Origin of the sequence: Amycolatopsis echigonensis, from assembly GCF_014174495.1 — a bacterium.
Lineage (GTDB): Bacteria > Actinomycetota > Actinomycetes > Mycobacteriales > Pseudonocardiaceae > Amycolatopsis > Amycolatopsis echigonensis.
Map to the genome: position 1 here is coordinate 1 of NZ_JACJHR010000036.1, position 84,667 is coordinate 84,667.

Genomic DNA, 84,667 nt, shown 5'->3' on the forward strand with positions numbered 1-84,667 from the left:
TACGGCAATGGGAACGGGATCCCCTTCGCTGAGCGTTATTCGACGCGGATTCCCCGTTCCTCTCCGGGGCGGCCCGGGAACCGGGGGGGAGACCGGTGACCCTGGTCTCCCCGCCGTTCCCGTCTTCCGAATCGGCCCGCGCGAGTCCGAAAAGCCCTGTAGGTGTCACACCAACGGGTGGTCCTGGCGAACCTCTCCGGGAGTCCCGCGTCCGTCCCCCGATCGGTGGGGTGGGCGGCCCTCGGCGGGGTGGTGCGTCGGCGACGCTGTGACCAGCGGGGACGCGCCGAATCCCCTAGTGCCCCTAATCGGGGGAGGGGCGAAGTCCCTAGTGGGTGCCCCGGCTAACCCGGGTGACCCCCCGATGGCGGGCATTCGGCGGCGTCCTATGTTCGGAAAAGGAGCCGGCTCTGGGGCCGGCTCGTCCGTTTCTCGGACACCCCACCCCGATCCGTTGTCACCACAGGAGAATACAAACTATGGGCCCGGTGCAGACGCTGCACGAATTCGCGCTGAACCTGCTGAACGACCCGCAGTCGCTGGCGGAGTACAAGGCCGACCCGCAGGGGGTGCTCAACGGCGCCGGCCTCGGCGAGCTGAACCCGTCGGACGTGCAGGACATCATGCCGCTCGTCATGGACAGCGCCCCGCTGCCGGCCGCTCCCGCCGTGCCGGGCGTCCCGGCCGTGCCGGGCGTGCCCGCCGCCCCGAGCGTGCCCAAGGCCGACCTGGCCGGCGCGTTCGACAAGGCCAACTCCGCCGCCGAGCCGGTGGCGCACGAGGCGGGCGACGGCCTCGGCGGCCTCCTCGGCGGCCTGCCGAACCTGAGCCCGGTCTTCGAGGGCGTCAGCAACGTCGCGGACGCGACCGGCCTGAACACCGTCACCCACGGCACCCTGGGCGCGGTCTCCGGCGTGCTGGATCACGTCGCCGACGCGACCCACTCGGTCCCGGTGGTCGGCCCGATCCTCGACGCCGCCGCGATCGACACGCAGAACACCGTGAACGCGGTGGGCGAGCACGTCTTCGACGGCAAGCTCGTCGGCTCCGCGGTCGACGCGACCACCAACCACCTCGGCGACGCGCTGACCTGGAAGGCCGTCGTGTCCGAGTCCGGGAAGCTCCCGGTCGTCGGCGGCCCGGTCAGCGGCATCGTCGAGGACGTCCGCCAGGGCGGCTCGCACCTGCTGGGCACCGTCAACGAGGCGATCGGCTCGACGCCGGTCGGCGTCCACGACGTCCGCGCCGACCTGACCCAGGCGACCGGCGACCTGACCTCGGCCGGCGACCTGTCCGGCACGCTGGACCACGCGACCGGCGCGCTTCCGGCCGTTCCGGGTGTCCCGGCGGTTCCGGGTGCGGGCGAGCTGCCGCACCTGCCGCAGGTCCCGGGCGTCGGCGCGCTGCCGCAGGTCCCCGGTGTCGGTTCGCTTCCGCAGGTTCCGGGTGCCGGCGAACTGCCGCAGGTGCCGGGCGTCGGCGCGCTGCCGCAGGCCCCGTCGGTCCCGGGCGTCGGCGAGCTGCCGCACGCTCCGGAGCTGCCGGCCGCCCCGAACGCGGGTTCGCTGACCCACGCGATCGAGGGCGCGACCGCGCACGCGCCGGCCGTCAACGCGGCTGCTCAGCACGTCACGAGCACCGTCCAGGACGCGGTCGAGACCGGCACCCAGCACGCGACGACCGGCGAGCTGCCGGAAGCCGCGCACGCCGCGCCGCTCAACGAGGTCCAGAACCACCTGCACGACGTGGCGGGCGGCCTCGAGTCGCACGCGAGCAACGTGCACCTGGACAGCCTGCACCTGGGTCACTGATCCTGGCGTAATAAGGGTTTTCCCGCTGCGGGCCCGGACCGGTCACGGTCCGGGCCCGCGGTGTTTTCCGTTCCGGGAAGCAGGGACAGCACCAGCTGGCCGTCGCGGAAGAGACCGCCGGTCGGACCACCGGGCGGCAACGTCGCGGCCCACCCCACCCCGCGGGCGCTTTCGAGCGCTGGGCGGGCCGTGTCCTCGTCCCCGCGTTCGGGATGGGTGGCGGTTTCGCCCGGATCGACGGCGTTGACGAGGATCGGCGTGTCCCGCGGCGCCGTGGCGAGCACGCCGGTCAGAGTGTTCAGCGCGTGCTTGGCGAAGGAATGCGCCGGAGCGGCTTTCAGCAGCGGCAGCACCAGTTGCGTCAACTGCCAAGGGCCGAGCACGTCAATGTCCAATGCGGACTGGACGGCGGCCGGATCGGCGTCGAGCGCGGACAGCGCAGCGAAATCGACGATGTCGCTGGCGTTGTTGATCAGCACGTCGAGGCGACCGAAGGTTTGGGCCGCATAGTCGGCGGCGGCGGTCATGGTGGAGTGATCGGTGAGGTCGAGCCGTAACGCGGTGGCGTTCGGGAGTTGTGCGGCAAGGGATTCCGCGCGGGCTAGGTCCCGGGCGGTGAGGATTACGTGATAGTCCAGTTCGGACAGGAGCCGGGCGGCGGCGAAGCCGAGTCCGACGGCGCGGCTCGTCCCGGTGAGCAGAGCGGTCTTCGGCACTGGGGGCCTCGTCTCAGTGGGCGGAATGTTTCGGGAGGAACCCGACGAGGGATAGCGCCACGAGGCAGAGACCGGCGCAGAGACCGAAAACCAGTTCGGCGGCGGGAATCCAGGACGGTGCGGCCGCGGGGCCGACCCGGGCGAAAAACACCGTGCCGAGCGCGGCGACCCCGATGGCTCCGGCGAATTGCTGGGCGGCGTTGAGCATTCCGGAACCGCTGCCGGCTTCTTCGGGTGTCGCGTCGCCGAGGACGAAATCGAAAAGCGGAATGAACAACAGTCCGGAACCGGCGCCGGTGACGAAGAGGGCGGGAGCCATCTGCCAGACGGTGATGGCGGTGCCCCAGTGCGCGATCGACCACCACAGGGCGAGCAGGCCGGCGACGGCGATGGCCAGTCCTAAGCGGAGGGAAGCGCGGCCGAGTCGCGCGGCGAGCACCGCACCGGACAGCAGGGTCGCGAGAGCGGTGCCAGCGGCCCAGGGGAGCAGCGCGAAGCCGGACTGCAGCGGCGTCCAGCCGAGACCGGACTGCAGGAGCAGGTTCACGACGAGCACGAATCCGCTGAGCGAGGCGTAAAACCCGCCGGTGATCAGCAGCCCGAACACGAAGCCGCGCTGGGAAAACAGCGACGGCGCGATCACCGGGTGGCTGCTGCGGCGTTCGGACCTCGCGAACAAACCGAAGGCGACCACGCCAGCGGCCATCGACACGTACGTCCACACCGGCCAGCCGAGTTCGCGTCCTTGGATGAGCGGCACGATGAGCAGCACTGACGCCGCGGTCAGCAGGCCGACACCGCGCAGGTCGAGGCGGGCATCGCGGTCTTCGCCGCTGTGCCGCGGCAGCACCCGCAGGCCGAGCAGTCCGGCGAGAAGGCCGAACGGGACGTTGATCAGGAAAATCGAGCGCCATTCGCTGCCGAACAGGTTCAGGTGCAGCAGCCAGCCGGCGAGGATCGGTCCGGCGACCGTGGCCAGGCCCATGATCGGACCGAACGGCATCAGGGCCTTGCGCAGCTGGTCGGGCGGGAACACGACCTTCACCAGCGCGATGCCCTGCGGGATCATCACCGCGCCGAACAGGCCCTGGAACACGCGGGCGCCGATCAGGAACCCGGGGCCGGGCGCGAGCCCGCAGGCCAGCGACGAGACGGTGAAGCCGGTCATGCCGAGCAGGAACAGCCTGCGCCTGCCGAGCAGGTCGCCGAGCCGGCCGGACGTCACGAGGCCGAGCGCGAACGCCGCGGTGTAGGCCGACAGCACCCACTGCAGGGTGATCGGCCCGCCGCCGAGGTCCGCGCGGATCGAAGGGCCGGCGAGGGCGGCGACGCTGGTGTCGATCAGGTCCATCAGGTCGGCGATGACGACGACCGCCAGCACGAGCGATGCCTGGACCAGCGGAAGCGGTTCGGCACGCGGAGACGAACTAAGTTCAGTAGTCACGAACTAAGTTCTAAATGACGAACTAAGTTCGTGTCAAGCTATAGTGACGGGCATGCCCGCTGCCCCCCGAGAGCGCCGCGCCGCCCGGCACGCGTCCGCCCGCGCCGAGGCCGCGCCGAAACCGCGGAAAGAACCCATCACGGTCGAGCGGATCACCGAGGCCGCGCTGCAGGTCGTCGCCACCGAGGGCTACGACGCGCTGACCGTCCGCCGGGTCACCGCCGTGCTCGGCACCGGGCCGTCGTCGCTGTACGCGCACATCGTCAACAAAGAGGACCTCGACGATCTGCTCATCGGCAGGCTCTGCGCGCAGATCGAACTGCCCGAACCGGACCCGGCGACGTGGCGGCAGCAGGTCCTGGACGTCTACGGGCAGATCCGCGATCTGTACCTGAAGTACCCAGGGGTGTCGCGCGCCGCGCTCGCGATGGTTCCGACGCACCTGGAAACACTTCGGGTCAGCGAAGGAATCCTGGCGATCCTGCTGGCCGGAGGCATCGAACCGCAGACCGCCGCGTGGGCGCTGGACTCGCTCACGCTCTACGTCACCGCGTACGCCTGGGAACGGTCGCTCGTCCAGCAGCGCCAGCAGCACGGCGGCGAGTGGGTGCTGAGCCGGGAGGACCTGATCGATCGGTTCAGCGGACTGCCGGAGGAGAAGTTCCCCCGCACCCGCCAGTACGCGGCGGAGCTGACGTCCGGCACCGGGCATGACCGGTTTGTCTTCACGGTCAATCTGATCACGCAGAACCTGGCTGGCGGGATTTCCGGATAACGGACGTCTGGGCGCGGGACCGCGGATCTGGCTAGCGGGGCTTCGGGATCGCCGGGTCGCAGCAGCCGGTCATCCGGGGCAGTTCGCGGTTGACCTCGGCCAGTTCGGCGGCGACCGCGTGGCACGGTTCGCACGCGGCGAGGTGTCCGGCGAGGACTCCGGCCCGACGTGCGGGCAGGGTGCCGCGCAGCCACGCGCCCATCCGGCGGCGGACTTCTTGGCACTGCGGCAGTTTCGCGTCCGGCACCTGGACTTGCAGGTACGCCTGCCGGAGTCCTTCGCGGGCGCGGCGGGCGAGCACCGCGACGCCGTTCGGGGAAACGCCGAGCAGCGGCGCGAGTTCCGCCGGCGTGTTGCCTTCGGCGGACATGCGCCACAACACTGTGCGCCAGCGTCCGGGCAGGGTCCGGTAGGCCGACCACACGAGCCGGTCTTCTGAGCGCATGACAGCGAGTTCGTCAGCCCCGCCGTCGAGAGTCACGGGTTCCGGCACTGTCGCATAGAGATCGATCCGGTTTTCGTGGCGGCTCCAGCGTGCGAAGAGATTTCGCATTGTGGCCACGAGATACGCCGGAGCGTTGGACTCCGGGCCGCCGCCGGCCGCGACGGTGCTGAGCACGCGCGCGAAGGCTTCGGCGACCAGGTCGTCGCGTTCGGCTTGCTGGCGCACCAAACCGGCGGCGACGCGGCGCATCAGCGCGACGTGCCGCCGGAACAATTCCCCGCCGGCCTGGCAATCTCCGGCGCGTACCGCGGCGAGGAGCTCGGCGTCGGTGCGCTCGTCCTCGTCCGCCTCGGCGACCAGCGTGCTGCCCAGTGTCGCGTCCACCGTGCACCTCCCACCGGACCGGCCCACACCTCGTCACGCGGGACTACTGAAAGTAACTGGTACAGCAGTGTACTCCATATGGCGCCGAGGATCGGACAGTCGGTCGCGCGAGTCCGCGCCGGTTGTCCCGATCAGCCGAACGGGGAAGTCTTGGCTGCTCAAGGACATCGCGTTCGGCCGCCGACTGTCCGAAGTGGACTATTGACGGCCGGTCAGGAGAACTTTCCGGCCAATTCGGTGAAATAGGGCGTCATCGAGGGGTGGCAATCGGCGAAGTCCGGCCTCGGCGTGCCGTCGAAGGCGGCGGTGAGCAGGTCGAGGCAGTACTCCCAGCCAGGTTCGGCGTCCGGGATCTTGTCCGCGGAGTCCAGGTGGTGCACCAGCTGGAGTTCCGTTGCCGCGCCCCGGGATTCCAGCCGTGGTTCCCCGCCCGTCGTCGATCGGCGCGCGGAAGGTGCGAGGCAGGACCAGGGCGACGCTGTCGGCGAGACGGTGCGCGCTCGCACTGGGCACGGGTTTCATGCGGTGTGGACCTCGGTCTCGAGCGCGTCGAGCCGCTGCGGCCAGGCCGGCGGGGCGAGAAGCTGGGTGAGCCAGGCGGTAAGTCCGGCGAAACCTTGCGGGTCGAGCGCGTAAAACCGTTGCCTGCCTACGACTTCGTCGCGCACCAGCCCGCTTTCCCGCAGCACGCGCAAGTGTCGCGACACCGCGGGTCGGCTGATGGCGAAGCGCGCGGCGATCTCTCCGGCGGACAGCCGCTGCTGTCGCAGGAACGTCAGGATGTCCCGCCGCACTGGGTCGGCGATCGCGCTGGCGACCAGATCCACGACGGAAGCGTAACCCAGCGGTTACGCGTTCGGCCGCCTGCTCAGGGCCAGGTCGACGCGCCGCCGCGGCGTTTGCGGACTTCTTTCCCGGCGCCGGGCGGGAAACCGTGTTTGGCTAGCCGGACCTCGGCGAGTTCGTCGGCGCTCGTGACGGTGAGGAACAGGCTCAGCAGCAGGCTGATCAGCAGCGCAGCAATGATCATCCCGGCGGGCATCGGCGTGACCAGGGTGAGAACGACGTAGCCCGCGATCAGCCAGGGCAGCGCCTCGATGAAGATCCGGAACGCGAAGCGCAGCACCCAGGTTTTCGCGGTCGCGTCGTACAGCACCCACTCCCGGTACTCCTCGGGGAGTACTCCGCCGTACACGTAGTGCAGCCAGCGCACCGGGCCGGGTCGCTTCATCCCCGTCGGGTACCCCGGGTTCAGGCCGCGTACGCCCCGAGCTTGGCCGGGTTCATCTGCCAGAACACGCGGTGGACGCCCTCGGCCGACGCCGAGACGGTCAGCACCGCGGTCACCGTTCCGCCGTGGCTGACCACCGCCGCGGGCTGGCCGTTGACGTCGCTCCAGCGCACCTCGGCATCGGTCCAGAACCGGTCGGCGAACGCGCGGAGGTACTTCGCCACCGTGACCGCGCCGACCACCGGAATCCGCGTCGCGCGGACCGCGCCGCCGCCGTCGGAGTAGCTGACGACGTCCTCGGCGAGCAGTTTCTCCAGCGTCGCCAGGTCGCCGGAGCGCGCGGCGTCCACGAACGCGGTGAGCAGCCGCCGCTGTTCCGCCGGTTCGACGGGCGTCCGGCGTTCCGCGGCGAGGTGCTTGCGCGCACGGCTGACCAGCTGGCGCGCGTTCACCTCGGTGGTCTGCACGATGTCGGCGATCTGCTGGTACGGATAGTCGAACGCCTCGCGCAGCACGTACGCCGCCCGTTCCGTCGCCGGCAGTTTTTCCAGCAGGAACAGCACGGCCACCTCGAGGGCGGCGGCTCGCTCGGCGCCGAGTTGCGGGTCGGCGGAGGTGTCGACGGGTTCGGGCAGCCAGGGGCCGACGTAGGTTTCGTGCCGGACGCGCGCGGTCTGGCTCGCGGTGATGGCCAGCCGCGTCGTGGTGGTCGCGAGGAACGCGCCGGGGTTGCGGACGGCCGAACGGTCGCAGGTCTGCCAGCGCAGCCAGACGTCCTGCAGGAGGTCTTCAGCGTCGGCGACGCTGCCGAGCATCCGGTACGCGATCCCGAACAACCGCGGCCGGACCTGCGCGAACACCGAGGCGGCCTCGGCCATTTCCTCCATCAGCGGGCGGATTCCTTCCTCCTCCGGCGGGTATCGCGAGCTTAGCGGGCCGGGGTGTCACAAACCGGCGCGCTGTCCGGTCCTGACTGGCGACGCTCGCGGCGGCCGCCGCGGCGGGAACGGAGGGAACGAGCATGAAGATCGTCGTCATCGGCGGCACCGGGCGGATCGGTGCGCAGGTCGTCCGGTTGCTCGCGGGACACGAGGTCGTGGCGGCCTCGCCGAGCACCGGCGTGAACGCGGTGACCGGCGAAGGGCTGTCCGGCGTGCTGCGGGGGGCCGACGTGCTGGTGGACGTGTCGAATTCGCCGTCGTTCGCGGACGACGACGTCCGGGAATTCTTCCAGCGCTCGACCGGGAATCTGGTGCGGATCGCGCGCGAAGCCGGAGTCGGGCATTTCGTCGCACTGTCCGTCGTGGGCGCGGACGAGCTGCCGGATTCGGGTTACCTGCGGGCAAAGGTCGCGCAGGAGAAACTGATTCGGGAAAGCGGGCTGGCTTATACGATCGTGCGCGCGACGCAGTTCTTCGAATTCGCCGACGCGATCGCGGACTCCTCGACGGTCGACGGCGTGGTGCGGCTTTCCGACGGCGGCACGCAGCCGATCGCGGCGGAGGACGTCGCGGTGGTGGTAGCGCAGGCCGCGGGCGAACCGCCGGTCGGCGGGATCGTCGAGATCGGCGGTCCGGACGTGCTGCCGATGGACGAGTGGATCCGGCGGGTGCTGACCGCGCGGAAGGATCCGCGCGAGGTGGTGACCGACCCGGAGGCGACGTACTTCGGGGCGGTGCTGGGCAAGGACAGCCTGGTGCCGGCGGAAGACGCGTGGCGGGGAAAGGTCGGGCTGGCGGAGTGGCTGAGCCGGTGACGCTCGTGCGCGGCGATGCCGGCGGGAGCCGGCATCGCCGCGCACGAGCGTCACGAGAGCTGGCCGTCGTAGTCCGGCAGTTTGAAGCCCTTTTCGTAGTCCCCGCCCTCGAGGTCGGTGGACCGGTTGCCGATGTTCGCCGTGATCGTGTAGCCCTGCCGGGTCAGGTCGGCGCGGCAGCGTTGTTTGCCTTGCGCGGTGCCTTCGCCGGACTTGCGGGTGCAGATCGCGTCGACCCGGTAACCCGCGTTGCTCAGCTGCGTGCGCGCCGAGGAGGAACTGGTCCGCGCAGTCACGAACAGGACGGACATCTGGTGCTGGCCCGCCCATTGGGCGACCGCGAGCACCGGCCGGTTCGGCGCGCCGGGGTGGTATTCGGTTTCCAGCGAGGTGTTGTCGATGTCCAGCACGATCGCCAGCCTCGATCCGCCCTTCGCGACCCGGTCGGTCAGCCACGGGATGGCCGGGTCGACTGCTGCGCGCACGTCGGCCTGCCATTGGTCGTAGCTGGGCAACTCGGACGTCGCGGCCGAGGCGGTGGCCGGGGCGGCGATCAGCCCGGCGACGGCGAGAATCGCGGCACAGGCGCTTTTGACGTTCATCGGCGCGTTTTTCTCCTTAGCGTGGCGGAAACTGCCGTCGGTCACGCTAATCGCGCCAGGACTTCTGGTGCACCGTCGTTCGTCGGGTGATCGCCCGTGCCGGGAAAGGAATTCGCTGGCTGTTCACCGGACACTATCGCCGGGTTTTCCGGGGTGCTGGCTGCCGACAACCAGCACCCCGATCCGTGGTTATCCGGCGATAGCGTCCAATTCGGCCAGCGCGTCCGCGGGCAGCTCCAGGTCGCCCGCCGCGACGTTCTCCCGCAGGTGCGCGACCGATGACGTGCCGGGAATCAGCAGGATGTTCGGCGACTGGTGCAGCAGCCAGGCCAGCGCGACCGCCTTCGGGCTGGCGCCGAGCCGGGCGGCGACCTCGTCGAGGGTCGACGACTGCAGCGGGCTGAACCCGCCGAGCGGCCAGAACGGAACGTAGGAAATGCCCTGCGCGGCAAGGGATTCGATGAGCTTCTCGTCCCCGCGGTGCGCGACGTTGTACCAGTTCTGCACGGTGACCACCGGCGCGATCGACTGCGCCTCGGCCACCTGCTCGGCGTCGACCACGCTCACGCCGAGTTCCTTGATCTTGCCTTCCTGGCGCATTTCGGCGAGCGCGCCGAACGGTTCGGCCAGCGAACCCGGCACCGGCGAGTGCCCGTCCGGTCCGCCGCCGACGCGCAGGTTCACCACGTCGAGCGCCTCGACGCCGAGGTTCCGCAGGTTCGACTCCACCTGTTCGCGCAGCTGCTCCGGCGAACGCTCGTGGATCCAGCCGCCCTGGTCGTCGCGCACCGCGCCGACCTTGGTGACGATCTGCAGCCCGTCGTAGGGCGCGAGCGCTTCGCGGAGCAGTTCGTTCGTCACGTACGGCCCGTAGAAGTCAGCGGTGTCGATGTGGTTCACGCCCAGTTCGACGGCCGTGCGCAGGACCGCGATCGCCTCGTCACGGTCCTTCGGCGGTCCGAAGACGCCGGGTCCGGCCAGCTGCATCGCGCCGTATCCCAGGCGGGCGACGGTGCGCCCGCCCAACGTGAACGTCCCGCCGGGGAGGTTGTCGGTCAATGTTCCGCCCTTCTTTTCTCACCGCGCCGGTTCCGTCGCGGCTGCTGTCCATGGTGCTGCCGGCGGCGCGGCGCGGCCAGTACCCCTCGGTCCTGGGAGTGTCAGGGCCAGGCTGGCAGGGCGGTTTGGTATACCATTGACATGGCTTCTCTCACTGTGACCGGCGTGCGCCCCTGGGGCGGCGACCCGGCCGACCTCGTCCTCGACGGCGACCGCATCTCCGACGTCCGGCCCGCGGGTTCCGCTCCGGTCGAGGGCGAGCGGATCGACGGCGCGGGGCTGCTCGCGCTGCCCGGGTTCGTCAACGCGCACGCGCACGTCGACAAGAGCTGGTGGGGCAAGCCGTGGGTCTCCTACGGCGGCGTCGCGAGCACCGAAGGGCGCATCGCGCACGAGCGGGCCGAGCGGGACGCGCTGGGGATCCCGAGCGTCGAGCTCGCCGAGACGGTGCTGCGCGAATTCCTGCGGCACGGCACCACCGCGGCGCGCAGCCACGTGGACGTCGACCTTGGCCTGGGGCTGCGCGGCATCGAAATCGTACGGCAGGCCGCGGAACAGCTGGGCGGCGCGGTGGAGGTCGAGATCGTGGCCTTCCCGCAGGACGGTGTGCTGCGGCGGCCCGGGGTGCTCGCGCTGCTCGACGAGGCCGCGGCGGCGGGCGCGAGCCGGATCGGCGGCCTCGACCCGGCGGGCATCGACCGTGACCCGGTCGGCCAGCTCGACGGGCTGTTCGAGATCGCCGAGCGACGCGGCGTCGGCCTCGATATCCACCTGCACGATGGCGGTGAGCTGGGCGCGTTCCAGTACGAGCTGATCGCCGACCGGACCGTGCGGGCCGGGCTGCAGGGCAAGGTCACCGTGTCGCACGGCTTCGCTCTGGGCGAGGTTCCCCCAGCGCGGCAGGCGGCGCTGCTCGACCGGATTGCCGAAGCGGGCATCTCGCTGGCGACCGTGGCACCCGTGCGGAAGGCCCCGCTGCCGTGGACCGAGTTGTCCGCGCGCGAGGTCCCGGTCGGCCTTGGCACCGACGGGATCCGTGACCTGTGGTCTCCGTATGGCGACGGCGACATTCTGCGGATCGCGTTCGATTTCGCCCGGCTGCACGGACTGCGGACAGACGAGGATCTGACGGCGGCGGTGGAGCTGGCGACGCGGCGGGCGGGGTCGTTCGTGGGTCGGGTTCGGCATGATCTGGTGCCGGGTTGCCGGGCGGATGTGGTGTTGGTGGCGGCGGAGAATGTGCCGGACGCGTTGCTGCGGGCGCCGGTGCGTGCGTTGGTGATCGCGGGCGGCCGGGTGGTGGCGCGGGACGGGGAGGTGCTCGTCTGACGGTTCGTCCGGCGCTCCAGACCGCCGCGGGTTTTTCCGTGCCCGGAGACGAACTTTTCGCCTCCGCACGGCGATAGCTTGCCGGGATGGACAAGCTCGACGCTCTCCGCAGGCGGCTGGAGCGGGAACTTCCCGCGCTGCTGGAACACCACCGGGTCCCCGCCGCCGTGCTCGCGGTGGCGGTCGGCGAGGAGACGGCCACCGCGGCCGCCGGGGTGCTGAATCTCGGCACTGGGGTCACCGCCACCACCGATTCGGTATTCCAAATCGGCTCGATCACCAAGGTGTGGACCGCCACCCTCGTCCTGCAGCTGGTGGACGAGGGTCTGGTCGATCTCGACGCCCCCGTCCAGCGGTACCTCCCCGAGCTCAAACTGGGCGACGCGGCCGTCACCGTGCGCCAGTTGCTCAGCCACACCGCCGGGTTCGAGGGCGACCTCTTCACCGACACCGGGCCCGGCGACGACGCGGTCGAGAAGTTCGTCGCGACGCTCGACGGCGTTGCCCAGCTTTTCCCTCCCGGCGAGTTGTTCTCCTACAACAATGCTGGGTACGTCGTTCTCGGCCGGCTGGTGGAAGTGTTGCGCGGCAAGCATTACGAGGACTGCCTCCGCGAATACCTCGGCACCCCGCTGAAACTCCAGCAGTTCTCGCCGAACGCCCTCGACGCGATCCGCTTCCGCGCCGCGCTCGGGCACCTCGAACCCGAACCCGGTGCCGACCTCGTGCCCGCGCCGTTCTGGTCGATGCTGCGGTCCAACGGTCCGGCCGGGTCGTCGCTCGCGATGTCCGCGGCGGATTTGGTCGCCTTCGCCCGCATGCATCTCGCGGGCGGGGCCGGAGTGCTGAGCGCGGAAAGCGCCGCGGCCATGGTGGAGCGGCAGGTCAGTCTTCCGCCGCTCGGCATCATGGGTGACGCCTGGGGCCTCGGCTGGGAGCTGTTCGACACTCCGGCCGGCCAGGTCTACGGCCACGACGGCAACACCATCGGCCAGGCCGCGTTCCTGCGGCTGGTGCCCGAAAGCGACCTCGTGGTGGCGTTGCTGACCAACGGAGGCGACGCGATGGGCCTGTACGCCGACCTCGTTCCCGCGCTGCTCAAGGAATTCGGCGGCGTCGAGGTGTCGCTTCCGCCTCGTCCGCCGGAAGAGCCGGAGCCGTTCGCCGCGGACCGTTATCTCGGCACTTACGCCAGCGCGGTCGCCGATCTCGTGGTCTCCCAAGACGACGACGGGCGGGTCTGGCTGGAGCAACGTCCTAAAGGGACAGCCGCGGAGCTGAGCTCCGCAAGCAAGTCCGAACTGGTCCTTCTCGAAGGCGACACGCTGATCCTTCGCGAGGCTCAGGGCGGAATTCACCTGCCCCTGGTCTTCCTCGGCGACGACGGCACCGGCCGCGCACGATACGTCCATTCGGGGAGGGCGACCCGTCGCGCCGAGTGACCGGACGGCTCTGTCGCGAACCGCCCGATCCGGGCGGGCGCGGCGACCTGGCGCTGCTCCGAGCGGGCTGACCCGTGGACCGACGGATCGTCAACGTCGAGCCGAGGTGCAGGTTGGCCCGCTGACCGAGGCTCGGCAGTCCACACCGGACTGCCGAGCCTGGCACGCGTTCAGTAACCGTAGTGCAGCCAAACAGCTTTCGTCTCGGTGTACGCGTCCAGTGCCCACGGCCCCATCTCGCGGCCCCAGCCCGACGCCTTGTACCCGCCCCACGGAGCGGCCATGTCCGGGATCGGCGGCATGTTCACGAACACCGCGCCCGCGCGGATCCCGTCCGCATAACGTTGCGCGGTACGGATGTCGCGAGTCCACACGGTCGCGGCGAGGCCGTACTGCGTGTCGTTCGCGCGCGCGACCAGCTCGTCCGGGTCGTCGTACGGCGTCACCGCCAGCACCGGGCCGAAGATCTCCTCGCGCATGATCGTCATGGTGTCCGTGACGCCCGCGAACAGCGTCGGCTCGTAGAAATAGCCGTCGCGGTCGACTTCCGCGCCCCCGGTGATCAGGTCCGCGCCTTCGGAGCGACCGGTCGCGACGAGGTTCGCCACGTGTTTGCGATGCTTGTCCGACACGAGCGGCCCGACCTGGGTCGTCTCGTCCAGGCCGGGGCCGACCTGGAGCCCGGCGAGTCCGGCGGCCATTTTCTCCACGAACTCCTGTTCGCGTTTGCGGTCGACGTAGAACCGCGTGTACGCCGCGCAGACCTGGCCGGTGTTCAGCGTCGCGCCGGCGAGGTTGCCCGCGACGGCGGCGTCCAGGTCGGCGTCGGCGGCGATGATGCTCGGGGCCTTGCCGCCGAGTTCGAGGGTCAGCCGCTTGAGGTTGGACTCCGCGCTCGCCGCGGTGATCAGCTTCCCGACTGCGGTGGAGCCGGTGTACGACACGTGGTCGACGTCGTGGTGCGAGCTCAGCATCGCGCCCACCGGACCGTCGCCGGTCACCAGGTTGACCACGCCTGCTGGGATACCAGCCTGCTCGGCCAGCTGTACCAGCCGGATGCTGGTCAGCGGCGTGACCTCGCTCGGCTTGATCACGACGGTGTTGCCGGTGGCGAGCGCGGGCGCGAGTTTCCACACGAGGATCATCAGCGGGAAGTTCCACGGCGTGATCAGCGCGTTCACGCCCACCGGCTCGCGGCGCGTGTAGTGCAGGGTGTCCGGGAACGACACCGGGTTCGTGGTGCCCTGGATTTTCGTGACCCAGCCAGCGAAATACCGCAGGTGCTCGGCCGCGCCGGTGACGCTCACCTGCCGGGAGATGCCGATCGGCTGGCCCTGGTCGCGGGTTTCCAGCGCGGCGAGTTCCTCGTGGTGTTCGTCGACGAGATCGGCGAGGCGGAACAGCAGTTTCGCCCGCTGCACCGGTGCGAGCCCGGCCCACTCCGGCGAGGTCAGCGCGCGGCGCGCGGCGGCGACCGCGGCGTCGACGTCCGCCTGCGTTGCTGTCCCGACGTCTTCGAGAACCGTGCCGGTGGCCGGATCGCGGGTCGGGATGGGCTCCCCGCCGGCCTCGGTCCACTGACCGTCGATGAACAGGCGTGTCGGCAGTGTCGTCGGCATGGCGCTCCCTAGTCCCAAGCTTCTGGTCGGTTCCGAGTATCGGCGCGCGGCGGGCGGGCGGTCTTGTCCGCGAGGGCACGCCCGTTGTCGGCCAGTGAAGACAATTCCGGTCGCTGCCGGGGGACCGGTCAGGATCAGGACATGGACGTGATCGTGGTAGGCGCGGGTTCGGCGGGCTCGGTGGTGTGCCGGCGGCTGGTCGACGCGGGCGCGAAGGTGACACTGCTGGAAGCGGGCGGACCGGACACGAACGCGGCGATCCACGACCCGTCGCGCGCGGCGGAACTGTGGCACGCCGCCGAGGACTGGGACTACTACACGGTGCCGCAGCCGCACGCCGGGAACCGCAGGCTGCATCTGCCACGCGGAAAGGTGCTCGGCGGCTCGCATTCGCTGAACGCGATGATCTGGGTCCGCGGCGCGGCGGCGGACTACGACGGCTGGGACCTGCCTGGCTGGACCTGGGACGACGTGCGCCCGGTGTACGAGCGGATCGAGCGCGACCTGCTCGACCTGGAGCGGCACGATCCGCTGCAGCCGATCCAGCAGTCCATTGTGGACGCGGCGCAGGAAATCGGCCTGCCGTTCAACGACAATTACAACAGCGGCACCCTCGACGGCATCTCCGTGCAGCAAGTCACCATGGCCGGTGGACGGCGACGCAACACCTGGCTCTGCTACGCCGAACCGGTCGCCGATCAGATGACCGTGCACACCGGCGCGCTGGTGCATCGCGTGCTGTTCGAGGGCGACCGCTGCGTCGGGGTCCTAGCGGAGATCGACGGTGAGCTTCAGCCACTGTTCGCCGATCAAGTCGTGCTCGCCGCCGGTGCGCTGGCGTCTCCGGCAATCCTGCTGCGCAGCGGGATCGGCCCGGCCGACGACGTCGCCGCGCTGGGCCTGGACGTCGTCGCGGACCTGCCGGGCGTCGGCGAGAACCTCCATGACCACCTGCTGTCACCGGTCGTGTTCGCCACCGACCGGCGCGAGGTCGCGCCACCGCAGACCGGGCATTCGGTCACGCAAACACACCTGTTCTGGCGCAGCCGTCCGGGATTGGCGGTGCCGGACACCCAGCCGATCCACTTCAGCGTGCCGATGTACGAATCGTGGATGACCGGGCCGCCGACCGGATTCTCGCTGATGGCGGGCATGATCACGCCGCAAAGCCGGGGAACGCTGCGGTTGCGCAGCGCGGATCCGAACGAGATGCCGCTGATCGATCTGGCCGCGCTCGCACATCCGGCGGACTTCGAAAGCCTGGTCGCGTCGGTGGAGCAGTGCCGGTCGATCGGCCGCGCCCCAGCCTTGGCCGACGAGTGGGGTGCGCGGGAGCTGTACCCGGGACCGGCGGAGGTCCGGGAATACGTCCGGCGCACCGCGATCACCTATCACCACCAGGTGGGCACGTGCCGGATGGGAACGGACGAGCTGGCAGTGACGGATCCGACGCTGGCGGTGCGCGGGGTGTCCGGCCTGCGGGTCGCGGACGCTTCGGTGCTGCCGCGGGTGATCAGCGGGAACACAAACGCGCCCGCGGTGCTGATGGGGGAGCGAGTGGCGGAGTTCCTGCTGGCGTAGTGGCGTCGTGCGTGGCGCTCGCGGTTTTGTGTGCGGTTGCCACGCGCGAGATCACGTCGGGGGGAGGGTTGTTGTGGGGCGCGGTTCTGGAGGGGTGTCGTCGCCAGGCCGCTTAGCCGCCGCGGTGCCACGGCGGGGCTGCGCCATCGCGGATTCGTGATCCTTGCGCAAGCCTGGGTGGCGCGACGCCTGGGTGGCGCAAGCCGCGCGGGCGGCGCAATGTCCCGGGTGTCGGAATCTCGCCCCGAGAGTGCCGCGATGCCCCGGGCGGCCCAATGTCCTGGGAGGCGCAATGTCCTGCGGCGGAATGCCCCTCGAGCGGCGCACTGCCCCGGACGACCGATTGACCTGGGTGGCGTGATGCCCCGGGCGGTCCAATGCCGCCGCGGAGCAAACGCCCGGCGGCGTGACCCCGGCAGCGTGACCCCGGAGACACCAACCCACGGAGAAACCAACCCCCCGGCGGCGCAAACCCCCGGCGGCGCAAACCCCCGGCGGCGCAAACCCCCGCCCTCCTCTGGGGGACGGCCCTTGCCCAGTCTATCCGCCCCCACCGACAATCCCGGCCCCTTCAGCCGGGTTGTCCACAGCAAGCGCGACTTGGGGAAAGTCCCGCACGCGCCGCAGGGGTCGTGCGTGGTTATCCCGCTGAGAACCGGAATTTCCACGCACGAGTCCGCTGAGAACCGGCATTGCCACGCACGAGTCCGCTGAGAACCGGGATAACCATGCACGAGCCCTCTGAGAACCGGCATCACCACGCACGAGCCCTCAATCCCGCGCGAAGACCCGCTTGCCGCTGAACCACGTCTCTCGCACCTTGATCCCGGCCAGCTCGTTCGCCGGGGTCTGGAACGGGTCTTGGTCCAGCACCACGAAGTCCGCCGACTTGCCCGGTGTCAACGACCCCGTCACGTCGTCCAGTCCGCAGGCCCGCGCGGAGTTCAGCGTGAACACCCGGATCGCCTCGGCCAGCGTGATCGCCTGCTCCGGCCACAGGCTCCCGGGGTGCTTGCCGTGCGGGTCCTGCCGGGTGATCAGGCCCTCGATGCCTTCCCAGGCGTTCGGGGATTCGCTCACCGGCCAGTCCGAACCCCCGGCGACGAGCGCGCCGGTCTCTAGCAGCGTCCGGTTCGGCTGCATCCGCGACGCGCGTTCGGCGGGAATCACCTGGGCGATCGCTTCCGGGATCACGCCGGGCACCCACAGGAAGGGCGAGATGTCCGCCGACACGTCGAGTGCCGCGAACCGTTCCAGGTCGTCCGGGTGGATGAACTGACCGTGTGCCACTTGGATTTTCGTCGTGTGGTCACCGCGTGCGCGTAGGGCGCTGGCAGCGTCCAAAGTGGCCCGGACGGCCGCGTCGCCCGCGCAGTGGATCTTCGCCGAAAGCCCGGTCGAGACCGCGACGTCCAGCCAATCCGCGAGTTCCTCCGTCGGCATCGTGGTGTCCCCGCAGAAGCACTCGTGGCCCAGATACGGCTCGAGGAACGCCGCGGTATGCGCGGGCGGGGTGCCGTCGAGGAAGATCTTCACGAAGTCCGGCCGGTGATGCTCGCTGCGATACTCCGCCGCGCGGTCGAGCAGCGGTTTGCCGATCGGGTCCGCCCCGAAAATCGGGTCGTTCACCAGCATCGACGACACGACCCACGCGGCCAGTTCGCCCGCGTCGTCCAGCGTCTTCAGGGCCGCGAGGATGTCGATCGTGGCGGCGGCGTCCTGGAACGCCGTAATGCCGTACGAGTGCAGAATTTTGATCGCCCGCCGCGAAGCTTCGGCGTGCTGCTCGGCGGTGAGCGTGCGGGTGTCCCGCATCGCCCGCTCCACCGCCAAGCCCGCGGCCTCGATGAGCAAGCCGGTCGGCGCGCCGCTGTCCGGGTCGCGGTGGATCGTCCCGCCGGCCGGGTCCGAAGTGGACTCGGTGATCCCGGCCAGTTCCAGCGCCCGGCTGCTCGCCCACCGGTTGTGCCTGCTGTCCTCGATGAGCACCACCGGACGGCCGCCTGCCGCCTCGTCCAGCGCCCGGCGCACCGAATCGTGGCCGAGTTCAGGGGCCAAAGTGGACGGCCAAGCCCCGCCCACCACCCATTCGTCCGGACCGAGCCCTGCCGACCATTCCCTTACCGCGGCGAGGATTTCGTCGAGACCCGCGCCGCTTTCCAGCCGCAGATCGAACAATTCTCGCCCGGCGAGCGCGTGGTGGCTGTGCACGTCCACGAAACCCGGCAGCACGAACGCGCCGCCGAGGTCGAGAACTTCGGTGTCCGGACCGGCCTCGGCGGTCGTCACCCGCCCGTTCTCGACCGCGAGCGAGGTCGCCCACGGCCGGTCTTCGTCCACTGTGTACACAGTGGCATTGGTGAGAAGCAGTTCAGGTGCCACGGGTCAATGTCCAGCGGGGTCGTAGTCCAGCGAATAAACGGTGTTGCTGAGCAGCCGGCCGTACGCGCCGAAGGTGAAGTGTGTCGGCGTCGTGCCGTCCTCGCCCAGTCCGAACAGCGAGCCGTGCGACCGCAGTTCGCGCACGTTCCGGTGGTCGGCCACGGTCACCGACGCGCACGGGATGACCTTCTCCCGCCAAGCGAACACATAGATTCCGGGCCGGATTTGGTAGACGGAGTTCTCGTCGGTGTCGGCGAGCCCACGCTCCGGACCGGAGAGGCATTGCCAGGTGTACCAGTGCGGGGTGAGGTAAACGTGCTCGTACGCGTGTTCTTCGCTGTAGACCCACTGCACGCGGCGGCCGATCAGCGCCGTGCTGGGCGCGATCTCCTCGCCATGTGCTTCGCGGCCCTGGATGGTCGCGGGACGGAACCGTTGCGTCACGCGGGGCAGTCCGTCGCCGATCGTGCTCGTGATGACCAGCGCACGGCCCTGGCGCACGTCCAGCAGCAGGCTGAACGCGGTTTCCGCGCCGGGGTGGAACTGCACGTAGAACAGTCCGGCGTCGACGAGGAACGTCTCGGCGGCGGTCTCGCCGGTGGTGCCGTCCTCGTCCCACGACGCGCGACCGTGCGCGAAGCTGATCGAGAACGTGCCGCCGTCGGCACAGTCCACAGTGAACGACTGGTCGTCGAGATCGTCCACAGTGGTCGCTTTGTTTGCGTCGAAGCCGGGAGCGAGACCGTCGAGCGGGAGCCAGGTGGAAGTGTCGGACAGATTCGTCGCGGGCATGGAGCCTTCCTCAGTGTTCGCAATGGCCGTGGGCGGCGGAGGGCAGGTCGAGTGCCGGGTTCCGGTCGCAGAACCCATAGGGGCGCACCATGAATCCGGAGTAGTCGACCGGCATGACCGGCCAGTCCTCCGGACGCGGGATGTGCGTCGGGCCGAAGACATGCCACAGCACGACGTCGGTGTCGCTGATCGAACGGTCGGCCGCGGTCCACGCGGGCAGGCCGGCCCCGCCCGGGTGCGCGTTGGGGCGGTCGCCCGCCGGGAAGCGTTCGCCGGGCGCGTACGGCGTGACCCACAGGTGGTTCGTGGCGAACGTCGCGCGCTGGTAGACCGACGATTCCGGTTGCGCCATCAGGGTTGCCGACGGACGCGGCACGAGCTGGTAGGCGGTCGGCGCGCCGAGCCGGTTGGTGTTCTCGGTGCTGCGGACTTCCCAGACCCGCGCGGTCGCCGGGTTCGCGTGCCGTTTCGCTTCCTGTTCGGTGCGCAGGTCCGTGGCCTTCCAGGTGAAGGCGTTGCCATACGGGTTTTCGTCGCCGACCGGAATGCCGACAGCGTCCACTTCGTACACCGAGTTGCGCTGGCCGTCGACCGCGAAGTCGAGCCGGGCGCAGAACAGGTGCTGGTGCACCGGTGCGAACAGGCCGGGCGCGATTTCGGACGCGTGCGGCTGCGTCGACCCGGGCTCGCCCGCGCCGGAGAAGACGATGCCGGTCGCCTTGGCCTCGCATTCGATGGTGCCGTCGAGGTAGAGATACCAGAAGAAGCCGTAGTCGTAATTGCCGATAGTGGAGATCGACGAGATCACCAGCCGGCGCGACCGGCGGACCTCGGCCTTTCCGTCGAGATCGGTGTGCTTCCAGAGGATTCCGTAATCCTCCTCGTGCATGCAGATCGCGTTCGGCACGCGCACCGGCCGGCCGTGGTCGTCGGCGAGGAAGGCGTCGAAGTAGTGGATCACGCCGAGGCAGTCGCAGCCCAGGCGCAGGCTGTTGCCGTTCTTGCCGAGCAGGTATTCGCCGGCGTCGAAGTAGCTGATCCAGAACCGGCCGATTGAAGTATCACCGTAAGGAACAACCATCTCAGGCACGGAGGCGCGATACAGCACCGAGCGGTCCTGGAAGGTCAGCTGGTGCAGGGTCAGGCCCTCGCGCGCGTTGAAGCCGACGCGCAGCTGCCAGCCCTCCCATGTCACCAGCGAGCCGTCGACCTGGAAGCTCGGGCCTTCCGGCTGGGTGATCTCGATCGGCTTGAGGGTGGTCCGCGCGGGGTGGTGGCCGTAGCGGCCGGAGTCCTCCGGGACCGGGGTGTCGCCCTCGTCCTCGACGCGGAGGACGCGCTGTTCAGTGAGGTTGAGGTGCGCGACCAGGCCCTCGACCGGATGCGCCCAAGGGCTGTCGGTGCTGTCCTCGCGCAGGAAGGTGAGCGAGCGGATCACCCGGCCGGTCTCGTCCTCGCGGCCGAAGTAGCCGGGGGCGAGCGGGGCGCAGAACGCGTGCTCGATGCGGTCGCCGAGACCGCGGCGCCGCATGGCGGCCTGCCATTCCGGGGAGGCCTTGGTGATGGCCTCGGCGAGGTCGTACTCCTCGAAGAGATACGGGGGCTGACCCTCGCCGCACTTCTCGTGGCTGACCAGTTCCCCGGCGGTCACCGAGACGACCGCGTCGGCCGATTCGCCGGTCGCGGTGTCGAGCAGGGTGAACTGGATCCGGCGGTCGGTCCGGGCCCCGGCCAGTACGGCGGCCTTGTCCGGCTCGACCGGGAGGACCTGCGGAAACCGGGTCGTCTCGGTGATCAGGCCGTGTGTCTCCAGCACTGCCCGGCCGGCGGCGAGCTCGTCGGCGGTCAGCGGGTCAAGGGGGTGCGGGTGTGCGTTGCTCATGGTGTCCCTTCGCGCTCCTCGCCGCAGTGTTCGCGGAGGCCCGGGGGAAGCGGTAGCCGGGTGCCGGGGGTCGTGCGGTCGCTGACAACAAGGATGCACTCGTTGCCAACCCCCGGAGGGTCCGTTGCTGCAGGATTGCGGAATGCGACTCGACCTCTCCGGCAAAGCCGTGCTGATCACCGGGGCCGCGTCCGGGATCGGGCTGGCCTGCGCGCGGGCGTTCCTGGAGGAGGGCGCGCGGGTCGGAGTCCTCGACCGGGTCCGGCCGCCCTCGTTGCCGGGCGACGTCGTCGCGGCGCGGGCGGACGTCACTGACGAAGGCCAGGTCGCCGCGGCGGTGCGGCTCGTGGCCGAGTCGTTCGCCGGGATCGACGTGGTAGTCGGCTGCGCTGGGATATCAGGGCCGGTCGGGCGGCCGCTCGCGGAGACCGGCGCCGAGGAGTTCACCGCGGTCCTAGCGGTGAACGTGCTGGGCCAGTTCCTGGTCGCGAAGCACGCTCGGCCCTGGCTGGGAGACGGGAGTTCGATCGTCTTCCTGGCCAGCGATTCGGCTTTCGTGGGCGCGCCGGGAATGGTGCCCTACTGCGCTTCGAAGGGCGCGGTGGTGTCGTTGACACGCGCCCTTTCGGTCGAGTTCGACGGCGTACGGGTCAATTGCGTGTGCCCGTCGGTGGTGGACACGCCGATGGCGCGAGGGGATTTGGGGAATCTGCTGGACGAACCGGGATTTCCGGTGCAAACGGCCGACGACGTCGCCCAGCAGGTGCTGTATCTGGCTTCCGCGCGGTCGCGGACGGTGAACGGACAGGCCTTGCTCGCCGATTTCGGCGTCTCCGCTCGGTCTGGGTTTCCTGCTTGAAAGGGAAGGAATGACGATGGCAGACAAGCGGGTCGTGGCGATTACCGGCGGCGGGACGGGTATCGGGGCTGCGGTTGCTCGGCGGTACGCCGGCGAAGGCGCGCAGGTGGTGGTCCTGGGACGGCGGCGGGAACCGTTGGAGAAGGTCGCGGCGGAGACCGGCGCGCACGTGATCGCTTGCGACGCCAGCGTTCGGCAGGACGCGGAGGCGGCGATCGCGGAGGTGCTCGAGAAGTACGGGCGACTGGACGTGATCGTGGCCAACGCCGGCGGGCACGGGCTGTCTTCGGTGGTGGACACCGGGGACGAGGAGTGGGAGATCGCGCTCCGGTCCAATTTGTCCAGTGCGTTCGTGTTTTGCCGATCAGCGTTGCCTTCCCTGGTGGAAAGCGGCGGACAGGTCGTCATTGTTTCTTCGCTGGCGGGATTGTTCGCCGGGCCCAATGTCGCGGGATACACGGTGGCCAAGCACGCGTTGATCGGGCTGACTCGGTCTATTGCCCGGGATTACGGGCCGCGCGGAGTCCGGGCCAACGCGGTGTGTCCGGGCTGGGTGCGCACGCCGATGGCGGACGGGGAAATGGAGCAATTCGCCGAGGCGGCCGGGTTTGACGGCGGGCATGACGAGGGGTATCGGCGGGTGACCGCGGAGGTGCCGCTGCGGCGGCCTGCGGAGCCGGAGGAAATCGCGTCCATTGTGCGGTTCCTCGGATCTTCGGAGTCCTCGTACATCACCGGCGCGGTGCTGGTCGCGGACGGCGGCGCGCACGCGGTTGATCTGCCTACGCTGGCGTTCGAGCGCGCGGGGATGTAGCTCCGTACTGGCCGGATGACATTCGAGGGGGACTGGGCGCGAGGCCACCCCCTTCCGCACCGTCGAACAGGTGCTTGGTGGCGATCGTGTCCGACGTCAGCCCCGTGCGTCCTGGGCTGGGCGACGGTGTCCGCTGGTTACGCGGAAACCCCGACGGATCCGGGTTCGCGATCAGCGGCATCGCGGCGACGACACCTCCCGCCGCAGCGGACTCGCCCGAAGGAGACCCGCTTCCCGGCCGGATCGACCGCCCCGCCGCCGAATCAGCTTGATTCGGCGAGGGTCCGGAGCCATTTGGTCAGCAGCTGGGTTTCCGCGGCGCCCAGGATGTCCGGGTTCGCCGCGGCGTACTCCAGCACGCGGTGCATCTCGGCGTGCCGGTTGCCGGTGGCAGCGGTGCCGGTGATCGCGGCGATCGCGCCTTCCCGGACCGCCACGGACAGCGCGCGGTCCTCCTCGGCGAGGATGATCTGGCGCAGCGTGACCCCGATGTTGGCCACGAGGATGTGCGCGGCCGCCTGGTCCGGAGGGACTGTCAGGCGGCCCTGGTCGGCGGCGGCCTGGGTCAGGGCGCGCAGCATCGCGCTGGGCCGTTCTTGCGCCTCGGGCGCGTGGCCGGGGTGGACCTTGCCGTACATCAGCGTGTAGAAGCCGGGGTTCGCGATCCCGAAGGCGACGTGGGCGTCCCATCCGTCGCGCAGGTCCTGGATCGGGTCGCCGGACGGCTCGTGCGCGCCTTTTTCCGCCAGGTACAGGTCGAAGCCGCGTTCGACGACCGCGTCCAGCAGGCCCTGTTTGCTGCCGAAGAAGTGGTACAGCGTCGGCATTTTCACCCCGGCCTGTGCGCAGATCGCGCGCAGCGAGATGTCCTCGCCCGGCGTCGCGGCGACCTGCTCGGCGGCGGCGTCCAGGAGCCGGGTCCGTGTATCCGCGTTCGCAATCTGTGTCACACCGCTATGGTAGTCCCTGTTGCACTGATACAGTGGTGCATATCAGCGATAAAGAGACGGAGGGGTCCTCATGACCGACCACACGCTCAAGGGCAAGAACGTCCTCGTCGCCGCCGGGGCGAAGAACCTGGGCGGGCTCATCAGCAGGCAGGCCGCCGAGGCCGGTGCGAACGTCGCGATCCACTACAACTCCGAGCAGACCCGTCCGCAGGCTCAGGAGACGCTCGCCGCGGTCGAGGCCGCGGGCGGCAAGGGCGTCGTCCTGACCGGCGACCTGACCGTCCCGGCGAACGTGGAGAAGCTGTTCGCGGACGCGGAAGCGGCGCTCGGGAAGATCGACGTCGCGGTCAACACGGTGGGCAAGGTGCTGCGCAAGCCGATCGTCGAGACCACCGAGGACGAGTACGACTCGATGTTCGACATCAACTCGAAGGCCGCGTACTTCTTCATCAAGGAGGCGGGCAAGAACGTCGCCGACGGCGGCAAGATCATCACGATCGTGACCAGCCTGCTCGCGGCGTTCACCGACGGGTACTCGACCTACGCGGGCGGCAAGAGCCCGGTCGAGCACTTCACCCGGGCCGCGGCCAAGGAATTCGCCTCGCGCGGGATCTCGGTCACCGCCGTCGGACCCGGTCCGATGGACACGCCGTTCTTCTACGGCCAGGAAACCCCGGAGCGGGTCGAGTTCCACAAATCGCAGGCGATGGGCGGGCAGTTGACCAAGATCGAGGACATCGCCCCGATCGTGTCCTTCCTCGCGACGTCCGGCTGGTGGATCACCGGGCAGACTATCTTCGCCAACGGCGGTTACACCACCCGCTGAGATTCGCCGCTACAGCAAGGGAAGCGCAATGTCCGAAGTGGAAATTCCGGAACCGGTGGCGTCGTTCGTCGACGCGGTGAACCGGCACGACGACGCCGCGTTCCTGGACGCGTTCACCGAAAACGGCGTCGTGGACGACTGGGGCCGGTCGTTCTCCGGGCGCCAAAAGATCAAGGAATGGAGCGACGTCGAGTTCATCGGCTCGCGCGGAATCCTGACCCCGGAGGAGGTCACGGCCTCCGGCGACACCGTCACCGTCGTCGGGGACTGGCGCAGCAATCACGCCAACGGCCGGTCGAAGTTCGTCTTCGAGGTCGACGGCGACCGGCTCGCCAAGATGACCATCCGGGAAGGCTGACCGGCCGGGGTGTGGGCGTCCCGCCGCGGAACGCCCACGCCCCGGGTCAGGTGGTGCCCAAGTACGCCTGATGCAAGGTGTCCGGATTGTCCAGCAAAGGCTGGGATTCTCCCGCGTAGGTGACCTTGCCGGAGGAGACGACCAGGGCTTCCTGCGCGACTTTCAGTGCCAGGTGGGTGAACTGTTCCACCAGGAGGATCGCCGCGCCCGCGTCGGCGAACTCGGTTACCGCAGGGAGAAGCCTGGTGAAGACGGCGGGTGCCAGTCCCAGGGACATCTCGTCGATCAGGAGGAACCGGGGCTTCGCGGCGAAAGCCCGGCCCAGGACCACCATTTGCTGCTCGCCGCCGGACAGCAGCGCGGCAGGCGAGTCCTTGCGTTTCTCCAGTTCTGGGAAGAGCGCAAGGACTTCTTCCACGCCCGCCGGAGTTTTGGCGGTCAGCCGGAGATTCTCCAGGACAGTCAGGCTGGCGAAGACCGCCCGTCCCTGTTCCACATGAGCCAAACCCAGTCTCGCTCGGGCTACTCTCGAGTGTTTCGTGACGTCGGTCTGTCCGATGTGGATACGACCGGTCGCTGCCGGGAGCACCCCGGACAAGGCTTCCAGCAGGCTGGTTTTGCCCGCACCATTGGGACCGACCACCGCGGTGATCTTGCCCGGTTCCAGAGTCAGGCCGACTTCGGCGATGACGGGGCCCGCACCGCGCGTGACGGTCAGGTTTTCGATTCGCAGCGTGCTCACAGCATCTCCGTTTCGCCCAGGTAGGCCTTCAGAACCGCCGGATCCGCCAGCACTTCCGCCTGCGGGCCGCTGGCCAGCACTTCGCCGAAGTCGAGCACGGTCAGGGTGTCGCAGACCGACCGGACCAGGTCCAGATCGTGTTCGATGATCAGCACCGAGACGCCGAACCTGGCAGGAACCTGGCGCAGGCGTTCGCCGAACGCGATGTGCTCCTCGTGCGGGAGCCCCGCCGCCGGTTCGTCCAGGAGCAGCACCTGGGGCTTCGCCATGAGGTGGCCGACGACTTCGATCAGGCGGCGCGCGCCCACGTCGACCCGGTCCAGCGGGGTCGCCGCCGGCGGGCAGCCGAAGAACTCCAGCGCGGCGGCGACTTCGGTGGCGGGCGGTCGTCGGCGGGCTGCGAAACGGACGTACGCCTCGATGGTGAGGCCCGCTGGGACCCGGTCTTGCTGGAACGTCCGGCGCAGGCCGGAACGGGCTCGTTGCGTCGGGTTGCCGGTGAGCGCACGGCCGGCCAGTTCGACGGTTCCTTCGGCCTGGGGCAGGAAGCCGCTGATCGCGTCGACCAAAGTGGACTTTCCCGCGCCGTTCGGGCCGATGACGCCCAGGACTCCGCCCTTGGGGACAGCCAAGTCCACTCCGGACAGTGCCTTGACCTGACCGAAGGTGACGCTCAGGCCGCGGACGACCAGCACCGGTTCGCCCGGCGGCAGACGGGGAGGTTCTTCGTCCAGCGCGGTGATCTGGACTCCGGCACTGGCCCTCGAGCGGCGACGCCACAGTTCGCGGATCGCGGTCCCCAGGTTGCCGCGTCCGGCCAGGGCTTGGATGCCCAGCAGGCCGAAGATCACGTAACCCCAGTCTTGCGGGACTCCCCATCGCTTCAACAGCTCCGGTACCGCGACCCACAGGACAGCGCCGAAGATTGCCATATCAATCAGGTGTGCGCCGGACATGATCGCCAGGACGTACAACGCCAGCGACTGCAGCGGTGCGAAGCTGGTCGGGAAGGCGAACCCGACCTGCGCGGTCAGCAGACCGCCGCTGATGCCGCCCAGAGTGGCGCTGACGGCGAAGGCGGAGAGCTTCGCGGTACGGACGCTGGCTCCGGCCGCAGCGGTGCCGCGTTCGGAGAACGCCACCGCGGCCCAGCTGCTGCCCCACGGACCGCGGCGCAGGAAGTGCACGAGCAAGGCGCAGACGATCAGGACGACGACGCAGAGCAGGAAGTACGCGTTGTCGTCGGCGACCAAGGACGGGCGGTCCACCGAGACACCGTCGGTGGTGCCGGGGAACTGGATTTCCACCAGGGTGACGTCGGCGGCCGCGGCCAGTCCGAGCGTCACCACCGCCAGGTTGATTCCGCGCAGCCGCAGCGCGGGGAGTCCAATGAGGACACCGACCACGCCCGCCGCGAGACCGCCCAGCAACAGCCAGAACAGGAAGCCGCCAGGGGCGTGCGCTACGTTCAGCGCCGAGACGACCCACGCGCCGATCGCGCCGAACGTCAGCTGGCACAAGGAAATCATCCCTGCACTGCCGGTCACGACGCCTAGGCCGAGCAAGGCGATGGCGGCTACCACGACGCTCACGCCGAGGTAGGCGAAGTAGCCGTTGAGGCCGACGGTCAGGCCGATACCGACCAGCACCGCGACGACCGCGACGACCAGTGGGGTTCCGAAGCGGGACACCGCGCCCCGGTCAGCGAGCTGCATCCCACACCTCCTTGCGCTGAGACCACACGAGCAGGCCGACGATGGCCAGGAACGGGACGAAATTCCGCACTACCGAAAGCTGGTCGACCTGCGCGAGCGCGCCCTGCAGCATGCCGAGCACCAGCCCGCCGACGACGGCGAGGTCCAGCCGGCGGAACCCGCCGAGCAGGGCCGCCGCGGCCGCGGGCACGACCAGCATGGCCAGCGAGGTGGCGTCGTTCGATTGAGACGGGGCGACGATCACGATGATGACCGTGCTGAGCAGGCCGGTGGCGCCCCAGATGGCGGCACTGAGCCGTTTCGCCGGGATGCCCAGCAGTTCAGCGGTCGTCGGGCGTTCCGACAACGCACGCAGTGAGATGCCAACTGGTGTCTTTGTCAGGATCAGCCGCGCGGCGAAGGCGATCACCACCGCCAGCGCGACGGTCACCACCGTCACCTGGCTGATCACCACACCGCCGAGGGTGAAGGCCGGACCGGCCAGCAACGCCTGGAACGGCTGCGGTTTGTTGCCGAACAGGATGAACGACAACGAGATCAACAGCAGCAGCACCGCGACGGTGACGGCCGAGCGGGTGCCGGTGCCTGCTTCGGCCAGCCAGGTCGAGACGACCCAGCCGATCAGCACGCTCAGCAACCCGCCCAGCAGCACGCCGAGGACCACTGCCAGCCACTCCGGCAGTCCGCCGCGGACGGACAGCGCCACCCCGACGTAACTGCCGAACATGCCGGTGGCCGCCTGGGCGAAGTTGACGACCCGGACCAGCCGGGACATCAACGTCAGGCACACCGCCAGCACCGCGTAAAGCCCGCCGGCAGCCAGCCCGGCCAGCGCTCCCTGCACCATTGCAGTCTCCTCTGTCCAGAGTGGATCGGGCTAGCGCCGCGGGATCCGCAGCCAGTCGGCACCGGCGATCTGCCACCGGTTAGTGCCCGTCGCGAGCTTCACCGGCCAGCCCGCGATGTTGTCGTGGTGGGTCTGCCCGGGGCCGAACACGTACGGCGTGCCGACCATCGGGTCGGAGATCGGCTTCATCTCGCGCAGCGCCTTCGTCACCGATTCCCGCGTGATCTCGCCTTGCATGCCGTTCAGCACCTGCAGGAAATACTTCGCCGCGAGGTAACCGCCTTGGCTGAACGAGGTCAGCGGAATGTTGTTGCGCGTCATGAGATCCCGCCACTCCTTGGTGCGCGGGCTCGACGGGTCGGTGAACGGGTAGAACTCGGCTGGCACGTAAACGCCCTTGCCCGCTTCCGAAACCGCCTTCGCGTACTGTTCACTGTAGACACTCGTGAGCAGCAGCCAGGTCACATCTTTCCAACCCTGTGCCTGCGCGGCTTTCAGCTGGCCGATCGAGTCGGGTTCGACGGGGTTGACCGTCACGGCTTTGCACCCGGCGGCGCGTGCCTTGACGATGTAGGGCGTGTAGTCGGAACCGTTGTACGGCACGGTCGCGTCGACGTACTTCAGTTTCTTGCCGGTGATCTTCGACCATTCGTCGATGGCCGCGCGGTAGTACGGCAGCGTGTTCCCGGCGATTTCCAGCAGTGCGCACATGTCTTGCAGGTGCAGCACTTCGGAGCCGTACAACAGGGTCAGCGTCATGTCGTGGAACGGCCCGACATTCGCGGGGCCGATGTTCGGGCTGGTGAAACACGACGGGTCGACGCCGATGCCGGAGATGGAAAGCACCTTCTCCTGCTGGTAGTACTTGGCGTTGATCTGGCATTCGATGAGGCTGGAAGAACCGACGAGTGCGACTGCCTGATCGCCGCCGACGATTTCGCGCGCGGCGGCCGCCGCGGCGGCGGGATCGCCCTTGTCGTCGATGGCGTGGTATTCGATCTTGCGCCCGTGCACGCCGCCCGCCGCGTTCGCCGCGTCGAAGACGGCCTTGGCGGCCTGGGAGGATTCCGGGAAGGTAGCGGGTCCGCTCAGCGCGTTGACCGAGCCGACCACGATCGGTCCGTTCGGATCGGCGGTGCCCGCGCAGCCCGCCGCGACCAGCGTGACGAGCACGGCGGAGGCGAGCGCGGGCAGGAACTTTCTCATCATGGCTCGGCTTTCCGGTCCACAGTGACCAGAGGGGAGAGGGAAAGAGGTCGTGAGCGTTGCTGCCGGTTCTAACCGGGATGAACACTCACGAGGCGTTAGTCCGTCGCCGCGGCGACCGGAGCGGAATCCACGATCTGCTCGAAGCTCGCGACCTTGCCGCCGTCGAACTTCCACACGTGCGCGACTCGTGCGGTAAACGCCTTGCCGGACTTGCGATTCGTGCCGGTGTACGTCCCCAGTCCGACAATCGAATCGCCAGCGTCCAGCAGCGCGGACAGGGTGAACTGATAACCGTCCCAGTCGCGCGCGATCGCCTCGAAGACGTTGCGGCGCACCTCGTCCGGACCGGTGTAGGTGCCCGCGTAAGGGAATCCGGCGGCCTCGGTCCAGGTGGTGTCCGGGCCGATCGGGGCCAGCATGCCGTCGAGGTCGCCGCGGTCGCTCGCCTCGTAGTGCGCGGTGATCACGTCCATATTGGACACGGGAGAACTCCTTAGATAGGCTGGACGTCGGGATAGCTGATCGAACCGAGCGGATAGATGTTCCCGCCCGCGCGGGAGTGCTCGGATCGGCCGTCGCCGGTGATGCCGAGGAAAACGCCGGTGGTGCGCAGGGCGTAGCCGAGGTCGTGCAGCCACACGCTGGCCACCGCGATCCGGAACTCGCGGAAGCAGAAGAGGTACAGGCCGTCGGCGAACTTCCAGACAGTCGACAGGTCCACGTCGCCGTGCCCGCGCTGCACGCCCTCGACGCACTGCCAGCAGTAGCGCTCCGAGGAGAGATAAACGTGCTCGTACAGGTGGTTCGGGCTGTAGCGGTAGACGTTGCGCTTGCCGATGAGGTCCCGCGACGGACCGGGCACGTGGCCGGTCGGCTCGCCGCCGTCGGTGATGCCGGCGTGGAAGGTCTGCGAAACCCGCGGCGTGCCTTCGATGTCCTCGTCGCCGATCACCGACCGCACAGTGAGCGCGCGGTGCGTGGTGGTCGAGTAGACGATCGTGCGGGCTTCGCCTTCGACGCTTGTCATCGGCACGTTCACGAAAAAGACGTCGGGACGCACCGCGACCGCGTCGTACGGATCCTCGACGCCGTTGCAGGCAAGCCGTTCACCGTCGAGGAACCGCAGCTCGAGTTTCGCGCCGTCGTCGAGCGTGACGGTGAGCTCCCGGCCGGTAAGGTCCGCGCTGGGCAGCCGGTAGGTGTCGATCCCGGCGGCGAACTCGTCGTAGGTGCGCCATTCGTCAGGGGAAGGGTCGGACATGCCCATCATGCTCGCCGCGCCCCGGCGCGGGAGCGAACGTTCATGCGCTGGCGGGCAACTGCCGGACGCTCGCGGTCAACCCTCGTGAGCGATGCTAACCGCGATGGCCGCTCAGGACGCCTGTGCCCGCAGCCCGCTCGGCGACTCCCCGAACGCGGCCCGGAACACCCGCGAAAAGTGCGCCGCGTCGACAAATCCCCACCGCGCCGCGATGGCCGCGACCGGACGTGCCGCCAGCAGCGGATCCCGCAGATCCCGGCGGCAATGCTCCAGCCGCCGCTGGCGGATCCATCCCGCCACGGTCGTCCCCTGCTCCTGGAACAACCCGTGCAGATGCCGCGTCGAGATGTAATGCTCCGCCGCGATCTGCGCCGGACCAAGGTCGGAGCGGGACAGATTCGCGTCGATGTAGCCGCGGATGCGCCGCATCAGGTCGTGGTGCGGGTCGGCGGCCGCGCGGTCCAGGTCGAGTTCGGTGGCCAGCATCGTGGTGAGCAGGTCGACCGCGTTGTGCGCCAGCCGCACGCCCACCGGGCTCGTCAGCACGTCCAGATTCCCGCCCAGCTGCGCCAGGAACGGCACCACGACGTTGCCCACGCCCTCGCGACCGGACATCCGCACCGCGGTGAGCTGACCGACGAGATCCCGGGGCAGGTCGACCTTCTGCTGCGGGAACATCAGCACCAGCGTCCGGAAATTCTCTTCGAACACGAGCGAATACGGCCGGTTCGTGTCGTACAGCGCGACGTCGCCGGGCCGCAGCACGGCTTCGCGGCCGTCCTGGGTGAGGATGCCGGTGCCGGCCAGCATCACGCTCAGCTTGTAGCACGGCCGGTCGGAGCGGGCGATGAGTTCCGGCGTGCGCTCCACCTCGTGCGGCGACGCGGTGATCTCGGTGAGCGCGATCTCGCCCGCCTCGTGCGTGCGGAGCCTGCCGTGGAACCGGTCGCGGTGGTCAGTGCTCACCTGCAGCGGCACGAACGAGCGCAGGACCGCGGACCGGAATTCCGTGAAGTCCTGCGCGACCGCGGTCGGCGTCTGCAAGATTGCCGTCATCATGTCACCTCTCCGTCGAAGTGCCGATACCGCTGCTGGTGGTCCGTGAAGGGCCCCTTCCGGGAATCAGATTCCCTCAAGGAGCCCTTCACGGACGGAACGCACCTTAGACCTGTTCGCCCAGTTTGAAACCCTGGTCGGCCCCGTCGGCGCGGGTGTAGGAGAACCCGTCCGCGCCGATGGTCACGTCCATTTCCTTCGTTTCCGTGCGTTCGACGACCGGCTGAAGCTTGCCGTCGAGGTCGAGGACCCGCGAGGCCTCGGTGTACCAGCTCGGCACCACCGGATTGCCCCACCAGTCGCGGCGCTGGTTGTCGTGCACGTCCCAGCTGATCACCGGATTGTCCGGGTCGCCGGTGTAGTAGTCGTGCGTGTAGATCTCGATCCGGTGCCCGTCCGGGTCGCGCACGTACAGATAGAACGCGTTCGACACGCCGTGCCGCCCGGGACCGCGTTCGATCTGGTCCGATTTCCGCACCGCGCCCAGGTGGTCGCAGATGTGCAGGATCTGGTGCCGCTCGTGGGTCGCGAACGCGATGTGGTGCAGGCGCGGGCCCGCGCCGCCGGTGAGCGCGACGTCGTGCACGGTCGGTTTGCGGAACATCCACGCCGCGTACACGGTGCCCTCGTCGTCGCGGATGTCTTCCGACACGCGGAAACCGAGGCCCTCGTAGTAAGCCCGCGCGGCGGGGACGTCCGGCGTGTTGACGTTGAAGTGGTCCAGTCGCGACAGCGCGCCCGCGCCGTGCACGTCGTAGCGCTGGGTGAAGCGCTCGACGTGTTCGGCCTCGTAGAAGAACTCGATGGGGAAACCGAGCGGATCCAGCACGCGCACCGCTTCGCCGATGCCGCGCGTCGTGCCCGCCGGGACACGGCGTACCTCGACGCCGAGTTCCAGGTAGTACGCCTCGGCGACGTCGAGTTCGCCTTCGCCGCGCACGCGGTACGCGAGCACGGCCAGCGCGGGTTCCGCGCCCTTGCGCAGGATCAGCGAGTGGTGCAGGTATTCCTCGCACGCGCGCAGGTATATCGCTTCGTCGTCCTCGTATGTCACGACGAGACCGAGAACGTCCACATAGAACTCTCGCGACGCTTTCAGGTCGCTGACGACGAGTTCCGCGTACGCACAGCGGATGACGTCCGGCGGGGTCGTGGTCATGCCTTGTCCTTCCCGGCCCCGAAGCGCGCCGTGTGCACGTCGCCGAGCGTGATGTGCACGGCCTGCTGTTCGGTGTAGAAGTCGATCGAGCGGTAGCCGCCTTCGTGGCCGAGGCCGGACGCCTTGACCCCGCCGAACGGCGTGCGCAGGTCGCGCACGTTGTGCGAGTTCAGCCAGACCATGCCGGCCTCGATGTTCTGCGCGAAGGTGTGCGCGCGGGTCAGGTCGGCGGTCCAGACGTAGGCGGCCAGGCCGTATTTGACGTTGTTGGCCAGCTCGAGCGCTTCCTCGTCGGTGTCGAACGGCGTGATCGCCACGACCGGGCCGAAGATTTCCTCCTGGAAGATCCGCGCGTCCGGCTTCACGTCGGCGAACACCGTCGGAGCCACGTAGTTCCCGGTGCCGAGGCCCTCCGGACGGCCGCCGCCGGCGAGCAGTTTCCCTTCCGTCTTCCCGATTTCGATGTAGCTCATCACCTTGTCGAAGTGCTCCGGGTGCACCAGCGCGCCGACCTCGGTGGCCGGGTCGTGCGGGTCGCCGACCACGATGTTGCGCGCGCGTTCGGCGTACCGGGCGCAGAACTCCTCATAAATCGAGCGCTCGACGAGGATCCGGCTGCCCGCCGTGCAGCGTTCGCCGTTGAGCGAGAAGACGCCGAACAGCGTGGAGTCCAGCGCCGCTTCGAAGTCCGCGTCGGCGAACACGACGGCCGGGGACTTGCCGCCCAGCTCCATCGACATGCCCTTGAGGCCGGGCGCGCAGTTGCGGAAGATCGTTTCGCCGGTGGTGGTTTCGCCGGTGAACGAGATCAGCCGGACGTCCGGGTGCTTGACCAGCGCGTCGCCCGCTTCCTCGCCGAGACCGTTGACGAGGTTGAACACCCCGTCCGGCAGGCCGGCCTCGCGGAAGATGTCCGCCCACAGGCTCGCCGACAGCGGCGTGAACTCGGCCGGCTTGAGCACCACGGTGCAACCGGACGCCAGTGCCGGCGCGAGCTTCCAGCTCTCCAGCATGAACGGCGTGTTCCACGGCGTGATCAGCCCGGCGACACCGACCGGCTTGCGGTTGACGTAGTTGACCTGGCGGCCGGGCACCTTGTAGGTGTCGTCGGCCTGCGCGACGATCAGGTCCGCGAAAAACCGGAAGTTCTCCGCCGCGCGCTGCGCCTGGCCGAGCGCCTGCTTGATCGGCAGGCCGGTGTCGAAGGTTTCCAGCTCGGCCAGTCGCGCGTCGCGGCTCTCCACGAGATCGGCGATCTTGTTGAGGATCCGGGCGCGCTGGCGCGGCAGCATTTTCGGCCAGGGGCCGTGGTCGAACGCCTCTTTGGCCGCGGCGACGGCGAGGTCGATGTCCTCGGCCTTGCCCGCCGAAGCCGTCATGTACGGCTTGTTCGTGACCGGGTCGAGCACCTCGAAGGTCTCGCCCGAGACGCTGTCGGCCGGCGCGCCGCCGATGTAGTGGCGGATGTGCTCCGGCAGGTTCTCCGGAACGTAGTGCGCGGTCATGGTCACTTTCCTTCCACAGCGAAGCCGTCGACGGGCGAGAGGTACTGCTCGCCCTGGCGCATCAGTTCGGTGATCCGGGCGATGCCCGGTTCGGTCGGGGTGATCAGCGGCGGGCGCACGAAGCCCGACCGGATGAGCCCGCGCTGCTCCAGCACCCATTTGCCCGGTGCCGGGTTGGTCTCGACGAACAGCAGGTCGACCAGCGGGTGCAAGCCGTAGTGGATCTCGCGGGCGCGGTCGAAGTCGCCTTCAGTCCACGCGCGATACATCTCGGCGCTGGCCGCCGGGGCGATGTTGGCGGTGGCGCTCACGAAACCGGCGCCGCCGAGGGAAAGCAGCGGCAGGCACAGCAGTTCGATGCCCGACCAGACGAGCAATTCCTTGCCGCACAAGTGAAGGACGCGGGAGAAGTGCTCGAAGTCCTTGGTGGTTTCCTTGATCCCGACGAAGTTGTCGAAGTCGCGGAACAGCCGCGCGACCGTCTCCGGCGCGAGGTCGACCGACGTCCGGCTCGGCACGTTGTAGGCGACGATCGGCAGGTCCGGGAATTCCTTCGCCACCGTGGCGTACCAGCGGTAGAGCGCTTCCTGAGTGGGGCGCGCGTAGTACGGGGTGATGATCAGCGCGGCGTCGATGCCCGCGTCGCGAGCCTCGGCGGTCAGCTCCAGCGTATCGTCGAGCTTCGCCGAACCGGTGCCGGGCATGAACGGCACCTTGTCGTCCACCGCCTTGGCGACCGTGCGGATCGTCTCCGCGCGCTCGGCCACCGTCATCGCGCCGGGTTCGCCGGTGGAACCGCCGATCGAGACGCCGTGCGAACCGGACGCGAGCTGCCAGTTCACCAGATTGGTCAGGCTCTCGTGGTCGACCGCGCCGTCTGCCGTGAACGGGGTCATCAGCGGCGCGATCGAGCCCGTGATGGCGTTCGGGGTACTGCGGAACCTCATGGAGTGGGGTCCTTCCGGGTAGCTCAAGCGGGCGGGGCGGCCCGCCGGTCGAGGTAGGCGTCGAGGGTGGCGGTGCGGTGCCGTCGCGCGGCCAGTTCGAGTTCGAGCGGGTCGGCGTTTTCCTCGATCAGCACCAGCAGTTGTTCGTGTTCCTTGACGGATTCGTGCGCGCGGCCCGGGACGAAACTGAACGTCGAATCGCGCAGCGAGGCCAGCCGGTGCCAGCCGCGGTGTACGAGGTCGAGCACGTGTGGGTTCGGGCAGGGTTCGAAAAGGACTGAATGGAACTCTTGGTTCAGCTCGGTGAAGCGGTGCGGTTCGAAGTTTTCCAGCGACAGGCGCATCTGCTCGTTGATCGCGCGCGCCCGTTCGATGTCCTCGGGGGACAACTTCGGCGCGGACAGCGAGGTGGCGAAACCTTCCACCAGGGCAAGGGTTTGCATGGTGTGCTCGTAGGCGGTCTCGTCGACCATCACCACCTGCGCGCCGACGTTCCGCTCGAACGTGACCAGCCCTTCGGCTTCGAGCAGCCGGATCGCTTCGCGCACCGGGACGACGCTGACGTCCAGTTCCTTGGCGATTTGCCCGAGCACCAAGCGATAGCCGGGACCGAAGGTCCGGTCCGCGATCCGGTCCTTGATCCAGCGGTACGCGCGCTGGGATTTGCTTTCGCCTGCTACGGGCGCCACTGGGCGTACCTGGCCTTCCAGTGTTCGTTCATCGGGTACAGGCCGTCGACGCTTTCGCCGTTCGCGACCTGTTCCGCGATGAACGTTTCCTGACGTTCCTGTTCGATCGCCGCGTCCGCGATCTTTTCCGCCAGCTGCGGCGGAATGACCAGCACGCCATCGGAATCGCCGACAATCACGTCGCCGGGCTGGACGGTCGCGCCGCCGCAGGCGATGGTGACGTCGATGTCCCAGGGAACGTGGCGGCGGCCGAGCACCGCGGGGTGCGGGCCGGAGTGGTAGGTCGGAATGTCCAGTGCTGCCACCGCCGCCAGGTCGCGGACGCCGCCGTCGGTGACGATTCCGGCCGCGCCGCGGACCTGGGCACGCAGCGCGAGGATGTCGCCGATCGTGCCGGTTCCCTTTTCGCCGCGGGCTTCCATCACCAGGACGTCGCCGGGGTTGAGGGAATCGATGGCGCGTTTCTGTGCGTTGAAGCCGCCGCCGTGGGTTTTGAAGAGGTCCTCGCGGAAGGGGACGTAGCGGAGCGTCCTTGCACGGCCGACGAGTTTCGTGTCCGGACGCGTGGAGCCGAGGCCGTCGATGGAGACGTGGTTGTAGCCGTTTTTGCGCAGCTGGGCGGACAAGGTCGCCGTGCCTACGCTGGTGAGCTTGGTCTTGAGTTCTTCCGTGAGCACGAATTCCGCCGGGAGTCCCGCGGATTCCCGGTCGCCGTACGCCTGTTCGCGCTGGTTGTCGTCGATCTTGGGCTGGGCGCTGAACTCCGGGAGCGGCGTGGTGCCCTCGGTGACCGGCGTGACCAGGCGGCCGGTGGTCTTCTCGCCGTGGCTGACCTCGACCTCGACGACGTCGCCCGGCTTGACGACGGACGACCCGGCCGGGGTCCCGGTGAGGATGACGTCGCCGGGTTCGAGGGTGCTCAGCTGCGAGAGGTCGGCGACGAGGGTGCCGAAGTCGAAGATGAGGTCTTGGGTGGTGTCGTCCTGGACGAGCTCGCCGTTGACCCAGGTGCGGACGCGGAGGTTCTGGGGATCGACCTCGGCGGCGGGGATGGTGGCCGGACCGAGCGGGGTGAAGCCGTCGCCGCCCTTGGAACGGAGATTGGAGCCGCCGTCGGCGTGCCGCAGATCGTATACGCCGAAGTCGTTGGCGGCAGTGATGCTCTCGACGTGGTCCCAGCCTTGTTCAGGTGTGATGCGCCGGGCTCGCTTGCCGATGATCAAGGCGATCTCGCCCTCGAAAGCGAGGAGTTCGGTGCCCGCCGGGCGTTCGATCGGGGTGCCGGAGGAGCTGATCGAGGTGGCCGGCTTGAGGAAGTAAGAGGGCTTCGCCGGGGTCCGCCCGCGTTGCTTCGCGCGCGACGGGTAGTTCAAGTGAAGCGCGATGACCTTGCCCGGCCGCTCCGGCGGGATGTCGCTCGATACGGGACTCATGGGGGTTGACCTGCCCGGATGTCGTCGGGAGAGGAAGATATCTCAAAAGATATACGATCCTGGTGGGCGGGGCAAGGGTGGATTCGAGTCTTGCTCGGTAACGCCTGAGGGTGTGTCGCGGTGCATACGTGCTGGTCAGGGCGCGGTTGTTCGAGCGCGACTGGGGGCGAGCTGCTGACAATGCCTTGCTGTCGCCACTACAGTGACGGCGCGACCACGTACAGTCGTGCGGGGGAGGGGCGAGGATGAGGGGTCACTTCGACGCGTCCAACGTCGTTCAGGCGCTCGTGCGCCTCGACGACGTGCCGGATCGGTTGCCGGACCTCGTGTTTGTGCTGGTCGCTCCAGGAACAGACAAGCAGTCGGGCGAGCTTGAGGTTCGCCGTACGGAGCGGAACGAGCTCGCGGTCGCGGCGTACTCGTCTCTTGACCGGTTGGCCGACGCCTGCGGGAGCGGGCAGCCGTGGGTGCAGGTCACCCGGGAGCGGTTGCTTGAAACATGCCGCGAGCTGGACCTCGGCATCGTCGTGTTCGACGCCGTACTCGACCTCGTGCCGCGATATCCGGAAGTCGACAGTCGGGAGCAGCCTCCGCTGGAGCCAGCCGAGCCGCTGGCCGAACCGGACGGCCGGTGCTACGTGCCGTCGCGCCCGGTCCGGGCTGGTCAGCAGGTGGTGGAACTGGAATTGCAGCCGGTTCGCAACGGTCGGCCGGTGCTCCTGGCCTACACGTCGCCGGAACTGCTGGCCGCTGGGTGCGGGCCGTATCAGCCTTGGGTCGCGATCAACGGCGACGACCTCGAAGCCATCGCGAACGAGGCGGGAGCGCACGGGGTGTTGCTCAATCCCGTGCTCGCCGAAGAGTCTCGGCATGCCGCGCCCGTGCACGACTGGACGTCTCGGCCAGCGATCGGAGGGGAGTAGGCATGTCCGCGCCTTATGGGGACACGACCGGTTACAGTTTCACTGAGGGAGCGCTGAACAGCATTGTCAGCCAGCTCCGCGAAGGCGAGAAAGCACTCGACGAGGTGACATCGAAGGTCGTGCGCGGAGTCGATGCCGGCGCATCGTCCGCGATCGTCGGTACTGTGCTGGACGACCTTGTGAAACTAGGCGTCGGAGCGGCTGGCGCGGCCGGTGGTGCCGCGGGGAAGGTGCATGCCGCCAACGGTGCCTACGACGACATCGAAAACACCCATGCCGGGCAGCTCAAGCTCAACGACAAACACGCCGACGATCCGGATACGCAGCGGGAAACACACGTCCACGGCTGAAGGGGAGGTCAGCATGGGACAGGCGCTCAACACTACGGTGAACGGTTCGTCCGGCACCTGCGTCGCCGCCGCGGACTGGCTGCGCACCGTCGCCGAGGCAGGACATCGCGCGGCAGGCAATGTCCGCGCCGCACGCAGCGGTGCCGAGGCGGGCTGGCACGGACCTTCCAGCCAGGCGTTCCAAGAATCGATCGCCAACATCGACGTCGCTGCGGAAGACATGGCCAACTGGGCCGCGACCGCCGAACGCGGCCTCCGCGACTTCGCGTCGTCGCTGGACATGGTGACCGCCCGCATGAACGACGCTCTCGCCCAAGCCCGCGCGGCCGGTCTGCGGGTCGACGGCCCGTTCATCGTCGAGCCGGACCCGATCCCCGCGAATAAGCCCGGCACCCCAGTCGAGGTGTGCACCGCCGGTGGCGCTACCCGCGCGGTTGGCACCTATCAAGGAGATATCAAGCAGTACAACACCCTCGTCTTCCAGTACAACGCCAAAGTCGCCGCCTACAACGAGTGCAAGGCGATCGTTGACGCCGCGCGCACCACCGAAGGCAACGCGCACCAGGCACTCCGCCGCGCCCTCCAACCACCGTCAGGCCGGCTCGACATCGATGCCTATGCGGTGGGGACCACCACCATCGCCCGGGTCAACGGCTACATCAGCTCGTTCGAAAATCCGCGCAAGGAGGCGCTCCTCAACGCTCAGCGGTCCGCGGCCAGCGCGCAGTTCTTCGACGACTGGGCCCACGGCACGCGCATCAGCTTGACGGCGCTCAACAAAGAGGACCTCGCGTGGGCAGCCAGCAAGGCCCGGGACAACAAGGCTGCTTACGAGACTCGCGCGCAACAGTTTCAGCAGTACGTCGACAAGGTTCCGGAGCCGGTCCGTAAAGCAATTGCCGCCTATCCGGGAAAAGGCAAGTACCACGTCCTTCCTGAGGAAGCAGGGGCAAGCCTGAAAGCCGGGCAAAAGCTGCTCAAGGGAATGCCGTACGTCGGTAGCACGCTAACCGTGATCAACGAGGCTGCCGGGGCAATGAGCGGCGAGCAGTCCTGGGGCAAAGCCGTCGCGGATTCGGGCGGTTTGATCGTCGGAGGCGCAGCGGGGGCGGCCCTTGCGAGCGCAGGCGCGGGCGCAGCCAGCGGCGCTCTCTTCGGCACGCCGTTAGGTCCGGTCGGCTCTTTCGTGGTAGGCACGGTCGGCGGAATCGCCGGTGCGGTCGGGGGTCAAGCTGTCGCTGACTGGCTCGTGCCGAAATAACTCGAGGATTGCGATGACAGACGCAGCAGGGTCGGATGACGCCATGATCGACGCGCTTCCGCCGCGACCGGACAGAGAGACGGGCGTACCGTTCCCTCCGCCCGGTCTCAGTTACTTTCGCGGTGAGGAAGCAGCTCCGGAGCAGGACGACCGCCGGGAGGGCCAGCTGGCAGACCGGCCGGACCCGCCGCCGGGCCTGGGGCCCGCGCTTGCCTGGCATCGGGAGAGCCGCCGCGGGAAAATCGCGCTCATCCTGACCAGTGCGCTCATCCTGATCGTCGGGGCCATTGTCATTTCCTTGTTCCACCAGGGCGGGATCGGGATCTTGGCGGCGTGGCCGATCTGGGCGATTGTCGCCGTAGGCGTTTTCTTGATTTCCAGTCCGTTCAGTTACTTCACCTACGCGGCGGGCGCAGACTGGTTGATGGTCGAGCGCAGCCGGTGGGGAGTGAAGAGCCGGGCCTGGGTGGATATCTACGAACTGACGAGGATAGACGCGGCGTACGGCGGGACGACCTTCCATCTGTGGCTGTACGACAAGGACATGGGCATAACCCGCAGCAGCGAAGAACTCCAGCGCGATCGCCGGATCTGGGATCTGGTGTACAACGGGATCCTGCACTCGGTGGCGGGCGGTGCGCAGGTCAGCCCCCAGGCGATCGGCATTCTGCAGCTCAACAAGACGCCAGCGCTCAAGATCCGCGACTCTGACGACACCGGCCGGTAGCGCAGCCCGGCCCGCCCACGAGGCTTTTCCGGTGGGTACGGGTCCATAAGGCGAAGCCCCGGCTCGCCCAGGCGCGGCGCACCCGCAGCCGATCGCCCAGGCGAGCCCACCTCGCGTGCTCTACGCCTCCTCCTGCCAGCGGCTCAACGGCAGCGCCGGAACGCGATGCCCCCGATGGCCGACCATCTCCTCATTGGCCACCAACGCATTCAGCACCGCCTCCTCGACCGCCTGCACCACCGCCTCGAAGAACGGGTCGATCGCGCCCCACGGGACGAACCGCATGCTCTCGTACGGCTCCTCGTCCGGCCGGGGGAAATGGCTGGTCAACGCTCCCGCGTTCGCCGTGCTGAAGGCCAGGAACAGGTCACCCGAGAAGTGCGACCCGGTGGTCCCGGTCCGGGCCAGCCCCAGCGGTACCCGGCGGGCTAGAGCGGTGCATTGCCCCGGCAGCAGGGGCGCATCAGTGCCGATCACGACGATCACCGACCCCGCGCCAGCGGGGGCCAGCCAGCTGGTGTCGGCCATGGGGTTGTCGTTGGCCAACGCAACGCCCACAGGTGACCCGGCCACGGTGAGTTCCGGGCGGCTCCCGAAGTTCGCCTGCACCAGGGCGCCCACGGTGTAGCTGTCCGACCCATGGGCAACAATCCGTGACGAAGTGCCAGTACCGCCCTTGAAGCCGTAGCAGGTCATGCCCGTTCCGCCGCCCACCGAACCTTCGGCGATGGGGCCGGACGCTGCCGCGTCGATGGCGGCGACGGCGTGTTCGGTCCGGATCGTCGGCGCGTTGACGTCGTTGAGGTACCCGTCCCACGTCTCCGCCACCACCGGGAGCAGCCATTCCGCCGCGGCGTCCGGGCGTTCGCGGACCACCCAGTCGATGATGCCTCGATGACATGGCCCGACCGAGTGGGTGCTGGTGATCAGAACCGGCAGGGTCAGCGACCCGGTCTCGGCGAGCCAGGCGCGGCCGGTCATTTCTCCGTTGCCGTTCAAGGAAAAGGTGCCCGCGGAGCAAGGCACGTCGAAGTGGGAACGGCCGCGCGGGAGGATCGCGGTGACGCCGGTCCGCACCGACGAACCTTCGATCAACGTGGTGTATCCGACCTCGACGCCTGGGATGTCAGTGATCGCGTTGTGCGGGCCGGGCTTGCCGCCGAGGGCGAGGCCTAGGTCGCGGGCGCGGGTCATGCGGGGACCTCCAGCGAGCAGCGGGTCGAAACGCGGGCGTAGGACAGCACCATCGCCTCGGCGGCGGATCGGTCGAGCGGCGGCACCGCTTGAGTCAGGTGCAGTCCGTACCCGTCTTCGAGGGTGACGAGGTTGCGGGCGATGGTGACCGGGTCGTCGGTCAGGTCGAAAACCCCCGTCGCGGCACCGGCTTCCAGGATGCCGACGTAGCCGCGGACCTGGCGTTCGTACAGCGCGATGTGCCGCGCGGCGTACGCCGGTTCGCGGCGGGCGATGGTGCCCAGTTCGTACAGCAGCACGCACAGTTCGTCGTTCTTGCCGTTCGGCAGGCCGCTGCCGATCATCGCGCGCATCCGGGCGCGCGGGTCGGACTCGGCCGCGACGGCGGCTTCGCGCGCTACACAGAAGCGTTCGACGGCTTCCTGCTGCACGTCTTCGAGCAGGTCGCTCAGGGAGGGGTAGTAGTACAGCAGGGAACCCGGCGACATGCCGGCGTGGTCCGCGACGTCGCGCAGCTTCAGGTTCAGCACGCCGCGTTCGACGACCGTGTGCCGCGCCGCGGCCACCAGTTCCGCCCGCCGCTCGGGGGCCTTGCTCGGTCTTGCCATGCCTTGATTCTTTGAACAAATCGCGAAAAACGCAACCCCGGGGCGGTGTCCGATCGCGCTGGACCCTTGACGCAGCGGGCTTGAGGGCCTTAGCTGAACGCCCGGCTGGTTATTTGAGTTCCATTCAAAGAACGTAACGACGTGATGGAGGCCAGCGTTGTCCACCCCCGTCTTGCGCCGCGGGTTGCGCACCCTCGGCATGCTGCTGATCACGCTTTCCGCGATCAGCCCGGCGTCCTCGGTGTTCGTCATCGCGCCGGGCGTCCTCACCGGCGCCGGATCGGGCGCCTTCTACGCCTTCCTCGCCGCCGCGGTCGTCGGTGTTTTCATGGCCTTCGTGTACGCCGAACTGGGCTCGGCCTTCCCGAGCGCGGGCGGCGAGTACACGATCGCCGCCCGCACGCTGGGCAAACTGCCCGGATTCATGGTGCTGGGCATCATGATCGTGACGCAGGTGCTGATCGTCGCGGTGATCGCGCTCGGCGTCGGCACCTATCTGAGCGTGGTGCTGCCCGGCGTGTCCCCGGCGGTCGTGGCGTCGGTGACGTGCGTCCTCGCCGCGATCGTCGCGGTGTTCGACATCAAGCTGAACGCCTGGGTCACCGGCATTTTCCTCGCGGTGGAGCTGCTGGCGCTGATCGTGGTCGCGGTGCTCGGGCTGGCCGGCCCGGCGCGGCCGTTCACCGACCTGCTCGCGCATCCGGTCGCCCCGGGCGGCGGTCCGGCGACGATCAGCGCGGTGATGATCGCTACCGCGATCGCGATCTTCGCCTACAACGGCTACGGCTCGGCTGTCTACTTTGGAGAAGAGACCAAGGACGCCGGGCGCGGGGTGGCGCGCGCTGTCCTCATGGGACTCGGGGTCACCGTTCTGGCTGAGCTGGTCCCGGTCACCGCGGTGCTGATGGGCGCGCCGGACCTCGGCACTTTGTTCAGTTCTCCCAACATGTTGTCGTACTTCGTGCAGGCCCGCGGCGGCAGCACGCTCGACACCGTGCTGAGCCTCGCGGTCGCGCTCGCCATCATCAACGCGGTCCTCGCGATCGTGCTGATCAGTTCCCGGCTGGTGTTCAGCAGCGGACGGGACCGCGCGTGGCCGAAGGCGATGAACCGGGCGCTTTCCGCGGTGCACCCGAAGTTCGGCACCCCCTGGGTCGCGACGCTGGCGACCGGCTTCCTCGCTGCCGCACTGTGCTTTGTGGACCCGCAGATCCTGACAGTCGTGACGAGCACGTCGATCGTCGTGGTGTACGCGGCGCTGTGCCTCGGTGCCATCCTGGGCCGGCGCTCCGGAGCGACGGCGGGGGCGAAGTACCGGATGCCCGGGTTCCCGATCGCGCCGGTGGTGGCATTGGTCGCGCTGGCGTTCGTGCTGTATGTGAACGCGACCGATCCGGTGATCGGACGGCCGAGCCTCATCGTCACCGCAGTGATCGCGTTGCTGGCCTTGGGGTACTACCTCGTGGTGCTGCGTCGCCGGGGCGGCTGGCAGCTGAGTGACGCGGTGGAGGAGGAGGCCACGCCAGCGCCGGTGCGGGAGACGTCGTAATACGCGACTGGACCGTCCACTTGAGACCGTGGACGGTCCGGTTGTCCTGCCGCACCGGGTCCGGGATGATGCCCGGGTGCGGGTTTCAGTGCTGGACACATCGCCGATCGTCGCGGGATCGACCGCGCGCGAGGCGTTGCAGCGCACTGTCGACCTCGCCGAACTGGCGGACGAGTTGGGATATCACCGCTACTGGTTGCCCGAACACCACAGCATGCGTGGTGTCGCGAGCGCCGCGCCTGCCGTGTCAGTCGCCCGTGTGGCGGATGCGACGAAGAGGATCCGCGTCGGCGCGGGCGGCGTCCTGCTGCTCAATCACCCGCCGCTCGTCGTCGCCGAACAGTTCGGCACGCTCGCCGCGTTCCATCCGGGCCGCATCGACCTCGGACTCGGCCGCGCGCTCGGCGGTCCGCAACGTGTGGCCGCGGCGCTGAACACGGGTCCGGCGGAAAGCTTTCCCGGTCGCGTCAAGGAGTTGCTGGAGTACTTCGCCGACACCGACCAGCCGCTGCGCGCAACTCCCGCACGAGGGAACGTGCCGGACGTCTGGCTCCTCGGCTCCAGCACGGCCAGCGCCTGCCTCGCCGCCGAACTGGGCCTGCCGTACGCGTTCGCCCATCACCTCCGCCCCGCCGAAGCCGCCGCCGCGACCCGGATCTACCGCGAGTCCTTTCGTCCCGGCCGGACACGCGAACCGTCCATTGTGGTCAGCGTCGCGGTGGTCGCGGCCGTGACCGAGGAGCGGGCCGAATGGCTCGCCAGGTCCATTCGGGCTAAGGCGTTGAGCCGTTCGCGCGGCAAGCGGATCTTGTTGCCGCGCCCGGAAGACGCGGTCGTCGACCCGGCGGCCGGTCCCGGCCCGGTTCTCGCCGGAGCCCCGGCGGCACTGCGGAATTCGTTGCGCACAGTCATCGCCGAAACCGGCGCGGACGAGCTGATGATCACCACTCCGGTCCACGACCATGCCGAGCGGAAACGGTCCTATGTGCTGGTCCGAGAGATCTCGGACACTTTATCGCCGCCCGATTGATCCTCTTTTGTCCGGTTATCTCGAGAAGGGCCAGCTATGGCGCACGGGGTTTCCCCAACGTTCAACCTGGCGCTGGTTCGCATGTCACTTGTCGTGCCTAAGTTCCTGACGGCTTGGAAAGTGGGGATTCATGAACACCAGCGACGCGGTGCGGGCTCGCGCGATCACCAAGTGTTTCGGCGACGTGGTCGCGCTCGACGGCGTGGATCTCGACGTGGCGTACGGCGAGATCCACGGGCTCGTCGGCCCGAACGGCGCGGGCAAAACGACCCTGCTCGGCCTGCTGCTCGGACTCGCGGTCGCGGACGAGGGCGACCTCGAGATCCTCGGCCGCCCGATCGGCCGGGCGCTCGCCGCCCCGGACGGCATCTCCGGGTTCGTGGACGGGCCGGGCCTCTACCCGTCGCTCACCGCGCGGCAGAACCTCGCCGCGCTGGCCTCGCTGCGCGGCCAGACCGTCGACGTCGACGACCTCCTCGCGCAGGTCGGGCTCAGCGACGTCGCCGACGACCGGGCACGCGGGTTCTCGCTCGGCATGCGCCAGCGCCTCGGCCTCGCCGCCGCGCTGCTGACCAAGCCGCGGCTGCTGGTCCTCGACGAGCCCGCCAACGGTCTCGACCCGGCGGGCAAGAAACACGTGCACAGCGTGCTCACCCGGCTCGCCGACGAGGGTGCCGCGGTGGTGCTGTCGAGCCACCGGATGGACGATCTCGAAGCGCTCTGCTCGGAGGTCACCATCCTGTCCGCCGGGCGCGTCGTCTTCACCGGACCGCTGGCGAAACTGTCTTCCGGGGACCGCGAGCTGGCGTATCGCCTGGTCACCTCGGATCAGAAAGCAACCCGCGAGATCGCCGAGAACGTCCCGGGGCTGCGGATCGACGACACCCAGACCCCGCGCGGGCGGGCCGACGTCCTGGTGGTGAGCGGCCTGGTGCCCGCGCTGGACGACCTGGTCGCACGCGTTGTCGGCAAGGGCATCGGCGTACGGGAACTCGCTCCGGTCGTCTCGCCGCTCGAAGCGGCGTTCCTGGAGCTGACGGAACAGGGGGACAAGCGATGACCGCCGTCGAGGAACGGGACGCACCGGCCTCCGTCCGCCCGGTCGGACTGGGCCGCGGCTACCGGTTCGAACTGGTGAAGCTGGTGTCGCAGTGGCGGATCCGCGTGCTGCTGCTCGCCTGCTGGCTCGCGCCGGCGGTGTTCGTCGCCGCGGTCAGCCAGCAGAGCGACCTGCCGGTGGACACCCTGTTCGGCCGCCTGATGAACATCACCGGCTGGGCCGGACCCCTCGTGCTGCTCGGGTTCGCCGGCAGCTACGCGCTTCCGCTGCTGACCTCGCTGGTCGCCGGGGACGTCTTCGCGGCGGAGGACCGGCTCGGCACCTGGCGGCACCTGCTGGTGGCGATGCGGTCATACCGGCGGATTTTCGCCTCGAAGGCGCTCGCCAGCCTCACCGTGATCCTGTTGCTGGTCCTCGGACTGGCGGTGTCCAGCACCGTCGGCGGTCTCATCGCGGTCGGCGGACAGCCGCTGATCGGACTCGACGGACACCTCCTGTCCTCGGGCGACGCCGCGCTGAAGGTCATGCTCGCCTGGCTCTGCGTGCTCGCCCCGACCCTTGCCCTGGCGGGGGTCGGCCTGCTCGGCTCTGTCGCGTTAGGACGGTCGCCGATGGGCTTGCTGCTGCCCGCGGTCGTCGCGCTCGTGATGACGGTCGCGCAGCTGCTGCCGCTGCCGGTCGTCGTGCGGCTCGCGCTGCCGACGTACGCGTTCATCTCGTGGAACGGCCTTTTCAGCGACCCGGTCCAGCTCGGTCCGCTGCTGGTCGGCGTCGGGGTGAGCCTGGTCTGGGCAGTGGTCGCCACCGCACTGGCTTACGTGCTGTTCCTGAGGCGCGACTTCACCGACCTGATCTACGACGGCGCCGGTCGTCGCGTGCTGACCGCGGGTTTGCTGCCGCTGGCCGGGCTGATCGGCGTCACAGTGGCGGTCGTCGCGGTCGCCGCGCCGGCGTCGGGTTCGGGCATCGACCAGGCGAAGATGCAGCAGTCGCTCTCCACCGAGTTCGCGCACCTCTACCGGATCCAGACCGCGCAGCTGCACCGTCCGGACGTCACGGAGGAGCAGCTCGCCGCGAGCACGGAATGCACCAAGGGCGGCGGCCTCGTGGAGGCCGAAGGCCCCGGCAACGACTGGCGTTGCGTCGTCTCCTGGCATCTCCCCGGGATCTCCGCGACCGGGCAGGCGATCTACCAGCTCGATGTCACCTCGGACGGGCGGTTTGTCGCCGACGGCGACGGACCGAAGGAAGTGAACGGCTACTTCCAGGTGCGGACCCCGGAAGGGGACCGGCCCAACCCGCTGTGGCAGTTCGACGGCAACGTCGAGCTGCTCTCCTCCACGAAGGGATGAGGACATGCAAGTAACGCGCCGTCGCAGGCGTGGCGGGAAAAAGGATTTCCGCAGATCCCGCAAGCTGCGCTTCGTCACGGCGGGCGCGACCGCGGTCGCTCTCGTCGCCACGGGCTCGGGCATCGGCCTCGCCTCCACCAAGCAGTTCGGCACCGACCAGGTCGGCCAGGAAACCGACAAGGGCCTGACCATCTCGAGCGACCAGTACCTCAAGCCGATCGGCGAGCGGCTAGTGGTGCCGAACGGCAAGATCATGTCCTCGACGGTCAGCCCCGACGGCAGCCACCTCGCCGCGCTGACCACCGACGGCGGCATCGCGCTGACCATCGTCGACCTCAAGAGCTGGAAGGTGCAGCAGCTCGTCGGCAAGGACAAGAAGGCCGACCTGCAGCTGCCGGGCAATGACGTCGGCCAGGAAGGCCCGTCGTACTCGCCCGACGGCAAGACGCTGTGGCTGGGCCAGATCGACGGCTACCGCAAGTTCACCGTCAACCCGGACGGCACGGTCGCCAACCCCACCTTCGTGCCGATCCCGGCCGACGGCGCGAAGCATTCCCTTGCCGCGGGCGCGATCTTCTCCGCGGACGGGTCCACTGTGTACTCCGCGGTGAACGGCCAGAACCGCGTCGTCGCGATCGACGCGGCCAGCGGCCAGATCAAGCAGAGCTGGACCGTCGGCAACGCGCCGCGCGCACTCGTCCAGATCGGCAACCGGATCTACGTCAGCAACGAGGGCGGCCGCGCGGCGAAGCCGGGCGACAGCACGCTGAACTCGTACGGCACCGACGTCGTCGCCGACCCGAAGACCGGGGCCGCCACCACCGGCACGGTCAGCGTGATCGACCTGGCGAACCCGGCCGCTCCGGTCAAGAGCATCGACGTCGGCCTGCACCCGACCGCGTTGCGCGCCAAGAACAACACCCTGTTCGTGGCGAACACCGGCGGCGACAGCGTTTCGGTGATCGACACCCAGCGCGACACCGTGGTGCAGACCATCGCGACGCAGCCGTGGCCGGAAGCGACGGTCGGGTACGAGCCGACCGACATCGCGCTCACCGACGACGGCCACCTGCTGGTGACCCTCGGCCGGGCGAACGCGGTCGCGGTCTACCGCTACTGGGCCCCGCAGGCCCCGGCCGCCTTCATCGGGCTGCTGCCGACGGACTACTTCCCGTCCGGCATCTCAGCGTCGGGCAACAACATCCTGGTCGCGAACACCCGCGGCATCGACGCCCGCCGCCCGACCACCGCCGCCGGGCACGCCACGCACGACACCACGTCGAGCCTGCAGCGGTTCACGCTGCCGAGCGACCAGCAGACCTGGGCGCAGACCTCTCAGGTGTTCAAGCAGAACGGCTGGACGCCGGGTTCGGTGCAGAAGGCGAACGACAACCGCAACGTCAAGCCGGTTCCGGTGCCGCAGCGTCTCGGCGATCCGTCCACGATCAAGCACGTTTTCTTGCTGGTCAAGGAAAACCGGACGTACGACCAGGTCTTCGGCGACATGGCGAAGGGCAACGGCAACCCGGCGCTCGCGCAGTTCGGCCAGGCCGTCACGCCGAACCAGCACGCGCTGGCCAGCCAGTTCGGGCTGTACGACAACACCTACGACATCGGCACGAACTCGGCCGAGGGCCACAACTGGCTGATGCAGGCGGACAACCCGGAGTACACCGAGTCGTCCGCGGGCGAGTACAAGCGCAGCTACGACACCGAGGACGACGCGCTGGGCCACCAGCGCAGCGGCTTCCTGTGGACCGGGGCGCAGGCGGCGGGCAAGACCGTCCGCGACTTCGGCGAGTTCCAGCAGTTCCTGACCAAGCCCGCGGGCGCGACCTGGCAGAACCTGTACTGCGACTCGAAGAACATGGCCGCGACCGGCGAGCCGACCGCGTACCCGCTGGTCTCGTCGTCGCCGATCCCGTCGCTGAACAGCGTCTCGGTGCCGGGCTTCCCGAAGTTCGACACCGACGTGCCGGACCAGTACCGGTACGAGATCTGGAAGAACGACTTCGAGAAGAACGGCCCGGCGAACCTGAACATGTTCTGGCTGTCGAGCGACCACACCGGCGGGCCGCCGAGCCCGGCCGCGCAGGTCGCTGACAACGACCTCGCCGTCGGCAAGATCGTCGACAAGATCTCGCACAGCCAGTACTGGAAGGACTCGGCGATCTTCGTGGTCGAGGACGACTCCCAGGCCGGGCTGGACCACGTCGACGGGCACCGGGCCCCGATCCAGATCATCAGCCCGTACGCTCAGCACGGCAAGACCGACAGCCGGTACTACTCGCAGATCACCATGATCCGCACCATCGAGCAGATCCTCGGGATCCACCCGATGAACCAGAAGGACAGCGCGGCCACCCCGATGGCGACCGCGTTCACGCCGCAGCCGGACACCACGCCGTTCACCGCGGTGCCGAACCAGACGTCGCTGACCGCGGGGCTCAAGACCCAGCCGTCGTGCGGCCCGGACAACGTCCCGACGGCGTCCACCGCGGCGGCGTCGGCGGCGGTGCCCGCGGACAAGCAGCAGCTGGTGCAGCAGTGGCAGCAGTGGCAGTCGCAGCAGAAGCTGACCGGCCCGAACGCCACGGCGGACTACGCCAACCCCGCGCAGATGGACCACTTCACGTGGTACCAGGTGCACGGATGGACCCAGCCGTATCCGGGCGAGGACAAGATCTTCGCTCCGGACCAGGTGCCGGGGGCGTTCATTCCGTCGGCCGAATCGGACGGCTGATTCGTTAGCCGGTAAAGGAAAGCCCCTGTCCGCTTGCCAGGCGGGCAGGGGCTTTCTTCGTGGTATCTCAACGTGCGTGCGGTAGTGGAGCACTCCCGAGGATCCGGTCAGGAGCCGGTGTGCTGCTCCGGTGCCAGCGAGTTCCCCGGCGCGATCTGCCCGCAGCTGGACGGAGCGGCTTTGCCCGCGAACCGGTCGCCGAGCCAGGCGATCGCGGCCGGGGCCCACGCCGGGAGCGCGGTGGCGTGGCTGAGCGCGTCGTACTGCGTGTACGTGATCGAGGTGTTTCCGTCCGCGCAGTACTGCTTCGCGAGCGCGCGGACGTCCCCGGCCACCATCACGCCGTCGCCGGTGCCGATGCCCGGCTCGTTGCTCACGGTGCCTTCGAGCGCGCCGTTGTTGGCCTGCGCGATGAACCCGGGGATCGACGGCGTCGCGGCCGAACCGATGTTCACCTTGTTGACCGCGTCGACGAACGGCGGCACCGAATCCGGGTTCGCGTACTCCGGCTTGACCAGCTTCTGCCAGGTCAGCCCGGGGTAGTGGCCGAGCGCCTGTGCGATCGACGCGTGCTCGAGTTCGGCGAGCACCTTGAGGCCGTACTCGCTGGCGTACGGCTTGAGGTCGATGCCGTAGCCGCGGGAGACGCCGATCAGCGCCATCGGGATCACGCCGGACCAGACCGGGCTGCCGCCGACGTACTTGAGGTTGTGCGCGGGGTCGACAAGCACCCCGCCCTCGGCGAAACCGACGAGGTTCTTCTCGACTTCGGGCGCGTAGCTCGCGGCGATCGCCGAGGCCCAGCCGGTCGCGATCGCGCCGCCGGAATAGCCGAGGAGGCCGAATTTGGTGGATTCGGTCATCCCGGTGCCGGACGCGTGCATGGCGGCGCGGAGGGAGTCCAAAGTCGTTTTGCCGTATTCCGGACCGGCGGCGAAATCGGCGGCCGGGCCCTCGGTGTCCGGGATGACGACGCTGTACCCGAGCGCGAGTGCCGGCGCGATCAGCAGCGACTCGGCGTTCGGCAGCACGCCGCCGAGCCGGACGTCGCCCGCGATCGCGCGAGACGGCGCGTCCGCGGGGTCGAGCGAGTCGTACGCGGATTGGTACGACACGGCTTTTCCGTTGCCGCCGGCGGGATTGCGGACGACCGAGGTGACGTTCGCGGTGGGATTGCCCTGTGCGTCGGAGGTCCGGTAGAGCACCTGGGTGGCCTGGACTGGAGTCGGGAAGCCGAAGACGTGATACGTCAACGTCCGCGTCTTCAATACGGTGCCCGGAGCGTACGACGAGAGCGGGGTGCTGCCGTCGTAACTGTAGAAGGAATCGGCCGAGGCCGCGGCGGGCAGCGCGACGGCGGACGTGATCGCGAGAGCGGCGGCGGCGATCAGCGCGCGGACGGATTTCCGGACCATGACTCCCCTTTGAACCATGAAGTGGATCACGACTGGCGGGTAACTTACCAGCGAGTAGGTATCCGCACAACTACGGAAGGTGCAGGCAGTGCCGGTGTTGGGGGCTCAGGCAGGCCCGGCGTATGCCACGGCGATCGCGACGGCGCGGTCGTGCCGCGCTTGCGGCGCAAGGACTTCCGCGTTGATCCCGAGCTGCAGCGCCCATTCGGCGTGCTGGGAATCCTGGAAAACCGCCTCCAGCCCGAATCCACCCGTCGCGGGCGATTTCTTCGGTGCGAATCGCGAACGGGTCCGGGACAATTCTTCCCGCCGTTCTGGACGAATTCGGACTACCGCGACGATGTGGCCGCCTTGGGCCCGGAACCGCGTGCTGGGTCCTGCCAAGCCCGGCCGAGGTCCACTGGATCCGGCCGTTGCGCGGGTTCGTCGAGTTCTTCGGCGGCCGTGCGTCGACCACTGTGAGCAGGGCCGAAGCGAGCGCCGAACCTTCCGGGTTCCCCGTGATCCGTCCGGTGGACCTGCTCTTGCCCAGGTCAGAGCGGTAGCGCATGCTGGAGTCCGCAAGGACGCGGCGGAGGTGACGGGGATGGCGGCTGAGCCGACCTTGATCGGGTCCGTGCAGCGTGCGCTGCATCTGCTCGACGCGGTCGGCGCGAGCGAGCGGCCGGTGCCGGCCAAGGTGCTCGCCCGCACGGTCGGGCTGCCGCTGCCCACGACGTATCACCTGCTGCGCACCCTCGTCCACGAGGGATATCTGTGCAAGCTCGACGACGGCTACGCGCTCGGCAGCCAGGTCAGCGAACTGCGCCAGCACACGTCGCTGCACGCGTTGCTGCCGAAGATCCGGCCGGTGCTGCGCGCGCTTCGCGACGAGGTGCACGGCGCGGCCTACCTCTCGCTCTACTCCGACGGCGACATCAAGCTCGTCGACATCGCCGACGGCCCGGCCGCCCCGTCGGTCGACCTGTGGGTCGGCGTGCACGAATCGGCGCACGCGACGGCGTTCGGCAAGTGCATCCTGTCCGGCCTCGACAGCGAGGGCCGCCGGGACTATCTGTCGCGGCATCAGCTGGCGGACCTCACGCCGCACACCATCACCGACAGCCGGGTTCTGGAGCAGCGGCTGTCGCAGAGCGGCGACGTTTTCAACGATCGCGAGGAGTACCTGCTCGGCACCGCGTGCCTGGCGACGAGCGTCCGCACGCCGGGCGCGCTGGGCGCGGTCGCGATCTCCCTGCCCGCGCGACGGCTGGGCTCCGCCCCGTTGCAGTCGTTGCGCCGGGCTGCCCAACGGGTGTCGCGCGCGCTGGCCGTCACGCACTGAACCGGCTGTTATCACCATCTGAAATCCAGCCCGTTGTCCGGCGGACCGCGCGCGGCGAAAGTGGCCTCCAGAACGAACGGGAGGTCCCATGGAAGCGCAGGACAGGCTGGACCTGTACCGCACGATGGTCCTGATCCGCACCTACGAGGAGGCCATCCTCCGCGAGTACCACGCCGACAAGAAACCCGTCTTCGACATCGGCGCCGGCCTCGTCCCCGGCGAGATGCACCTGTCCGCCGGGCAGGAACCGGTGGCGGCGGGCGTCTGTGCGCACCTCACCGGCGACGACGCGGTCACCGCGACGCACCGGCCGCACCATTTCGCCATCGCGCACGGCGTGGACCTTCAGCGGATGACCGCTGAGATCTTTGGCCGGACCACCGGACTCGGCGGTGGCCGCGGCGGGCATATGCACCTGTTCGACCCGGCGGTGCACTTCTCCTGCTCCGGCATCATCGCCGAGGGCTACCCGCCCGCGCTCGGGCAGGCGCTCGCGTTCCAGCGCCGGGGGACGGACCGGATCGCGGTCGCGGTGACCGGCGAGGGCGCGGCGAACCAAGGCGCGTTCCACGAATCGCTCAACCTCGCGGCGTTGTGGAAGCTGCCGGTGGTCTTCGTGGTGGAGGACAACGACTGGGGCATCTCGGTGCCGCGCAGCGCGTCCACGTGCGTCACGTCGAACGCGGACCGCGCCGCCGGATACGGGATTCCGGGCGTGCGCGTCGAGGACAACTCGGTCGAGGCCGTCCACGAGGCGGCAGGCCAGGCGGTCGCGCGGGCTCGCGCCGGCGAAGGACCCAGCCTGATCGAGGTGCACACGCTGCGGCTGTGGGGGCACTTCGAGGGCGACGCGCAGGGTTACCGGTCTGATTTGGACGGTGTGCCCGGGCGGGATCCGTTGCCTACCTACGAGAACCAGCTGCGCGCTGATGGCGAGCTCGACGACGCGAAGGTCGCCGGGTTCCGGGCGGCGGCCAGCGAACGAGTCGAAGCGGCGATCGCGTTCGCCAAGGAAAGCCCTGAGCCGGACCCCGCCACCGCGCTCGATTTCGTGTTCGCGCGAGCCTGACGACACAGCGAGGAGAAGCAGCAATGACGCTCACCGAACCCTCCGCGCCCGCCGGGCGGAAACTCAGCACCGCGAAGGCCATGGTGGAGGCCATCGCCCAGGAAATGGAACGCGACGAGCGGGTGTTCGTGCTCGGCGAAGACGTCGGTTCCTACGGCGGCATCTTCAGCTCCACCACCGGATTGCTCGATCAGTTCGGCCCGCGGCGCGTGCTCGACACGCCGATCTCCGAGACCGCCTTCATCGGCACCGCGATCGGAGCGGCGGTCGAGGGGATGCGGCCGGTGGTCGAGCTGATGTTCGTCGACTTCTTCGGCGTGTGCATGGACCAGATCTACAACCACATGGCGAAAATCCACTACGAATCCGGTGGGAACGTGTCCGTGCCGATGGTGCTGACCGCCGCGGTCGGCGGCGGGTACTCCGACGGCGCGCAGCATTCCCAATGCCTGTGGGGGACGTTCGCGCACCTGCCCGGGATGAAGGTCGTCGTGCCGAGCAATCCCGCCGACGCCAAGGGGTTGATGACCTCCGCGATCCGCGACGACAACCCGGTGGTGTACCTGTTCCACAAGGGCGTCATGGGATTGCCGTGGATGGCGAAGAACCGCCGGTCGATCGGCCCGGTCCCGGAAGGCGACCACACGGTCCCGATCGGCAAGGCGAACGTCGTGCGCCCGGGCAGCGACGTCACCGTCGTGACGCTGTCCCTGTCGGTGCACCACGCGCTGGACGTCGCCGACGAACTCGCCGGGCAGGGCGTCGACTGCGAGGTCGTGGACCTGCGCAGCCTGGTCCCGTTGGACACCGAAACGATCCTCGATTCGGTCGGCAAAACCGGCCGGTTGCTCGTCGTGGACGAGGACTACCTGTCGTTCGGCCTGTCCGGCGAGGTGATCGCCCGCGTCGTGGAGCGGGATCCGACCCTGCTGCGTGCCCCAGCGGCGCGCGTAGCGGTGCCGGACGTGCCGATCCCGTACGCGCGTCCGCTGGAGTACGCGGTGCTGCCGACACCGGCGCGGATCCGTCAGGCCGTCCTCAACCTGGTGGGCGCATGACCGACGTTCCGTTCCCGGTCCTGTCCGAAAACGACCCGGACGGCGAGGGAGTCCTCGCCACCTGGTTCGCGACGGATGGCGCGACTGTCCGCGAGGGCGAGCTGATCGCGGAGGTCGCGGTGGACAAGGTCGACGCGGAGGTGCCCGCTCCGGTCGGCGGTGTGGTCCGGTTTCTGGTGGGGGAGGGCGAAGTGGTGAAGCAGGGCGCGCCGATCGCCCGCATCGAGTAAGCGCACGGGCCGCCGCCGGGTTCCACCGCTGCCCGGCGGCGGCCCGTGTTTCCCTCAGCTGACGTTCGCGAACTGCCCCGGCTGGTACAGCCCGGCCGGAGTGCGCACGATGACGTTCATCCGGTTGGCCGCGTTGATCAGCCCGATCAGGCATACCAGCACGGCGAGCTGGTCGTCGTCGTAGTGCTCGCGCGCCTGCGCCCACGTTTCGTCGGATACGCCGCCGCCGTCCGCGATGCGGGTGCCCTCCTCGGTCAGCGCGAGCGCGGCCCGCTCGGCGGGGGTGAACACGGTCGCCTCGCGCCAGGCGGCCACCAGGTACAGCCGCTCCGCGGTCTCGCCGGCCGCGGTGGCGTCCTTCGTGTGCATGTCGGTGCAGAAGCCGCAGCCGTTGATCTGGCTGGCCCGCAGCGAAACCAGTTCCTGTGTCGGCTTCGGCAGCGACGAGTTGTGCAGCAGCATGCTCAGCCCGGCGAACCGCTTGCCGAGCGACTTGCCGAGGTCGTTGTTCATCAGGTCGAACCGTGCGCTCATCAGATCCTCCAGTGTGGTGAAGCGGATGCCCATGAGATGCCGGCCGCCCGCCGGATGTGACAACCCGCTTGGTGACCCGCGTCGCATCCGGAAAACCAGTGGCCGCGGCACTGGGCCGGGACTCAGAATGCGGAGATGGCTACCAGGGCAGTACCGCGCGGGCGACCGGGCTGAGCCTGGTCTCGTGGGTGCTGTTCGCGAGTTCGGGTCCGCTCGCCAAGGCGGTGCTGGACGCGGGCTGGACCCCGGCGGCGGTCACCGCGGTGCGGATCGGCCTCGCCGCGGTCCTGCTGGCGCCCGGCGTCGCGTTGCTGCGGCCGCGAGCGTTGCGGTTCCGGCGCGCTGAACTCTGGCTGCCGCTCGGCTACGGACTGCTCGGCGTCGCGGGTGTGCAGCTGTTCTTTTTCGTTGCGGTGTCCCGGATTCCGGTCGCGGTGGCGATGGTGCTGGTGAACCTGTCGCCGGTGCTGGTCGCGCTGTGGGTGCGCGTCGTCCGGCGAACGCGGCTGTCCGCGGCGGTGTGGCTGGGAATCGCGCTGGCGGTCGCCGGGCTGGTGCTGATCGCCGGGCTCGGGCGCGGGGCGAAGCTGGACTTCCTGGGCGTCGCGGCAGGATTGGCGTCGGCGGTCTGTTCCGCCGGATACTTCCTGCTCGGCGAGCGCGGTGCGCAGCGGCACGATCCGCTCGGGATGACCGCGGCCGGGCTGGCGATCGGTGCGGTGGCGACCATCGCGGTAAGTCCATTATCGACTATCGCGATCGCCTCGAGTCCGGTGTCGCTCGGCACCGCGACAATTCCGGTCTGGCTGGCCCTGCTGATTCTGGCTGTCTTCGGCACGGTGCTGCCGTATCTGGCGGGGCTGCACGCGTTGGGCGGCTTGCCGGTCGCCTTGGCCGGAGTCCTGGCGCTGGCCGAACCCTTGGTCGCCGCACTGCTCGCGTGGCTGTTGCTGGGCCAAGCACTGGGTCCCGTGCAGCTGGTCGGAGTGGCCGTGCTGCTCGGCGGCGGAACACTGGTGCAGACGGGAAAGCCTGCCCCGCAGCCGGGATTGGCTGCGGGGCAAGCGAAACCGGTCACATCTTCGCGGCGCCGGCCTTGATCGCCTCGCGGATCCGGGAGTACGTGCCGCAGCGGCAGACGTTGCGGATCTCGTCCAGATCGGAGTCGTTGATCTCGCGGCCCTTCGCCTTGGCCTCCTTGACCTTCGCGACCGCCGCCATGATCTGGCCGGGCTGGCAGTAGCCGCACTGCGCGACGTCGTTCTCCAGCCAGGCCTCCTGCATCGGGTGCAGGTCGGCCTTGACCGTGTCCGCCAGGCCCTCGATCGTGGTGATCTCGTCGGTGGCCTTGATGTCGGCCACCCGCACCGAGCACGGGTTGAACGCCTTGCCGTTGAAGTGCGACGTGCAGGCCTTGCACACGTTGATGCCGCAGCCGTACTTCGGGCCGCGGACGCCGAGCACGTCGCGCAGGACCCACAGCAGCCGCACGTTGTCGTCGACGTCGACGGACACCGGCTTCCCGTTGAGGATGAAGGTGTGCTTGCTCATCGGTGGCTTGCTCCTCAGTAGGTCCAGTTCAGGCCGTCGGTCGGCGATTCGGGAACAGGCGGGACAAACGACTTGACCTCGAAGGCGAGCGGGTCGTCGTGGTTGATCGGGAACCGCTTCGGGACCTTCCCGGTCGCACGGGCGTACGCGCACGCGACGGCCGCGACTGAACAGGCCACGCCGGCCTCGCCGCCGCCGCCGGGCTGCTCGCCGTTGGACGGCATCGCGATCGCGGTGAAGTCGTGCGGGATGTTCCACTGCCGGGTGTAGAAGTAGTTGTCCCAGCTGGCTTCCAGGAAGTGCCCGTCCTTCAGGTGGACACTGCTGGTGAGCGCGAGCGCCAGCCCGTCGGAGAAACAGCCCATCATCTGGGCTTCGAGCCCGCGCGGGTTGATCACCAGCCCGGCGTCGATCGCGATGACGGCCTTCGTCACGCGCGGTCCGGTGACGCCGTCGCGCACTTTGCGGTTCACCGTCTCCGGACGGCAGTCGATTTCCACCATGCAGGCGCTGGCGCCCTTGTATTCCTTGTGGATCGCGATGCCCTGCGCGGTGCCCGGGGCCATCTTCCGGCCCCAGCCACCGACCTCGGCGACCTTGCGCAGGACGCCCTTCACCTTGTCGTTCTTGAGGAATTCCATCCGGAAGTCGTACGGGTCCTTGCCCATCGCCTTGGCGAGGATGTCCACCATCAGCTCGTTGGCGCAGCCGACGTCGGGCGAGTAGACGTTGCGCATCGACCCGGTGTTGAACCGCTGGTCGGTCTCGGTCAGCGTCTGGTCGACGACACCGAAGTTGTACGGCATTTCCTGGCTCAGCACGAAAACCGCCTCGGCCACGCCGAGGTTGCCCAGCCCGGTCGGCATTTTCGTGGCGACCGAGGTGAGCATTTCGCCGAGCCCGTGCCGGAACGACGTCTCGACCGAGGTGTGCCGCTGCTCGAAAGTGAGCACGTTCCCGGCGAGCACGGTGGCCCGCAGCCGCGACGTCGCCATCGGGTGCAGCCGTCCTTGCCGGGGCTCGTCGGCGCGGTGCCACATCAGCCGCACGGGTTTGCCGAACGCCTTCGACGCCTGCGCCGCTTCGACGGCGTGGTTGCCGAACAGCTTGTGCCCGAAGGAACCGCCGCCGGTGATGACGTGGACCTTCACCTTGCCCTGCGGCAATCCGACCGCCTGCGCGACCTCGCCCTGCGCGACGATCGGCGACTTCAGCCCGGCCCAGATCTCGGCGCTGCCGTCGCGCACGTCGGCGACCGCGCAGTACGGCTCCAGCGCGGCACTGGAGCGGAACATGAACTCGAAGTCCGCCTCAACCGTCTGCGCCAGGACCGGAACCTTCGGCACGGCAAGGGGAAGTTCGGCGCGGCGCAGGTTGGCGAGCACGGTTTCGTCGTTCTCGCCCTCGACGCTGCCGGGGCCCCAGTCGACCCGCAGCGCGCGCACGCCGTCGATGCACTGGCCGAACGTCTCCGCGCGGACCGCGACCCCGGTCGGGATGATCGCGACGTCGGTGACGCCGGGCAGTTTCAGCACGTCGGCCTTGTTGAGGACGGCTTTCGGCGTGCCGTTGAGCGTCGGCGGACGGCAGATCATCGTCGGCAGCGCGCCGGGAATCTCCAGGTCCATCGCGAACTGCTTCTTGCCGGTCACGATGTCGAGCGCGTCGAGCCGGTTCTGCGGCTTGCCGAGCACCGTGAACTCGCTGGAGCCCTTGAGCTTGCTCGGGTCCAGCTGCACCTGCTTGGTGGTGCTGGACGCGGCCTTCGTCGCCAGTTCGCCGTACGTCGCCGTCTTGCCGTTCGGCGCGGTCACGACGCCGCCCTTGACGATGAACCGCTCCGCGGTGCCGCCGAGCAGGATCGCCGCCGCTTCGAGCAGCTGCTGCTTGGCGATCGCGGCCGCGACGCGGATCGGCGTGTAGGTCGAGACCGTGGTGTTCGACCCGCCGGTGAGCTGGTTGAACAGCAGTTCCGGACGCGCCGGGGCGAGCGTGACGTGCACCTTCTCGACCGGCAGGTCCAGTTCCTCGGCGATGATCATCGCGCTCGAGGTGGTGATGCCCTGGCCGACTTCGGCGCGTGGGATCTCGAACGAAGCGCTGCCGTCCCTGTTGATGGTGACGGTGATCAGCTGCGACGTCGGGAGGGCGGCGTCGGTGAGCGCGTCGTTGAGGTCGTACAGCTCGGGAGGCTGCGGAGCCGACGGAACGGCGGCCGCCGCGGGGGTGGAGAGCCCGACGTCCGCGGCGACGACGAGGGTCCCGGCCGCGACGACGTAACCGAGGAACCCGCGCCGCGAAACGCCGGCGCGCTCCTTCCCGGTGTCCGGCTCGGAGTGACTGAGAGTCACGCTGATTCCCCTTTCGAGGTAAGGACCGCGTGCCGGATGGCAACACGTGCACGCGGGTGGTGGTGAGGGACCACCTTGCCGGGTGAATCCGGGCTTGAGTGTTCAAGTTCTGTACAGCGGCAGCGGAGAGCGATGGTTATCCTGCTGCGCGTCACCAACGAAGGTGGAGATGCGCGTGAGCTCGATGACGTCCTCGCGCAGCGTGGCGCTGCGGGAACCGATCGCCCAGTCCTGGCGACGTGCCTCGCTCGCCGGGGTGCGCCCCGAAACCGCCCTGCTCGACCTGCGGTTCGAGGAGGTCGACCCGGCCAGCAAACTGCTCGCGGCGGCCGCGCCGGTGCTGGAGGACCTCGACGAGCGTCTCGCCGGCACCGCGATGTCCACTGTGCTCGTCGACCACGACGGCAAGCTCGTCCACCGGTGGAGCGCCGACCGCGCCGCCGAGAACTGTTTCGAGCAGCTGGGCCTCGGGGTCGGCGCTTGCCTGCTGGAGGACGAGGTCGGGACCACCGGCCCGGGCACCGCACTGGAAACCCGGTCGAGCATCGTGGTGCACGGGGAGGAGCACTACGCCGAGGCGCTGCGCGGGTTCAGCTGTTACGGGCACCCGATTTTCCACCCGGTCACCCGCCGGCTGGAGGGCGCGCTCGACATCACGCTGCTGGCCGCCGAGGCGAATCCGCTGCTCGCGCCGCTGGTCGCGAAGGCCGTCGAGGAGATCGAACGGCAGCTGCTGGAAGGCAGCCGGATGTCCGAACGGTCGCTGCTGGCCGCGTTCCAGGCGACGTCCCGCCCGACCCGGCCGGTGGTCGCGATCGGCCCGGACCTGTTGCTGTGCAACCAGGCCGCGGCGGACCTCCTGGAAGGCGCGGACGTCGCGCTGCTGTGGAACCTGGCGGGCGAGGCGGCCGGACCGTCCGAAATGGAGACCGAACTGCGCTCCGGCCAGCGCGCGCGGGTGCGAGCCGAACCGGTGCCCGGCGCCAAGGGCGGAGTGCTGGTCGAGATCCGCCCGCTGAGCGCGACCGAGGCCCGCCGGACGCGACGTCGTGCAGCGGTCGCGCCCGATCCGGTGGCCGGGCACGTGCACATCTCGGGCCCGCCCGGAACCGGCCGCACCACCGAGGCCAGGCTGCGGGTGCCCGAGGAACCGTGCACCACGTTGACCGGCGCGGAAGCAGTGCTCGGCGGGTCGGCAGCCTGGGCCGCGCGCTTCACCGCCGCCGTCGAGACCGGTGCCGGCAGCATCTGCGTCGACGGCGCGGACCTGCTGCCCGCCGAACTGGTCGACCTGGTCGCCGCCCACGCCGCCCGCGGCGTCGGCCCGCACCTCGTCCTGACGACCGGCCCACGCGAAGGACTGACCGGTCCGGAACGAGCGCTGATCGCGTCGTGCGCGGAGAACGTCGAACTGCTGCCGCTGGCGCACCGCCCGGACTTCCCCGAGGTCGCGGCGCGAATGCTGGCCGAACTCGGAGCGGCGCGGACGCACAACATCACGCCGGGCGCGCTGCGGATCCTCGGCTCGTACGACTGGCCGGGCAACCTGCCCGAACTGCGCGGCGTACTGAGCCAGGCGATCCGCAAACGGTCCGTGGGCGCGATCGGCCCGGCGGATCTGCCGCCCGCGCTGGTGGCTGACGCTTCGGGGCACGAGCTGGCGCCGATCGAGCGAGCGGAACGAAACGCGATCGTCGCAGCGCTGCGGTCGGCTGGCGGGAACAAAGTCCGGGCGGCGAGCACTTTGGGGATTTCGCGGACGACGTTGTATGCGCGGATGCGGGCGTTGAAGGTGCCGGGTTAGCCGCGGGGTGGTTGCCCGGTCATTGAAGGTGCGCTCGGCTAGCGGTAGTCGCCCGGCGGTTGTCCGGTCCAGCGGCGGAATGCGCTGGCCTCGGAAACCCCGGAGGTCGGCCGCCGACCCGCGCTTGGGTGTCCCGAATCGCCGGATCGTGCGCGGTTCAAGGCAAGCGGATGGTTAACGCGCGGCCCTATGCGGTTTTCTACCCGATCGGGTGACGAGGCTCGGTCGAGAACCGGCCGCCGAGCAGCCGTTCGGGCTCCGCCCGCAGCCATCTGCCCGGCTTCGGATCCTGGTTCGTGGTCACCGGCTGTGGCATTTCTGCGCAGCACCCGGAAGCGGAGCGAAACCCGGCGAACCGATCGCGGCCGGTCGGTCCGCCTCTTCCTTCCCCGCACGATCACTCGGGACGCCGAGCGCAGGACCGCAGGGCACTCCGCTCCCGCCAAAGTCCGTGAAGGGAACCCTCCGGGAATCAGATTTCCCTCACGGGCCTTCCCGATTCCGCACCACTTCCGAAGAAACCGCAGTCCGGCTGGATGGACGTGATCGCGGGCGGACCGGTCCGCGGCATCCGGTAGCGGTGGCACCTGGGCCTCAACCGGGGTCAGGCGTTCGCCAAGCGCAGCCGTTCCGCTGCCTGCAACCGAAGCGCGTCACCGCAAAGCGGCCGACCTCCGTGCAGCGCTTCCCACCGGGCATGGTGCGAAGCTGGCCACAAGCTGGCCGCCCACGCGACTTCCTGTTCGGCCAAGGAGAACCGTCGGCCGCGGAAGTCCTGATAGGACTCCAGGAACGCCGCGGAACTCTCGATCGGCGCCAACGTCGGCGGGGTCGTGCTCGGGAACGTCCCGCTCGCCGCGCCCGCGAGTGCTGCCTCCGGTTGCCATGCCAGACTGTCCCAGTCGTGGACCGTCCAGCCTTCCTGGGCATCCCAGCGGAGGTTCTGTGCTTCGAAATCTCCGTGGCCGAGGACATTCGGCAGGTCAGCCGCGAGCAGCCGGCGGCGGGCTCGGTCGGCGGTCTTGGCGACCTCCTCGGGCACCGCGCTCTGGTCTCGTTCGTCCAGGAAGTCGATGGCCGGCCACAGGCCGGGGTCGGCGTGATCCCAACGCAGCCAGCGCGGGTTCGGCAGCGGCGGCTGGACGGAAATCTCGGAGAGGGCGGCCATCAGCAGGGCGAAGACCTCGGCATAGCGCGTGGCGATCTCAGGCGAGTCACCGGAAATCACGTGGCCCCCGGGGCGGTATTCCTCGGCGTGCACGGCCAGAGAGCCGACTGGGACAACCGGCGTCAGCGGCCGTGCGCACGGAAAGCCCCGCGCAGCCAGTTCAGCTTGCGCGGCGACGCACGACTCAGCGCGGCCGTCGTCCGGACGGGCTTTGACCACGACCTTCCGACCGTCTTCCAGCCGCAGACCGTGCACGGTCGAGATCATTCGTGCCTCGAACAGCACTTCTGCAGGTGCGACGCCGAGATGCGTGAGGCACCAAAGCGACAGCCATTGTTCCACTTAGTCGACTCCCGGTGCTGTCGTGCGTCGTTCGGTGGACCGGCGTTCGATGGCTTCCGCGACGCCGTCGATCGCCTGTCGGATCATCGCACCGTATTCGTCGTCGGCCAACGCGTCCTGGCCGTTTCGCGCTTCGGAGATCTGTTCCTCTGCTGCGGAGAACGACCCCAGACGGCGGAAGTTGTCGGCCAGGTTCAGGTGCAGCGACGGGTAGAAGCCTGCGATCCGAAGCCCGGCGTCGTGGGACTGCACCTGTTCATCAGTCACTGTCGCGGCGGCGTCCAGTGCTCTGATATCCCAGACCAGCGCTTCTGCCGGGTCAGCGAACAAATCCGCTTGGTAGTGGGCCAGAACGCAACGGTAGAACGGGTTTCCGCCCGGCCCGATGTCGTCCCACAGTTCCTGCAGACGCGCCCGCGCGGCGTCCGTCGCGCCCGTTCGGCCTTGCGTGACCGCGGCCGTGATCTCGGCCATCGTGTCCGTCATCCGGCATTTCCTTTCACTGGCATGGCGAGGGTGGTGAGGTCGCCGTCGTCGGCGGAGCGCACGACGACCGGCAGGTGCGGGCCCGCGACGTCCAGCATCACGTCCGGGCCGACGGCGGTGCTGATCGCCGGGTGCAGCGTGCTCACGGCGAAGGAGAGGGAGATCGGCGGTCCCATGACGTCCGCGGGGATTGCGTCGGTGCCTACCGTGATCGCTGCGGCGGAGAGATCCAGTTGGATCTGCGGGGTGTACTGGCGCTCCAGACCTGCCACGAGCGCGTTGCGAGATATCACTGCCCGCGTAAGGACTTCTGGCAGAGACGCGAGCATCAGCCGGTAGTCGGGGAACTCGTCGGCCAGCGTGCGACAGGTCCGTACTGTCCCGTCGTCGCCCTGGAAGAGGATTTCCTCCCCGCGGACGCTGAGCCGCAGTTCGTGCCGACGGCGCGTCCACGGCATCGCCAGCCGCAGGTCGTCGGCGTCGACAGTCGCGGTCCACGTCGACGAGCTCGGTTCGGCTGGGACCAACGTGCGGGTCGAGAGCCGGTACCGGTCGGTGGCGGTGAGCACGATCGCCTCGGGAGAGACCTCCAGGTGCACCCCGTTGAGCACCGGCAGGTCCTGCGTGGTCGCGGTCAGCACCTGCTCGACGGCCGCGGTCAACACCGGACCAGTCAGCTGGACCGACGACGCGGGTGCCGGCGAGCCCAGCGTGGCCTTCACCGCCGCGGCGGTTTCCCGTGCCTGCTGCACCTGAGATACCAACCCGGCGACGTGGTCGTCGATGATCCGCGACGCGTCGGCCGGCTCCGCGGCGAGAACCGCACCGACCCGTTCCAGCGGCAGGCCGATCTCCCGCAACCGCCGGACAAGCAGCGCGGCCGAGACCTGCCCCGGGGAGTAGTAGCGGTAACCGGATTCCTCGTCCACCCGGACCGGCCGCACGAGGCCGGAATCGGCGTAGAAGCGCAGCGCGCTGGCGGTCAGCCCGCAGCGGCGGGCGAACGCTCCGATAGTCAGCAGGGCAGAGGTGGACACCTGCCCATCATCGGGCTTCAAGCAGCTTGAAGGTCAACCCCGACGCAGTTGACCACGGGATTTCGCCGGGTGCAGGCCGGGCCGCCGGACGGCCGCCGAGGTCGCGCTGTCGGTTGAGCGGAGCCGTCTCCGCCGGACGGCTGCGGCACCGAGCGGCTGCCACCCCGCGCGAACTCACCGCGGCTGGCCCGACCGGTGCGTTAGGCCAGCGCGAGCGCGTCGTCGATCGTGGCGTCCAGGAACGCGAGCGTGTCGCGGCGACGCGCCAGGGGATTCCGGTAGCTGCGACGGCCTTCCGCGCCTTCGGTGCGCAGGCTCAAGCTCTCCGCGATGATCCGCTGCCATCGTGGGGCGAATTCCCTTGCCGCATAGCGGCCCGCGCCGCATTTGGACGTCATTTCCCCGGTGGCCAGCAGATGGTGCAGGCGGCTCACTCCGAGCACCGCCCACACCGGGAACCACGGGCTCATCCCGATCGCGAGCGACAGCGCACTGGTGCGCCGGTTCTTCTCCCACCACGGCCGCCAGTAGCGGCTCAGATTGTCCACAGTGAACGCGCGCAAGGCATCCTGGTCCGCCCAAACGTCCACATCGGACGGCTCAGGACCGCGCAGTGCGATCCCGCGGCTGGCGAGTTCGCAGAACAGCACCGGGTTGACGCCGCCCCGGCCCGCCGACGTGAACCGGCCTTCCTGCATGCATGGAACGTCCGGGCAGTCGTCAGGTCCGGCGGCGAGGTCGGCCCAGGTCAGCACGGACCCATCGAAATGCGGCTTCGGGAACCGGGCGACCGTCGTGGCATGCGCCTGCGCCAGTGCTGATATCTCACCGGGTTCCGGACGCCGATCAGCGACCGCGACGAAATCGATGTCGCTGGCGGTGCTGAGCCGTCCGCGTCCGGCACCGCGAGCGTGGAAGTCGCCGAAGCAGACCGAGCCGACCAGGTAGAAACCGGTCACCAGACCTGGTGCAGATCGGTCCGCTGTGGACAGAAACAGCTCGGTGCTTCGGCGGGCTTCCTCAGGTATCTCACGGGGCACGCCTGCCACGTTACCCAGTTACGCGAGCTCGGCCGCGGCCTTCGCCAGTGCGTCGACACTGCCGGACATGACCGTGCGGACGTGCTTGGTGAGGTGGTCCAGCGGCCAGTCCCACCAGGCGATCGCCAGCAGTCGCTCGACGTCCTCGTCGCTGTACCGGCGGCGGATCAGCTTGGCCGGATTGCCGCCGCCGATGCCGTAGTCCGGCACGTCGTCGACTACCACGGCTCCGGACGCGACGATCGCGCCGTGTCCGATGCGGACGCCCGGCATGACCATCGCCCGGTAACCGAGCCAGACGTCGTTGCCCAGCACCGTGTCGCCGCGCCCGGGCAGACCGGTGATGGCGTCGAAGTGCTCGGCCCAGTCGCCGCCCATGATCGGGAACGGGAACGTCGACGGCCCGTCCATCCGGTGGTTCGCGCCGTTCATGATGAACCGCACGCCTTCGCCGAGCGCGCAGTACTTGCCGATCACGAGCTTCTCCGGCCCGTAGTGGTACAGCACGTTGCGGGTCTCGAAGGCGGTCGGCTCGTCCGGGTCGTCGTAGTAGGAGAACTCGCCGACATCGATCAGCGGCGAGGTGACCAGTGGTTTCAGCAGCACCACCCGCGGCTGCTCGGGCATCGGGTGCAGGACGGTCGGATCAGGGAAAATGAGAGATCTCCTTGGCGTGGTTCTGATATCTCAAAGGCGGCAGGCGGCGGACCCGAAACCCAGCCAGGTGTGCCGGTTGCCCCACCAGCACCAGCCGACCTTCGGGGCGTCGCGGCGCTCGCTTCCGTCCCGGCCGGTGCCGTTGCTGATCCACAGCGCCGGCGTGCGGGCGTCGAACTTGCCGTTCTCCTTGCGCAGCCGGGAGCCGATGGTCATGAAGCAATGATTGCGCTCGAGCGCCGACGGCTGGTGCAGCACCCAGTGGATCCCCTCGGTCAGCAGCAGCGGACTGCGCCCGGCCTTGGCGATCGCCGGCAGGGCTTCCTCGGGGCTCCAGTTCGCCATCTCGTCACCGCGGTCGATCCCGGTCACCAGATACAGCGGCGCGTCGGGGAGGTCGATGTCGTGCGGCGCGAACTGGTCGACGTCCGGCATGTCGGTGACGACGAATCCGGGCTTTCCTTCGCAGCGGAGCAGCGGCGAGAGCGCCGACGCGGGCGCCCGATCCGGATGGATCGCCAGCAGCGCGCCGTCCGCGTCGCTGTGGTCCGCGGCGAAAGCGCGCAGGTCATCGGCGGAAAGCCGCGCGATCTCGGGCACTCCCAGCGCGATCAGGTGGTCCGCCTGGTCCGCGAGCGACGGGAGAGCAGCGATCGACAAGAGGTTCTCCTTCGGATTATCTTACATCGGTAGTAAAAGTATGTCCGCACGACTAAATGGGTGTCAAGGTAAATTTACGTCGGAGGTAAGTTTTCGATGGAGCTAGGCCTGCGGGAAGCCAAGAAGCAGGAGACGCGCCAGCTGATCTCCGACCACGCGACGCGGCTGTTCCTGGAGCAGGGCTTCGAGGAGACGACGATCGCCCAGGTCGCGGCGGCCGCGCGGGTCGCGAAGAAGACGGTGACCAACTACTTCGCCCGCAAGGAAGACCTGGTCCTGGACCACCAGGACGAGTTCGTCGCGACCCTGGCGGACGCGGTGTCGTCGCGGCAGCCAGGGGAGTCCGCGCTCGCCGCGCTGCGGCGGACGTTCGAGGCCGCGGTCGCCGCGAAGGACCCGGTGGCCGGGTTCGCGGGCCAGGAGTTCAGCCGGATGATCGCCGAGAGCCCGACGTTGTCCGCGCGCCTCCGAGTCCTGCATGAACAGCGGGAACGAGCCTTGGCGGACGCACTGGCGGACGCGGTCGGCAGCTCTCGGTCGGACATCATCGTCCGGACCGCGGCCGGGCTGCTGGGGGCGGTGCACCACATCCTGTTCCAGCGGATCGAGGAGCTGACCCTGGCCGGGCGGCCCGTCGACGAGGTCGCGGAGACGGTCGCGGCGGAGGCCGCACAGGCGTTTGACCTGCTGGAACCCTCGCTGGGGAACTACGCCGTGGCCTGATCCGGCGCGGATCGCGGCCGCGGCGTCGTGCGCGCGACTGCTTCCCCCGAAACCGTCCGAAGAAGTTTTCCCCGGGATGTCGATCCGCCCGCAGCTCGATCGTCGCTTGAGTGAGACGACCGAAAAGACCTCACAGGGGAGACGACATGAGTGCCGGACGACGCGAGTGGCTGGGCCTGGCAGTGCTGGCGCTGCCGACCGTGCTGTTGTCGCTGGACATGAGCGTGCTGCACCTCGCGGTTCCGCACCTCGCCGCGGATCTGCGGCCCTCCAGCACGCAGCTGCTGTGGATCATCGACATCTACGGCTTCATGATCGCCGGGTTCCTCGTCACGATGGGGACCCTCGGCGACCGGATCGGCAGGCGGAAGCTGCTGATGATCGGCGGCGGCGCATTCGGGCTCGCGTCGGTCGCGGCGGCGTTCTCGACCAGTCCGGAGATGCTGATCGCCGCGCGGGCCGTGCTCGGGATCGCCGGGGCGACGCTCATGCCGTCGACGCTCGCGTTGATCAGCAACATGTTCCCGAACCCCAAACAGCGCGGCACCGCGATCGCGGTGTGGATGAGCTGCTTCATGGGCGGCATGGTGGTCGGCCCGGTCGCCGGCGGGTTCCTGCTGGAGCATTTCCGCTGGGGTTCGGTGTTCTTGATGGGCGTGCCGGTGATGATCCTGCTGCTCGCGACCGCGCCGAAGCTGCTGCCGGAATACCGCGACACCTCGGCCGGACGTCTTGACCTCGCCAGCGTCGCCCTGTCGCTCGCCGCGATCCTGCCGGTCATCTACGCGCTCAAGGAAATCGCCAAGAACGGCTTGTCCCTGACCGAAATCGTCGTGCTCGTCGTGGGACTCTCGGTCGGTGCGGTGTTCGTCCGGCGACAGCGGCGGCTCGAGCACCCATTGCTGGACCTCCGGCTCTTCCGGGTGCGCGCGTTCAGCGCGGCAGTGGCGATCATGCTGGTCGGCGCGGTCACCATGGGCGGCGTGTTCATGCTGGTCAGCCAGTATCTGCAGATGGTCGCCGGGTTGAGCACCGTCGACGCCGGGCTGCTGCTGGTCCCGCAGGCGCTCGCGGTGGTCGCAGGATCGATGATCGCGCCGCGGCTGGCGCGCCGGTTCCGTCCGGAATTCGTGCTGGGCTTCGGAATGCTGGTCGCGGCGGCGGGAATTCTGTTGTTCACGCTCGCCAGCGGGTCCGGCGGGGTGACGTTCGTGGTGCTGGGCATGTCGATCGCCAGCTTCGGAATGGGCCCGCAGGGCGTGCTGTGCACCGAAATGGTGGTCGGCTCGGTCCCGCCGCAACGGGCAGGCGCGGCCTCGGCGATGTCGGAGACCAGCGCGGAATTCGGGATCGCCATGGGGATCGCGGTGTTCGGCAGCGTCGCGACGGCGGTGTACCGCGGTCAGATCGCGGTCCCGGCTCACGTGCCCGCCGCGGCGGCCGCCCAGGCAACCGACAGCATGGCTGGCGCGATGGAGGCGTCGGCGACGCTGCCCGGCGCGGTGGGGGAGCAGCTGCTGGCTACGGCGCGGGACGCGTTCAGCTCGGGGCTGCACACTGTCGCCGGGATCGGTGCGGCGATCGTGGTGGTGTTCGCGGTGGTCGGGATGGTCGCGCTGCGGAGTTCCCAGACGAAGGCGGCGGCGAAGGCGGAGGAACCGGTGCCGGTCGCGTCGTGAACCTGGTGTTCCCACGCCAGCGGGCCGGTGTTCCCGCCGAGCTTCAAGCCCGGCCGGAGCACCGGCCCGCAGTGATGTCTCTGGTGCGCGGTCAGGGTTTCCGCGCGACCCCGACCGCCACGATCCGCTGGGCCACCGTCGGCTCGCCCAGCAGCGGGCCGTCCGGCCACCATTCGACCACCGGCACGATTTCCGCCGGCTTGTTCGGTCCGCTCGGGATCAGCTCCAGGTCGTGGAACAGTTCCTTGATCTCGGCGCGGGTGCGGGACGAGACGTCCTTCATCGAGCCGTTGTGGACCGTTTCGATGATGCCCTGCACCACTTCGTCGTCCTCGGAACCGTCGTGGGCGTCGAGCAAATGCGAGATCGCCACGTACGAACCCGACGGCAGCCGGTCGATGAATTCCTTCGTGACCTTCGCCGGAACCGAGCGATCGCCGGTCTGGTGGTGCAGGGCCAGCAGGAACAGCACCGCGATCGGCTCGTTCCAGTCGAGGTGCTCGGTGACCGTCGGGTGGTCGAGAATGCTCGGCGGATCGAAGAAATCCGCCTGGATGTATTCGGTGAATTCGTTCTCGTCGAGCAGCGCGCGCCCGTGGCTGGCCACCACCGGGTCGTAGTCGACGTACACGACCTTCGCGGTCGGATCCGCGCGCTGGACGATCTGGTGCACGTTCTCCGCGGTCGGCATGCCCGAACCGCAGTCGATGTACTGGCGGATGCCCGCGTGGTAGGCAAGGAACCGGCAGATCCGGGTCATCAGATGCCGGTTGACCCGCGCGGTTTCCGCGATGTCCGGCATCACCCGGGCGGCTTCCCGGGCGACCTGCCGGTCGATCTCGTAATTGTCTGTCCCGCCCAGCAGATAGTCGTACACGCGGGCGGCGCTCGACTCGTTCGGGTTGACCCCCGGCGGTGCGTTGACGGCGTCGGTCACGACGCGTACCTCCCGCGTGTCGACACGGTGATAGATGCCGCACCGAGAGTAGCGGACTTCGGGAAAGCGGCGAAACCGGTGCCACCGGGATGCCGGATCAGCCTGTTTCAGGGCGCTGACCAGTGGCGGCTTCGCGCTCAGGCGGTCGCCGCGGCCCACTCGGCGCAGGACACGACTTCGAATCCCCGGCTGGGGAAGACCTTGTCCAGCAGGAAATCGTGGACGGCTTGGTCGCTGTCCGCGCATCCGTCGCGCAGCACGGTCACCTGATAGCCGCGATCCGCCGCGTCGTAGCACGTCGCGGTGACCATCGCGCTGGTCGCGACCCCGGCGATCGCGAGGCGGCGGACGCCCCGGGCGCGAAGCACCAGGTCGAGATCCGTTCCGGCGAACGCGCTGGCCCGGCGCTTCAGGACGACAACGTCCTCTTCGGCAACCGGCAGCGTCAGTTCAGTGCCCGGCGAACCTTCGTGGAAAGCGTCCCCGGCGTCGAAGAAGGAGCGGTACAGCGCGCCGTCGGGCAGGTCAGTTCCGTTGTCCCGCATGGCGAAATGCACGAATACGACGAGAGCGCCGGTTGCTCGGGCTCGCGGCAGCAGATCGGTGAGCGGCGGCACGACCTGGCGGGCGAACGGGTAGCCGTCGGTGATGCCTCGCTGGATGTCGCCGACGATCAATGCGGTGGTCATGAGAATCCCCCTTTGCGCGATAGCCGCTATTTAACCCGGAGGCACGGTCAGGCATCGAGGGCGAGCAGCGCGTCGAGCAGTTCTTCCGGAGTTTCGACCTGCGGCAAATGCCCAGTGCGAGGAAGCACGGTGAACGTCGCGCCCGGGATCGCGGCGGCGTATGCCTCGCCGTACTGCGGGTCGGCGATGCGGTCGCTCTCGCCCCACAGGACGTGGGCGGGGATGTCCACCTTGCTCAGTCGCTCCGCCAGGGACGGGTCGGACATCGTCGGGCCGGTGTAGCCGACCAGTGCCACGACGTCTGGGCTCGGACCGCTGCTGCCGGCCGGCGGCTTCGGCGCTTTCGCCGGGTCGTGGAACGAGAACTGCTGGATTTCCGCGATCGTCTTGCCTCGGACGTCGGCCAGCGGGTGGCTGTCGACCTCGATGCCGATGCCGTCGACGAGCACCGCGCGGGTGACGCGCGGGCTGTGCAGCAGAGCGATTTCCGCGGCCAGCCAGCCGCCGAAGGAGTTGCCGACCACGGTGACGTTCGAGACGTCGAGGTGGTCGAGCATCGCGACGTACGCCTTGGCCAGTGCGGTGACGTCGGTGAGTTCGGCGGCTTTCGGGGTGCCGTTGAAGCCGGGGTGGGTGGGCAGGAGGACTCGCGAGCGGGTGCGTTCGGCCAGCAGATCGGCGAAACCGGCCATCGTCGCGACGCCGCCTCCGCCGTGCAGGAGCAGGAACGTCCGGGTGCGGTCGTGGTCTTGGACGGCGATCTCGACCGGTCCGGCGGAGGTGAACCGGAGCGTCTGGGAGGAATTCATAACAGGAACCTTATATAAGGAACTTGAGATAAGCAACCTGTTTTCGCACGGGGTAGGCTCCGCGGCCATGAAGTACCGCCACGCCGACGTCGCTCTGGCCGTCAAGCGCCTGCAGCACCGCCATCACCGCGCGCTGAGCCAGGCACTGCAGCCGCTGGGGCTTTCGCTCGTGCAGTGGGACACGTTGCGGCACTTGGACAACCATCCGGAGGCATCGCTGCACGACCTCGCCGTGCTGACCTTCCAGACCGACCAGTCCTTCGGCACGCTGGCCGCGCGGATGGTCGACCGCGGTCTGATCGAGCGGGTCCCGGGGCCGGGCCGGGCGGTGCGGCACCGGCTCACCGAGAAGGGCGCTGAGCTGCGGAAGGCGGGACAGGAACTCGCGGACGTCGTGGTGAAGAAGTCGTTCAGCCGGCTTTCGGCGGCTCAGCTCAACGAACTGGGCGCGCTGCTGGACGCCGCGTTGGAGTCTGATCCGGCGTAACCGGCCAGCCGGTCGGCGAGGGCGCGCATCTGGTCGCGGAGCGCGTCCGGTCGCTCGATGACGAACGGCCGGTCGAGCGCGGCGAGCCGCGGCGGGATCCAGTCGAGGCGTTCGGCCCGGATCCGCGCGCGGATCCACGGGTCGTCCGCTTCCAGGACGGCGATGGACGGCGGGAACGCTGCGCGGATCTCCTCGGCGGTCGCGCGGATCCGCACTGACACGTCGTGCCGGTGCGGTGCTTCGGCGATGCCGGTGAGCACCTGGTGGGCGGGGTCGAAATCCGTTGGGGCGCTGAAGGTTCCGTCCTGCGGTTCGGCCCGTTCGATCCGGTCGACGCGGAACGTGCGCACCTGCCCGGCACTGGAGTCGAAGCCGGTGAGATACCAACGGCCGGAATGTGCCACGACACCGTACGGCTCGACGACGCGCTCGCTGCTGCGGCCGTGAACCGCGGTGTAGGCGAGTTTGACCGGCCGCTGATCGCGCGCTGCCTCGGCGACCGCGAGGAGCACCTCGGCCTCGGCGGTGAGCGAGGCGCGCGCGGGAGCGGTGAAGTCGGCGACCTCCAGCAGCGCGTCGAGCCGGCGGCCGAGTGCCTCGGGCAGCACCCGGCGGACCTTCGCGACCGCGCTTTCCGCGGCCGCGACCGACGTGGTGACCAGCCCGGCGCGCCGGCCCGCGACCAGTCCGAGCAGGACCGCGAGCGCCTCCTCGTCGGTGAGCATCAACGGCGGCATCCGGTAGCCGGGCGCGAGCCGGTATCCGCCGTAGCGGCCGCGCACGGAGCGGACCGGAATGTCCAGGTCAAGCAGGTGCTCGACGTAACGGCGGACGGTGCGCTCATCGACGTCCAGCCGCCCGGCGAGTTCGGCGACGGTCCGCGTGCCGCCGCCCTGGAGGATCTCCAGCAGCGCCAGCACGCGGGCGATCGGCCGGGTCATGCCGGGAATTCTCGCAATACCGGGCGGATCCTGTCCACTATTGCTTCTAGCGTGGTCGGCAGGTAATCACCCCAGAAAGGAATGTGGCCGTGCAGTTGACTTCCGTCCGGATCATCACTGGTGACGTCGACCGTCTGACGTCCTTCTACGAGCAGGTGACCGGCCTCGTGGCGAGCCGGCCCGCGAAGCAGTTCGCCGAGTTCGCCGGCGGGCCGGCGACCCTGGCGATCGGCAGCGCCGAGACGATGGCGCTGTTCAGCGCGGGTGCGGCGGTGCCGGAGTCGAACCGGACCGTCATCCTGGAGTTCCTGGTCGAGGATGTGGACCGCGAGTTCGCGCGGCTCCGCCCGCTGCTCGCGGAGATCGTGCAGGAGCCGACGACGATGCCGTGGGGCAACCGGTCGCTGCTGTTCCGCGACCCGGACGGCAATCTGGTCAACCTGTTCGCGCCGCAGACCGAGGAGGCCCGCGCCCGGCTCGCCCGGTGACCGGGAAATCGCCTCGCCTGACCGGCAGGTGACCCGCCAGGATCGCCGCATGACACGTGCTCTCCTGCTGGACCGGTTCCGCTGGGTCGACGGACATGCCGATCTCTGGCCGGTTTTCCGCGACGGGGCGGCGTTCGCCGAGGTGGTGCGGGCACTGGCCGAGCCGTTCCGGGACGCGGGCGTCACCGCGGTGTGCGGGATCGAGTCGCGGGGCTTCCTGCTCGGCGGTGCCGTCGCGCTGGAACTGGGCGTGGGGTTCGCCGCGGTTCGGAAGGCCGCCGGGCTGTTCCCCGGCGAGAAGCTGACGCGCGAAACGGACCCGGACTACCGAGGTTTCCGGCACGTCCTGCGGATGCAGCGCTCGGCGCTTTCGGACGGCGACCGGGTGCTGCTGGTGGACGACTGGGTCGAGACGGGCAGTCAGGCGCTGGCCGTGCGCGACCTGGTGACCGAGGCGGGCGCGGAGCTGGTCGGCTGCGCGGTGCTGGTCGATCAGCTCGACCCGGCGGTGCGGTCGCGGCTCGGGCGGCTGCACGCGTTGCTGGCCGCGGACGACTTGCCGGAGTGCTGACTCTTGGCTGGGGCCGGTCGTTTCAAGGGGTCGCCCGGCGAGCTGAATCGCGGCTAGGGCTGGGAAAGCAGCATCGGCGGCCGGTCGTTCTTTTCCTTGCCGCCGCGGAGAATCTGCGCCCGCCCGGCACCTGGCCAGCTGTTGACCCAGCTCGAGCCCCGGATCCCCTTGGCCTGCTTCTTCAACGGTGCCAGCAGCCGCGCGCTTTCGCGGTACGAGCCCGCCGAAGCGCCGGTCTGGACGATGCTCGCCAGGGAAAGCGTGACCGGCACGCCGTCGGCGGACCAGTCGCGTCCGAGGACGGCGTCGGCGAGGGCCGTGATGTTCTCGACGCCGCATACGACGAGGAAATCGTCGCCGCCGACGTGGCCGACGGTGACATCGCCGAGCCTCCGGGCCTGGTCGGTCAGCGCTCGGCCGATGGCGCGGATCAGGTCGTCGCCCGCGGCGAATCCGGCGGTGTCGTTGAGCCGTTTGAAGTGGTCGATGTCCAGCCAGGCCACGACGAACGGCCGTCCGGCGCCGGCCCGGCGGGCGACGTCCTGGGCGATCGCGTCGCTGCCCGGCAGCCGGGTGAGCGGGTTGAGCGCGACCGCGGCCTCGACTTTCACCGCGGCCATCCGGCGCATCACCTCGTTCGGCCGCACCACGCCCTGGAACCGGCCGGACGCGTCCGTTACGACGAGGTCGTCGCCGCTGTGCTCGGCTCCGCCGTCGGCGATGAGCTCCAGCAGTTCGCGGGTGCCGGTGTCGATCCGGACCAGCCGCGGCGGGCTGGCCAGTTTCGCGGCGGGCTTCCCGGAGTACAGCGCGTGCCCGTACCGGCCGGTCACCGCGAGCAGGAACCGCATCCGGTCGATCGTCCACTGTGGACGCGCCTGCTGATCCAGGCCGACGATCGCCTTCGGCGCGTGCTCGGCGGACAGGATCGCGTGGACGTCGTCGCACGTCGCGTCGTCCGGCAGGGTCTTGGCCTGGCGGAGGAATTCGGGGATCCGCAGCCCGGCCGAGGGCGAGACCACCATGGTGCCTGGCTGGTCGCCGCGTTCGGCGGTCGGCAGCACCCGCTCGGGAGCGGCGGTGGCGAACAGATTCCCTTGGACCAGACGGATTCCGGCGCGCCGCGCGACGTCGAGTTCCGCGTCGTTCTCGATCCCCGTCGCGACGAGCCGCAGGTCGGTTTGCGCGGCGAACTGCACCAGCGCCTCGACGAGCGCGACGGTCGCCGCGTTCGCCGGGAGCCGCCGCAGCGTCGCGCGGTCCAGCTTGATCATCTCGATCGGCGCTTCGGCGAGCAGGTTCATCGGCAAGCCCGCGGCGCCAAGCCGGTCGAAGGCCAGCCGGAAGCCGAGGTCGCGCAGCCGGTGCAGGCCCCGCAGCAGGGTTCCCGGATTCGGGATGGCGAGCGGTGCGGTGATTTCCAGCACGACGTCGGCGGGACGGCGGCCGGTGCGTTCCAGAGTCTGCAGCAGCGGGATGAAGCGCTCGGCGGGCGCGCCGGCGGTGCTGGAGCTCAGATTGAGATGCAGCGACACCCCGGCGGAGGTTTGCGGGACCACCGCGGCCGCGCGCACCAGGAGGTCGAGGTCGGCGTCGATCAACTGCGCTTGATCGCCTGCCGCGTCGAGCAGGTCTTGGACCCAGCCGGCCGCGGGGTGCCCGACTGCTTCGACTGCGACAGCTGAGCCGCTGTAGAGGCTGTACAGCGGCTCGAAGGCGAAACGGACCTGGTCAGCGGGGGCGAGCACACGCAGATCCTCGCTCGGAACGCACGGATCTCCATAAAACCGTTATCTTCTGTTGACCTGCCCGGCGAGGGGCTCGAACCGGAAAACTTCTCGGGATCGTTGGCTGTGCTTGGGATTCGCGCGCGTCCGGGCCAAACCCTCGGTATGGTCCGTGATGACCATCACAAATCGGCTACGAAGCCCGTGTGACCAGGCGTGACGGCTTGACCACCGGCGATGTCCTACGCCAATACGCCGCTGATGTACCGAAGATCGCCCATGCGCAGATCGTCGTCCCGCAGAGGCGGCAGACCGTTGGCGGCGAGCAGCTCCCGCACCGTGCTTCCCCGCACCGCCCAGCCGAGCCCGGTCAGGTACGGGGCCGCTTCGTTGCGCTTGCCGAAGTAGCGAAGCCTCGTCATGTCGGTGTCGAAACCCTCGCCGCGCCATTGTGCGGAGATGCGGTCGAGGCGTTCCTTCGTCTTGTCCTCATCGCCCGGACGCGGGTTGGGCCGGTTTTCGGTGGCGACCCAGCTTCCCGGCGCGCTGAGTGCGGTGATGGTGTCCAGCAAGCGATCTTGCGCTTCGGGCGGCAGATATCCGAGCAGGCCTTCGGCGCTCCACGCGGTCGGCTGCGCCGGGTCGAACCCGGCGGCGCGCAGGGCGGCGGGCCAGTCGTCACGCAGGTCGACGGCGACTGCCCGCCGCTCGGCGGTGGGCTCGGCGCCCAGTTCGGCCAGGACGCGGGCCTTGAACTCGACCACCGGCTCCTGGTCGATCTCGTACACCACGGTTCCGTCCGGCCAGGGCAGCCGGTAGGCGCGAGAGTCCAATCCGGACGCGAGGATCACGGCCTGCCTGATGCCCGCGGCGGACGCGTCGAGGAAGAACTCGTCGTAGAACTTGCCGCGGATCTTGGCCGCGTCGATCCAGATCCGGCCGACTAGGTCGTTCGACGGGGTCTCGCCGGACGCCAGTTTGGCGAGCAGGTCGACGCTGACCGCCTGGACCAGTGGTTCGGCGAAGCGGTCCGAGAAGAGGGTGTCGTCTTCTCGGGTCGCGATCGCTCGTGCTGCTGCGGCCATGGTCGCGGTCGCGCCGACGCTGGAGGCCAGGTCCCAGGTGTCTCCGTCTTGTCGGGCGGAAGTCATTGTGCTGATTTGCCTTTCGCCGGGGGGCGTGGTTTCTGCTCGTCGCCCTGGCGGGCGACATTGCAGGTGGGTGGTTGCGTGGGGCACCCCGAAGCTGATTGTGCTGACGGTTCGGGGGTGCTTGTCAAGGCGGGAAAGATGCCTTGACAAGCACCCCCGAACCGCAGAGGAGGCTTCGTATCGGGGTGCGGGGGAGGGTGTGGGTGCCTCGGTTGTTGGGTGCGCTGGTTGCGGTTGGGGGTGGGTGCCTGGTGGGTTGGGTGCGGCGGTGCGGTTGGGTGGTGGGGTGGCGCGGGTCAGATCGTTTCCGGGTTAACGTCAACCGCTGCGAAAAGAGTTCGTGCGCAGAGGTCCCGTAGTTCCTCGGTGCTGATCTTCGGTTCGTCCAGCCAGTCCAGGATCAGCGTCGCCACGAACGAAAGCCATCCTCGGACCGCCAGTCGAGTCGTGGGGGTGACCGGGCGCAGCAGGCTCACCGCGGACAGGATCCGTTCTGCGTTCGCTGCCATCCCGGCTTCGCAGATCTCCCGGATCTCGCGGTCGGCGTCGCCTGCGCTGCGGTGCACGATGCGGTAGCCGTCCGGGTGGGTGCGGGCGAATTCCAGGTACACCTCAAGTCCGGCGCGCAGTTGCTCGGCCACCGGCAGCGCCGGGTCGGGTTCGCTCATTTTCAGCAGCTGGTCGCGCTGCTCGCGGACGATCGCGGCGAAGAAGTCCTTCTTGGTCGGGAAGTAGTGGTACAGCAGGCCGCGCGAGACGCCGGCGATTTCGGCGACTTCTTCGATCCACACCTCGTCGTACGGGCGGCCCGCGAACAGGCCGGCTCCGATGGTCAGCAGCTGTTCGCGCCGCTGTTCGGTGGTCAGGCGCGTCCGCATCGCCCCAGCTTACTTGACACCGGTTCAGTAGCGGGGGATCGTGACCCTATTGGATGTGGGTTCAGTAGGGAGCGAACGTTGGACACCACCGCGATTCCGCACCGGCCGGGCAGGCTGCCCGTGGTCGGCGACCTGCTCGGGGCCAGCCTGCGCACGCCGCTGCAGAGCACCATGCGCGCCGGGGCGGGGCTCGGGCCGATCTTCACCCGCAAGTTCTTCGGTCTCGAGATCGTGTTCGTCGCCGGGATCGACCTGGTCACCGAGTTGAACGACGAGACGAGGTTCGGCAAGCACGTCGGGCTCGGCGTCGAGCGGTTGCGTGCGGTCGCTGGCGACGGGCTGTTCACGGCGCACACTCGCGAGCCGAACTGGCGCCTCGCCCACGACATCCTGCAGCCCGCGTTCTCCGCCGAGTCGATGCGCCGCTACCACTCGACGATGCTCGAGGTCGCCAGGGAACTGACCGCTGCGTGGGACCACGCGACCGGGCCGGTCGACGTCGCCGCCGACATGACGCGGCTGACCCTCGAAACGATCGGCCGCGCGGGCTTCGGCTACCGGTTCGGGTCGTTCGAACGGGCCGAACCGCATCCGTTCGTCACCGCGATGATCCGTGCGCTGCGGTACGCGCAGCTGGAGAACGTCAAGCTTCCGTTCGTGCGGCGCGCGCTGGCTGGGTCGGCGGCGCAGAACCAGGCCGACATCGCGACCATGACGAACCTGGTCGACGAGGTTATCGAGGCGCGGCGCAGGGAAGGCGGCGAGGCCCGTGACCTGCTTGGCCTGATGCTCACCGAGGGCCACCCGGAGACCGGCGAACAGCTCGATCCGGTGAACATTCGCAACCAGGCCATCACTTTCGTCGTCGCGGGCCACGAGACGACGTCCGGTGCGCTGTCGTTCGCGCTGTACTACCTGACGCGCCACCCGGAGTTGCTGGAGAAGGCTCGCGCCGAAGTCGATGCGGTGTGGGGCGATCGCGAACCGGCTTTTGGCGACGTCGCGAAACTCCGGTACGTCCGCCGCGTTCTCGACGAGGCGATGCGGCTGTGGCCGACCGCGCCCGGCTACTCCCGGGAAGCCCGCGAAGACCTGGTGCTGGGCGGAAAATACCCGATGCGCAAGGGTGATTCGGTCATCGTGCCGCTGCCGATGCTCCACCGCGACCCGACGGTGTGGGGGCCGGATCCGGAGAAATTCGACCCGGACCGTTTCGAACCGGCGGCGGTGCGGAAGCGCCCGGCCCAGGCGTACAAACCGTTCGGCACCGGGGAACGCGCGTGCATCGGCCGCCAGTTCGCGTTGCACGAAGCCGTGCTGGCGTTGGGGATCATGGTGCAGCGCTACGACTTCGAGGCAGACCCGGCGTACGAGCTGAAGATCGCGGAATCGTTGACGCTGAAGCCGAGCGGGTTCACCGTCCGGCCGCGGATTCGGGAGCGGGCGACGGCCCTGACCGCTTGATCCGCTGCCAGTTCCCCGGACAGCGTCTTGTGCATCGCCGCGCTATCTTTGTTCGGCCCGATTGCCGGCAATTGACCGATTGGTGGCCGGGAGTTTGCTCGGGAACTCCACCGCGCTCATCGCGGACCTGCATCATGCGGCAGGGGAAGGAGTTCGACCGTGAAACCGATCGCGCGCACGGTCTTCAAGGCGCCGGCGAAGCTGTACGACCACGACCTGGGATGGTTGCTGGGCAAGCGGTTCCTGTGCCTGACCCATTTCGGCCGCAAGTCCGGTCGCCGATACCGGACGGTCCTGGAGGTGGTCGGCCTCCGCCCCGGAACCGGCGAGGTGCTGGCCATCGCCGGGCTGGGCCCGTCCTCGGACTGGTTCCGCAACATCCAGGCGGCCCCCGCGGCGGAGGTCGCGATCGGCCGCCGAAAGTTCGTCCCCTCGTGCCGCATCCTCGACGAACCCGAAGCAGTCGACGCGATCGCCGACTACGAACGGCGGAACCTGCTGCTGCGGCCGGTTTTGCGTCCCGTGCTGAGCAGGCTGCTGGGCTGGCGCTACGACGGCTCCGACGCGGCGCGGCACCGGTTGGTCCAGCAGTTGCCGATCGTCGCCTTCCGTCCTCGTGGCGGAGCCGAACCCGACCAAGAAGGTACTGACCGCTGATGAACTACATCGCCGAACTGCGCGCACTAGTCGGCACCCGCCCGCTGATCCTGCCCGGCACGTCAGTGCTGATCGCCGACGAACGAGGCAGGCTGCTGCTGGTGTTCCGCGAGGAGAGCCAGGACTGGGGGCTGCCCGGCGGATTCCTCGACCCCGGCGAGTCCTATGAGGACGCCGGCCGTCGCGAAGTACGCGAAGAAATCGGCTTGGTGGTACGGGATCTCGAACTGCTCGGCGTCTACTCCGGACCGGAGTACTTCTACCGCTACCCGCATGGCGACGAGGTCCACAACGTCACCGCGGCGTTTGCCGCGACCGTCGAGAACACCGACGTCACCGTGGACGGCACGGAGATCACCGGCTACGAGTTCTTCGACCTGGACCGTCTTCCGGACGACATCATCGCGCCGGAAAGGCCGATCGTCGAGGACTACGTGAAGCGGTTCGGCGGATAGGTTCTCGGTGCCGGGCCGACGAGTCAGTCGAGCGCTCATTTCCGGCTCGGCGAACTAGCTGCTTGCACGTCGAGTGGTCCGGTCAATTATCGCCCGGCGTCGCGACCCGGCCAGTGGGCCTCGCCGCCAGCGACGAGGCCCACCGCACCAGTGCTTCACTTGCCGAGCGCGTCCACGCCCGCCTGGGCGAAGCTCTCGTCCTGCGCACCCGACGGCGCACCGGCCACGCCGACCGCCGCGATCGGGGCGTTGTTCGCGTCCACCGGGACCGCTCCGGCGAGGAACAGGGTGCCCTTGATGTCCTTCAGGGTCGGGGTCTGCTGCAGCCGGCCGGTCAGCTCCGAGGTCTTGGCGTTCCACGAAACCGCGGTGAACGCCTTCTCTTCGGCCGACGAGTACGACTGCGGGCCCGCACCGTCGCCGCGCAGGGTCACGATGGTGTTGCCGTCGCGGTCGACCACCGCGACCGACACTTTCTGGCCCGCCTTCTCGGCGGCGGTGAGCGCGGCCTGCGCGGCCTTCTGCGCGGCGGCGATCGACAGGTGGGTGGTCTGGACCAGCCCGTTCGGCGCGGCTTGGGCAGGCGCGGCCGGAGCCGGGGTGGCGGCGTTGGCGGCCAGCGCGCCGGTGGTGGCGGCTCCGATCACGGCGAGTCCGCCGACGACGGTGGCGATGCGGGTCTTGGCGGTGAAGCTCTTCATCGGGGTGCTCCTTGGCTTGTCCGGCTCGATGCGTTCATCGTGCGTCCGGGACTGCCTTCGCCGGATCGGAGTCTCGGCTCGCCTCGCGGCGCGGAACGGCCGACACTCAGGTCATCCGATCGGCTGATGTCGGCCGGGTTCGCACAGGTCAGGTTCCAGAGCGGAACGGAAACGGAGGGCGGCGATGACCGATCGGGACGCGCGGTGGCTGGCCGCGACCATGCACACGGCGTTCTTTCTGCTGCTGGTCGCGTCGATCGTGCGGTTCCTCGACCACCATCACGGCGAGCCCGCCGCGCCGTGGGTGATCGCGCTGACCGGCTGCCTGGCCGCGGTCTACGCGGTCGGCCTGGTGCTGCGAGTCACCGGGCCCGAGCAGGTGACCGTGCCGTATCTGGCCTGGCTGACCGTCGTGACCGTGCTGTGGGTGGTGCTGGTGCTGCTCGCGCCGAGCTTCGCGTGGTGCGCGGTCCCGCTGTTCGTCACCGGCCTCCGCACGCTGCCCACCGGACCCGCATTAGTGCTGGTGACGCTGGTGACCGCACTGGTGGTGATCTCGCAGAACCGGCTGTCGACCGGCTTCGACCCGAACCTGACGATCGTCCCAGTGGCTGTCGCCGCCGTGACCGCCGCGGTGATCACGTACCTGCGCCGGCAGGCGGTCCGGTTGCGGGAAACCGAGCGTCGCGCGGGAATGCTGGACGAACGCCAGCGGCTGTCGCGCGAGATTCACGACGCATTGGCGCAAGGGCTGTCCAGTCAGGCGATGCTGCTGCAGGCGGCCGACCGCGCGTGGGGCGACCCAGACCTGGCTCGTGAGCATTTGCATGCGGCACAACAGATCGGCACGCGCAACCTCGCCGAAGCCCGCGGCCTCGTGCAGGATCTGGCCCCCGCCGACCTCGACGGGCACTCGGTCGAGGAAGCCCTCCGGAACGTCGCCGAACGTGAACCGCAGCCGGTGCGCGTCCAGATCGACGGGCCCGCGCGGCCGCTGCCGAGCCGCGTGCAGTCCACTTTGGTGCGTATCGCGCAGGGCGCGCTGGCCAATGCGCGTGAACACGCCGACGCGTCGGGAGTGGCGTTGACCCTCACCTACCTAGACGATGAGGTCGTGCTGGACATCACCGACGACGGCCGCGGGTTCGACCCTGCCACCCCGAGCGCCGACGGCCGCGGTCACGGCCTGCCCGCGATGCGCGCGCGGGCGGCGCAACTCGGCGGCCGGTTGACCGTCGAATCCGCGCCCGGACAGGGCACCGCCATCTCGGCTGCGATTCCGTTGGGACCAAGCCATGCCTGACGACCAGCCCATTCGCGTCGTGCTCTGCGACGACCACGCCATGGTCCGGGCCGGTCTGCGTGCGCTGCTGGCCGGTGCGGGCGGGATCGAGGTCATCGGCGAGGCGGCGACCGGGCAGGAAGCGATCAACCTCGCTGCGGCGTTGCGGCCGGATGTGGTTTTGATGGATTTGCAGCTGGGCGACGGAATGGACGGAGTCGAGGCGATCCGGCGAATTCGTTCTGTTGCCGAGCCGCCTCGGGTGCTGGTTTTGACGACTTATGACACGGACGCTGATATCACGCGATCTATTGAGGCTGGGGCTACGGGATACTTGCTGAAGGCTGAGTCCGCGGACGAGTTGTACGCGGCGATTCGGGCGGCCGCGGCTGGTCGGACTGCGTTGTCGGCTCCGGTGGCGGACCGGATGATGGCGCAGTTGCGTGCACCTCGGCCCGCGTTGACTGACCGGGAGCGGGACATTCTCGAGCAACTCGCGCAGGGGTTGGGGAATCGGGAGATCGCCCGGCGGTTGTTTATCAGCGAGGCTACGGTCAAGACGCATTTGGGGCGGATTTACGAGAAATTGGGGGTGGATACGCGGGCAGGGGCGGTTGCGGTGGCTAAGGAGCAGCGGTTGTTGCCTTGACCGTGGTGGCGTGGGGTGCCCCGAAGAAAGCGTGGGGCCCCGAAGAAAGACGGTGGTTGCGCGGGGCGCCCCGAAGCTGAGTGTGACTACGGCGCGGGGGTGGTGTGGGTGCTGGGTGGGTTGGGAGCGTGGGCTGCGGTTTGGTGGGCGCGGGGTTTGGCTGCGTGGGCGAGTGGAGGTTGACGCCGAGTTGCACGTTCACCTCATCGGTTCCGCCGACGTAGGCACGGAAAGCGAGACTGGTGCCGAGGCCTGACTGGGCTCGGAAGCCGTGCTGGATCGCTGATGCCCGTTTCCGCTTACCCGCAGTGTACGAAGCTCCAGAAAGTTCACCCGGTAAGGTGGCGGCCGTTGTCCACAGCCAGGGAGCAGGGGTATGACGGCTGTCCACGCCGACATCGATTCGACAGTGCCGGAAGCGGATCGCCCGAAGCGGACCCTGCCGGCGCTGCTCGCGTCGCTCGGGCTCCTCGTCGTGTTCCTCGCCGGCGCGTGGGCGGCCTGGTTCTTCACCATCGACGACGCGTTCATCAGCTTCCGCTACTCCGCGAATCTCGCGGCCGGCCACGGTCCGGTGTGGAATCTGCAGGGCCCGCCGGTCGAGGGCTTCACGAACTTCGCCTGGGTCGTGTGGGGCGCGCTGGGCTCGGTCCTCGGTGTCGCGCTGCCGTTGTTCACGAAGCTGACTTCGCTGGTACTCGGACTCCTCACGCTGGCGATGCTGCTGCGCGAAGGGCACCGCCGCGGCGGGATGCTGGGCCTGCTCGTCGGGGCGGGCGCGTACGTCGTGTTCCTTCCGACCTACTTCCACATCACCGGCGGCCTCGAAACCGCCGCGTTCGCCGCCGTGCTGCTCCGCGTCGTCGTGCTCGGACTGCGAGTCCTCGACGGGACGCAGCTGCGCGCGTGGGAACCGCCGGTCCTGCTGGTCCTGCTCGGCATGATCCGCCCGGAGGGTGCGCTGGCCGCGCTGCCGGTGGTCCTGTGGTGGCTGGTTCGGCAGCGCGGCCGGGCCCAGTGGCTGTGGACGGGGGCCGCGGCGCTGGTCGGCGCGGGGTATTTCGTCTGGCGCTGGCAATTTTACGGCCAGCTGCTGCCCAATACCTTCTACGTGAAGTTCGGCAACCTCTCGCTCGGCTGGATCTGGACGAAGCACACGACGCTGGTCCTTCTGCCCTTGCTCCTGCTGACCCTCTCGCTGCTGTTCCGCCGGGCAACGCGCGCGGTTGGCGTACT

Annotated in this window: 82 protein-coding genes and 1 pseudogene; 36 read left to right on the forward strand and 47 right to left on the reverse strand. The window is 69.0% G+C overall.

The window, feature by feature from the left end:
• The first annotated feature begins 479 nt into the window (after positions 1 to 479).
• Positions 480 to 1,811, forward strand: a complete 1,332-nt coding sequence (locus H5411_RS24130; RefSeq protein ID WP_220817388.1) for an IniB N-terminal domain-containing protein — start codon at positions 480 to 482, stop codon at positions 1,809 to 1,811.
• Here H5411_RS24130 and H5411_RS24135 read toward each other — a convergent pair.
• Positions 1,805 to 2,527 carry an SDR family NAD(P)-dependent oxidoreductase gene (locus tag H5411_RS24135; protein WP_183125083.1) on the reverse strand — a complete coding sequence of 241 codons (723 nt, stop codon included), beginning with the start codon at positions 2,525 to 2,527 and terminating at the stop codon, positions 1,805 to 1,807. The two genes, H5411_RS24130 and H5411_RS24135, sit on opposite strands and share 7 nt — an antisense overlap.
• 13 nt (positions 2,528 to 2,540) lie before the next feature.
• Positions 2,541 to 3,971: an MFS transporter gene (locus H5411_RS24140; protein WP_312878590.1), complete on the reverse strand. Its 1,431-nt coding sequence runs from the start codon at positions 3,969 to 3,971 to the stop codon at positions 2,541 to 2,543.
• Between the two features lie 52 nt (positions 3,972 to 4,023).
• Between H5411_RS24140 and H5411_RS24145 the strand changes: the two genes are divergently transcribed.
• The gene (locus H5411_RS24145; RefSeq protein WP_183125084.1) at positions 4,024 to 4,746 is read left to right on the forward strand and encodes a TetR/AcrR family transcriptional regulator; all 723 of its coding nucleotides are present in this window, start codon (positions 4,024 to 4,026) and stop codon (positions 4,744 to 4,746) included.
• Positions 4,747 to 4,777: 31 nt separating this feature from the next.
• On the opposite strand, the gene H5411_RS24150 is transcribed toward H5411_RS24145, so the two are convergent.
• The 5 genes from H5411_RS24150 to H5411_RS24170 all read right to left on the reverse strand — a co-directional run bounded on the left by H5411_RS24150 (position 4,778) and on the right by H5411_RS24170 (position 7,693).
• Entirely contained in the window at positions 4,778 to 5,575 is a 798-nt protein-coding gene (locus H5411_RS24150) for a sigma-70 family RNA polymerase sigma factor (protein WP_101438311.1), read from the reverse strand.
• 212 nt (positions 5,576 to 5,787) lie between these two features.
• Positions 5,788 to 5,955: an SRPBCC family protein gene (locus H5411_RS24155; protein WP_183125085.1), complete on the reverse strand. Its 168-nt coding sequence runs from the start codon at positions 5,953 to 5,955 to the stop codon at positions 5,788 to 5,790.
• 138 nt (positions 5,956 to 6,093) lie between these two features.
• Entirely contained in the window at positions 6,094 to 6,402 is a 309-nt protein-coding gene (locus tag H5411_RS24160) for a metalloregulator ArsR/SmtB family transcription factor (RefSeq protein ID WP_183125086.1), read from the reverse strand.
• 41 nt (positions 6,403 to 6,443) lie between these two features.
• Positions 6,444 to 6,806: a DUF5313 family protein gene (locus tag H5411_RS24165; RefSeq protein WP_183125087.1), complete on the reverse strand. Its 363-nt coding sequence runs from the start codon at positions 6,804 to 6,806 to the stop codon at positions 6,444 to 6,446.
• 20 nt (positions 6,807 to 6,826) lie between these two features.
• A complete protein-coding gene (locus H5411_RS24170; protein ID WP_183125088.1) occupies positions 6,827 to 7,693 on the reverse strand; it encodes an RNA polymerase sigma-70 factor in 867 nt (288 codons plus the stop codon).
• A gap of 134 nt (positions 7,694 to 7,827) precedes the next feature.
• Between H5411_RS24170 and H5411_RS24175 the strand changes: the two genes are divergently transcribed.
• Positions 7,828 to 8,562, forward strand: coding sequence for an SDR family oxidoreductase (locus H5411_RS24175; RefSeq protein ID WP_101438313.1), 735 nt, complete (start codon positions 7,828 to 7,830; stop codon positions 8,560 to 8,562).
• Between the two features lie 50 nt (positions 8,563 to 8,612).
• Here the strand turns inward: H5411_RS24175 and H5411_RS24180 are convergent, their stop codons facing one another.
• Both H5411_RS24180 and H5411_RS24185 read right to left on the reverse strand, forming a co-directional pair.
• Positions 8,613 to 9,164, reverse strand: a complete 552-nt coding sequence (locus H5411_RS24180) for an HAD family acid phosphatase (RefSeq protein ID WP_183125089.1) — start codon at positions 9,162 to 9,164, stop codon at positions 8,613 to 8,615.
• 189 nt (positions 9,165 to 9,353) lie between these two features.
• Positions 9,354 to 10,223, reverse strand: a complete 870-nt coding sequence (locus H5411_RS24185) for an oxidoreductase (protein ID WP_183125090.1) — start codon at positions 10,221 to 10,223, stop codon at positions 9,354 to 9,356.
• A 141-nt stretch (positions 10,224 to 10,364) separates the two neighbouring features.
• On the opposite strand from H5411_RS24185, the gene H5411_RS24190 reads away from it, so the two are divergent.
• Both H5411_RS24190 and H5411_RS24195 read left to right on the forward strand, forming a co-directional pair.
• Positions 10,365 to 11,552 (forward strand): amidohydrolase, encoded by a 1,188-nt coding sequence (locus tag H5411_RS24190; RefSeq protein WP_183125091.1) that lies wholly within the window; start codon positions 10,365 to 10,367, stop codon positions 11,550 to 11,552.
• Positions 11,553 to 11,638: 86 nt separating this feature from the next.
• Positions 11,639 to 12,994, forward strand: a complete 1,356-nt coding sequence (locus H5411_RS24195; RefSeq protein ID WP_183125092.1) for a serine hydrolase domain-containing protein — start codon at positions 11,639 to 11,641, stop codon at positions 12,992 to 12,994.
• 170 nt (positions 12,995 to 13,164) lie between these two features.
• On the opposite strand, the gene H5411_RS24200 is transcribed toward H5411_RS24195, so the two are convergent.
• The gene (locus tag H5411_RS24200) at positions 13,165 to 14,601 is read right to left on the reverse strand and encodes an aldehyde dehydrogenase family protein (protein WP_183125127.1); all 1,437 of its coding nucleotides are present in this window, start codon (positions 14,599 to 14,601) and stop codon (positions 13,165 to 13,167) included.
• A gap of 153 nt (positions 14,602 to 14,754) precedes the next feature.
• Between H5411_RS24200 and H5411_RS24205 the strand changes: the two genes are divergently transcribed.
• A complete protein-coding gene (locus tag H5411_RS24205; RefSeq protein ID WP_183125093.1) occupies positions 14,755 to 16,194 on the forward strand; it encodes a GMC family oxidoreductase in 1,440 nt (479 codons plus the stop codon).
• Between the two features lie 771 nt (positions 16,195 to 16,965).
• On the opposite strand, the gene H5411_RS24210 is transcribed toward H5411_RS24205, so the two are convergent.
• Genes H5411_RS24210 through H5411_RS24220 form a run of 3 tightly spaced genes read right to left on the reverse strand, consistent with a single transcriptional unit; the run spans position 16,966 to position 21,250 of the window.
• Entirely contained in the window at positions 16,966 to 18,576 is a 1,611-nt protein-coding gene (locus H5411_RS24210; RefSeq protein WP_183125094.1) for an amidohydrolase, read from the reverse strand.
• A gap of 3 nt (positions 18,577 to 18,579) precedes the next feature.
• Positions 18,580 to 19,368, reverse strand: a complete 789-nt coding sequence (locus tag H5411_RS24215; RefSeq protein ID WP_183125095.1) for a MoaF C-terminal domain-containing protein — start codon at positions 19,366 to 19,368, stop codon at positions 18,580 to 18,582.
• Positions 19,369 to 19,378: 10 nt separating this feature from the next.
• Positions 19,379 to 21,250 (reverse strand): primary-amine oxidase, encoded by a 1,872-nt coding sequence (locus tag H5411_RS24220; RefSeq protein WP_183125096.1) that lies wholly within the window; start codon positions 21,248 to 21,250, stop codon positions 19,379 to 19,381.
• A 142-nt stretch (positions 21,251 to 21,392) separates the two neighbouring features.
• On the opposite strand from H5411_RS24220, the gene H5411_RS24225 reads away from it, so the two are divergent.
• Both H5411_RS24225 and H5411_RS24230 read left to right on the forward strand, forming a co-directional pair.
• Positions 21,393 to 22,109 (forward strand): SDR family NAD(P)-dependent oxidoreductase, encoded by a 717-nt coding sequence (locus H5411_RS24225; RefSeq protein WP_183125097.1) that lies wholly within the window; start codon positions 21,393 to 21,395, stop codon positions 22,107 to 22,109.
• 16 nt (positions 22,110 to 22,125) lie between these two features.
• Positions 22,126 to 22,923 carry an SDR family NAD(P)-dependent oxidoreductase gene (locus H5411_RS24230; RefSeq protein ID WP_183125098.1) on the forward strand — a complete coding sequence of 266 codons (798 nt, stop codon included), beginning with the start codon at positions 22,126 to 22,128 and terminating at the stop codon, positions 22,921 to 22,923.
• Positions 22,924 to 23,186: 263 nt separating this feature from the next.
• Here the strand turns inward: H5411_RS24230 and H5411_RS24235 are convergent, their stop codons facing one another.
• Positions 23,187 to 23,873 (reverse strand): TetR/AcrR family transcriptional regulator, encoded by a 687-nt coding sequence (locus H5411_RS24235; protein WP_312878591.1) that lies wholly within the window; start codon positions 23,871 to 23,873, stop codon positions 23,187 to 23,189.
• Positions 23,874 to 23,943: 70 nt separating this feature from the next.
• Between H5411_RS24235 and H5411_RS24240 the strand changes: the two genes are divergently transcribed.
• Together H5411_RS24240 and H5411_RS24245 are read left to right on the forward strand one after the other, a co-directional pair.
• The gene (locus tag H5411_RS24240) at positions 23,944 to 24,699 is read left to right on the forward strand and encodes an SDR family oxidoreductase (RefSeq protein WP_183125099.1); all 756 of its coding nucleotides are present in this window, start codon (positions 23,944 to 23,946) and stop codon (positions 24,697 to 24,699) included.
• Positions 24,700 to 24,727: 28 nt separating this feature from the next.
• Positions 24,728 to 25,057, forward strand: a complete 330-nt coding sequence (locus tag H5411_RS24245; RefSeq protein WP_183125100.1) for a nuclear transport factor 2 family protein — start codon at positions 24,728 to 24,730, stop codon at positions 25,055 to 25,057.
• A 46-nt stretch (positions 25,058 to 25,103) separates the two neighbouring features.
• On the opposite strand, the gene H5411_RS24250 is transcribed toward H5411_RS24245, so the two are convergent.
• From H5411_RS24250 to H5411_RS24305, 12 genes are all read right to left on the reverse strand, one after another.
• On the reverse strand, positions 25,104 to 25,799 hold the full coding sequence (locus H5411_RS24250; RefSeq protein WP_183125101.1) for an ABC transporter ATP-binding protein: 696 nt from the start codon (positions 25,797 to 25,799) through the stop codon (positions 25,104 to 25,106).
• Positions 25,796 to 27,514, reverse strand: coding sequence for a branched-chain amino acid ABC transporter ATP-binding protein/permease (locus H5411_RS24255; RefSeq protein WP_183125102.1), 1,719 nt, complete (start codon positions 27,512 to 27,514; stop codon positions 25,796 to 25,798). Before H5411_RS24255 ends, H5411_RS24250 begins: the two co-directional genes overlap by 4 nt.
• The gene (locus H5411_RS24260; protein WP_183125103.1) at positions 27,501 to 28,361 is read right to left on the reverse strand and encodes a branched-chain amino acid ABC transporter permease; all 861 of its coding nucleotides are present in this window, start codon (positions 28,359 to 28,361) and stop codon (positions 27,501 to 27,503) included. The genes H5411_RS24255 and H5411_RS24260 overlap by 14 nt, the downstream gene beginning before the upstream one ends.
• Before the next feature lie 30 nt (positions 28,362 to 28,391).
• Positions 28,392 to 29,570: an ABC transporter substrate-binding protein gene (locus H5411_RS24265; RefSeq protein WP_244194770.1), complete on the reverse strand. Its 1,179-nt coding sequence runs from the start codon at positions 29,568 to 29,570 to the stop codon at positions 28,392 to 28,394.
• Positions 29,571 to 29,665: 95 nt separating this feature from the next.
• Positions 29,666 to 30,052, reverse strand: coding sequence for a nuclear transport factor 2 family protein (locus tag H5411_RS24270; RefSeq protein WP_101438330.1), 387 nt, complete (start codon positions 30,050 to 30,052; stop codon positions 29,666 to 29,668).
• Between the two features lie 11 nt (positions 30,053 to 30,063).
• A complete protein-coding gene (locus H5411_RS24275) occupies positions 30,064 to 30,831 on the reverse strand; it encodes a MoaF C-terminal domain-containing protein (protein ID WP_183125104.1) in 768 nt (255 codons plus the stop codon).
• A gap of 111 nt (positions 30,832 to 30,942) precedes the next feature.
• Entirely contained in the window at positions 30,943 to 31,890 is a 948-nt protein-coding gene (locus tag H5411_RS24280) for an AraC-like ligand-binding domain-containing protein (RefSeq protein ID WP_246369169.1), read from the reverse strand.
• Positions 31,891 to 31,993: 103 nt separating this feature from the next.
• Complete coding sequence (hpaD, locus tag H5411_RS24285; RefSeq protein WP_183125105.1) at positions 31,994 to 33,046, reverse strand: 3,4-dihydroxyphenylacetate 2,3-dioxygenase; 1,053 nt, start codon at positions 33,044 to 33,046, stop codon at positions 31,994 to 31,996.
• Entirely contained in the window at positions 33,043 to 34,551 is a 1,509-nt protein-coding gene (gene hpaE / locus H5411_RS24290; RefSeq protein ID WP_183125106.1) for a 5-carboxymethyl-2-hydroxymuconate semialdehyde dehydrogenase, read from the reverse strand. Before hpaE ends, hpaD begins: the two co-directional genes overlap by 4 nt.
• Positions 34,552 to 34,553: 2 nt before the next feature.
• Positions 34,554 to 35,498 carry a 4-hydroxy-tetrahydrodipicolinate synthase gene (gene dapA, locus H5411_RS24295; RefSeq protein WP_183125107.1) on the reverse strand — a complete coding sequence of 315 codons (945 nt, stop codon included), beginning with the start codon at positions 35,496 to 35,498 and terminating at the stop codon, positions 34,554 to 34,556.
• A gap of 23 nt (positions 35,499 to 35,521) precedes the next feature.
• Positions 35,522 to 36,187: a GntR family transcriptional regulator gene (locus tag H5411_RS24300; RefSeq protein WP_312878592.1), complete on the reverse strand. Its 666-nt coding sequence runs from the start codon at positions 36,185 to 36,187 to the stop codon at positions 35,522 to 35,524.
• The gene (locus H5411_RS24305) at positions 36,175 to 37,620 is read right to left on the reverse strand and encodes a fumarylacetoacetate hydrolase family protein (protein WP_101438336.1); all 1,446 of its coding nucleotides are present in this window, start codon (positions 37,618 to 37,620) and stop codon (positions 36,175 to 36,177) included. The genes H5411_RS24300 and H5411_RS24305 overlap by 13 nt, the downstream gene beginning before the upstream one ends.
• Positions 37,621 to 37,865: 245 nt before the next feature.
• Between H5411_RS24305 and H5411_RS24310 the strand changes: the two genes are divergently transcribed.
• From H5411_RS24310 to H5411_RS24325, 4 genes are read left to right on the forward strand one after another with little or no spacing between them, the layout of a single operon-like run.
• Entirely contained in the window at positions 37,866 to 38,543 is a 678-nt protein-coding gene (locus H5411_RS24310; RefSeq protein WP_101438337.1) for an SAV_915 family protein, read from the forward strand.
• A 2-nt stretch (positions 38,544 to 38,545) separates the two neighbouring features.
• A complete protein-coding gene (locus tag H5411_RS24315) occupies positions 38,546 to 38,893 on the forward strand; it encodes a hypothetical protein (RefSeq protein WP_183125108.1) in 348 nt (115 codons plus the stop codon).
• A gap of 13 nt (positions 38,894 to 38,906) precedes the next feature.
• Positions 38,907 to 40,154, forward strand: a complete 1,248-nt coding sequence (locus H5411_RS24320; RefSeq protein ID WP_101438339.1) for a hypothetical protein — start codon at positions 38,907 to 38,909, stop codon at positions 40,152 to 40,154.
• A 43-nt stretch (positions 40,155 to 40,197) separates the two neighbouring features.
• Positions 40,198 to 40,881 (forward strand): hypothetical protein, encoded by a 684-nt coding sequence (locus tag H5411_RS24325; protein WP_143271445.1) that lies wholly within the window; start codon positions 40,198 to 40,200, stop codon positions 40,879 to 40,881.
• 120 nt (positions 40,882 to 41,001) lie between these two features.
• Here H5411_RS24325 and H5411_RS24330 read toward each other — a convergent pair whose 3' ends face one another.
• A complete protein-coding gene (locus H5411_RS24330) occupies positions 41,002 to 42,075 on the reverse strand; it encodes a DmpA family aminopeptidase (protein ID WP_183125109.1) in 1,074 nt (357 codons plus the stop codon).
• A complete protein-coding gene (locus H5411_RS24335) occupies positions 42,072 to 42,683 on the reverse strand; it encodes a TetR/AcrR family transcriptional regulator (protein WP_101438342.1) in 612 nt (203 codons plus the stop codon). Before H5411_RS24335 ends, H5411_RS24330 begins: the two co-directional genes overlap by 4 nt.
• A gap of 157 nt (positions 42,684 to 42,840) precedes the next feature.
• Here H5411_RS24335 and H5411_RS24340 point away from each other — a divergent pair, with 157 nt between their 5' ends.
• The 5 genes from H5411_RS24340 (at position 42,841) to H5411_RS24360 (ending at position 50,417) form a co-directional block, all read left to right on the forward strand.
• Positions 42,841 to 44,232 carry an APC family permease gene (locus tag H5411_RS24340; RefSeq protein WP_183125110.1) on the forward strand — a complete coding sequence of 464 codons (1,392 nt, stop codon included), beginning with the start codon at positions 42,841 to 42,843 and terminating at the stop codon, positions 44,230 to 44,232.
• Between the two features lie 28 nt (positions 44,233 to 44,260).
• Positions 44,261 to 45,262, forward strand: a complete 1,002-nt coding sequence (locus tag H5411_RS24345) for an MsnO8 family LLM class oxidoreductase (RefSeq protein ID WP_183125111.1) — start codon at positions 44,261 to 44,263, stop codon at positions 45,260 to 45,262.
• 130 nt (positions 45,263 to 45,392) lie between these two features.
• Positions 45,393 to 46,322 (forward strand): ABC transporter ATP-binding protein, encoded by a 930-nt coding sequence (locus H5411_RS24350; RefSeq protein ID WP_183125112.1) that lies wholly within the window; start codon positions 45,393 to 45,395, stop codon positions 46,320 to 46,322.
• On the forward strand, positions 46,319 to 47,674 hold the full coding sequence (locus H5411_RS24355) for an ABC transporter permease (protein ID WP_183125113.1): 1,356 nt from the start codon (positions 46,319 to 46,321) through the stop codon (positions 47,672 to 47,674). The genes H5411_RS24350 and H5411_RS24355 overlap by 4 nt, the downstream gene beginning before the upstream one ends.
• A 4-nt stretch (positions 47,675 to 47,678) precedes the next feature.
• Positions 47,679 to 50,417, forward strand: coding sequence for a bifunctional YncE family protein/alkaline phosphatase family protein (locus H5411_RS24360; protein WP_183125114.1), 2,739 nt, complete (start codon positions 47,679 to 47,681; stop codon positions 50,415 to 50,417).
• 107 nt (positions 50,418 to 50,524) lie between these two features.
• Here H5411_RS24360 and H5411_RS24365 read toward each other — a convergent pair whose 3' ends face one another.
• Together H5411_RS24365 and H5411_RS24370 are read right to left on the reverse strand one after the other, a co-directional pair.
• Entirely contained in the window at positions 50,525 to 51,832 is a 1,308-nt protein-coding gene (locus H5411_RS24365; RefSeq protein ID WP_183125115.1) for a lipase family protein, read from the reverse strand.
• A gap of 105 nt (positions 51,833 to 51,937) precedes the next feature.
• Complete coding sequence (locus tag H5411_RS24370; protein WP_183125116.1) at positions 51,938 to 52,132, reverse strand: hypothetical protein; 195 nt, start codon at positions 52,130 to 52,132, stop codon at positions 51,938 to 51,940.
• Between the two features lie 286 nt (positions 52,133 to 52,418).
• Here H5411_RS24370 and H5411_RS24375 point away from each other — a divergent pair, with 286 nt between their 5' ends.
• The 4 genes from H5411_RS24375 to H5411_RS24390 all read left to right on the forward strand — a co-directional run bounded on the left by H5411_RS24375 (position 52,419) and on the right by H5411_RS24390 (position 55,513).
• On the forward strand, positions 52,419 to 53,156 hold the full coding sequence (locus tag H5411_RS24375; RefSeq protein WP_183125117.1) for an IclR family transcriptional regulator: 738 nt from the start codon (positions 52,419 to 52,421) through the stop codon (positions 53,154 to 53,156).
• Positions 53,157 to 53,244: 88 nt separating this feature from the next.
• Positions 53,245 to 54,225 (forward strand): thiamine pyrophosphate-dependent dehydrogenase E1 component subunit alpha, encoded by a 981-nt coding sequence (locus H5411_RS24380; protein ID WP_101438350.1) that lies wholly within the window; start codon positions 53,245 to 53,247, stop codon positions 54,223 to 54,225.
• 23 nt (positions 54,226 to 54,248) lie between these two features.
• The gene (locus tag H5411_RS24385) at positions 54,249 to 55,283 is read left to right on the forward strand and encodes an alpha-ketoacid dehydrogenase subunit beta (RefSeq protein ID WP_183125118.1); all 1,035 of its coding nucleotides are present in this window, start codon (positions 54,249 to 54,251) and stop codon (positions 55,281 to 55,283) included.
• Positions 55,280 to 55,513 carry a biotin/lipoyl-containing protein gene (locus H5411_RS24390; RefSeq protein WP_101438352.1) on the forward strand — a complete coding sequence of 78 codons (234 nt, stop codon included), beginning with the start codon at positions 55,280 to 55,282 and terminating at the stop codon, positions 55,511 to 55,513. Before H5411_RS24385 ends, H5411_RS24390 begins: the two co-directional genes overlap by 4 nt.
• 54 nt (positions 55,514 to 55,567) lie before the next feature.
• Here the strand turns inward: H5411_RS24390 and H5411_RS24395 are convergent, their stop codons facing one another.
• Positions 55,568 to 56,047 carry a carboxymuconolactone decarboxylase family protein gene (locus H5411_RS24395; RefSeq protein ID WP_101441146.1) on the reverse strand — a complete coding sequence of 160 codons (480 nt, stop codon included), beginning with the start codon at positions 56,045 to 56,047 and terminating at the stop codon, positions 55,568 to 55,570.
• A gap of 71 nt (positions 56,048 to 56,118) precedes the next feature.
• On the opposite strand from H5411_RS24395, the gene H5411_RS24400 reads away from it, so the two are divergent.
• On the forward strand, positions 56,119 to 57,147 hold the full coding sequence (locus H5411_RS24400; RefSeq protein WP_312878594.1) for an EamA family transporter: 1,029 nt from the start codon (positions 56,119 to 56,121) through the stop codon (positions 57,145 to 57,147).
• On the opposite strand, the gene H5411_RS24405 is transcribed toward H5411_RS24400, so the two are convergent.
• The gene (locus H5411_RS24405; protein WP_101438353.1) at positions 57,122 to 57,598 is read right to left on the reverse strand and encodes a (2Fe-2S)-binding protein; all 477 of its coding nucleotides are present in this window, start codon (positions 57,596 to 57,598) and stop codon (positions 57,122 to 57,124) included. The two genes, H5411_RS24400 and H5411_RS24405, sit on opposite strands and share 26 nt — an antisense overlap.
• A 14-nt stretch (positions 57,599 to 57,612) precedes the next feature.
• Positions 57,613 to 59,949, reverse strand: coding sequence for a molybdopterin cofactor-binding domain-containing protein (locus H5411_RS24410; protein WP_101438354.1), 2,337 nt, complete (start codon positions 59,947 to 59,949; stop codon positions 57,613 to 57,615).
• A 169-nt stretch (positions 59,950 to 60,118) separates the two neighbouring features.
• Here H5411_RS24410 and H5411_RS24415 point away from each other — a divergent pair, with 169 nt between their 5' ends.
• A complete protein-coding gene (locus H5411_RS24415) occupies positions 60,119 to 61,753 on the forward strand; it encodes a sigma-54-dependent Fis family transcriptional regulator (protein WP_220817389.1) in 1,635 nt (544 codons plus the stop codon).
• 604 nt (positions 61,754 to 62,357) lie between these two features.
• Here the strand turns inward: H5411_RS24415 and H5411_RS24420 are convergent.
• From H5411_RS24420 to H5411_RS24445, 6 genes are all read right to left on the reverse strand, one after another.
• Entirely contained in the window at positions 62,358 to 63,185 is an 828-nt protein-coding gene (locus tag H5411_RS24420) for a phosphotransferase (protein WP_460431609.1), read from the reverse strand.
• Between the two features lie 78 nt (positions 63,186 to 63,263).
• Entirely contained in the window at positions 63,264 to 63,749 is a 486-nt protein-coding gene (locus H5411_RS24425) for a hypothetical protein (RefSeq protein ID WP_101438356.1), read from the reverse strand.
• A complete protein-coding gene (locus tag H5411_RS24430; RefSeq protein ID WP_167442032.1) occupies positions 63,746 to 64,786 on the reverse strand; it encodes a DNA polymerase III subunit beta family protein in 1,041 nt (346 codons plus the stop codon). Before H5411_RS24430 ends, H5411_RS24425 begins: the two co-directional genes overlap by 4 nt.
• A 200-nt stretch (positions 64,787 to 64,986) precedes the next feature.
• On the reverse strand, positions 64,987 to 65,826 hold the full coding sequence (locus tag H5411_RS49005) for an aminoglycoside adenylyltransferase domain-containing protein (RefSeq protein ID WP_183125119.1): 840 nt from the start codon (positions 65,824 to 65,826) through the stop codon (positions 64,987 to 64,989).
• An 18-nt stretch (positions 65,827 to 65,844) separates the two neighbouring features.
• Positions 65,845 to 66,483 (reverse strand): CatB-related O-acetyltransferase, encoded by a 639-nt coding sequence (locus tag H5411_RS24440; protein WP_208637695.1) that lies wholly within the window; start codon positions 66,481 to 66,483, stop codon positions 65,845 to 65,847.
• A gap of 30 nt (positions 66,484 to 66,513) precedes the next feature.
• Entirely contained in the window at positions 66,514 to 67,143 is a 630-nt protein-coding gene (locus H5411_RS24445; protein WP_183125120.1) for a DUF5701 family protein, read from the reverse strand.
• Between the two features lie 96 nt (positions 67,144 to 67,239).
• Here H5411_RS24445 and H5411_RS24450 point away from each other — a divergent pair, with 96 nt between their 5' ends.
• Both H5411_RS24450 and H5411_RS24455 read left to right on the forward strand, forming a co-directional pair.
• On the forward strand, positions 67,240 to 67,866 hold the full coding sequence (locus H5411_RS24450) for a TetR/AcrR family transcriptional regulator (RefSeq protein ID WP_101438361.1): 627 nt from the start codon (positions 67,240 to 67,242) through the stop codon (positions 67,864 to 67,866).
• 146 nt (positions 67,867 to 68,012) lie between these two features.
• Complete coding sequence (locus tag H5411_RS24455) at positions 68,013 to 69,545, forward strand: MFS transporter (RefSeq protein WP_183125121.1); 1,533 nt, start codon at positions 68,013 to 68,015, stop codon at positions 69,543 to 69,545.
• A 91-nt stretch (positions 69,546 to 69,636) separates the two neighbouring features.
• On the opposite strand, the gene H5411_RS24460 is transcribed toward H5411_RS24455, so the two are convergent.
• The 3 genes from H5411_RS24460 to H5411_RS24470 all read right to left on the reverse strand — a co-directional run bounded on the left by H5411_RS24460 (position 69,637) and on the right by H5411_RS24470 (position 71,980).
• Positions 69,637 to 70,482: an SAM-dependent methyltransferase gene (locus H5411_RS24460; RefSeq protein WP_183125122.1), complete on the reverse strand. Its 846-nt coding sequence runs from the start codon at positions 70,480 to 70,482 to the stop codon at positions 69,637 to 69,639.
• A 137-nt stretch (positions 70,483 to 70,619) separates the two neighbouring features.
• The gene (locus H5411_RS24465; protein ID WP_101438363.1) at positions 70,620 to 71,171 is read right to left on the reverse strand and encodes a cysteine hydrolase family protein; all 552 of its coding nucleotides are present in this window, start codon (positions 71,169 to 71,171) and stop codon (positions 70,620 to 70,622) included.
• Positions 71,172 to 71,218: 47 nt separating this feature from the next.
• On the reverse strand, positions 71,219 to 71,980 hold the full coding sequence (locus H5411_RS24470; RefSeq protein ID WP_183125123.1) for an alpha/beta fold hydrolase: 762 nt from the start codon (positions 71,978 to 71,980) through the stop codon (positions 71,219 to 71,221).
• Positions 71,981 to 72,047: 67 nt separating this feature from the next.
• Between H5411_RS24470 and H5411_RS24475 the strand changes: the two genes are divergently transcribed.
• Positions 72,048 to 72,467 carry a MarR family winged helix-turn-helix transcriptional regulator gene (locus tag H5411_RS24475; protein ID WP_101438365.1) on the forward strand — a complete coding sequence of 140 codons (420 nt, stop codon included), beginning with the start codon at positions 72,048 to 72,050 and terminating at the stop codon, positions 72,465 to 72,467.
• Here H5411_RS24475 and H5411_RS24480 read toward each other — a convergent pair.
• Entirely contained in the window at positions 72,410 to 73,408 is a 999-nt protein-coding gene (locus H5411_RS24480) for a helix-turn-helix transcriptional regulator (protein ID WP_101438366.1), read from the reverse strand. The genes H5411_RS24475 and H5411_RS24480 overlap by 58 nt on opposite strands.
• Before the next feature lie 89 nt (positions 73,409 to 73,497).
• On the opposite strand from H5411_RS24480, the gene H5411_RS24485 reads away from it, so the two are divergent.
• Both H5411_RS24485 and H5411_RS24490 read left to right on the forward strand, forming a co-directional pair.
• Entirely contained in the window at positions 73,498 to 73,896 is a 399-nt protein-coding gene (locus tag H5411_RS24485; protein WP_101438367.1) for a VOC family protein, read from the forward strand.
• Positions 73,897 to 73,945: 49 nt separating this feature from the next.
• Positions 73,946 to 74,467, forward strand: a complete 522-nt coding sequence (locus tag H5411_RS24490; RefSeq protein WP_101438368.1) for a phosphoribosyltransferase family protein — start codon at positions 73,946 to 73,948, stop codon at positions 74,465 to 74,467.
• A gap of 53 nt (positions 74,468 to 74,520) precedes the next feature.
• On the opposite strand, the gene H5411_RS24495 is transcribed toward H5411_RS24490, so the two are convergent.
• The 3 genes from H5411_RS24495 to H5411_RS24505 form a co-directional block, all read right to left on the reverse strand.
• Positions 74,521 to 76,215, reverse strand: coding sequence for a bifunctional diguanylate cyclase/phosphodiesterase (locus H5411_RS24495; protein ID WP_183125124.1), 1,695 nt, complete (start codon positions 76,213 to 76,215; stop codon positions 74,521 to 74,523).
• A 221-nt stretch (positions 76,216 to 76,436) separates the two neighbouring features.
• On the reverse strand, positions 76,437 to 77,345 hold the full coding sequence (locus H5411_RS24500) for an SAM-dependent methyltransferase (protein WP_101438370.1): 909 nt from the start codon (positions 77,343 to 77,345) through the stop codon (positions 76,437 to 76,439).
• 296 nt (positions 77,346 to 77,641) lie between these two features.
• The gene (locus tag H5411_RS24505; RefSeq protein ID WP_101438371.1) at positions 77,642 to 78,223 is read right to left on the reverse strand and encodes a TetR/AcrR family transcriptional regulator; all 582 of its coding nucleotides are present in this window, start codon (positions 78,221 to 78,223) and stop codon (positions 77,642 to 77,644) included.
• 78 nt (positions 78,224 to 78,301) lie between these two features.
• On the opposite strand from H5411_RS24505, the gene H5411_RS24510 reads away from it, so the two are divergent.
• From H5411_RS24510 to H5411_RS24520, 3 genes are all read left to right on the forward strand, one after another.
• On the forward strand, positions 78,302 to 79,687 hold the full coding sequence (locus tag H5411_RS24510) for a cytochrome P450 (RefSeq protein WP_101438372.1): 1,386 nt from the start codon (positions 78,302 to 78,304) through the stop codon (positions 79,685 to 79,687).
• A 159-nt stretch (positions 79,688 to 79,846) separates the two neighbouring features.
• Entirely contained in the window at positions 79,847 to 80,344 is a 498-nt protein-coding gene (locus tag H5411_RS24515; protein WP_244194774.1) for a nitroreductase family deazaflavin-dependent oxidoreductase, read from the forward strand.
• Complete coding sequence (locus tag H5411_RS24520) at positions 80,344 to 80,799, forward strand: NUDIX hydrolase (protein ID WP_101438373.1); 456 nt, start codon at positions 80,344 to 80,346, stop codon at positions 80,797 to 80,799. Before H5411_RS24515 ends, H5411_RS24520 begins: the two co-directional genes overlap by 1 nt.
• A 155-nt stretch (positions 80,800 to 80,954) precedes the next feature.
• On the opposite strand, the gene H5411_RS24525 is transcribed toward H5411_RS24520, so the two are convergent.
• Positions 80,955 to 81,500, reverse strand: a complete 546-nt coding sequence (locus H5411_RS24525; RefSeq protein ID WP_101438374.1) for a GlcG/HbpS family heme-binding protein — start codon at positions 81,498 to 81,500, stop codon at positions 80,955 to 80,957.
• 184 nt (positions 81,501 to 81,684) lie between these two features.
• Here H5411_RS24525 and H5411_RS24530 point away from each other — a divergent pair, with 184 nt between their 5' ends.
• From H5411_RS24530 to H5411_RS24540, 3 genes and pseudogenes are all read left to right on the forward strand, one after another.
• Positions 81,685 to 82,803: a sensor histidine kinase gene (locus H5411_RS24530; protein WP_183125125.1), complete on the forward strand. Its 1,119-nt coding sequence runs from the start codon at positions 81,685 to 81,687 to the stop codon at positions 82,801 to 82,803.
• A complete protein-coding gene (locus H5411_RS24535; protein WP_101438376.1) occupies positions 82,796 to 83,431 on the forward strand; it encodes a response regulator in 636 nt (211 codons plus the stop codon). Before H5411_RS24530 ends, H5411_RS24535 begins: the two co-directional genes overlap by 8 nt.
• A gap of 376 nt (positions 83,432 to 83,807) precedes the next feature.
• Positions 83,808 to 84,667: pseudogene (locus H5411_RS24540) on the forward strand (hypothetical protein); the annotation flags it as partial.

Bases quoted from the DNA above. Each gene is read 5' to 3' on its own strand.
- H5411_RS24130 (WP_220817388.1), top strand. From the start codon at position 480: ATGGGCCCGGTGCAGACGCTGCACGAATTCGCGCTGAACCTGCTGAAC.
- H5411_RS24145 (WP_183125084.1), top strand. From the start codon at position 4,024: ATGCCCGCTGCCCCCCGAGAGCGCCGCGCCGCCCGGCACGCGTCCGCC.
- H5411_RS24165 (WP_183125087.1), bottom strand. From the start codon at position 6,806: ATGAAGCGACCCGGCCCGGTGCGCTGGCTGCACTACGTGTACGGCGGA.
- H5411_RS24170 (WP_183125088.1), bottom strand. From the start codon at position 7,693: ATGGAGGAAATGGCCGAGGCCGCCTCGGTGTTCGCGCAGGTCCGGCCG.
- H5411_RS24175 (WP_101438313.1), top strand. From the start codon at position 7,828: ATGAAGATCGTCGTCATCGGCGGCACCGGGCGGATCGGTGCGCAGGTC.
- H5411_RS24180 (WP_183125089.1), bottom strand. From the start codon at position 9,164: ATGAACGTCAAAAGCGCCTGTGCCGCGATTCTCGCCGTCGCCGGGCTG.
- H5411_RS24190 (WP_183125091.1), top strand. From the start codon at position 10,365: ATGGCTTCTCTCACTGTGACCGGCGTGCGCCCCTGGGGCGGCGACCCG.
- H5411_RS24195 (WP_183125092.1), top strand. From the start codon at position 11,639: ATGGACAAGCTCGACGCTCTCCGCAGGCGGCTGGAGCGGGAACTTCCC.
- H5411_RS24205 (WP_183125093.1), top strand. From the start codon at position 14,755: ATGGACGTGATCGTGGTAGGCGCGGGTTCGGCGGGCTCGGTGGTGTGC.
- H5411_RS24215 (WP_183125095.1), bottom strand. From the start codon at position 19,368: ATGCCCGCGACGAATCTGTCCGACACTTCCACCTGGCTCCCGCTCGAC.
- H5411_RS24220 (WP_183125096.1), bottom strand. From the start codon at position 21,250: ATGAGCAACGCACACCCGCACCCCCTTGACCCGCTGACCGCCGACGAG.
- H5411_RS24225 (WP_183125097.1), top strand. From the start codon at position 21,393: ATGCGACTCGACCTCTCCGGCAAAGCCGTGCTGATCACCGGGGCCGCG.
- H5411_RS24230 (WP_183125098.1), top strand. From the start codon at position 22,126: ATGGCAGACAAGCGGGTCGTGGCGATTACCGGCGGCGGGACGGGTATC.
- H5411_RS24240 (WP_183125099.1), top strand. From the start codon at position 23,944: ATGACCGACCACACGCTCAAGGGCAAGAACGTCCTCGTCGCCGCCGGG.
- H5411_RS24245 (WP_183125100.1), top strand. From the start codon at position 24,728: ATGTCCGAAGTGGAAATTCCGGAACCGGTGGCGTCGTTCGTCGACGCG.
- H5411_RS24255 (WP_183125102.1), bottom strand. From the start codon at position 27,514: ATGCAGCTCGCTGACCGGGGCGCGGTGTCCCGCTTCGGAACCCCACTG.
- H5411_RS24260 (WP_183125103.1), bottom strand. From the start codon at position 28,361: ATGGTGCAGGGAGCGCTGGCCGGGCTGGCTGCCGGCGGGCTTTACGCG.
- H5411_RS24265 (WP_244194770.1), bottom strand. From the start codon at position 29,570: ATGATGAGAAAGTTCCTGCCCGCGCTCGCCTCCGCCGTGCTCGTCACG.
- H5411_RS24275 (WP_183125104.1), bottom strand. From the start codon at position 30,831: ATGTCCGACCCTTCCCCTGACGAATGGCGCACCTACGACGAGTTCGCC.
- H5411_RS24280 (WP_246369169.1), bottom strand. From the start codon at position 31,890: ATGATGACGGCAATCTTGCAGACGCCGACCGCGGTCGCGCAGGACTTC.
- hpaD (WP_183125105.1), bottom strand. From the start codon at position 33,046: ATGACCACGACCCCGCCGGACGTCATCCGCTGTGCGTACGCGGAACTC.
- hpaE (WP_183125106.1), bottom strand. From the start codon at position 34,551: ATGACCGCGCACTACGTTCCGGAGAACCTGCCGGAGCACATCCGCCAC.
- dapA (WP_183125107.1), bottom strand. From the start codon at position 35,498: ATGAGGTTCCGCAGTACCCCGAACGCCATCACGGGCTCGATCGCGCCG.
- H5411_RS24305 (WP_101438336.1), bottom strand. From the start codon at position 37,620: ATGAGTCCCGTATCGAGCGACATCCCGCCGGAGCGGCCGGGCAAGGTC.
- H5411_RS24310 (WP_101438337.1), top strand. From the start codon at position 37,866: ATGAGGGGTCACTTCGACGCGTCCAACGTCGTTCAGGCGCTCGTGCGC.
- H5411_RS24315 (WP_183125108.1), top strand. From the start codon at position 38,546: ATGTCCGCGCCTTATGGGGACACGACCGGTTACAGTTTCACTGAGGGA.
- H5411_RS24320 (WP_101438339.1), top strand. From the start codon at position 38,907: ATGGGACAGGCGCTCAACACTACGGTGAACGGTTCGTCCGGCACCTGC.
- H5411_RS24325 (WP_143271445.1), top strand. From the start codon at position 40,198: ATGATCGACGCGCTTCCGCCGCGACCGGACAGAGAGACGGGCGTACCG.
- H5411_RS24330 (WP_183125109.1), bottom strand. From the start codon at position 42,075: ATGACCCGCGCCCGCGACCTAGGCCTCGCCCTCGGCGGCAAGCCCGGC.
- H5411_RS24335 (WP_101438342.1), bottom strand. From the start codon at position 42,683: ATGGCAAGACCGAGCAAGGCCCCCGAGCGGCGGGCGGAACTGGTGGCC.
- H5411_RS24350 (WP_183125112.1), top strand. From the start codon at position 45,393: ATGAACACCAGCGACGCGGTGCGGGCTCGCGCGATCACCAAGTGTTTC.
- H5411_RS24355 (WP_183125113.1), top strand. From the start codon at position 46,319: ATGACCGCCGTCGAGGAACGGGACGCACCGGCCTCCGTCCGCCCGGTC.
- H5411_RS24360 (WP_183125114.1), top strand. From the start codon at position 47,679: ATGCAAGTAACGCGCCGTCGCAGGCGTGGCGGGAAAAAGGATTTCCGC.
- H5411_RS24365 (WP_183125115.1), bottom strand. From the start codon at position 51,832: ATGGTCCGGAAATCCGTCCGCGCGCTGATCGCCGCCGCCGCTCTCGCG.
- H5411_RS24375 (WP_183125117.1), top strand. From the start codon at position 52,419: ATGGCGGCTGAGCCGACCTTGATCGGGTCCGTGCAGCGTGCGCTGCAT.
- H5411_RS24380 (WP_101438350.1), top strand. From the start codon at position 53,245: ATGGAAGCGCAGGACAGGCTGGACCTGTACCGCACGATGGTCCTGATC.
- H5411_RS24385 (WP_183125118.1), top strand. From the start codon at position 54,249: ATGACGCTCACCGAACCCTCCGCGCCCGCCGGGCGGAAACTCAGCACC.
- H5411_RS24390 (WP_101438352.1), top strand. From the start codon at position 55,280: ATGACCGACGTTCCGTTCCCGGTCCTGTCCGAAAACGACCCGGACGGC.
- H5411_RS24395 (WP_101441146.1), bottom strand. From the start codon at position 56,047: ATGAGCGCACGGTTCGACCTGATGAACAACGACCTCGGCAAGTCGCTC.
- H5411_RS24405 (WP_101438353.1), bottom strand. From the start codon at position 57,598: ATGAGCAAGCACACCTTCATCCTCAACGGGAAGCCGGTGTCCGTCGAC.
- H5411_RS24415 (WP_220817389.1), top strand. From the start codon at position 60,119: ATGCGCGTGAGCTCGATGACGTCCTCGCGCAGCGTGGCGCTGCGGGAA.
- H5411_RS24425 (WP_101438356.1), bottom strand. From the start codon at position 63,749: ATGACGGACACGATGGCCGAGATCACGGCCGCGGTCACGCAAGGCCGA.
- H5411_RS24450 (WP_101438361.1), top strand. From the start codon at position 67,240: ATGGAGCTAGGCCTGCGGGAAGCCAAGAAGCAGGAGACGCGCCAGCTG.
- H5411_RS24455 (WP_183125121.1), top strand. From the start codon at position 68,013: ATGAGTGCCGGACGACGCGAGTGGCTGGGCCTGGCAGTGCTGGCGCTG.
- H5411_RS24465 (WP_101438363.1), bottom strand. From the start codon at position 71,171: ATGACCACCGCATTGATCGTCGGCGACATCCAGCGAGGCATCACCGAC.
- H5411_RS24470 (WP_183125123.1), bottom strand. From the start codon at position 71,980: ATGAATTCCTCCCAGACGCTCCGGTTCACCTCCGCCGGACCGGTCGAG.
- H5411_RS24475 (WP_101438365.1), top strand. From the start codon at position 72,048: ATGAAGTACCGCCACGCCGACGTCGCTCTGGCCGTCAAGCGCCTGCAG.
- H5411_RS24480 (WP_101438366.1), bottom strand. From the start codon at position 73,408: ATGACCCGGCCGATCGCCCGCGTGCTGGCGCTGCTGGAGATCCTCCAG.
- H5411_RS24490 (WP_101438368.1), top strand. From the start codon at position 73,946: ATGACACGTGCTCTCCTGCTGGACCGGTTCCGCTGGGTCGACGGACAT.
- H5411_RS24500 (WP_101438370.1), bottom strand. From the start codon at position 77,345: ATGACTTCCGCCCGACAAGACGGAGACACCTGGGACCTGGCCTCCAGC.
- H5411_RS24505 (WP_101438371.1), bottom strand. From the start codon at position 78,223: ATGCGGACGCGCCTGACCACCGAACAGCGGCGCGAACAGCTGCTGACC.
- H5411_RS24520 (WP_101438373.1), top strand. From the start codon at position 80,344: ATGAACTACATCGCCGAACTGCGCGCACTAGTCGGCACCCGCCCGCTG.
- H5411_RS24525 (WP_101438374.1), bottom strand. From the start codon at position 81,500: ATGAAGAGCTTCACCGCCAAGACCCGCATCGCCACCGTCGTCGGCGGA.
- H5411_RS24530 (WP_183125125.1), top strand. From the start codon at position 81,685: ATGACCGATCGGGACGCGCGGTGGCTGGCCGCGACCATGCACACGGCG.
- H5411_RS24535 (WP_101438376.1), top strand. From the start codon at position 82,796: ATGCCTGACGACCAGCCCATTCGCGTCGTGCTCTGCGACGACCACGCC.